This is a genomic window from Saprospiraceae bacterium, from assembly GCA_016719615.1.
Classification (GTDB): domain Bacteria; phylum Bacteroidota; class Bacteroidia; order Chitinophagales; family Saprospiraceae; genus Vicinibacter.
In genome coordinates this window covers 1,721,958-1,837,300 of record JADJYQ010000001.1, presented here as the reverse complement: position 1 = coordinate 1,837,300, position 115,343 = coordinate 1,721,958, and the positions used below count along the sequence as shown (strand labels likewise).

Genomic DNA, 115,343 nt, shown 5'->3' with positions numbered 1-115,343 from the left:
TTTAGTTGATTTCCTAAGGATTTGCGCCATGCTTTGATCCAGATCTGTTATTCCAGTTGAAGCATCCGTCATAAATAAAATGCATTGAGCTTCTTCTATCGCCAATTCGACTTGCCTGCGAATTCCTGCTTCAAAAAGATCCGAGCTATTAGGTACAAAACCACCGGTGTCGATCACCGTAAAATTCTTTCCATTCCAATCCGAGACATCGTATATACGGTCTCGTGTAACCCCACTTGTATCGTCGACAATAGATTTTTTACGACCTATAAGTCTATTGAAAAATGTTGATTTACCCACATTGGGTCTTCCTACTATTGCTACTGTGAAACTCATTGAAATATTCCTGATTTTTGTATGAAATTGGAGTTGTCCCTCCATTCTTTTTTTAGCTTAATACTTAAATTTAAATAGATTCTTTGGTCAAGAAAATTTTCGATTTCAATTCTTGATTGAATTCCTAGCTCTTTTAATTTTTGACCGTTTTTCCCAATCATAATTGATACATGGGACGATCTTCCTACATAAATGGTCGCATAAATATGTGCAAGATTTGCTTTTTCATCAACTCCCTTGCAAGAATCTACAACAACAAACACATGGTATGGTATTTCAGCATCGTACAAGAGCAAAATTTGTTCGCGGATCATCTCTGAGATGAAAAATCTGATAGATCTGTCACTTATAAAATCTTCTGTATAATAGGGTGGGTGATCCGGCAATTCATTAAAAACTTGCTCGAGTAAAGTTTCAATACCCGTTCCTTTTAATGCGGAAACTTTATGTATGGCTTTAACCTCGATTGAATAATCATTTAATTGTTTGATATAGATGAGTTCTGCTGTTGGGTGTGCATGATCTGATTTATTGACGCATAAATAAACTGGAATTTTTGAAAACTGGATTGTTTTTAAAAAATCTTCAGGAAGGACCGAAGTAGAGCTGCCATCAACAACTAGTACAAGTACATCAGCATCCTCAATAGCATTGCGGATTTGAATATTCATTGCAACATGAAGGGGATATGATGTTTTTTCAATCCATCCGGGTGTATCTGACAGAATGAGCTGTTTGTTTTCTTGTGAAAGGATGCCCAGAACTCTTTGTCTTGTGGTTTGTGGTTTGTGTGTGACAATCGCAAGTTTTGTCTTCAACAATGCATTGAAGATGGTGGATTTTCCGCTATTGGGAAGACCTACTAAATTTACAAAACCCGCTTTGAAAGTTGTTTCCAATTTAAATTTTATTTTCTATAAATTCCTTTAACGATAAAGGCTCCATTTTTCTCCAATTCAAATCTTGAAATGATTTTCCGTAATGAACGTGAAAATGAATTCCATACTGTTTTAGTTCCGATAATACATGTGATTGTAAGTTCACTAAACAAATATACCCACCTTCATCAGAAATATCTTCCCTCCATTCTTCATAATAGCAATCGTCGGAACCATGAAAATTAAATACATGATCGCACATCAAAATGAATTTGATGACTCCTTTTTTGATTAATAAATCTGCAAGTTTTCTTTTTAAAAACATAATATCGTTATGAATACAATCATTCCACTCACCTATAAGTTCTATAATGCAAAAGCCTTCTTCATAATCTGCATAAATAATTTTTACAAAAAGCGTTTCAGAGCCCATTTCATCCCATAAAGGATGTATGTAATAATTGTATATTTTATTTGTATATCTTAGAGTTTCATAAGTCTTTCCGTAAAATGGAGAATGTACATCATCTGAACTATCGTAAACTTCCTTCCAATGGTAAAAAGGTTCTATATCGTGCATAAATTCTATGTAACAATACGATCGTGCAAAAATGTCTTTTAAAATAGCCATTACAGGACCCGAATCAACTGCCAAATCTACATTGGCAGTACAATTGAGTATGTACTACAAATGTACATTGATTGTGGAATATAGCCGCGAATATCTGCATTCATTTGGGCCTGATTACTCGTCGAATGATATTCTCCAAATGTCTAAAATACATAACAATAAGTTAATGAAATTTGTTTCAAATGAAACCATGCAAATTTGGGATACCGATTTATTGACTTATTACATTTGGTATCGCTATAAATTCAAAATTTGGAATCGTGATTTACAAGACTTATGGCTGTCAAACCCTGCAGATTATTACCTGATTTGTATGCCTGATATTCCATGGTTTTATGATCCATTACGTGAAAATCCTGAGGATCGAGATGCTTTGTTTAAACAGTATTTAAATGTCATTTTTGGGAAGCAATTGAAGTTTGGGATTGTAAGTGGGGTAGGGAATCAAAGGCTTATGAACGCGATTCATTCAATCCAATCTCAGATTAGGAAAATAATGTAACTTTACATTTGATTACGGGGTGCCGCATATGCTAAAAGCCGGCTGAGATCAGACCCGATGAACCTGACAGGGTAATGCCTGACTGGAAAAATTGTGTTTGCCCCATTTTATTTTATGGCTTCAATTCTATTCAATGCGACTGTATTGGTTTATCGCTTTTTCGTGTTTATATTTTGCAGAATCCACCTCACAAGGAAAGTTAATTCTTCAAATTGATGACATGGATAATGCACCTTTTCAAAATATAGAAGTCGAAATTGTGCAGCTTCAACTTAAAGTGTTTACAGATCTTAAGGGCCAATGCATATTTCCAATTATACCTAAAGGGGTTTATGCAGTCGCCATCGATTACTTATATGGCATTGAATACAGGACGCTCTATATGCCCATGAGCGACACTTCCATACATGTTCAATTGGAACGAAGAGTAGCATTTGATGAAATCTTGATCAGGTCCTATCAAATGGGGATTACGGCATTTCCAAATGCATCTGATCTGGGAGGCGAGATATTGCAAGAATTGCATAAATCCAAAGACATTCCTTATGTACTTGCCGGGTCACCGGGAGTTCTGGTGTCATCAGACGCAGGTAATGGTGTAGGTTATACAGGGATTCGGTTCAGAGGTTTGGATCCATCTCATATTCAACTTACAATTAACGGGATTCCGTTTACAGATGCGGAATCATCATTGAGTTATTTTGTAGATATTCCTGATATTTTAAGTAATTCAGAGCGTATATCGCTGATTCGTGGAAATGTGCCGAACAGGCCCGGTACTCCTTCATTTGGGGGCGCTATGGATATTCAAACAAATCATTTGAGGTTTACACCTGGAGCAAGAGCGGAACTGCAGTATGGAAGTTTTAATACCTTTAAATTTAGTGCGGGAGCACATTCTGGTCTTTTGGAAAACAAATACTACTTTGAAGTTGGTTTGTCTCAAATGAAATCTGATGGATACATTGAGCGGTCAGCGTCAAAACTCAATTCATTTTATTTTGCTGCAGGTATCGTCAATAAGAAAAATTCGTTCAGACTAAATTATATTCATGGATCTGAAAAGACAGGCCAGGCATGGTTCGGATTGCCTGTTCAATACGAATTTGTGGATAGTTTACGCAGGTTTAATGCAGCGGGAATGGAAAGGCAAACGGGCCCTTATGACAATGAAATTGATGATTATAAACAAGATCATCTCCAATTTTTTTATCAGCAACAATGCGCTGATTTTTTGACTTGGTCAAATACCTTGAACTATACCCATGGAAATGGATTCTATGAGAATTACAAAGCGGAAGTGGACCTGCTCCCATATGAAATCAATGCTTATGGAATTCAAAAAGCAGATATCATTAGGCAAAAATGGCTTAGCAATCATTATTTGTTTCTACGGTCTGAACTTTTAATAAACCCATCTAAATCTTTTGAGTTCCGGCCGGAGATCAGTTTAAGTTCATACGATGGGAATCACTTTGGCAGGGTTAAAGATGTAATTCTTGATTCATTTGAAAAGATTAAGAATTTTTATTACCAAAATGAAGGCACTAAGTTGGATGGATCATTGGGATTTAAATTACTTTGGAAGCCAGGATCTAATTGGGATGTGAATGTTGATATTTTATACCGACAAGTAAAACATGAAATTATAGGTATTAAGGAATTTAACCTTCCACTTCAGTATGAACTTCATTTCAAATCCTTTACACCAAAATTATTTGTAAGCAAGTATTTTTCTGAAAATGGCTCACTATTTTCATCCATTGGCTATATGCAACGAGAACCGTTTAGAGAAGATATCGTCGTTGGTGATTTAAATAATACTTCGGAAGAGTTGATCGATTTTGAATTGGGGATGCATTTAAATGGAAAGAAAAACATAAAGGCGTCTTTGAATGCATATTACATGTATTATCCATCGCTAAGAGGTCTGTCTGGCGAGTTGAGTGATGTAGGCGAACCCTTATTTATAAACTTGCGCAAGGTTTCAAACTGGGGCTTGGAATGGACTTTGAATTTAGATTTTGGTAGGGGGGATAGAAGTTTCAAATTCAAGTGCACTTTCATATTCCAAAATACCAAAGTGGGAGGAATCTTTCCTTAAATATTCTAGTGATTGGAGCTCCAACCAGGTAGAACATTTGGTTCATTCAAAATCAAGGCTCGCGTATCATCCCAATTTTGTTGCTCATACGGAAATCATTAAAAAATTTGAATTCGAAAATTCAAGCATTAAAAGTTTAAAACTAAAAGCAAAACATCAATTAATAACTGACTCTTATCTTGACAATACTTCCAGACCGGGAAGCCGATTGGATGGTTATTCCATATTTCATTTAGGATTAAATCTTGAGCTTAAAATATTTAAAAAGTCAAGCCTGGATCTTTGGGTTGATGTTCAAAACTTATTCAATGCGGATTATTCTAGCCATGGTTGGATTTCCAGATTCGGATATGATGGGGATTTAGATATCGCATCAAATCCATATTTAGGCAAAGAAGAGGCTGAGATATTTCACTATAAAGCATTGTTCCCTCAGGCATTTAGACATTTTAATACTGGATTGAGTATGAGGTTTTAGGACATCACTTATCTTATTAACTATTTGATTATCAATTGATAAATCTTGTGTAGTTAAAATCTGAATTTTAAAACTTAAAAGTGATGCCTGCCCTGTAGACGATAGGAACTCTGATGGATTCCGGGTCTTCCAGAAAGTCGTAATTGATATAGATCTCATAAGCTATATCACCTCCGGAACTATATCCGAGTCCTAAAAGAAAAATATCCCGCCATTCTCGTTCGGTCACCAATTTTCCATTGTTTATTTCTCCGGTTGTAAAAGTTTCATTCAGAAAGCTGTACTCAACATGCATAAAAAAATTCTGAGAAAATTTAATTCTACCGAACAGCCCCATACCATAATCGACGCTATTGTAACTATAGGTATCAAAGCCATCAGACAACTTGGCGGTTGTGTAATCGATGCTCAATCGGGGGCCTGCAGAAAACCAGGAATTAAATTTATAACCGGCCATCGGAGATATACCGATTCCAAAAACACTGGATTGTAGTCCATTGTAAATGCTGGAGTTAAAACCTAAATTAAATCCGCCGCCATACCATACTTTTTCTTTCCAAATGTTTACTTCCGGTTTTTTAGTCCTTTTTGATTGGCCTTGTGCATCGATGCTTGTAAAAAGAGCAAGAGTAAGCACGAGAAACAAGTATGTAGAAAATTTGATTTGTGTCATAATAACTAAACGGTTTTATAAGCGTTATATAAGTTAAATTTGATTTAAATTAGAAGAGAATACTTAAATTTACAGCCAAAATAAAGGATATATCATGAGGATTCGTTCACTTTTTAGTTTTTTTATTCAATTAATTGCCATATGTCCAATACTTTGGGCACAAGGAGTCCAGCTAGAGAAAGCAGAGGCACTGCCAAATTCCCCTTTAAATCAGGTTTTTTTTGAGTATAAACTTGTCCGAATTCCGTATTCCCAGTTGAAATCCTCGATGGTGGGTAGAAGTACCCAGCATCAATTGGTTTTAGAACATCCTGATTTCAAATGGGATTTGCAACTTTTGAGCATGACATTCATACTGGAGACTATTTATTGACAGTAGCCTCTGATTTTGGAATCCAAAGATTTAAACGTAAGCCTGCCAATAAGTCCCTCATAGGAAGTTTGGTTTCTAAAAGAGGGGGAGGGGCAAGAATAGTGGTTGCCGACAATTTTCTAGCCGGTATGGTAGAAGAAGGTGGCGCTCAATATTTTATTGAACCTGCAAATGGAATTGATCCAAATCTGGCAAACGATATTTTAGTCATATACAGCAGCGACCATATTATCCAAAACACCAATATCGAATGCGGGTATGAAAAATACATTAAAAGCAAGCAAGAATTAGAAAAATCAACCGAAAATATACAAACCGAAGAAAGGGGCCATTGCCTGCAAGTTGAAATTGCAATTGCAAATGATTTTTCTGTTTTTCAGAAAAAAGGTTCCGTGTCAAATGTGGAGAATTGGAATACTGCAATCCTAACTTTACTTCAGGCAAATTATGACAATGAATTTGAACACAGCCTGGAATTTGTACAATCAGCTGGTTTTGTTGCTACTTCTAGCTCGTCGGATCCATGGAATGGTGTCAATAATATAGATCAGCATCTAAATGTGCATGTTTCCTGGGGAAATGGAGGCGGATATGGTTCTGTCTATGATGTAGCCACAGCCTGGACAACTAAATACAAAACGGGTGCTGTTGGCCTTGCCTGGTTAGGTGTCATTTGTAATAATTTACGATACAATGTCTGTAGCGATTATGGGGGATCAAACAATTGTTTAAAACAATTACAGGCCCATGAATTAGGACATAATTTCAATGCTGGTCACGATGGTAGCGGTTCAAGTACCATTATGGCACCTGCAGTAAATTGTTCAAATGCCTGGTCGAATGCTTCTGTTACCTCAATTAACAATCATGTTCGAACACGCGGCTGTTTGGGTGTTTGTTCAGGGGGCTCACCTCCGGTTGCAAATTTTTCTGGCACGCCAACAAGGGACTGTGTCCCATTTGCAGTACAATTTACGGATTTATCAACCAATGACCCAACTACGTGGTTATGGACTTTTCCTGGTGGAACTCCATCATCTTCCAGTATCCAAAATCCTATCGTAACCTATAAAGCTTACGGAGAATATGATGTGATTTTAAGAGCAACTAATCAATACGGGAATAACCAGATTACTTTCAAAAAATACATATTTGCAAATGCAATTCCAATCGTCGATTTTACAAAAATTATCATTGACAGAACTGTGATTTTTGATAACAAATCATTTTATGGTGGCAATTATCAGTGGGATTTTGGAGACGGTGATTTTTCAAATGACATAAATCCTACCCATACCTACACTGACGATGGAGTTTATACAGTTGTTCTGACAGCTGAAAATGAATGCGGTACTCACCAGATGGCGATGAATGTCACCATTGTGACGACTCCTGTGGCTTTGTTTACTGCAGATACGACATTTGGATGCGCGAGTTATACCGTGAAGTTTAAGAATCTGTCTTCATCGAATGTTACTTCCTGGGAATGGGATTTTCCCGGTGGAACTCCTTCTGTTTCGGCCTTGTTTGAACCTGTGGTTAATTATACTATTGGAGGAGAATTTGATGTAAAATTAGTAGCCAAAAACTCGAAGTTCAAAGCCACTTCTATTAAAACGAAATATATTAAAGTGGACTCTATTCCAGTAGCTAGTTTTGTTTCCTTAATTAATGAAGATACTGTTAGATTTGCGAATCAATCAAAATATTTAAAGAAATTTTCCTGGGATTTTGGAGATGGCAGTACAGACACTACTTCACTTAATCCAATGCATATTTATAAACCGGGCACCTACGATGTAAAATTAATCGTAAACAATTTATGTGGAGTAGATACTATTCTTCAAACAATTAAAATCGGAAGTGGCCTCGGAGTTGGCTTTAGAGTTGATCAACAAAATGGTTGTGTGCCTTTTATCGTAAAATTTAAAAACACTTCTTCTGCTGCGACAGTTTATAAATGGACTTTCCCCGGCGGTAATCCGGCGACTTCTACAGAAGCAGAACCTGAAGTTAGATATGATACTGCTGGAACTTTTAATGTGAGTTTGGTTGCGGGCAATGGTAATGAAGAGCTTACTGAGACGAAAGCAAATTATATTTCAGTGCAAGCGCAGCCGGAAGCTGATTACACAAAATCTATAATGGGATTTACGGCATTTTTTAATGATCAATCTAAATATGGCACTTCTTATCTGTGGAATTTTGGAGATCAAACAAGTAGTACCGAAGTTTCTCCAAATCACACATATGGTGCAGAAGGAGAGTATAAAGTGAGTCTTATCATTACAAATGAATGTGGTTCTGATACAATTGAACAAGAAGTAGCTATTTACCTGATACCACGTGCTGACTTTACAGCCGATACGACCATTGTCTGCGGTTTTGGTCAAGTTCAATTTACAAGTAAGACATCTTCAGATGTACATGGCTGGAATTGGAATTTTGATGGTGGTTTTCCTACAACATCTGATCAGAAAAATCCACTTGTACTTTATGATAAAAAAGGAACTTATGCTGTTAAATTAGCTGTGCTAAATTCCAATGGTACCAATGAAATCATAAAGACAGCATTTATTAAAGTTATATCTCCGGTTTTATGCCCTGATTTTATTTTTGTAAAAACTGATGAATTAAATCCGGGTCATGACTTGCCTTTAAAATCAAAGTATGTTTTAAATACTGAGTTTTACCCGAATCCATTTAGTAATGACTTATATGTAAAATATTTTACAGAGGGACCATCTGCACAATTGGAGATTATGGATCTAACGGGCCGTTTGATTTATAAAAGTTTGATGAAAGGCCATGGATATCAGGATTTACCTATTGATATAAGTTTGTGCAAAAATGGGACTTACTTTGTGAAGCTCATAACCAAAGAAGGTTCAATAACGCGCACTTTGATTCGAATGAATTAATATTTTATAATAAACTAAATTCAGATAAAAATAATTTGAATTTGTTAGATAGTGAATACCAACAGAAGCTGCATAATAGGAACGCTTAAGTGACTATTGATTTAATGTAAATTGTATCTTCATTTTTATGAGCATGCAATTATTAATAAAAATATGCCATGGCAAACATTCTGTTTTTTCCCTGGGATGAGCTTCTTTTCTTAGATTTGAAAAGCAAAATTGATAAGCATTGTGTATTTGCGAGTTTGAATTTTTGTTTTTACTCAATGCAGTTTAGCTTATGAGTTTTAATAAAAGCTTTGTCATCTGTTGGTTTTTAATGTGCAAACTTTCGGGTTCTGCGCAATGGTGTTGTGTGGATTCATCACAATTAATAAAAGATGAAACGACGGTTACACTTCGATTACAAATTTCTGGTGCCGTCAATAATAATTTAGCAGATCCTACCCAGGGTGTTTGTGGCGTTAGGGTAAAATTTGAGCATCGTTTTATTGGAGATGTTACCATGGAATTGATTTCTCCTGCCGGTCAGAGAATAAAATTAACGGGTCCGGTTGGCAACAGCGGTAGATCTGATTTTACAAAATGGTTTATAAGTTTTGTGCCCTGTGCAAGTCAGCCAGTTCCTGATTTGGGATTTAAACCGAAATGGGATAATATTCAATCTTGGGGTATCCTTGGCAAATTTTATAATGGTACCTACCATCCTTTCCAGGGATGTTTGGAAGATTTTAACAGCGGGGCTGTAAATGGTACCTGGACATTAGCTATTACAGATGACGAAAGGTTTTACGAGGGGAAAGTAGAAAGTTTTTGCTTGCTCTTTTGCGATCAGAATGGCATCAGTTGTATTGATTGTAGCCCGAACGGTGGTGTTTTTGCAATTGAAGCCAAAAGTTTTTGTGCAACGGATCCTGGCTTGAATTTGCCGGACAGAATCCAATTTCCTTTTTTACACCCGACTTAAATGTATATGGGTATAAGTATTTATTGACCAGGCAGGATACCATTGTTGCTGTGATGGATATACCGGATCTCAGTGGCAGTATGCCCGGGAGTTATCAATTATGCGGGATTTCTTATTTGATAACAGATAGTGCGAAATTGCCAATTCCCGGCACTTTGTATTCAATTTATCGAGAGGATCTGATTACCAATAAATTGGGGATTTGCGCTGAATTGTCTAAAAATTGTATGGGCATTGATATTTTTCCTAATTATACAGATCCAATTTATAAAGTATTATTATGTAGAGGTGATAGTGTCCTATTAAATGGAATTAAATTTGAAAGCACAGGCGTGTATCCCGTTTTATATCAATCAGTACATCATTGTGACTCACTTATTACATTGGATCTTGAAATGGTGGATCTTAAAATTATTGCGCGGCCAACTGACAACATTGATTGTGCAAGTCCAATAGTGAGTTTAAATTTGAGTTCTTCTGTGGTCACCAGTAATACCCGAATTAATTGGAGCACTCCTAATGGACAAATTATAGATTCTACTGACTTATTAAATATCAAAGTTAATCAAGAGGGCATTTATAAAGTCATATTGAGTGATGGAAATTGTATTGATTCTGCTGAATTCGTTGTCGTCAAAAATGGCAAAATCCCGGAATTGGAGGTACTAACCGATACCATTACTTGTAAAAATACAAGCGTTCAGCTTTTAGCAAGAACTGATGCAACAACACCTGTATTTAAGTGGTCAAATGGAATTTCAGATCTCGGTAATGATTCTACAATTTTAGTATCCAATGCAGGGCAGTATTATGTCACTGTCACCGATATAAATGGCTGTTCCAATTATACAGTGGTAAATGTGTATACTGATACAGTTAAGGCTATTCTTGAGCTTTCCGCAAATCATATTACTTGCAAAGACAGCTTTTCAATTTTGCACTTTAGGAGCAATTTACGTGGGACTGTGAAGTTTTGGTCGCATGACAACACTCCGATTGGTGTAAATGATTCAATTAAGGTGCAACAAGCCGGTTGGTACCTATTAAATTTCGAATCAAATAATGGCTGTGTAAGTATTGACAGTTTCGAAGTTGTTTCTGATATCGCGGTCCCTGATTATTATGTTGAGGTCGATACATTGAATTGTTGGAATAACAAAATGTTTTCCTTAAAGGATCGAAGCAATTCAATTTTAGATTCAATTATTTATAAGGGTCCCGGAAATTTTGAAAGCCGGGCATTAAATCCAGTCATTAGTTCACCGGGTAGGTATATGGTAAGTTTATTAGACACGGCAGGATGTAGGTTGGATACATTTTTCGAAGTAAATGCAGACACCATTCCACCTTTTTTTACCTTGTTTGCGGATACGCTCGATTGTATGCACGATAGCATTCAACTGGGCGTAAGTATTTTGAATGATAGTACCGGATTTTCCTACACCTGGACTGGTCCAATTGGATTTTCAAGATTTGAAAAACAACCCTATGCAAAAGAGCTAGGCGTTTATATTTTAAATATACAAGCGTTGAATGGATGCATAACTACAGACAGTATACAAATAGTCCAAGATTCCTCCAAGCCGGAGATCATTACCGGTGTTTCCGGAGCTTTGAATTGCGAGCAAAAAGTGGTTCAATTATTTGGATCCTCTACAAGCATAGTAAGCTACAAATGGTTGGGTCCTGGCAACTATGAATCAATCTTGCAAAATCCTGTGGTAGGCACAGAAGGATTGTATAAGTTGATCGTAACAGCTGCTAATGGATGTACTTCAGAACAATCCATTAGCGTCGTAAAGGATACCATACTACCGATTAACGGAATTTATTTTGATACCATCAATTGTCTTAAGGATTCTTTTTTATTAGAGTTTATAAATAATTCAGGAGTTGATTCAATATCCTGGACCGGGCCAACTGGATTTTTCAAAAATAGCCAACAGGTATATATCCAAAATGGGGGAAATTATAATTTATTTGTTAGAGGATTGAATCACTGTATTGACTCTGCTAAAATTGATGTGCCATATGATACGATGAGACCAAATTTTATCTTATCAGCTGATACTTTGACCTGTTCTAAAAGGCAAGGAAGCTTGAGGGTTTTTGCAGCAGATAGCACAAGTTTTTATCATTGCTTGTTTCCCAATGGAGATACTGTGAATGGAACAAATTTTAATGTAGTGCAGTCAGGGTTTTATTTCATTACTGCAACCGGAAGAAACGGTTGCAAGCAAACGGATTCTATATTTGTTCCTGAATTTATAAATGCACCGATAGTGCAATCCTTAACGGATTCCATTACTTGTGCTGATACACTTGCCCAAATTGGAATCCAATCAATAGAGCCTGACTTAAAGTATTCCTGGCGGGGGCCGGGTAGTTTTATTTCAACTGATTCAGCAGTAATAGTATCAATTCCGGGTTGGTATATTTATACCGTTACTAATAATAATGGTTGCCAAACACTTGATTCCATATTTGTTAACGAAATAAATAATGACTATCAAATACAATATAGCAATGCTGTTTTTAATTGTTTGAATTTCATGAATGCGCGTTTGACAGCTCGTAAAATTGATAGCCTTGTCAATTTTGCCTGGACATTGCCTAATGGAAACAGTATTCAAGATAGTGTTGTGTTTGCTATTGCAGCTGGCAATTATATTTTTATTGGAACAGATGCTTACGGTTGCAGAGTTAGAGACACTATTCAAGTTATATTGGATACATTAAAACCACTCATAAGTCGATTACATCTCGATACCCTAAATTGTTTGCGGAATATAAGTTTTCCGGTACTTAGTAGTAATGCACAAAATCCAAATGTCAGATGGATTGGCCCCAAATCAGACACCAGTTTTATGCTATCACCTGGATTTTCAGAAAGTGGTTTGTATCAATTGAGAATCATTGATTCCAATTTTTGTTTTTTAGATACGAGTGTATTTTTAGCAATTGATACGTTGCGCCCTTCCATCAAAGCTGTAGGAGATACGATTACTTGCGAATTCAGTCGCGCTCAACTGGATATATTGACAACAGATACATTGAGCAGCATTGTATGGACTGGTCCGGGTAATTCCACTTTTATTGAAAAATCTCCTCAAGTCATTGATACTGGTTGGTATTTTGTTCAGGTATTTGGCATGAATGGATGCACTGCAACAGATTCAAGTTATGTAGGATTAGATAATTTCCCGCCGGATTTAACTGTAGTGGATGGTTTTATTCCTTGTGATCAAGATTCAATTCAAATTATTGCAAATTCAAGAGATTCGACGGTATTGTTCAATTGGTTTGGTCCAAACTTATTCTATAGCAATTTAAAAGCTCCAACAGTAAAAGATACAGGTTATTATGAGATTATCGTAATAGCAAAAAACAAATGCGCAACTAAAGATACGATTCATGTTGCTTATAAAAGGGATTTACCTGAGCTTCAAGTAAACAGTGAAAACCTCACCTGCAAACAGGTAAGTGCAGGATTAAATGTCATTGGAGATACAACGGGAGTACAATTTTTATGGACCGGACCCGGATTGACGGATAGCATAAATTTAAATTTACGGGTTAACATTCCCGGCAATTATTTGCTTCGAATGAGAAATCAATATGGATGTACTAAAGATACATTGGTGACTGTTTTGATAGATACAACTAGGCCTTATGCTGGGATTACCATATTAGACAGTATCCTATGTGAAAAGACAGATGCAAAATTAGTGGCCAATAATACCTTGCCTGGTGAACAGATTCAGTGGATGAGCTCAACTGGTGTTATTTCAGGCCCAAATAATGAAGATACTTTAGTCGTGGGGAGTGCGGGTGATTATTCATTAATCCTTACGAATCCTATCAACGGTTGTACGGATTCCAGTGGAGTTGTTATTGCGAAAATAATTCCCGACTTAGGACCTTTGCATTTGAGAATCAGGCATCCAAGTTGTTTTGGTTATAGTGATGGGGAATTGCATTTTAACCCTTTATCCGGCACTTTGGATCCTTATGTTTATCAATTGAATAATTCAGCTTTTACTTCAGATACCGCTTATATGAATTTACAGGCGGGAAATTATTCACTCAGTGTCCGAAGTCGATATGCTTGCAGATTTGATACGAGTTTCCAACTTGTGGAGCCTTCACCGATTCTATTAAATGCAGGAAATGACACCACAGTGAGAATAGGTGCCAGTTTTAATCTGGTTCCTTCTACAAATGCAAACATCAATAACTTGAGTAAAATTGATTGGATACCTTCAATTTATTTAAATTGTGATACATGTCTTAGAGTTACTGTCGCTCCTCAAAATTCAATTTTATACAAATTGGAAATAGCAGACGAAAATGGCTGCATGGCTGTAGATGAAATTCAAATAAATGTGATTATTGATCCCAATCTATTTTTACCGAATGTATTTTCACCCAATGGCGACCAAATCAACGACTTTTTGGTGATGCAAGCCGGTTCTGAGCTTGAGCGGGTTAAATATCTCCGGATCTTTGACAGGTGGGGGAATATGGTATTTGAAAAGTTAGATTTTTTACCAGACCGCCAAACACTTTTGTGGGACGGGACATTTAATGGAGAAAAGTTGAATCCGGGAGTCTTCATTTATACATTGGAGGCAGTTTTAGTCAACGGTAATAGCTTTAAAAAGCATGGCGACATTTCATTGTTGAGATGATTTAGGGCATAAACTCCATTAAAAATAGCTGTAAAGTGTTAAATCCATAAAAAACTTAATACATCAGAAAGCGAAATTAACATATGGTGGGTCTTATGATCGAGGAATGAGGAGAAGAGAGCGAAAAGGAATTTAGCTTTAGAGTGGATTAGAATGATTTAACATTCGGTATGTTTTTTGGATACGGAATTATTGGTAAAATATTTTAAAGAATATCCCAATAAAAGCTTAATTTTAGTACACTTTAGAGTAGGTACATGTAATTCATTTATAATATTTAAGATAAACAGTTTCAATATGTTAAAAAGATTACTTTCTTTAATATGTATAATCGCAGCATTTGAGAGCTCAGTGCTTGCGCAGTGCACGCCTCCCATGGCTGAAAATTGCGATGAGGCAAACGTACTTTGTTCATTGGACGAAGTGAATGGTTATGCCTGTAACAATCCAAGTTCTTCACCCAGCCCTTGTTCACCATTGTGTTCACAAGGTGGCGTTGGACACAATACCAGTTGGTGGGGATTTGTTACCCAAGGTGGTAACGTAACGATTACGTTGACCATTGGCGGTTGTACAACTTCCCAGGGTTTGCAGTATGGTATTTGGGGTGATTGCAATTGTTCACAGGAGATTGCTTGTCGTTCCATCCCTTGCGTTCCTCCGGGAAGTGTTGAAATTATTAATGCAAATCTTGAACCTTGTAAGACTTACTATCTTTTCGTAGATGGTTGTTCAGGAGATATATGCGATTTTACCTTAAGTACCAACGGTGGTGGTCCACCTACTTTAAGTCCGCTTGGATTTATCAATAACAAAGCAAATATGATTATTGAGCCGATTTGCGTTGGGGCTTGCAATGTTAGATTTTTCGTAAATCCACAGCCGGGTGGTTGTGCACCAACATATGTTTGGACCTTAGATGGTGATGAAGTTGGTGGAAATGATAATGAAATCACGCTTGATTTTCCAGATGAAGGTGACTTTGTGATTTGTGTCACTGCTTATATCGGAAATCCTCAGAGCGGATCTATTTGTTCACAGGAAGGACCAAAATGTGCAACTGTTAAAGTAAGACCAATTGCCGATAAAAATGGAATTCCCAGAGTTGTTTGTTATGAACAAGCTAATCCGGGTGGATTCAAATGGCACTCTCAAAGGATTTTTACTAGTGGTGAATATCGTCAGCAATTTACAGATGCTAATTGCTGCAAATTTGATTCCGTTGTGAACTTTACAGTCCTTGACGAACCAATGCCGGCTGAAGTTTATTATATTACTTGTGACAATGAGCCTTATATTGATCTTTTAGGTAAAGCATGGCAACCTTGTACTAATCAATTTTTAGTTCCATTGCCTAAGACCACGGAGCCATATAAGTGCGATAGTACTATTTTACTTACAGCCATTAGTGTTGATTTTAGGCCGAATTTTAGAGTTACATGTTTTGGGGGTATGGTTGAAATTTCACCGAATATTATCATGGTGAAGCCTTGTAATGTTGGAGAGACTTATCAATTTGATTACAGGTGGTACAAATGTAATGATCCGGCTAAAGCTACGATTTCAACAGATGAAAGACTATTGGTAAATTCTGTATCAGAAGATTATTGCTTAGAAGTTAATGTGCGTGTCGAGTTGCAAACTGAATTTGCAGTTTGCGCTAAGACCTTCCAGGAAAATTTCAACGAAGGCGACCTCGCTCCAAAATGTTTTCCTTTAGCAGGGGATTTGATTCTCTGTACCGGATTCAATGGTAGCTATTTTATAGATACATTTATAAATCAAAATGTACTGTTTTATACTTGGTCAGTTGACGGAGGTTCAATTGTTTCTAAAATTGATTCCCAGGCGGTAGAAATAAAATGGAATTTGAATGCCGGAGATACCGGAGAAGTTTGTGTGTTTTATGATACCGACTGCGGTAGATCTTGTGAAAAATGTATCAAAGTAGCAATAGTAGGTACACCAAGACCGGAAGCCGGACCAAATGATAGCATTTGCGATCTCGCTAATCAATTTCAAGGTAGAAGAGACGTGGGTGGTGGTTCTTGGACTGTTTTATCCGGACCCGGTAACTCCAATATTTCAGATACTACCGATCCTGCATCGCCAGTTTCAGTAGATCAGTTTGGTCAATACAAATACGTTTACAGTGAAACCCGTTTGGGATGTACTGGAACGGATACCGTTGAGTTGTTTTTTAATTCGACTCCGGATTCGACTGGTGTAGTATATATCTGTAATGTTCAACAAACACAATACCGTTTGAGATTTAAAATAAATGGAGGTACTGCACCTTATACTGTTATTCAAGGCAATGGTGTCGTCGATGCAAACGGATTTTATACTTCTAACTTCCATGATAATCTTACAAGTTACACGATACTCATCAGAGATGTAATGGGTTGTATTCTGACCTTTAATTTCAATCATGAATGTAAGTGTACCAATGCTGTAGGCCTTTTAGAAAAAACTCCTGAATCACTGTGCGAAGACGAAACCTTTAATTTCTTCTATGATCCTTCTACAGAAATTCAGGATCCAAACGATACTGTGATGTTTGTGATCACCGATGATCCTGATCCAAACAATGTAGCTGGTGGAACATTTATTAAGAAACTGGCTTCAAACAATGTTGTTTTTGATCCTGGTACCATGAGTTTTAATACTACTTATTATGTATTCGTGATCCTCGGTAAAAAAGATGGACTTGGGGGTATAGATTATGGAGCTGGTTGTGTTCAACCTGATGGTCCGAAACCTTTTATTTTCTTCCAAAATCCTACGCCTACTGCGGGTGCTGATAATGCTGTATGTAATACAGTTTATGATCTACAGGGTACTCAAAGTATAACAGGAACAAATTTGAAATGGAGACTTGTTTCCGGTCCTTCGGGCGTGGTCATCTTAGATGATGCTGCAGCTACTACATCTGTAAACACTCAAGGCAATTTTGGTACCTATGTATTCGAATTGACTGAAGACAATAACACTTGTTTAGGTGCGGACAGAGTGAGCGTAACATTTAATGAATCACCATTGATTACCGTAGATGAAAAGATTTGTATCGACTATAATGATCCAAATTATCCATACGCAGCTAAAGTAAAAATCAATAGCGGGTTACCACCTTTTGTAATCTTATCCGGTGGGGGTAGCATCAATGGAAATATTTACATGACTGATACCCTGGCCAGTTTGGTACAGTTCTCAGTTCAAATACAGGATGCCAATGGTTGTATCTCAAATTTAATTATTGATAATTACAACTGTAATTGTGGAAATATCAATGCAGGTCTGTTAGATAGTATTCCTACTGAACTTTGCGTTGATCAGTGTATTGGTATTCGCGAATTGGTTCCCGCTACTTTGGATCCAGAAGATAATGCCATGTATATTTTACACCAATCATCTTATAATGATCCTATCATTCCTAGAATTGATACTTTCTTTTCAGTAAATGATCAGATTTGTTTCAATCCTGCTTCAATGATAACCGGCAAGACTTATTTCTTAACTCGTGTAGTTGGAAATGATACCATGCCTATTGACCTTATTATCGATTCAGGGGATCCTTGTTTAAGAGTATCTAATAATCAACCTATAGTTTGGTATGATTATCCAAATCCTGACGCAGGTCCGCACGACAGCATTTGCTTTTATGATTATCAATTAAATGGTATTACAAATTCAGGTGCTCCATCTTGGAGAGTACTTGGAGGTCCTGGAGTGAGTATTATCTCTAATCCTACAAATGACCAGACAACTGTTTCAGTATCTGGAAAAGGGACCTACAGATATGAATTAACGGAAGATTTCAAAGGTTGTATCACTAAAGATACTGTTGATATAACTCATTGGGATTCGCCAAATTTTGTGGATGTTCCTCCGCCATATGAGTGCGACAATACAGCTGAAAAGTATCGCGTGCGCATTGATGGTCAAAATGGAGAACGTACTTCATGGGTGATTGACGGAGTTTCATTTCCAGGTGGAAATTTACCTGGAAGCTTTATAGCTGCTGATACATGGCAAACAGATTGGATTGATAACAATTCTACATATACACTGATCATTAATGATCGAAACAATTGTATGCCAGACACAACCATAAATGTGTATGAATGTCCTTGTGTAAGTGGATTGGGTAATCTGAATCAAACGCCGATCATTTTATGTGCTGATGGTACTGCTCAGGCAAATTACAATGCTGCTGCCGGTAATCCTGATGGAAATGATGTGATTCGTTTTGCGCTCTATGATGGAAACCAAAATGACCCTCGCAACGGAAATATTTTAAATTTCAACGATAACGGCCGATTTACTTTTGACCCTGCTACTATGCAATTAGGAAAAACCTATTACATAGCAGTTTTCATGGGTAATTTGGATCCTGCAACGGGTAATGTTGTTCTTACAGACAGATGCTTGAAAGCAGATGCGGTGCCTGTAACTTGGTATGCATATCCGGTAGCTTCTATTGCCGGTCCTACCATTTTAACCTGTGCTGTTACAAGTATTACGTTGACAGGAGCAGCTTCTACGAGTGGCTCTGGTGCAAATTTGAATTACAGCTGGAGTACGACTAACGGACAGTTTGTAAATCCGGGACAAGTGAATGGAGGAACTGTTGATATTAATAAAGAGGGAACTTATACTTTATTAGTAACAGATCCAATAACCAATTGCACGCACCAAATTACTTATAATGTAAGCTTAGATGTTGTTAAACCAACGGTAAGTATAGGAACTCCTTTAGTGCTTACCTGCGATCGATTGACAGTTTCATTGGATGGTAATGCATCTTCAAAAGGTCCTAACTACATCGTAAACTGGTCTGGACCCGGAAATATTCAGAATGGCAGCAGTTACGACCCAATCGTAGATGCAACTGGAACCTACACCATGTTAGTTACCAATACTACCAACGGATGTCAGGAACTTGCTACTATAAATGTTGCAGAAGATAAACGCAAACCAACTCCTGCTATTTCTCAGATAGGACAATTGACATGTACAGTTAAGCAAATACAATTGGATGCAAGTGCTTCAATCGGACAGGCAGGACCTATATCCGCATTTACCTGGCAGACCGCAAATGGTAGTATTATCAGTGGCTTGGGAACTCCTCGGGTAACCGTTGATAAACCAGGTACCTATTCTGTTTTGGTAAAAGATCAAAATAATGGTTGTACCGAATTTACAGATATCACGGTATCAGAAATTGGAAACCCACTTGCTGGTTTTGATTTGAATTCTAATAATCCATTATGCCATGGTGAGCGCAATGGAGCCATTGATATCACAGGTATTGTTGCTACCGGACCCGCAAATGGTCTGACCTATTCATTCAACAATGGACCTTTCTCAACAAACAGATCTTACCCAAATCTTGGAGAGGGTAGTTATAAACTGGTTGTTAGAGATGTTAACGGTTGTGAGCATGATACCACATTGACTTTGATCGAACCCGGACAATTGGGAATTGGAGTTGATAGGCTTATCGTTGTAGATCAGGATGAAATCGTTTATCTGGATACGATGTTGAATTACATTTCCGGAGGAACTGCAGCCTATAAAGACACAAATTGGTTAAATTTGAATCAAAATGTTTCTTGGGATTCGAAATTGCGCTATGCTGCTGATACGACTCGTGACTTCCTTGTTACTGTTGTAGATGCTGCTGGTTGCGAGATCCAGGCAAGAATTACGGTTGTAGTGCGCATCATAAAAGACATTTGGTGGCCTAATGTATTTTCACCGAACGGTGACGGAATCAACGAATTGTGGAACTTGAAAGGAAAACGAGTTACTAAGATCAAAACCTTAAATATTTACGATCGTTGGGGTGAATTAGTTTATGGCGCACAAGATCTTCAAGATGGAAATATAGATAACAAAACCGGTTGGGATGGCAATCTTAAAGGAAAGAAAGCTTTACCAGGTGTTTATGTTTTCTATGCAGAAATCCAATTCTATGGTTCAACTGGATTTGATAAATACAAAGGTGAGTTTACACTTTTGAGATAATAGATCAACGAAAAAATGATAAGGGCTGCCTGATATTCAGGTAGCCCTTTTTTTTTAGGATCAGAATAAAAGAACATAAATATGTTGAATCACTTAGCTAGAATTATGATGTGGATGCGAAGAGCAGGTAAATAAAACGAAGAACTCCTACTAAAACTTTGTTTTGAAGATTAGTAAGAATTATATGGAGCACAAATTTCGAAAAGGGGAGTGTAATTGTATAGTTTTAGCTCGAAATAGAATTCTGATGACTATTTTGAGTTAAAGTGATAATCACAGTTTTCTTGAGCTCCAAAGAAAATTTGAAAGCATTGAAATTAAAATAACCTGAAAATATGATTGTCTGCGGTAATGTTATTCAGCCTGAATGTAAGATAATGCAAGCTGTAATTGTTCATCAGGGCTCATAAGGCTATTGTCAATTACAATAGCATCTTTGCATTGAACGAGCGGACTATCTTCTCTGGTAGAATCAATTAGATCTCTTTTTAACAGATTTGATTTTACGGTTTCGAATGAAACAAGGATGCCATTTTTTTTCAATTCATTTAATCTGCGAAGCGTACGCGTTTGGATATCGGCAGTGATAAAAAATTTGTATTCTGCATTTGGGAAAACAACACTTCCAATATCTCTTCCATCCATAACAACATTGGTATGTAATGCCATTTTTCTTTGAAGTTCTACCATTTTTCTTCTAATCACCGGAATAGCAGCATATTCACTAACCCAATCGTTGATTTCCGTGGCCCTTATGCCTAAAGTGACGTCTTGCTTATTAACGTAAATTTTAGGAGAATGGTCAGTTTCCAGATTTATATTTAAGTTGTCTAGCACCGAAAGTATCAATGGTATATCTGAAGGTAAAATTCCTTCTTTTTTAAAGTACCAAGTTGCCGCACGATACATGGCACCTGAATCAATATAAGTGTAAGCCAAAATACGGGCTATATCTTTCGCCAGTGTGCTTTTGCCACATGCTGAATGTCCGTCAATAGCAATAATCATAGTTTTATTTGATCTGCCTCAGACAAAAAAAATCCCGTTTATGAAACGGGAAACTTCTTAAAATTCATCTTCATTAAAGAGAAAGTCATCTTTTCGAGGATAATCTGGCCAGATGTCTTCCATGCTTTCATAAATTTCTTCTTCATCTTCAAGTTCTTGAAGATTTTCAAGCACCTCAATCGGCGCCCCATTTCTGATTGCAAAATCGATGAGTTCGTCACGTGTTGCGGGCCAAGGGGCTTCCTCAAGATGATGCGCCAATTCTAATGTCCAGTACATATAAATATTTTCTTTTATTGGGTTTTAATAATGATTTCCTAAAATTTATTAAATAATGAGCATGGAATCTCCGTAGCTAAAAAATCTGTATTTTTCCTTTATGGCAACTTCATAAGCCTCTGCTAAAAGTTCGTGTCCCGTAAAAGCAGATACCATGATTAATAAACTTGATTTAGGCAAATGAAAATTGGTAATAAGTTTGGTAGCAATCCTGAATTCATACGGAGGGTAAATAAATATATTGGTCCAACCTTCTGCGGGTCTTAAGTATCTTGAAGCTGTTACAGAAGATTCCAAAGCTCTCATGCTGGTAGTGCCTAAAGCAAAGACACTTTTGTTATTATCTTTTGCTGTATTGACCAGGTTCGCAGTTTCATCAGGTATCCTGAAATATTCAGCTTCCATTTTGTGTTTTGATAGATCTTCAACATCAATGGTCCTGAAGGTACCTAAACCAACGTGTAAAGTAATTTCTCCAAAATTGAGTCCTTTGATCTGAAGCATCTTGTAAAGCTCTCTGCTCATATGAAGACCGGCAGTTGGAGCTGCTACCGCTCCAATTTCTTTGGCATAAATGGTTTGGTATCGATCTTCATCGGACGGTTCGGGATTTCGGGTAATGTATTTCGGCAATGGTGTTTGTCCCAATGTTTTCAAAGCAGCTTGAAAGGCATCGCGATCTCCATCAAATAAAAATCGAATCGTCCGACCTCTGGATGTTGTGTTATCAACAACTTCAGCTACGAGTACTTCTTTACCATTCTTGTCGTAAAAGTAAAGTTTGTTACCAACTCTGATTTTTCTGGCAGGATCCACCAAAACATCCCAAAGTCTGACTTCTTTGTTGAGCTCTCTTAAAAGGAAAACTTCAATTTTAGCTCCGGTTTTCTCCTTCCGGCCAAACATTCTGGCGGGAAACACTTTTGTATTGTTGACGATCATGCAATCACCATCGTCAGCATATTCTAAAAGATCTTGAAAGCTTCTGTGTTCGATTTTTCCACTATCTCTGTGGATGACCATCATTCTGGCTTCTGAACGCTCTTCAACGGGATACTGGGCAATCAGGTTTTTGGGTAGGTTAAAAGTAAACTGGGAGAGTTTGGTCCGCATGGGCTCTTTTTAATTTTGCGCAAAAATAACTTTTCGGTGATACCAAAATCAAGTGTTTGGCCGAATATCTAATGTTTTTTATATAAGATTGTTGTGAGGTGGTATAGTTTTTTTCAGGATTGGTCTAAATGGCAATGATTTATGGGCATTTAACATCTATTTTTGATGAATAGTTCATATGCTTATCATTCGAATTCTTTTAGATGGGCTCTACCAGGCTTTACAACAACTTACAAACAGTAAGTTACGAAGCTTTTTGACTTTATTGGGGATAACCATAGGGATATTTTGCGTGATTGCAGTTTTATCGGCAGTTGATTCACTTGAAGACAACATCGTTCAAAGCTTTGATAAACTGGGGAATGATGTAATTTATGTCGACAAATGGCCATGGCAAGAGGAACCTGGTCAAAATTATTGGAAATATCTGGCAAGGCCCAATCCTGATATGGACGATCTGATAGCCATTCAGGAGCGATCTAAGCTGGCGGAATATGCTTCGTTGGTCGTGTTTTTGCCGGGCAACCAGGTCAAATATTCAAATAATTATGTTGAGGGTGCGTATCTGGCTGGAATAACGGAAGATTATAACCGGGTCATTCAATTGGAATTGCAGGAAGGTAGTTTTTTCTCCGGCAGGGCTTTTCAGACCGGAATGAATGAAGTCATTCTTGGAAATATTCTAGCCGATGCATTGTTTCCCAGGGGTGATGCTATTGGTAAAAGGCTTCAAATGCGAGGACAATACTTTTATGTGTCAGGAGTCCTTAAAAAAGAAGGCAAGTCTCTGTTGAAAATAATGCCTAACGATGAGGCCATTTTTATACCCTATAACACTGCCCGTAAACTCGTTAATATTCATGCACATTCTAACTGGGCTACTCTTATCAATGTAAAAGCTAAAAAGGAAGTTGATCTTGAAGAATTAAAACTGGAACTGGCAAGTATTATCAGGCCGGTTCGAGGCTTAAAGCCATTAGATAAAAATAATTTTGCGGTCAATGAGCTAACAATGCTAACCAGTATTGTTGAAGGGGTCTTTAAAGTTATTAATTATGCCGGCTTTTTTATCGGCATGTTTGCTATGCTTGTAGGTGCATTTGGAGTTGCAAATATTATGTTTGTAACTGTAAAAGAAAGAACGCCATTAATCGGTATCAAAATGGCATTAGGTGCCAAACGCTATTTTATTTTATTGGAATATCTTTTGAAGCAATCATACTTTGTATCATCGGGGGCTTAATCGGACTGGTTATGGTGTGGCTGGTATTGACAATAGTAGGAAAATTATTGGAATTTCCGATGTACATATCTTCCCAGAATATATTTCTAGGTTTATCGCTTTCAATATTGATTGGCTTGATTTCAGGAATCATTCCGGCATTGAACGCCTCCCGAATGGATCCTGTAGAAGCCATACGGAAATAGTAAGCAATTAAATGAGGAAGAAAAGCCTACTTGACTTTAGCTACCAAAGCTGAAAAAGCAGCAGGGTGGTTCATCGCCAAATCAGCCAACACTTTTCTATTAAGATTAATGTTGTTGGATTTTAATTTGTTGATAAAACCAGAATAATTGAGCCCTAAAGCACGAACACCGGCATTGATACGGGCGATCCATAATCTTCTGAAAGCTCTTTTCTTTTCGCGACGATGCTTATAAGCATACTTCATCGCTTTTTCTACGGCATTCTTGGCTACCGTATATACTTTTGAACGCCCACCAAAGTACCCTCTGGCTGCTTTCATGATTTTTTTCCTTCTTCTTCTGGAGGCGACTGCGTTGACTGAACGTGGCATATAATTATGATTTTCAAGGGGCTGGATATCACTCCGGCACTTAACCTTGGTTTAATATAGATTATCCTATTCCTAAAAGTCGTTTCATTCTTCTCTGCTCTGTTTGATCTACCACAACGGAGCCAGCATGACGACCTTTTGCCTTTTTGGATTTATTCCCTAATAAGTGCGAAGTGTTGGCTCTGAAGCTTTTGACTTTATTTTTGCCAGTCACTTTTAACCTTTTTTTTGCACCGGAATGCGTTTTCATCTTAGGCATATGCTAAAAAATTTAAGGGTGCAAATATACAAAAAATAGGCAATAAACCCCCAAAATATATTAATTAGATTTTTTCTTGGGAGTTAAGATGACATGCATCCTTTTTCCTTCCAATTTTGGAAGTTCTTCGGTGACTCCGTATGGTTCCAATTCCTTAATAAATCGGAGTAACACGAGTTCGCCTCTTTCTTTAAATACGATTGCCCGGCCTCGAAACTGGACATAAGCTTTAACTTTAGCGCCTTCTTCGAGAAATTTAATGGCATGTTTTAACTTGAAATCAAAATCGTGATCATCGGTATGTGGTCCGAATCGGATTTCTTTTAAAACAGTTTTTGCCGTTTTTGCTTTGATTTCCTTTTCTTTTTTTCTCTTTAGATAGAGAAATTTATTGAAATCAATGATCTTACAAACAGGCATATCTGCTTTATTGGTAATTTCTACCAAATCAATGCCCAAATCTTCGGCCCACCGGAGAGCTTGTTCAATAGGGTACACGCCGGCTTCAATGGGTCGGCCCGCAATATCACTTAATTGATCAAAATCTTCTCCAACCAATCGGACTTGAGGGCTGCGTATAGCATTATTCAAGCGGTATTGGCTTTTAAGGGCATCTTTTTTGTTGGTAACAGGACCTCTTAGACTCAAATGTAAATGGTTTTATTCGGTGCAAAAATACAAGCTGGTGGGTATTTTACTGAGATTTCTTTACACTGCCTGTTTTAGTAAGTTGTTGGATGATAATTTCAGCCTTTTCGGGATCCATATTGGCTTTTAATTTGGTGCCCTGCTCAGGATTATGCTGTAATAAATATTCTGCAAGTGGATCTTCGAGGTACTTTTGTACGGCCCGATGTAAAGGCCTGGCTCCAAATTGCGGATCAAAACCTTTTTCTGCCAAAAAATCAATGGCTTCATCAGACAGGCTGAATGAATAGCCCAACTGCTCGATGCGAAAAATGAGTTTGTGAATCACAATTTGAATGATTTTGTGCATTTCTGGTTTTTCAAGCGTATTGAAAATCAAAACATCGTCAATCCTATTCAAAAATTCGGGTGAAAAAGTTTTCTTTAAAGCATTTTTGATGACGGTTTTGGTATTTTCATCCTGATTCTCCATCCTGGTTTTAGTTGCAAAACCAACCCCTTGTCCAAAATCTTTAAGCTGACGGACTCCAATATTGGAGGTCATGATCAAAATCGTGTTTTTAAAATCTACTTTACGCCCAAGTCCATCTGTAAGCATTCCTTCATCTAAGACCTGAAGTAATATATTATATACATCGGGATGAGCTTTTTCAATTTCATCTAATAATACTACTGAATATGGTTTTCGTCTAACTTTTTCTGTCAATTGACCTCCTTCTTCGTAACCTACATAACCCGGAGGGGCACCTATAAGTCTGGATACCGTGAATTTTTCCATATATTCGCTCATATCGAGTCGAATCAGTGAATCATCGGAGTCAAATAGAAATCGAGCAAGGCCTTTTGCCAATTCTGTTTTTCCAACACCTGTAGGTCCCAGGAAAATAAAAGTACCTATCGGTTTTTTAGGATCTTTTAATCCAACCCGATTCCGTTGGATGGCTTTAGATACTTTTTCTATGGCTTCATCTTGCCCGATGATCATTTTGCTCATTTCATCGGCCATGTTGACCAATTTTTTACTTTCCGAAAGTGCAACTTTATTTACAGGAATGCCGGTCATCATGGACACGACTTCAGCTATATCGTCTTCAGTTACAGGGTAACGCTTGGTTTTGGCTTCAGCTTCCCATTCTTGTTTGGCCAGTTCGAGTTTTTTGAGCAGTTTAGATTCCAGATCTCGCAAATCTGCTGCTTTTTCATATTGCTGACTTTTGACGGCCAGGTTTTTTTGTTCTTTGATCTGGTCTATTTGTTTTTCGAGTTCTTCAATTGGTTTGGGAACATGGATGTTTTTTAAGTGTACTCTTGCACCCACTTCATCAATGACATCAATTGCTTTATCCGGCAAAAATCGATCTGTAATATATCGATCGCTCAACTTTACACAGCTGATCAGGGCTCCATCTGAATAATTTACGGAGTGAAACTCCTCATATTTAGACCTGATATTTAAAAGGATCTGAATCGTTTCTTCAACGGTTGGAGGATCGACCATTACTTTTTGAAATCTTCTGTCTAATGCACCGTCTTTTTCTATATGTTGCCTGTATTCATCTAGTGTTGAAGCTCCTATACACTGCAATTCACCTCTTGCAAGGGCGGGTTTAAATATATTAGATGCATCCAGTGAACCGGTTGCTCCACCTGCACCAATAATGGTGTGGATTTCATCTATAAAGAGGATGACATCTCTGGTTTTTTCCAGCTCACTCATGATCGCTTTAATGCGTTCTTCAAACTGTCCGCGATATTTTGTTCCGGCAACAAGTGCAGCCAGATCCAACATTACAATCCTTTTATTAAAAAGCGTCCTCGATACTTTTTTCTGCACGATTCGCAATGCCAAACCTTCAATAATTGCAGTTTTACCAACACCTGGCTCACCAATTAGGATGGGATTATTCTTTTTTCTTCGACTTAAAATTTGGGAAACTCTTTCAATTTCACGATCGCGCCCGACTATTGGATCAAGTTTTCCTTCTTCCGCTAATCTGGAAACATCTCTTCCGTAATTGTCTAAAACCGGAGTTTGAGATTTGGATCCGGATTTTCGCAAATAACTACTTTGGGAAGGCTCGTCTTCGTAAGGATCCGGATCATTAGCTGCATTTTGTGGCAGATCTTCAAACAGTGATGGATCGTGTTGTTGTTCGGCAAGGAATTCAAGTTCATTGCGAAAGGTTTCATAATCGACGTTGAAATCTTCCAAAATTTGTGAAGCGAGATTATCGTGATGCTTAAGCAGACTTAGAATGAGATGCTCAGGATAAATTTCCTCTTCTTTATTTACTTTCGCTTCCAAATAAGTAAATTTCAAAACCTTTTCAGCGTGTTTATTAAGCGGAAGATTGCCAACCTGAAAGGTTGCCTCGTTTCCCTTTTTTACCGGTATTGATTCTTCGAGCTTAAATTTCAAATCGCTCAAATCAACTTTGAGAGATTTTAAAACATTTACAGCCAGGGTATCCTGTTCCTGGAGCAAACCCAACAGAATGTGCTCTGTGCCAATATAGTCATGACCTAAGCGCAGGGATTCTTCCCGGCTATTGGCTAGTACTTTTTTTACTTTTTGGGAGAATTTTTTATTCATCAGAATCCTCTTTCTATAATTTTAATGTCAAACCTTAAAATGCAATCCTTTCATTAGTAAATAAATGACAGCTAGCAAAGTTCAAATGACCATCAAATATCATTCTATTTGATGGGTATGGTGCAAAGTTTATTACTTTTGCGTTTCAAAGGTAATAAATCTATTGAATTTTCTATTATATATTAATAAAATTCTATAGGTAAGTTAATAAAAGCTAAGACTTTACAATAATCGAGTGTCCATGAAGTACCAGGTAGATAAACAAGAAAGGTATGCTATTTTTACCTTGGAAGAACCTAACTTAAATTCTCTGATCGCACCCCAACTCAAATCAGAGTTTGTTTTTTTGAGAAATGAAGGTGTCAGGAATCTGATTTTTGACCTTGACCAGGTCGATTACGTTGACTCATCCGGTTTGAGTTCAATTCTAACTGCAAATCGAATTTGGAAAGATTTTGGCAGCTTTGTCATGACCAATATTCGCAGCGACAGCGTTCAAAAATTGATAGAAATTTCGAAGTTGGATGGAATACTTACCATAATACCAACAATGGAAGAGGCTGTAGAATATGTTTTTATGGAAGATCTTGAACGGGATTTGACGGAGGAAGAATAAAGCATGAATACAGGACCTTTTGAACTTCTTGTTTTAGGAAGTAATGGAGCTTTGCCTGCCTACGATCGGTTTCCTTCCGCCCAATTATTGAATATTCACGAGCAATATTATTTGATTGATTGCGGAGAAGGAACCCAATTTCAACTTAAAAAATACGGCGTTCGCATTTCCCGAATTAACCAGATTTTTATTTCCCATTTGCATGGTGACCATGTATATGGACTGCCTGGGCTCATTACGACTTATCAATTACTGGGACGCACTGAGCCGCTTGATATTTTTGCCCCTGGTGACATCGAAGATCTGCTCCATTCTATTTTAACACGAACCACCATGGGACTGCAGTTTGAACTGCGCGTTCATACTATTTCAGATTTTAAAGGCGCACTCATTTTTGAAAATGATCGTGTTTGTGTAAAGTCAATTCCTCTTGACCACAAGGTGCCATGCTCGGGATTTCTTTTTCAGGAAAAAATCAGCCGAAGGAAACTAAATATGGATTTGATCCGAGAGTTTAATGTTCCGTTAAAACATTATAAGGACTTAGAAGCCGGCAAGGATATTATTTTAGAGGATGGAAGAACATTTTTAAATCTGGACTTGGTGATCCCAATGTCCAAGCGGAGGACATATGCTTATTGCACGGACACCCGTTTTGCGAAAGGCATCCTTCCTTTTATTCAAAATGTCGATCTTTTATACCATGAAACCACTTATTTGGACGATATGAAGGAATTAGCTTTTGACCATGGGCATTCTACGGCCAAACAAGCTGCAGAAATTGCATCGCTCGCCAAAGCCGGAAAATTGCTCACTGGCCACTATTCTTCGAGATATGAGAATTTGGAGGCCATCGAAGCTGAATGTAAAAAATATTTTGAAAATACAGTCTTAGGAATTGAAGGGCTCAAAATAGCGATACCGCTGAACTAGTGGGACTTAAAACCTCCAGAAAAAATCGCCTTTCTATACAAATTGGGCCTAAATATTATAAAATTATCAAATGTTTTGGAAAAAAGGGCGGTAGACTTATCTTTGCAGCTCGATTTTAGAATCGTGGCCTGATCTGTTAGCTCAGCTGGTAGAGCATCGGCCTTTTAAGCCGTGGGTCTTGGGTTCGAATCCCAAACAGATCACAATTAGCCTTCGCATTAGCGAGGGCTATTTTTTTTATTTCAAGAATAATGGTTCGAATGCCGACGATGCTATGCATGTCGGCATGCTGACAAACCGGAATGAAATGCAGAAAATCGGAGATAATGGTTACACCGGTTTCGTCAGCATCCCAAACAGATCACAAGTAGCCTTCGCATTAGCGAGGGCTATTTTTTTTATTTCAAGAATAAAGGTTCGAATGCCGACGATGCTATGCATGTCGGCATGCTGACAAACCGGAAATAGATATGGAGATTTGGAACTTTGTCGCTTTAACCCTGGTTTTTTCAAGTCAATAAGCCTACAGATCAGAATTACTAAAGGTGAATTATGAAAATGGATTATTTAGAATGAAAGTTAAATTAATACAGTATGTAAGCCTGATCTCTTCTAAATAAAGCCAGATCTGAATTGTGAGATTCTTTCGTTTAGCTTTTAATTTTGAAATACGCCCAAATAAATACTGCAACCCACACTAAACCCTTAATAAGGAAAAACAAGAACGCTGCTAAACCTAGTTTAGCCAATTTCGGATACTTATTAATGTATTTGTTTTTTATATTGTTGATGAATTGTTTCATGAGACCATAAGAGAATTTGGATAAAATTTGTTAAAAAACAAAACATAATAATCAAAGATAGGTTCTAAGTGAAGAGGCATTTTAGTTCTGTTAGCGATTGTACTTGGAATAGAAATCATAAACCTAAGTAAGAGAAGCTTATCTAAATTGTGAAAGTTCTTCTAAAATTGCGCACTCAATCCTATGTTTAAAGTCCTTGATAATCCTGGCCTGAGACCTGCAGGCCTGCTGGCAACAACATATACTGCATTTGAAAAATTAGTTGCGGTTGAAAACAATTTTAAATTTCTATGAAGTTGATAGTGAAGGCTGGCATCGAATACCAGATGGGATTTAATGAATTCATACTTTTCTGCATTTCCTTGACCTGGAGTGGTGCGCATCCGGTCGTTGAATTTCCCGGTTGCAGAAACACTAAATTTATCATAAACCAATCCAATTTCCAGAAATATTTGATGCTTCGCTAAATAAGGAAATTCATCGCCCTTTTCAACTATTCCCCAGTCTTCAAAACTGCTCTTGAATGAACTTTCAAAAGTAGATTGAGCTAAAGTATAAGTCAACAAAACGGGTATTGAGAAATTGCTGTTTGGTAAATTTGAGCGGATATCATAAGCTAGCGAAAATTCAATTCCTTTTGTGATTACTTCACCTGCATTGAATAAATCCCCGGTTCCTCCGCCACCTGAAGCAGCTAAATCTGAACCTAACAGATTGCTGTAATCATTTAAGAATACCACTGATTCAAGGTTTATTAGCTTGTTTTTATATCGCAAACCTATTTCATAATTCGTGCTCTCCTCTGCTTCTGTTTCATTTTGAACTCCTGGTGGTGAAAATCCTTTATGTATGCCCATAAACACATTCAGGTTTTTGTTTACATAATAATTCGCACCAAGACCCGGGATAAAAACGGAAACTTTATTTTCTTTGAATATCAATTGCTGTCCAGTTCTATTTGGATCTGATTTGCCATAATCGTCTTGTTTTAGATGCATATTTTCATAACGAAGTCCGGGAGTAAGAGTCCATTTTTTGTAATTAATTTTATAGCTTATAAATCCTGCCAGGGCTGCGGTCTGTGCAACTCTGTTGCTTTCTGAGCCGGGAGTTCCGGACTTACTTAATTTTGTAATACCATTTTCTAAGATATATTCATCTTCCCATTGAAAACGCTCGGCTTCGTCCTGATGATATCGAATGCCAATATCCAGTTTGTGTGCTACGTGAGAACTTTGAAATTGAAAACTTGCCTGAGTTTGTATACCTTTTCCAAAATAACTTCTGTTATTTGCTTTAATAATAAGGGCATGACCTAAGTTGCCCGGGCTTCGAAGAAATGCATATTCTTGCTGGAATTTTTCCGGATCATCTAATATTTCTGCGATCCCTATTTTAGCAGCACTTGCATTTTTTACTTTATCCAGTTTGTACCAGTTTCTTTTAAAATTATTGAAATAGACCACTGTTTTGATTTCGAAATGATCAGAAGGTTTTAGTAAATGTGTAGCAGAATATTGTTGTTGTTCAGTTTGCATGAGATCTTCTTTCGATGCATAATATCTGCGGTAGGGATTTAATTCAAAGTCTTCATTACTTAATCCTAAATAAGTTTCGTTAGAGGTTTCTGTAGCTTGGCCCAATTTGAACGTCAGAGATTGATAAAGATCTGCATCGCGGTGCGTATGTAATGCAAACTTTATCAAATAATCTTTTTTATCAAAACCGGTTTTTCCACCTCCATCAAGCTGTTTGAATCCATCAGAACTGTAATGAAAAGTTTCCATTAAATACGAATAATGGTCATGTGAATTTCCGGCATGAGCATGTAAGTTTTTATTACCGTGGCTTCCGGCGGACAAACTTAGTTCGCCCGCAAATTGATCGGGTATTTGAGTGGATACCAAATTTAAGGCGCCACCTGTTGTAAAGGGACCGTACTTCACCTGACTGCTTCCTTTGATGACTTCTATGGCTTGCATGCGGCCTGTCGTTGGAAAATAATAGGCTGCAGGTTCAGAGTAGGGTGCAGGTGCCATCAAAACACCATCTTCCATAATTGTTATTTTGGAACTTCTTTCAACTCCAGTTCCGCGCAAACCGATATTAGGGCGCAGTCCGTAACCATCTTCTTCTTGTATATGAATTCCGGGAATAGAATTTAAACTTCGATTGATATCCGTATAGTGAAATTTTTGTAGCTCTTTTTTGGAAAGATACTGTACGGATCCGGGGATATCTTTAATGCCGGCATATCCTCTGGTGATCACCATAATTTCAGGGAGTGAAGTAATAGATTCCGTAAGAACAAAATTTAAATTCAAATCTTCATTTTTTTCAACTTTTACGTCTTGCGATATTGTTTGGTATCCCAATTGTTTAATTTTCATTTTGTAAGTTCCTTCTGGGATATTCTTTAAATGATAATAACCGGAAGGGTTTGAAGTGGTATTGTATTCCGTATGTTCCAGATAAATATGAACAGATGTTAGATGGCTGAGGCTATCCGCACCAAAAATAAAACCTTTGATCGAGGCCGATTGACTATAGCTAAAAAAAGAACTTAAGAAAAAAAGTATGAAGAGGAGATGGCGTAACATATATGATTAGTTTGAATTAAATTTTTGAGTGAGTATGTTAAAGTGCTCAAGACAAGGCGGTTCAGACAATTGTTTTTCAAATGCACAACAATTTTTTGAACTAGCAGTAATGATATTTTTAGCTAAAGTGCCCGGGATCATTATTTCTTTAAGATCATTTTGTTTGACTAAAAGACTTCCATCATAGATTTCTTTTTCCAAAATTTTGATGTGATTCCCAATATGTAGGCCAAGTTTTTTAATATATAATATGAAAGCTTCGCTTCGATCTTTAAAACCCGAAATTCTGCAGGATTCACCTGCTTCGATCTGATCCAAAACCTTGAAACATCTGCCTCGCATTTGTCCTTTTTCATCCGGAATAGGATCTCCAAATGGATCAAACAATGGCTTTCCCAGCGTTTCATCAAGGATATTAATCAATTTGTCAGAATGGATATGTTCCAATTGATCAGAGTGTTCAGCCAATTCATCTAGTCGGAGGCCAAGTTTTTCAAATAAATAGGTGTTCCAAATTCTTTGCTTTCGGATGAGCTTTAAGGCCATATTTTTTCCAATAATCGTCAGTCTAACCGGTTGATACTTTTCATAAGCTAAGAGACCTTTATCCGCTAACCTTTTTAAAGATTCTGTGACAGTAGCAGGTTTTAAACCTATGAAATTTGCCAGTTCATTCGTACTCGTATGCAAATGAGCATCGGAATGCGATAATTCATAAATGGCTTTGAGGTAATTTTCTTCTATCGGACTGAGATAATGTGCTTCCATATAGACACAAAGATAAACCCTTTGTGAATATAAAAACAATAAAGTTAGTAGATACTAACAAATATTTTTGTGACTAAAATTTAGAATTATTAAACAATTGGAACTCATTTAATATATTATAAATGAAGTATTTATGAATATTTCAAAAATGACACACTTAATTTTTAATAGACAGAAAACTGTAATATTTACCGTACTCCAACATTTGTTGATAAAAACTCTTTGGATATTCAACTTTGACATCGATGATGCTATCTCCTTTTTTTACTGCTATGAGTTTTGCTTGTATAAATCCTTTATAGGGTTTGAGATTCAGTTCCTTATACCGGTCTAAAATTTCCCGATGCATGCTTGTGTCAAATTTAACTCCATAATTTTCCACTAGGTCTTTGCCCGATTCAAAGTCACCTTCACTTTTAATTCTTTGAATTTCTTTGAGCAATTGGCCAAATAGTAATCTTAATTGATTGTAGTCATTGATGCGGACATAAGTTTTATTGTTATTTTTAAAAAACTCAATCGTGTTTTGGGGCTTGCCCTTCTCATATGCCCATTTACTAACCAATTGCCTGTTGCGCATATGTGCCTCTTCAATTTGGTCACCTGGTTTGATGCGCGTAAGCTGGGTCATTAGCCCATTTAAAATGTATTGATCATATTCAGCTTTGCCAACCTCCAAGTCTGGCATTACGCCAATTTCAATAAGTTTTTGATCCAATACAAAATAGAGTGCTACTAGATCTGCACGTGCTTCTTCGAGGCAGCTGGCATAATTCTTTAATGTTTTATCGGTTGTTTCGACATTTGGATTGATTTGTCCGCTGGCATGGCCGATACATTCATGCATATCCGTATGTAAATCGCTGGACAGCGCGCCATATTTTTTGATGCGTTGTTTGATTTCTTCATTTGCAACAAATTCATCCAAGCTGCCCTTTCTAGAGTTCATAGCATTATAGCTTCTCGTAATATTACTCAGGGAAACGGACTTACTTCCATGGTCCTTTCGAATCCAATCGGCATTTGGGAGATTAATGCCAATGGAACTTACGGGCGCCGCATCTCCACTTTGGGCTACAACCGTTATGGCCTTTGCTGAAATTCCTTTAACATCTTTTTTCTTATGCATGGGGTCTATCGGACTGTTATCCTCAAACCATTGTGCTTGTTCTGCAATCGCTTTAATTCGTTTTGTGCTTTCTTCGTCTCTGATGCTCAGGATACCTTCAAAACTTCCTTTCTTGCCAATGGCATCTAGATAAACTTCTATAAACCCAAGTACCAGATCAATTTTTGACTCCGTATCATTTACCCAGGCAATGTTGTAGGCATCAAAATCTTCCAGTTTACCCGACCTAAAATATTTGATGAGCAAGTCGAATGCTTGCTTTTGTTTGTCATTTTCAGCTACAGAGCTTGCTTTTTCAAGCCAATAAACCATTTGTTTAATAGCAGGACCATACATGCCTTCTGTATACCATGGCTTTTCAACAATTTTGCCTTTTTCTTTGCAAAGTTTACTATTGAGTCCCCAGCTTGGAGCTGATGGTGAATTAGGCTTTTGATGATAAAAATTTTCAACTTCTTTTTGGCTTACACCTTCATAAAAATTGTTTGATGAAGCTAAAATATTGTCAATTCCGGGACTCAAATCAACGCATTTGGGATGCAATTTCAGATTATAGATCCATGGATGAATTCGTTTTAGAAAATTTTCTAAACTTTCTTCAAATTCTTTTGGATATCCCATTGTGTCAGATGCGAATGCAATAGATTTGAAATAATTCCATGAACACGCCGGCGCGAATTTTTCATTTCCATAGTGGTGATAGTTGCCATTACTAAACCAAAATCTTCCACAATAGACTTCAAATTCTTTCCATTCATTAGTTGTTTTATCGCCTTTAAAGCTGGAATATATATTTTCTATAGTTTTACGTAAGACAATTCCATATTTGCTTTTTTGGTCGTAGATGATATCGCGCCCACTCAAGACCGCTTCGTATAGATAATAACATAGTTGTTTTTCTTTAAGGTTCAATTGCTCCCAGCCTGGAATCTGATACCTTAATACTTGCAAGTCAGCAAATTCTTCAGCTGCCACTTCAAAAGTGTCGGGCATGGAAACAGAAGTTGTCTCTGGAGATTCAATGGATGTCTTGGTTTTACATGAAGACCATAAAAAAACAAAAGAGAACAAAACTTGAAAATAAAGACCTTTCATAAATGGATTTTATTTGTAAAGATAACAATAGTCTAAAATGAATCTCGGGCATTAATCGCTCAGGTGCTATAAATTAAATTTGTTTTATCCAAAGTTTATAATTTTGACATTCGTTAGACGATTATGGATAAAACGGCATTAAAAATTTGGGAGGCTACTGATGATCAGATTAAAGCATCTGAGCTGCTGAAATATAGAAATTGGATCAATGTTAAATATGCCTTGGATTTGAAGGATTATCACCAGCTATATATTTGGTCGATAACATATCATGAAAATTTTTGGGAAAGTTTACTCGAGTATTTTTCGGTAAGTTATAGTGGAGCATACTTAAAAGTATGTTCAGATGACGCAATGCCTTTTGTGCAATGGTTTGATGGTATATATTTGAATTATGCGGAGCATATTTTCAAAAATAAAGCTGGAGAACAACCAGCCTTTATTTCCTACACGGAAATGGATGAAATTAAACTAACATCCTGGAATGAATTGGAGCAAAAAGTGGCGGCTATTCAATCATTTTATTCTGACGCCGGGATTAAAAAAGGGGATCGCGTTGTTGCTTATTGTTCGAATATAGTAGAAACTTCGGTTTGCATGTTAGCAGCGATCGCAAGTGGTTTGGTGTGGAGCAGTTGTTCACCTGACTTTGGAGTGAGAAGCGCTCTGGATAGGTTTCAACAAATTGAACCCATTATTCTGATCGCGGTAACAGCTTATTCTTATGGAGGAAAAGTTTATCATAAAACAGAACATGTATCAGAAATGCTGGAGCAAATTCCTTCAATTCAAAAAGTGATTTGGATTGAATGTTGCAATATTGAATATCCAAAAAGCAATATAGAGAAACATAAATGTTATAACGATATTGTTCAAACTAACGATTGTGAAATTTATTTTGAACGCGTTGCTTTTTCACATCCTATTTGGGTCTTATATTCTTCAGGCACTACCGGTTTGCCCAAAGCTATTGTGCATGGGCATGGTGGTATGTTGTTAGAGCATTATAAATATACTGTTTTACAAAATAATATTAAACAGGCAGATCGATTTTTTTGGTATTCAACTACCGGATGGATGATGTGGAATTTTGTCCATGCATCTTTACTTGCCGGTGCAACGGCAATATTGTATGACGGTAGTCCGGGATATCCCGATCTAAATGTATTGTGGAAAAAATGCGCAGAACTAAAAATTAATCATTTTGGAACAAGTGCGCCATATCTGGTGGCTTGTATGAAAGAACAATTACTTCCCGGAGTTTCATTTGATCTTAGTCATTTAACGAGTATAGGATCGACGGGTTCTCCATTACCTCCAGAAGCCTTCGAATGGGTGTATAATTCAGTGCATAAAAGTGTTTGGTTGTGTTCGATGAGTGGTGGTTCAGATGTTTGCACCGCATTTGTGGGAAGTTGTATTGAAAGACCTGTATATCAGGGACAAATTCAATGTAGGGCATTGGGCGTAGCTCTGGAGGCATGGGATGAAGATGGGCAAGCTTTATCTGAAGCCGTGGGTGAAATGGTAATCACAAAACCGATGCCTTGCATGCCAGTTAGTTTTTGGAAGGATCATGATTTTAAAAAATACCTGTCCAGTTATTTCGAAATGTATCCTGGTATATGGAGGCATGGTGATTGGATCGAAATTACCAGAGAGGATGGCTTGATCATTCATGGACGTTCTGATGCAACCCTAAACAGACAAGGCGTTCGTATGGGAACGGCTGAAATTTATAATGCATTAAACGAAATTGTTGAAATCAAAGACGCACTTATTATTAATTTGGAAAAAGTGGATGGAGATCATTTTATGCCTTTGTTTATTCAATTGAGAGAGGGTTGTGAATGGCAAGAACTATTATCAAAGAAAATTATATCGTGTTTACGAACAAGATGTAGCCCCAGACATGTCCCCGATCAAATATTTGTAGTCCCGGAAATTCCTTATACCATCAGCGGTAAAAAAATGGAAGGTCCTGTTAAAAAAGTCCTCATGTATACAGACTTAACGAAGGCATATAATCCGGATACCATGCGAAATCCTGGAAGTATGTTATATTTTGAACAGAATAAAGATAAATTCAGTAACAAGTAAGCAGATAAGTATGAAAGAATCCTAGCTTACTTCTTTACAAATTTCTTGCTACTGACTCTGCCTTTTTCATCAGCAATTTGAAATAGATATGCACCTTCAGGAATATTCGTCAAATCAAATATTAACTTTGAAGAACCTTGCTGGATCAAATATTGCTGGTTTAGAATTTCTTTTGAATCAATACTTGTTATATGTGCCGTTGCATTAAAAGCTTCGTTGCTTTGGAGTAAAACCTGAAGCTGGTTATTAACCGGGTTGGGTTGTAATTGAATGTCTATGGTTTTATCGAGATTTTCAAGAGCTACTGGAACAGCATCCAATACGAGAAGGGTCGTGTCAATAATCCTTAAGAAATTGCTATTTTGATTGAGCATTTGCTTCCAGTCCATATTGGTATATTTATATAAAAAATTGACATTCTTTGTTTCAAAACCATCTAATCTCGTTCCCTCATATCCAATGTTCACTTCAATTCTTTTGCCGCTATGTGCTGTAACATCAAAAGGGTCGGTTACAAAACAAACCAGATTTTGATCGCCGGTACTTTCCATGAATAAATCGTTGTTATTGGAACGCATTCTTACGTTTCCTTGCATTTTGCCTTCAAAAACGCCAAGTATTTTATTACTGTTATCTGTAACAAAAGTACATTTGCTACAACCGGAACAATAAGTTTGATTGGTATTATTGGTACAGCCATCTACCCAAGTACTATTTTTAAAACTTAAACCTCCGGTATTTCCTAAATTGTAAAAAGGGCTGGTTTTAGATTGCCCAACCCTGCCAACGCGGATATAATCTAATCTTAGAGCGCCTTTATGTCTTTGATCATTTCCGGAGCCATCTGTGGATGGGCTTACATTTGTTGTTTTTCCACAAAATTTAATTTGCATGTATTGGGATGAACCAAAATTAATAAAGGAAAGAAGTAAGGCTAATGTGAGGTAAAAAAGGCGCATATGGTAAATATTTTAAACAAAATTAAGGTTAAATTGCATATATATCTGTATTATTTTGAATCTTTTAGCTAAAATTAGAGAAAATTAATTTAAAAGCTTTGATTTTTTCTTAATTCAAGTTCAAAGTTTGTAATGCTTTTTCGATTCCAAAACAGGCGTCTTCTATTTGATCCTTCCGAATACATAACGGCGGAGCCAAACGTATGATGTTTCCATGTGTTGGTTTTGCCAATACACCTTGCTCAGCCATTAGTAAACATAAACGCCAGGCAAGATCGCTGGTTTCTTCACTATCTATTACGATGGCATTGAGCAAACCGCGGCCTCGGACCTGTTTTATCAGGGGAAATTTTTCTTTGATTTCAAGCAGGCGCTGACGCAAATACAGTCCTTGTATTCTTGCATTTTCTGCAAGTCCTTCTTCTTCAAGAACTTCCAGTGCCGAAATGGCCACTTTTGCAGCCAAAGGATTGCCTCCAAAGGTTGATCCATGTTCGCCGGGATGTATACTCAGCATCACCTCGTCGTCTGCAAGAACAGCAGATATTGGAATGGTTCCTCCGGACAGCGCTTTGCCTAGTATAAGCACATCTGGCCTTATGGACATGTGGTCACATGCTAGTCGCATTCCTGTGCGACAAAGTCCGGTTTGAACTTCATCAGCGATAAAAAGTACCCGATGTTGAGTACATAATTCTCTGATCGTCTTCAAATAGTTGTCATCTGGTATAATGACTCCGGCTTCACCTTGTATGGGCTCGATCAAAATCCCCGCAAGGTTTTCCATTTCAAAAACCTTCGTAAGCGCTTCAATGTCATTATACGGAAGTTTTACAAAACCTGTCAAAAACGGACCAAACCCATGATAACTGCTGGGATCGGTCGACAATGAAACAGCCAACATGGTCCTTCCATGAAAGTTGCCGTCAAATACTACAATTTTGGCCTCATTTTCGGGAATTTGTTTTTGGGTATAAGCCCATTTCCTGCAGAGTTTAATTGCAGTTTCAACACCTTCAACTCCGGTATTCATCGGAAGCATTTTATCGTAGCCAAAATATTTACAAATAAATTGTTCATACAGACCTAATTGGTCGTTATAAAAGGCTCTTGAAGTTAGTGTTAGTTTTTGAGCCTGATTGACAAGGCTTGCAATGATTTTTGGGTGACAATGTCCCTGATTTACGGCCGAATAGGCAGATAAAAAATCGAGGTATTGTTTGCCGTTTACATCCCAAACATTTACGCCTTCTCCTCTTTCTAATACAACTGGCAGAGGATGGTAATTGTGAGCTCCATAGCGGTTTTCCAAATCCAAATAAAAACTAGAGATCCCATTTGCCAGTGTTGTATTCATGTAAAAGTATTTTAGCAAAGTTAGATACCTTCTTTGAAACTTTTATTTACCGCTTTGGACATTAACACTTTTTCAAGATTTCGTTAGAAATGCTTTTGTGAATATTATGGATTTGTAAAATCAGACTTTGTGATCCATCATTGAGAATCGTGAAATCAGCCAACTCCAAGAGTTCTTCTTCCGTTTGTTGAAATCTGAGTTTTTTGAGAATATCTTCTTGTAATTGTCCATCTCTAATTACAACTCTTTTGATGCGCAGGCTTTCAGGACTGGAAATATGCACGATTTTGTAAAAGTTGGTGAGTTTCATAGATTCTTTCAATAAAGCGGTTTCAAGAACGCCATATAAATCTTTTGCGTGCATTAACCACTCCTGGATGTGAATGGCAACATAAGGATGAACGGCCTGATTTAACCATGTCAATTGTGTGGGTTCATTAAAAACAATTCCTGATATATATTCAGAATTAAGTCGACCATCAACATGATAGGCTTGTGAACCGAAATGTTCAATTAATAATGATTTAAGAATAGGGTGATGTTCCATTTGATAGCGCGCGCTCTTATCTGCATTGTAAACAGGAACGCCCAGTAACTCAAATATTTTGGCCACTGTTGTTTTTCCACTACCTATGCCGCCTGTTAAAGCAACGAGTTTCATAAGATTTTATAAGTTATTTTGCAATCTTTCCAATCTTCCGGATTTTCCACTTGCTTTAAATTTGTTTTTTCCATTTTTGATTTAACCGTTCGCATAAATTCCAACTTACTACTGACTGATATTTCCAGAATTAAAAAACTTTTATTTTGGAGTTCAAACGATTTTACAGCAACTCCACAATTTTTAATGATACTTAACAACAATTGAATTTTATGGACATCGGACTCAATTTTTAACTCGACCATTTTTTCATGTTTGATGATCACAGCATTCTCGAGACATAATTTAGCACTTTCTTTATAAGCCTGCAGTAAACCTCCTTTACCTAATAGAATCCCTCCAAAGTATCTGACTACAACAACCAGAACATTGTTAAGTTCCAGGCGCTCTATTTGATTGAATATCGGTTTGCCGGCGGTGCCGGAAGGCTCCCCATCGTCAGAAGATTTCGCCTCAAATTCTGGAAAGCCAATTTTATAAGCATAACACCAATGCCTTGCTTTGGGATGTAAAGATTTAATATGAGAAAGTTTTGCTTGAGCATCTGGTATGGATTCAACAGGATATGCAAATGCTAAGAACTTACTCCCTTTTTCTACAAGTGCAGATTGGCATTCCTGTTTTATCGAATAATAAAATTCCATATTAGAATAAGTTGGCCAAGGTAATCAAAGCAAGGGAAAAGATAGCAATACATAATCCTAGCCATTGGTTTTTCGAAAGTGGGTCCCTAAAACAGAAATAGGCCACAATGCTGGAGAGAATAATGATACTGCTGTTTAATAGAGTGTAAAATATGGAAGGAATGAATTCCGAATTCAGAGCTTTGAGCATAAAATATATAGAATGGAAATTAGGAATACCTAAGAGAATTCCAATGCTAATAATTTTCCATTGAAACAACTTTAAGTATTCTCTTTTGCAAATGAGCATATAGATAAAACCAACCACAAAGGCAATTGCAAAAATGTAAGTCGTAAATTGGATAGCTGCTTGTGTGTCCCAATGCGTCTTTTTTTGAGAAAATATAAAAGTACATTCTATTGCTGCAGAAACCAGTAAACATCCCAACAACAGGAATATGACCTGAGACGATCCGGCCTTGCTTTGTCCCTTTGGTTTTAGAATCAGGAAAATGGCAATACATGCAAGACCAATTCCCAGATACTGCGCAAATGTTAATTGATCTCCCCAAAAAACTGCAAAAGGTACGCTTAAGATCAAAGATAATTTTTGAAACAAAACAGCCAGAGACAATCCGGCTTTTTTAATAGTAATGGCAAAAAGACTAAATCCAATAAAAAATAACAATCCTAATATTACAGATGCCGGCACCAGAACACCTTTGAAATTTGAAATGGACTCTGAGGAAATATAATAATAGCCAATTACTGTACAAGTCAAATAATTCACAATGACGATCGGAATTGCGGGTAATTTATATAAAGCAGCCCATCTAAATATAATACCCAATAAGAGGGTACATAAGATGCATAATGTGGTGTTCATTTCGGTAATATAGCTATTAACATTTATTTGGGCGTATTTTGAAACAATTTACCAGATTTTTGCATTTCAGCCAATAAATTTGCTCAGTTAAATCAAATGCCTTGAATAAGACCATAGACCAATACAGGAGCATCCAGCAAATTTGTAAAAGCATTTTCGTTCAAAAGGCGCAAGATTATGGAACTTCTTGGAGAGTACTCAGACCTTCTTCGGTTACTGACCAACTTTTGATTAAGGCATTTCGGATTCGAAGTATAGAAGAACAAAAAGATCAGCAGATTGATGAATTACCCGATGTTGAATATGTGGGTCTTGTCAATTATTCCATAATGGCATTGATCCAAACAGACTTGGGAAGCACAGACAAGGATTTAAGTTTGGAACAAACTTCGGATTTATACGATAAGTATTTTGATCAGGCATTTGAACTGATGCTTAAAAAAAATCACGATTATGGAGAAATTTGGAGGCAAATGCGAATGAGTAGTTTTACGGACCTCATTTTATCTAAAATTTTAAGAATTCGGAGAATGGAAGAAAATGATGGTAAAACTTTGATTTCAGAAGGAGTCTCTTCAAATTATCTGGACATTATAAACTATGCTGTATTCGCTTTGATCATTTGGTCAGAATCTAAAACCTGGTCTTTTAAATTTTAATTTATGACAATCGTAAGCCTTTTTTTGTACGTCGCCTTAGCTGCCGCAGCTTTGAGTTTTATCATTTATAGATTTAAAAGGGAAGATTATTCCTTTTTGGATAATTTCATTCAAAATTTTGCTGGAATTCTATTTATTTTTTCGGGCTTCGTAAAAGCGGTCGATCCTATGGGAACAGCTTTTAAAATGGAGCAATATTTTACTGCTTTTGAAGATACTTGCAAGGGCTCCTTTTTGTCGTTTATGGCACCTTTGTTTCCAATGTTGTCAAAGCTGGCACTGGGTTTTTCAGTTTTTATGATTGTGCTTGAAATTGTTTTAGGAATAATGCTCATCATAGGTTACAGGAGAAAATTAGCAGCCTGGCTTTTCTTCATCATCATGATTTTTTTTACTGTTCTTACCGGATTTACTTATTTAACAGGATATGTGCCGTCTGATGCAAACTTTTTCGAATTTTCAAAATGGACGGAGTATAATAAAAATCAAATGCGGGTTACTGATTGTGGTTGTTTCGGCGACTTTATTAAGTTAGAACCCAAAATTTCATTTATCAAAGATCTTATATTGATGTTGCCTGCGATTTGGTTTTTATTCAGATGGCGTAAGTTGTATCAGCTTTTTACGGAAAAACTCAGAATGGCGGTTACGGTCATGAGTACTATCGGATTGCTTTTATTTTGTTTTTCTAATTACATATGGAATGAACCCGTCATCGATTTCAGACCTTTTAAAATTGGTGCTGATATCAAAACACAACTTGAGTTGGAACAAAAAGCTCAGGCAGAGGTTAAAATATTAGCGTATATCATCAGGAACAGAGAAACAAAGATTGAATTAGAAGTTCCTTATAAAGACTATTTAGATTCGTTTAAGAACAATCCAAATTTTAAAACTGTATGGGAATCCTTGGACCAAATAAAATCAGAGCCTTCAATTCCTCGTACCAAAATTTCTGACTTCGATATTTTGTCTTTTGATGGAGAAAGTAAGACTCAGGAAATTTTGAATGATGACCGTTATATTTTAGCGCTCATCAGTCCTAAAATTAAGAATAATGTGATTTCCGTGGAAATGATGATCCAGGATACGATTTACGAAATAGATACGATCATCAGCTTTGATCCTGGTACAAAGGAAGAATCAATTAAGATTGTACAAGGGCAAATAGACACCATAATCGAAAAAAGTATTAAAAAGAACCAATATTCCTGGGATCCTGAATACCTTAATATTGTTCAAACCAAGATATTGCCCTTATTAGATTCCGTAGAAAGTGAACAATTAAGCTTTATAAGCATCTTTGGTGGATTGACTGAGGAGGGTGTAGTGGAATTGCGGAAAGCTTCTGGCATTAACTTTCCTTGTTTTGAAGCCGATGATTTATTGTTAAAAACCATTATGAGGTCAAATCCGGGTCTTGTATTGCTAAAGTCTGGGAAAATCATACATAAGTGGCACCATCATCAACTGCCAGAGCCAAAAGATTTAAAATTGAAATATCTCAATGAGACAGGAAATAAGATTTACTAGTCATACGGTGCTTTGAAAAGCAGATTGTGGATGAGTTGCGCAAGTTCTCCGGCAAGCCTTGAACACATATTTGATTGAATTTTGGAAGACTAGACATTGTCAATCGATTTGACTTGCGTGTTTCTGTTCTGCAAATTGGAATGACAATATTCAATGACGGGAGCTAGTCGTCTATATAAAAGGATTAACAGGTCCTTCAAGTCTGTTCATAAATTTATTTAGTATAATCTTCAAATTTCAATAAAATTTCAATAATCCCATTAATTTTGCCCTTCAATTAAAGACAGAACACTACAATGTTGAGTAGGAGGAATGTTCGCGTCAAAGTGATGCAACAATTATATAGCCTGGCCCAAGACCGCGAATTAACAAACGATCAGGCTGTACAGGCATTTCTCAAAACCATTCATGACTCTTTTCGCCTCTATTTATTAAATTTATACTGCATTGTGCGTGTTTGTTATTTTGCAGGTGAAGATTTTAAACACAGACAATCAAAGCATATTAAGTCTGATGATGATAAGACCTTTACAGACAAAATTTATTCCAACCCATTGATACAGAGTATTGAAAAAAATAAATTCATACAAAACAAGTTTAAGGAAGAACATTGTTCAGAAGGTTTGGATGATGATTTGTTTCGAAAAATATACAAAGACTTTTGCAAAGAAAAAAGTTATCTCGAATATCTTAATAAGGAAGCTGACCATGGAGATCATGTGGAAATTCTTCTTGAACTCTACAGGTTTTGCAGGCGAAATGAATTGTTTAATGAGATTATGGACGACCGCTTTGCTTGTTGGACCGATGATAAAAGTCTGGTAATAGGTGCTCTCAAAAAGACTTTAAAAGCCCTTCCTAATAATGAGCCATTTTATAAGGAATACATTCCAGACGATGATACGGTATTGAATTTTGGAAAGTATTTGTTAGATAATACCTGTAAATTGGATGAGGATCTAAGCGCAATGATAACACCTGTTCTCGAAAATTGGGATTCAGAGCGCGTAGCCTTGGTCGACATGATTCTGATAAAAATGGGAGTCGTGGAAATGGTGCATTTTAAAACTATTCCGCCCAAAGTAACTTTAAATGAATATGTAGAATTGTCGAAAACTTACAGTACGGATAAATCAAAAGAATTTGTAAATGGGGTTTTAGACAAACTTTTGAAACAATTAGAGTCCAACGGTAAAATAGTTAAAGAGGGAAGGGGACTCAGCATTTAAAGTTAGGGTATCAAGGACTGTTTTCTGTAGTCGAATATGGATAAAATAATAATACTGGATTTTGGATCCCAATTTACACAATTAATTGCCAGGCGCATACGTGAGATTGAACTGTATTGTGAAATCATTCCTTTCAATGCAGATTTTCCTTTCGATGATGAAATAGCAGCAGTTATTCTCTCCGGATCACCTTGTTCTGTTCGCGAAACCAAACACCCTGATGTTGATCTCGCGTTATTGATGGAAAAGTATCCCGTTTTTGGAATTTGTTATGGAGCGCAGTTATTGTCTGCCAAATTCGGAGGAGCGGTGAGTGCTTCCACCAAGCGGGAATATGGTCGGGCTCAGTTGCAAATTTTGGAACATGATGAATTATTTTTTGAAGTTCCAAATAATACTCAAATCTGGATGTCACATAGCGATACCATTACAATATTACCAGAGCAATCAAAACTAATAGCGAAAACAGACAGTATACCGGTTGCAGCTTTTAAAATGGATATTGGAAAATTTCCGGTTTACGGTGTACAATTTCATCCTGAGGTAGTGCACACCAGTTTTGGTAAAAAGGTACTGGAGAATTTTTACTTAGAATATGTCGTCTAAAACCTAATTGGACGACGGGTTCTTTTATTGCGGAACAAATTGAATCTATCCGAAAGCAAATTGGCAAAGAGCAGGTATTACTGGCTTTATCTGGAGGCGTGGATTCCTCTGTAGCAGCTTTGCTCATGAAAGAAGCTATTGGAGATCAATTACATTGCTTTTTCATTGATAATGGTTTGTTGCGTTTAGGTGAATTTGAACAAGTCATGCAAACCTATGAAACGCTTGGACTAGAGGTAAAAGGGATTGATGCGCGGACTCAGTTTTATGAAGAGCTCCATGGTATTTCAGATCCAGAGACAAAAAGGAAAATTATTGGAAAAGTATTTATAGATGTTTTTCAAAATGCCGCATCCAATTATCCCGACGTAAAATGGCTGTGTCAAGGTACCATTTATCCAGATCGAATAGAAAGTGTTTCTGTTTTTGGACCTTCTTCTACCATAAAATCGCATCATAACGTAGGTGGATTGCCGGATACTTTGCATTTAAAAATCATTGAACCTTTGAAACTCCTGTTTAAAGATGAAGTGCGCCAGGTAGGTGAAGCATTGGGATTACCCAATATTATTCTTGGTAGGCACCCTTTTCCTGGACCAGGTCTAGCCATAAGGATCATAGGTGAGATTACAGAGGAAAATATAAGATTACTTCAAAAAGCAGATTATATTTATATAAAAAACCTAAGAGATGCAGGATTGTATGAAAAAATCTGGCAGGCAGGTGCAATATTATTACCCGTACATACCGTAGGGGTTATGGGCGATGAACGTACCTACGAAAAAGTCATTGCTTTGCGTGCTGTTAATTCAACCGATGGCATGACTGCAGAATGGAGTGAAATACCGCATCAGGTTTTGGCAAAAATATCAAATGAAATTATCAATCAAGTAAAAGGGATCAACAGAGTCGTCTATGATATCAGCTCAAAGCCACCGGCCACCATTGAATGGGAATAGCAATTTAAAATATTTATTTTTAATTCTATTGTTTAGTTGGGGATGTAGCTCGACTAAGAAAGCTGTTATTGTAAAAAATCCAAATAAGGAAATTAAACCTGCACCGCCAAAACCAGATGCGAATCCTCCGGTTAAAATGGACACAATTGTTAGTAAAGAATCGAAACCTATTGATCCAAAACCTCCACTTGATCCTCAAGTACCTCTACCTAAAGAACAGCCAGTTGAGAAACCAATAAATCCTGAAGCTCAGGAAGTGGCCAGACCTTTCGAAACAAAAGATATTAAGAAGTTTAAGTTGTTGCTATTCGCTCCTTTTACTTTTGAATCGACAGACAGCTCAAGCAATAACGAAGCGCTGCGTTTTATTCAATTTTATGCAGGTATGCAAATGGCTATCCAGGAATACGAGAAACAAGGCGGACTGCCATTACATGTCGAAGTCGTAGATGAACATAGTAAGACAAAAGTGGAGGAAGTATTACATCAAGTACAGTTCGACAAACCAAACTGTATCATTGGTCCGTATGAAATCGAATCGCTGAAATATACGGTTGAGTGGGCAAAGAAAAATAAATCACTTGCGATCAGTCCTTGGATCAGCAGTTCAAGCATTGCAACTGAAAATCCCTATTATTTGCAGATTAAAGCTGGCCTAAATACACATTTTCAAATTATGGGCGAGCATATCCGCAAGCATTTTGCAGATGATCAGGTATATATTATTTCAAAAACGAAGGAAGATTCCAGAACTAAACATTTTATACGGGAATCAGGGACAAATTATAAGGAAATTGTTATTTCTGAAGAGGATTTACTCTCTGAATCTCCAATGTTGCTTGAAGAATATTTCTTAAAGGACAGACCAATAGTGTTTGTACTGCCATTGACTTTATCAAAAGATGAAAACTATATTTACCATTTTTTAAGACGAGTGGCAGCAGAAAAATTGGATCGGGATGTGATTATCTATGGGACTTACAGATGGCTTGATTTTAAACCAGAAATTTTGGATTATATCAATTCATTAACGGTGCGAATTTGCCTCAGTAATATATTGGATATTGAACATCCGGCGTTGAGATCATTTAAATTAAAGTACTTCGAAAAATATAGAGAATTGCCGAGAAACGACGTTTTTGAAGGATATGACCTTATGAAGTTTATTTTATTTACCATTAATAAATATAATTCTGTAAAAGCTTCATTTCCTTTGATCGAAGAGCCAAAATATTTTCAAACACATTTCAACTTAGAACCGATCTCAAAAGATCATACTCAAAATAAAATTGATTATTTTGAAAATAAGTATGCTAGAATAGTAGAGATGCACGGTTATAAATTCAAAATTTTAGATTGATCTAATACAAGTCATCTATTGCATCCCTCATTCTGTTTACTGCTTCTGTGATTTTTATTTCTGATAAAGAATAGGAAATTCGGATGCAAAGTGGTGCTCCAAAAGCAATTCCACTTACAATGGCAACTTTGGCCTTCTGAAGTAAATATATTGCAAGATCTTCCGTATCACGAATGATGCCCAGTTCGTGTTTTTTACCAAGGAGGCTGCTAACTTCAGGTAATACATAAAATGCTCCATCAGGTTGATTGATGATAAACTCTGGTATTTTCTGAAGTTCTTGAATCAAGTGGTTGCGCCTTAGTTCGTAAGCTTTACACATGATTTTTGCGGAACTCATATCTGAATTAAGCGCTTGAATGGCGGCTTGTTGACTAAAACTTGCAGCTCCGGACGTGAATTGTCCCTGAATTTTTACACAAGCATCAATAATATATTTTGGTCCACCCATATACCCCAATCTCCAACCTGTCATTGAAAATCCCTTTGAAAATCCGTTAATAGTGACACTTCTTTCTTTCATTCCATCTAAAGAGGCGATGCTGAAGTGCTTGGTACCAAATTGAATGAATTCATAAATCTCATCCGATACAGTGAGCACATTAGGAAAATCATTTAATACTAAAGCAAATGCTCTCAATTCCTCTTCATTGAATACAGCACCTGTAGGATTACAAGGTGATGAAAATACAAATAGTTTAGTTTTTGAGTTAATCACCTTTTTGATGTCGTCAAGAAGCGGTTTGTAGTTGGATCTGACATCACTTTCTACACAAATTGGGGTTGCGCCGGTTAGTTTGATAATTTCATAATAACTCACCCAGTAGGGAGAGAGAATGACCACTTCATCTCCAGGTTCCAGAGTAGCGAAGCACAGGTTGGCAAAACATTGTTTGGCACCATTTGATACGATAATTTCTTCAGGGCTGTATTTTATTGAATTATCTCTTGAAAATTTGTTGCTAATGGCTTTTCGCAAATCCAAAGTTCCGGCAACGGGAGTGTATTTGGTATAACCGGCCTTCAAGCTTTCTATAGCAGCTTCTTTGATAAAGTCTGGAGTATCAAAATCAGGTTCTCCAAGGCTAAGATTAATTACATCGTGCCCTTCACTGGCCAGTTGACGGGCAAGTTGAGCCATCCGCAAAGTTGCGGATTCCGTCATTTCCTGGACTCTTTTAGCTAGTTTTAACATGGACGCAAAGGTCTCAAATTATTGCGAATTGACCTAAAATACCTCTTTATTGTATTCAGAGTGTATTTTATTCATTCCAGTAGACATTGAGCCTAGCTCAAAACAATAAATCCAGTCCTTAAAAGTGCTTTTAATTCAAATGGAAGAATTTATAAACTTTACTTTCTTCTTTGCTTTTGATGCGTATGAAATATAAATCCGTACTTAGTTGATCCAAAGGAAATTCCAACTCATACAGACCTAAAGATTTAACCTTGATTTCTATACTCTTTCCTTCCATATTGAAGAACTCAAATTCTAGATCTTTTGGAAATTCAGTATCAGAAAACAAGAGTATGGATTTGCTTCTGTTATTAATAAGTACATTTTTAATGTTAAACTTAGAAGTTCCAGGCTCCAAACATTCAATTGACCTGAATTCAATTACGGAGCAACAACGTGCATTGTCATTTTCGCAGATTTTTACAAAATCAAAAGTTCTACCTGATTTTTTAAAATCGAATATGGTAATGGGCAAATTTGCAAATGGATAAAAGCCTATCGGGCCTGATCCATCAAATACTTCAAAGTATTTATTGGTAACACCACTGTATTTAAAATCAAGTTGTAAAGAATATTGACCTGGTCCGGTACAATTTAAAGGACTTGCTTTTACTTCAAATATTTTACAAGGCTCAATATTGGGTTTGCAACAAGGCCTTTCTAGGTATCTTGTTAAATTGATACTAGTATCTTTTTGATCTACAATTTTAATCGTGTAAATGGTGTGACAATCTGCTTTTAAAGGACTTGTCGTAATTGGAAGTTTTGCATAAGCAAAAGTGCCACCAGGATGTCCGTTAATGTATAAGTGAAATGAATCTGAGACATGTCTGTATTGGAATTTAATATTCAATTTAAACATAGAATCGGGATCGCAATCTGTACGCGCCATTTCGTAATTGAATAATTCATGATCGATAGAATCGCAACAAACCTTTCCAAGTTCCACATCTGCTTTACATTCATTTGCATGGCAATCGAAAACTACAAATTCATATGGGGTGTTACAATCGGCAGGTAATGGACCTATTTTTAAAGGCAATTGGCTGTATCTGAAGAGGCCATAATTTTTGCCATTGCCCAATACTTTAAAGCATTCTGAGGTCCCCGTGTAATTGAAATTGAGGACTGCATAAAAGGTATTATCAGAATTGCATGGTGTTCTTTCTACTTTAAGATTGTTGATTTCACAATTCTGATCACAACAAACTTTACCAAGAAGTTTTTCAAATTTGCATTCGTCTTTGAGACAATCAATAATGACAAATTCATAGTTCGTTTGACAATCGCCTTTGAATGGTCCTAATTTTATTGGAGAATTCGCATATTTAAATTCACCGTAAAGTTGCCCGTTTCCTCTGACTTTGAAACATTCTGAGGTATTTTCTGCGCTGACTTTTAGAAATACATAAAATTGATTGTCTGCATCACATTCAGTACGTTCTAATTGTACATCGCGAATTTTACATTCTTTATTCATGTTATCGCAGCAAACGGCTCCGATACTTTTTTCAAGTGCGCAAGGAGTTTCTTTACAATCCTGAATGACAATTTTATATTCCGTACGGCAATCTGCCAAAAGCGAATCAATCCTTACAGGCAATTGATTATAGCTAAAGGTGCCATGAGGATTTCCGTTGATTTTAACCCTAAAACAATCAGATGTATTTTGATGATTAAAATTGAGAAATAAGGTAAAAAAATGTGGGTCTTTGCATTTTACAATATCGTAACGCAATTCGTACAATTTGCAGGGTTCTGTTCCTAAGTCACAACATATTTTGCCTAATTCCTTAATGAGTTTGCAATCGGGTTTTTCACAATCTGCGATGACAAATTCGTATTCAGTTTTGCAATCGCCATTGAAAGGGCCGAGTTTGATAGGTAATTGAGTGTACTTGAATTCACCATATTGATGCCCGTTACCGCTGATTTTAAAACAGGATGAAGTTGATTGATGTTGAAAATTGATATGTACAAAAAACTGTCCATTGCTGTCGCAATGAGATCTTTCAACATTTAATTCATATAGTTTACACGGCTCTGCCATGGTATCACAACAAACAGGGCCCCATAATGTATCTGTTTTACAATCTAGTTTAATATGGTCCTGGATGAGAATTCCATATTTGGTTCGGCAGTCTGCTTTTAGTGGACCGAATTTGTAACTTGGGCTTCCATATTTGAATTTACCCATGTTGGTTCCATTGACTTTAATGTAAAAACTATCTGATGTATTTTGACTATTAAATGTTAGGAATGCATAGAATTTTTGATCGGAATCGCATGGACTTCTTTCAATTTTTAGATTCGATATTTTACAAATTGTTTCGCAACAGACCTTTTCCATTTCTATTTTGGTGTTGCATAATTCTTTATCACAGTCAACTATTTGAAACAACCGAGCCGTTTGGCAATCCCCTTCGAAAGGGCCTAATTTTACAGGTAATTGAGCGTATTTATACGTTCCTGAAAGATGATTATTTACAAACACATTGAAACAGGCCGATGTGTTTTTATATTTAAAATTGAGAAAGGCATAAAATTTACGATTCGAATCACAACTTGTTCTGTCAAGCATTGGTTCTGAAATTTCACAATTGGCCTCACAGCAAACTTTGCCAAGATGGAAAGCCGCATGACAATCATTGTTGTGACAATCTTTTACTACAAATTCATAATCTGTAAGACAGTTACCGTCTAGGCCGTCAATGATAATAGGTAATTTTGAATACTCAAAACTTCCATAATTTATGCCATTTCCGGTAACGGTGAAGCAATTGCTTACATCCTGGTATCTAAAATTAATTTTAACAAAGAACTTTTTCGAAGCATTACAATCCGATTTTGTCAATTGCAATTCAAAGATTTCACAGGCTCCAAAAAGCTGGATACTTTGAAAAATGAGCAAAAAACAGAAAAACATGAAGTTTTTGGAAAATTGGATCATGGCAAGGAGGTTTAAAGTTTAACTTGATTTAAGTCTAATGTTAGATAAAGATACGTTTTTGAAGCGAATTAGGTTGCCTGAGTCAACTGAATTCCTGAAATGATATTATATATAACATGTGTAAAGAATTTAATATGTAAATTCACTGCTAGCCAAGCAATAATTTTTGATTGAAAGTTTGGAAATTAGAAGAATAAGTGTATTTTTGCTCATTGAAAAGACGTGTAATAACACGAACTCAAGATTCTTGACTGAAAGGTGGACGAAGCAAACCTCCAAAAGTATAGATTCAATTTGAGTGCAATTAATTCGTATACAATGATTTGTATATAATGTTAATTGTAATATTAAAGCTCAATTGCGGATTTGTATCTACAAATTTGGAAATGCAGTCGTTGCATTTTGCAGTTATGAAAATTCGGGTTTGTGCTTGGCACGAAATAATTTAAAGACGAATTTTTAATACCGAATAACCCATTTCATGAAACGTACACTATTTTTTCTAATTGGATTAATTGCAAGCCTAAACATGGCTTTCGCACAAGGCAATTCTTGCGCATTTGCTGCTTTTCCTCCACAGGGGGCTGGTGTTGGTGCCTGTTTGGCTGCCATACAACTGGCATGTCCTGAGTTAGTAGCGCCTGAATGCGGTTGTTGGCCTGACCCTAATGCGGCACCTGTTAAAGTAAATCAGCATGTGGATTTCAAATTTATTGAATTTCCAGTAGGTTCCGGAGAATGGCATCTGGACTCCATGCAGGTGAACTTCAACGACGCGCCGGAAGCTGGTTGTGCAGATGTAACCATCAAAATGACTGCCGTCGGAGACTTAAGTTCCCGTCCCTTTGAGGATATCGTACTCGTTGATGAATATGGAAATATCATCTGTCGAGTAGGTGGTGCCGACTGTGAAACAGTAGTAGCTACATGTACGATGTCATTTTGCGATTACAATACGCAGCTTCAGGGAGGTCTTCATTGGAGAACTTTACCTAACTCTTTAGTGACCAATAGATTTCAGCATCCTTTTTGTGGTGAAAACTGGGTCAATATTGAATTGACAATTCCCCAGTCTAATATTCGTGCTATTAATGATCAAACCAATGAATGCGGTGGACTAGTAAGTCTTCCAGAGGGCACTCATGAGATTAATTGGTTCAGTATTAATAAATATACCTGTGAAGAAATTACTGCTAAACAATCACTTACCGTAGGTGACAATGTTCCTCCAGTGATAGTAGGTTGTCCTAAAGCTGTAATTATCAATTTAGGTCCCGGTGAATGCGAAGCCACTTGGGATGCACCTCCTTTTATGGCGATGGATGATTGTCCGACAAATAATTTCGTAAATGAGGCTACTTCAGTGGGTTGTAATGCCGGATTTACTTTCTGTGGATATGATGCGGTTAATCCTTCAGGCTTTATTTTTAATGTAACGAATAATACACCTCAACAAGTTGCTATTATTGGGTTTATAAGTTCTTTCTCTGCTGGTTGTGCAGGTGTTACAAGTACAGCAGCGATATTTGAAGTGTATGCTAAAAATGCGATCGGACAACCTTGGGAATTAGGATTGACTGGATATAACAATAATCCGGCATCTCAAGGCTGTAATGGGGTGTCACCAAAAGCTTTATGGACTTTGATGAAAAGAACAACAGCAGCAGATGGTATTCGGGCTTTGCCTGTAACTGCACCTGCCAGAGATACTTTATATATGGGAGGAGCCGGAACCCCATCAAGAGACACTATATTTAATTGTGATGGAACTTTTGTAATAAATGTTGGATCATCCAGGACCTCAAATTTATTTCTACAACCAGGTGAAACAAGAGGTTTGTTTATCGGCGGAGGATTAGGTACGCGATTTGAGATGATTTCACCGAATTTCGGTTCATGTAATGCCGGTCGTCCATTTGGTAATGGCCTCATGCAAATAAATACTGGACTTATCGCGGGTGGTATTTCTTCAAATACAGCAGCTTCAATTGGCCACTTAGGCGCTTGTCGTCCAATTGGTTATGTTGGAGATATTATCTACGCTACTTCTGATAATATGATCGCTGTTCGCCAAACATGTGGTCGTCCATATGGTCCAGGTTGTTTCTTTCCAATCGGTTGTACTACACTCTGTTATGAGGCCTCAGATGCCGCTGGAAATATTGCTACTTGTACATTTGATGTATGCGTAAATGAATATTTAAATACTGTTCAACATCTCGCTTGCCAAGATGAAATTCAAATCAGCTTAGACGAAAATTGCTTTGCAACCGTGTCAGCGGATGAAGTACTCGCCGGTGGTCCTTATAAATGTTTCGATGACTACGTTGTGGAACTTAGAGATTGGATCACAAATGTGATCATCGATCGTCAGCCCAATGTACCCGGAGTTCAATTAGGAATTCAGGATATCGGGCGTGAAATAAAAATAACAGTAAGAGATCCTGTCACAGGCAATTCCTGTTGGGGACATGCTACCGTTGAAGATAAAATTGCACCCCGTCTTACATGTGCAAGAGATACTTGCATCACTTGTGGAACTTCCGAAACCTCTCCGCAATTTATGGGGACTCCATCTGTAGTAGAAAATTGTGGTGGCTTTGCCTTATCCTATAAGGATAATGTAACTCAAGGAAGTTGTGCTTCCGGCAACGAAGAGATCATAGTTAGAACATGGACTGCTGAAGATGGCTATGGCAATAGAAGTAGTTGCATACAAACTATTACAGTAGCTCTCGCAACAATTGCTTCTGTAGACGTTCCTTTGAATTTTGATGACCTTGAAGAATCTTCACTTAGTTGTGACGGAAAAATAAACACTACAAAAGATTATACGGCGCATTACTTATCATCCCCATATTGCGTTGATGGATATCTATTAGATTCAGCATATTGGTTTGCAACTGGTGGATTTTTACCGAGCCCAAATGGAGATCTTGCCGGAGAAAGATTACCTAAAACTTTAGGATGGAATTGTATTGATACCGGACTCTATATTGGTCATCCTAGTCCATTCCCTGTTTATTGGCCAGCACATCCCAGCTGGAGACCGACAAATCCTGTTTGTTGGGGACCTGACGAAGTGATTCAATGGGCTGGAACTGGATTTCCCTCTGGTGGTGATTGCTCAAATATGGGTATCACTTTCCAGGATATTCGCATTGAATTGGCAACACCAGGTTGTGATGCAGGCCCTATAGGCTGTTTCAAAATTATAAGACAGTGGACCGTTTTAGATTGGTGCACAAGTGAAATTGGAGGCGTAAACCAAATTATAAAAGTAGCTGACAAAGAAGGACCAGATGTTCTTTATCCAGATACCGTAATTGTAAATATGGATGTATGGACATGTACCGGAAAATGGGACGTTCCAGCACCATGGTTACTTGATAATTGCAGTAATGAATTGCATTATAGTGTAGAATCAGAAACAGGAACCGTCTTGGGAAATGATGTCGCAGGTTACCTTATACTTGATATGGAAGTAGGCATATGGAATGCATATATTATTGCAGAAGATTGTTGCGGAAATATTACCAAAAAACGCGTTGCAGTTAATGTTCAAGACAACGTGCCTCCGGTTGCTGTATGTGATCAACGAACAGTTGTTAGTATTAATGGAAATCAGTCTCCCACCGAAAATTTTGCAAAAGTATTTGCAGAAGATTTAGATCAGGGAAGTTTTGATAATTGTGCCCCTCATATTTTCTTTAAAGCCATTAGAATGGAACACCTCAGAGGTACCAACAATGGTAGCAATGCGAATCAGGCGGATAATGGAATAAATTGTTCTGGTATTAATGGTGATGACAATGCAATACTTGATGGTAACCAAATTTATTTTGACGACCATGTGAAATTTTGTTGCAGTGATGTAGGAAATAGAATAATGGTTGTTGTTCGCGTGTTTGATCGCGAGCCAGGAGTGGGACCTATCGCACCAAGCAGAATGAACCCAGGTGGTAATTTATTCAACCGCTTTAGCGATTGTATGGTTGAAGTAGAAGTTCAAGATAAAAGTATCCCTACAGTAGTTGCACCACCAAATATCGTTGTGAGCTGCTGGTTCTGGTTTGATGTTGAGAACCTCGACGATCCTAATGATGCAACTTTTGGTAGAGTGGTCAATGATTTGAGTGCAAGGAAAAAAGTCGTAACAAAAGATCTCGTATGTTATAACTATTGCGTCCGCAATGACATTACCGGATACCCAGGATTCGTTCCTGGTGCTCCACCTTCAAATCCACCTGCATGGAACCGTGCTTGCGATTATTATCGAGTGTTGTTTGACACAGCACATGCAGATCGCAAATATGAACTGACCTGGGGTTTTGATGGAACTGTATTAGGTGCCTGCGGAACCAACTTTAGCATATCCGTTAATGACAACCGCGAGTGCGGGCAGGGACAATTGACTAGAACTGTTGTTGCCAGAGGACCTAATGGTCTTAGCGTAACGGCTACTCAAACTATTTGGGTTGTGGACTGCGATCCATTTTATATCAATAGAACAGATAATTGCGATCCTGATGATGATATTACCTGGCCGGGTAATTGCACTGGGCAGGCAACTACTATAGTTGGATGCGGAGCGGATTTGAGCCCGGATAATCCATTATTAGGCAGACCAATCGTTGAGAACAATTCAGATGATTTGTGTGCTTTGATCAGCATCGAATACTATGATGAAATATTTACCATAGAACCTCAGGCATGTTTCAAAGTATTGCGGACCTGGGTTGTCATTGATTGGTGTCAATATGACCCAAGCTTGGATCCAATCAATGGAAGATGGGAGTATCTACAGATCATTAAAGTATCTGATACTGATAAACCTGAAATTACAGTTACCATGGGCGATTGCGAGCCAGCTGTCAAAAATACTGCTGAAAATGTTTGTTATGGACATATAAGCATTACAGTGGATGCAACAGATAATTGTAGTCCTTTGGATTGGTTATTCTATGATTACAAGATAGACATCAACAATGATGGAAAAGGACAACATTCTGGATTTGATTATGCAGTGGGTCCATTGACTAAAAAGAATATGCTGCAGGAAGAACTCCTACAAAAGTTCATAACCCGCTGGCAGATAACGCGCTGAATCCTTTCGATGCAAGTGGTACCTATCCAATCGGAATTCATAGAATATGTTGGTATGTGGAAGATGGTTGTGGAAATATTGCCGCCAATTGCCAATTGTTTGAAATCAAAGATTGCAAAGCACCTACCCCTTATTGTCATGTAGGCATTATTACTACGGTCATGCCGGTTAATGGTTGCATTACGATTTGGGCTAAGGATTTGGATGCCGGAAGTTTTGACAATTGTACTGCAGCTCAGGATCTCAGAATTTATTTTGATGATTTTAACAGTGACAGTATGACGATTTGTTGTGATGATTTTGTAAATAACAGAGTCAACGATGAGTTGATCATTCCTGTGACGATATGTGTTGAAGACGAGGAAGGCAACAGAGACTGTTGTGAAACTACAGTTGTTATACAGGATCCACATAATGTTTGTCCGGATGTAGGCTCTTTTGGTAAAATCACCGGTGAGATTAGAACCCTCAGCAGTGAAGAAACTCAGGATGCAGAAGTTCAGTTGTTTGAGTCAACTATTATGAAAAAACACATGACGACTTCTACAAACGGACGTTATCTATTTGGAGATTTGGATTATGGATTGTCAAAAGAGTATGTTGTGAAACCAAACCGGAATGATGATCATTCAAATGGCGTATCTACAGCAGACATCGTTAAGATTCAAAGACATATTTTAGGAATTGAAGAATTAAACACACCATACAAAATAATTGCAGCGGATGTAAATCTTAGCAATAGCGTAACAGCATCTGATATTTCCGAGATTAGGAAGTTGATTCTTGGAGTAAGCAATGTGTTTTCAAAATGTGAAAGCTGGACGTTTGTGCCAAGTTCTTATGTGTTTGTTGATCCTAAAGTACCTTACAACGCTCCTCGTCAGTCTGTAGTTCCACTTCAGACACCAACGGAAGTTATTGAGAACTTCCTGGCTGTCAAAATGGGGGATGTTAATAACAGTGCAAGAGGTAGAAATTTTAGTGGTAGCACTACTAGATCAAATGCATTGCAGTTAACCATTGATGACGCAAATACGGTCGCAGGTGAATTGTATCGGGTTGCATTCAGAGCTTCAAACTTTAATAATATCTCAGCTTACCAGTTTACTTTAAAATTTGATCGGAGTGTGCTTCAGTTTGAAAGCTTGGAATCTGGAGTTTTGGCTTTGGATGAAGCCAATTTCGGAACGAATAGAATTCAGGATGGAATTCTTACAACTAGCTGGAATAGTAAAAATCCAATGACTGTAACTTCTGATGAAATCTTATTTACTCTTGTATTTAGAGCCCAAGCAACTGCGAAAGCAAGCAGCCTTTTGGCCATAAATTCTGATATAACCGAAGCAGAAGCATATGACGGATCTCTCCATATCAAGGACGTTAAATTAGGAGTTAGAACTGAGAAAGGTTTGGAAGGAACCGCAGTTTTTGAATTGAGTCAAAATACACCGAATCCATTCCTTAAAGAAACACTGATCAAGTTTACTTTACCTGAAGCTGGAATGGCCAAATTGAGTATTTATGACGTTTCCGGAAAAGTGTTGAGAGTTTATGAACTCCAATCCAATAAAGGCGAAAACAAGTTTATATTGAACAAATCCGATATTAATGTAAGCGGTGTTTTATATTACCAACTGGATGCAACAAGTCATACAGCAACGAGAAGAATGCTCATAACTGAGTAAGTATAGATCTATTAAATCGCACATATATGCTTAAATAAGTGATATAATGTTGATTTATAAGATCTTATAATAAAAAATTCAATATTTTAGAAAAGGCACTAATCGCAGGATTGGTGCCTTTTTTTTTATGTTGGCTTCAAGTCAATTGGGGAATATCATTTATTATATAAATTATTTTTACCCATAGAATTATTTGATTAAGTGTAAAATCTTGTAATTCATATGATTAACAATTGATATATTTTTATAATATTTTCACATTAAAATCTCTTCTAAACCTAATCTTTTTTGATTCTTTTTTGGAATGTTACTTGCAATTAATGGGTAATGGAATATTTGAGCATTCAGTTACTCAGATCCTTTCATAATAGCACCCACCCAATATTTCACAATAGTGATATAGGTCATGCCATATGGGCATGGGATGTATGACTATAGGCAAAAACGAATTTTATAAACATAAGATTATGAACAAACCATTACTAACAACAGTATTAAGTCGAGGCATCGGAAGATTAAAGATGATAGCGATACTGTTATGCTTCCCCATCTGGAGTGAAGTTTCCGCACAACCCTGTGGAAATCCTTCTCCACTTACAGGAGTACCTGGTATTGCATGTGTAGGCGATCATGACACTTTACTGATCAATCCTTACTTTGGTGCAAGTAGTTACCAATTACTGGTAAGTCCAGCAATAGGTGTAATTATAAATAATTTGACACCTGGATTTCCAGGTTTCGAAATATTTTACACTCTGCCTGGTAATTACGAACTGATATTTAGAAGAGATATAGCTTGTGCTGACACATTTAATGTACATGTGTCCAGTCGTTTTGCTCCGCAGGTGGATTGCAATGATAAAATACATTTTTCATTGGATGAAAATTGCGCAGGATTCGTTTATCCAAGTCTAATACTGGAAGGTATTTATGACAGTCTCGATTATATCGTAGTCATAAAAGACAAAATTACCAATCTGCCTATCCAAAGCAGCCCTTATCTCAATGCTTCTCACATCGGCAAAGAATTTATTGTGGAAGTTATTCACGTTTGTTCCGGGAATACATGCTGGGGCTATATGTTAGTAGAAGATAAGTTAAAACCTCGTTTAGAATGTGAGACTTATACCATTGATTGCGATGAAGAATATGAACCTGAAGATATTGGTTTTCCAATGCCTGCTGGTGCTCCTAACCCAACGAGAATTGGAGTTCAAAGATATCGGTCTACCAACAGTTTGGTAGATAATTGTGGTCCTACGATTATTACATATTCAGATCGCATTGTACATGCTGATTGTCCGCCGCCTATTTTATATATAGATACTGTTTTCAGAGACTGGATAGCAACTGATTCATATGGAAATGAATTTACTTGCACAGACACCATTTTAATCCGGGTGGGAGATATAGGTGCTATTACTTGTCCATTGAATTATGATGGATTTCAAAATCCAATATTACTTTGTGAAAACCGTCAAAAGCAAGCTATTTTTGGTGCAATAGCCTGGAACGCTTTGCCTAATGGGCACCCATCACCATATGATTCATTAAATTCGAATGGTAGTGTAAAATACCAAGGCACAGGTTTGCCAAGTTTCGCAACTTGCAGAAATCTTGATTTTACTTTTACAGATATTCGTTTGAATGTTTGTCCGGGTACTTTTAAAATACTCCGGGAATGGATTGTTGCCGACTGGTGTACAGGAAGACAAACCACTTGTATTCAAGTTATAAAAGTTGAAGATCAAAATGGTCCGCAGATTGTTTGTGGAGATAATATTACTATTTCAACATTACCTAACACTTGTGAGGGCGAAGCAATTTTAAATATTCCAACGGTTTTTACGGAGTGTTCAACAGTAAGTTGGGTAGTCAAAGTAAAGCGCGGAGCTGATTTGAATACGCCACCTTCAGCTATAGAAGCAACAACCGCCGGTGTATTAAAATTAAATAATACGCAATATCAAATATTTAATCTTCCTGTAGGATTATCATGGGTTTTATTTATTGGAAATGATGGTTGCGGAAACGCGGATACTTGTGCTACTGAAGTATTTGTGGAAGAAAAAACAAGACCAATCGCAGTGTGTGATCTGGAAACTGTAGTAACGCTTACAGATGCAGGATCTGCAAAAGTTTATGCAATCACATTTGATGATGGCTCGCACGATAATTGTGAGATGGGATATTTTAAAGTCCGCAGGATGAATCCGGGTAATTGTCCAGATCCAATTAAAGATGATAGCCTATATGGAGATTTTGTGGAGTTCTGCTGCAACGATATTCCAAATAATCCATTAACCGTAGTATTACAAGTTGTTGATAAAGCAGGTAATACAAACGAGTGTATGGTGCGCGTAACCGTGCAGGATAAAAAACCACCAGTTGTAACTTGTTTACCTGATATTACTATTTCATGCGAATTTGATAAAGCAAATTTATTTGTGTTTGGTTCTTACAGAACAGCTGAGTTTGATCGAAGACCCATAGTTTTGTATGATCCTACTTATACTCGCTATGCCCAACCTAGACATTGGGGATATGATGGATTAGTCATTGAAGATTGCAATTTGCATGTGGATAGCAGTGTTGATAACAATTTAAATTCATGTGGTCTTGGAACGATAGAAAGAAAGTTTGCTTTTTATGATGATTTTAGCATCAATAATAAACAAAGGTGTACGCAAAAAATTACAGTTGTTGATTCCACACCTTTCGATGGCAAAAATTTAATTGTATGGCCAGACCATATTGAAACGCATGCTTGTCATGCTGACATCAGTCCTGATATTACGGGTAAGCCTAGCTGGCCATCTAATTTGACTTGTTCTAATATCATTGCAACATCTGAAGATCAAGTATTCAACATTGTGGAAAATGTTTGTTTCAAAATCTTAAGAACCTGGACTGTCGTAGATTGGTGTCTATATAATAGTAGTACTGGTAAAGGAAGATGGACTTACACCCAGGTCATTAAAATTAAAAACTCCATCAATCCTCACTTTATAACACCTTGTTCAGACTTATTTTTTGAAAGTACAAATTCTGATTGTAATGGTTTTGCTACCCTATTTGCAGAAGCATCAGATGATTGTTTGCCTGCTCAATTACTCTATAATTATGAAATCGATCTTAACAATGACGGAAGTGTTGAATTTTCAAGCATTGGAAGCAATGCCAGTGGAACGTATCCAGTAGGAACTCATCGCATCAAATGGACTGTTATAGATCAATGCGGCAACAGTGCAACATGTATACGTCGTTTTACGATCATCGATCGTAAACTTCCAACGCCAGTTTGTCAAACCGGCCTTATAACAGTGATCATGCCATCAAGTGGGCAAGTTACGATTTGGGCAAACAGTTTCGATCATGGTAGTAGGGACAATTGTACACCTAATAATAAATTGCGTTTTGCATTTTCTGCAAATCCAAATAATGTGACACGCACATTTACGTGCCCGCAAATCGAGGGAGGCGTTGTTGATACATTTGATGTTAGCATCTTTGTTTTTGATGAAGCAGGTAATGCTGACTATTGTGATACCAAAGTGATCATCCAGGATGGATTAGGTAATGCATGTCCTGACAATTTGGGAGGTGGAAACACTGGCAACCTGGCTGGAGCAATTTTCAATGAGGCCAATAGCAAATTAGAAAATGCAATGGTGACCCTAAATGCAAATATGCCAAATATGCCTAAATATGAGATAACTCAGGTAGATGGTCAATATGCATTTGTGGGATTGCCATTAAATGAAAATTATACAATCACCGCTCAAAAAGATGATGATCCTTTGAATGGTGTAACGACTCAGGATATTGTTTTTATACAAAGACATATTCTTGGACTACAGAATTTGAATTCTCCTTATAAAGTAATCGCAGCAGATATTAATAATTCTGCCTCTATTACGGCGAAGGATGTTTCAGATCTCCGCAAATTGATTTTGGGTATTACGAATCAATTTCCTGATAATAAATCCTGGAAATTTGTTTCCGCTACTCAGAAATTCAACGACAGTAACAATCCATGGCCTTTTAATGAAAAGTCTGTGATAGACAAATTATCCAATGATAAAATGGATAATAATTTCATCGCCATAAAAATGGGAGATGTTTCGGGAAATGCCCGCACCAGCAACTTGCAGAATGTAGAACAAAGAACCAAAAAATCATTTGTTCTCGACGTAGAGGATTTGGATTTTGTTGCCCGCCAACAAGTACGAATCCCTGTAACTGCAGGACAAACAGGCGTATTGTCAGGAATGCAGTTGGCTTTTAATTATGAAGCTTCGGTTTTGCAATTTAATGGTATTGAATCTGGAGTTATTCCCATCGACGATGCTAATTATATGCACGATTTTGCAACACAACGCATCAAGTTGAGCTGGGATCAAGTGATTCCGTTACAGGAAAACCAAATTTTGTTTTACCTGGTATTTGATGCTTTAAAGAGAAGTAAACTGAATGGAAATCTCGTATTAGCATCTGACTTTTTAGCAGAAGCTTATACAGAACAATTAGATGAATTGAACATCGAATTCAGATTCAAAGACGAAAATGGATCTACAAAAGGATTCTATTTATATCAAAACCAACCGAATCCATTCAATGCCGTTACAAAGATTAAATTCAATATACCGGTTGATGGTGAAGTGCGATTAACCATCATGGATGTGAATGGAAAATTAATTAGAAAAATAGTAAATCACTATAAATCAGGATTAAATTCTGTTGAAATTAAACGCGAAGATTTAAGCCGGACAGGGTTGTTGTATTATCAACTTGAAATGGGAGATTACAAATCTGTTCGGAAAATGCTTCTCATAGAATAAAGCATACCAGCAAACATTAAGCGTTTTAAGGTATACCCCCTCTTTGTTCTTATTTAATAAACTATAACTCAATGCTTGACCCTCGAAAGAACCGTTTGAGGATCTCAGAAATTGTCATGTATTAAATGAAACATATTTACAATGAATAAATTATCCAAAATGAACACGACATTTTGTTTCGGTATTAGTGTTGAGAAACTAACAAGACGAATTAGTAGATTGACGATCGCGATATTGGGAATCAGTTTTCTGATGTCGGGAATGCAGTTGAAAGCGCAAACCTGTTTGCAGGTTGAAAAAACATTGCTTGCGGTAGCAGCCCCTGCTAGTGGAATCACAGGAAACTTTGATGCCATATACAGGTTGCAGGTTGTGAATACAAACGCTTGCGGAATGTTTGCAGGAATGTATTTTGGAATTTCTGTGATTGATCAACTGAACGCACCTGGAAATTTAGGAACTGCATTCGTAAGAGTTGTAGGTTTGCCAATTGTTGTTTCTACAACGATTGGATCTAATCCCGGAGTCATTAATCCACTTTTCGATGGATCCTCTGATCCTAACCTAACTGATGGTACAGGATTTTTTGCAGGAAATGTAAATGATACAGTTATCTATCAGATCAGGGTGGAAATCGATCCAAATGCTATCAATGCGCCTGCACAGTTGCAGAATAGTTTTACGGTTTCAAATACTGCACCTATTGCGAACTTAGAAACGGTAACATCCAATTTTGTAATCATTCCCAACTGTTGGGCTAATTGCCAATTAGTCTGTAACAATCAAGTGCAGGTATCCGTAAATAGTATCTGTGAAGCTGAAATTCTTGCAGATATGATTTTGGAAGGCGAGATTGCTGAATGTTCAGATTTAGGATTCTTTGAAGTGACCATATTTGATGGCAAGAAGCAAGTCTTTATGCCATTAGATCAAAGTTATATCAACAAAAAACTTAGTGTCAATGTTCGAAACATTGTTTGCGATAATAGTTGCTGGGGATATATCGTCTTGGAAGATAAATCACCGCCAGAGCTCAACTGTAGGGTCCGCGATACCATTAGTTGTTCAGCTGATATTTCACCGGCAGCTTTGGGATTTCCAGTGCCATTGATGAATGTCAATCAGAATGTTTACCCTTATGTTGTAACAGGTATTGATGCGTGTGGTATCGTGTATCTCACTTATCAGGATAGTTTAGTTAAATATGAGTGTAGCAATCCCGAATTAAGTGCTACCATTTATCGCAAATGGTGTGCTTCAGATCCAGGCGGTTATCAAGCTTGTTGCTTTGATACCATAGATTTAAGAAGAGGTACTTTAGCAGATATAACATTGCCCCCGCATTATGACGGACAACCCGGTAACAGACCATACTTATTATGTAATGGTAGCTGGACTAAATTGCCAAACGGATTTCCTGACACAACTATTACAGGTACCGGAAAACCTAATGGTATTTACTGCGGTAATATTCAATATGATTTTCAAGATGATACCATTCAAGTTTGTAAGGGAACTTATAAATTGTTGAGAAGATGGTTGATTTTGGATTGGTGTAATCCATCCTTTAGAATAGATTATATTCAACAAATAAAAGTAGTAGACGACAGAGCACCTTTAGTGACTTGTCCAAGCAATTATACAGTTAATACAAATCCTTGGAATTGTGATGGCACTTTAATTTTGCCGGTTCCACAGGATTTAACTCCTCAAACCATTGTTGATCATAAGGTTCCTTATGTGATTGAAAATTGTTCCGGTTGGGATTATTCTGTTACACATTTGCCTGCTATTGATCCAACAAACTGCAAACCGGTTCCTGGTCAAGGCACGACACACAATGTGACGCAATTACCTGATGGAAGATTTCAGGTGAGTGATATGCCATTGGGTTGTAACTGGATCTATTATACAATAACGGATGGTTGTGGTAATTACAGCGTTTGTCAATTTGATATTGAAGTTGTGGATAATACGCCACCTGTAGCAGTTTGTCATCAGAAAACTGTCATTTCATTAGGATCTACAGGTAGGGCAACAGTGCCAGCATCTGTTTTTGACGATCACAGTCATGATAATTGCGATAGTGTAACATTCCGGGTCAGAAGAATGAACCCAGGGCCTTGTGGTACTACTTCATTTGCAGCAACTCAAGAATTCTGTTGCAATGATGTACATCCAACCAGGGGTGTGATGATGGTTTTAAGAGTTATCGATAAAGCCGGCAATTCAAGTGAGTGTATGGTCGAAGCATTTATTCAGGATAAACTTCCACCAGATGTTAAATGTCCTGGTAATGTTACTGTAAACTGTGGAACTGACTTATCCAACTTAAATGTATTTGGAAGTTCTACTTCAACAGATAATTGTAATGTTACCATTCAAACCAGAGTATATAATAATTTAAACTCTTGTAATCTTGGAACTCTTGTCAGAGAGTTTATTGCAATCGATAATGGTGGTTTAAGAGATTCTTGTCAGCAGATGATTACTGTTGTTGATCCAACTCCGTTTCGATATGAAGATATTGTGTGGCCACGTGATACAACTTTAAACGGTTGTACTGATCAGGCAGATCCTTCGATAACAGGCAAACCCGTTTATTTAAATAAAGATGCTTGCAATCAACCGATCGCATCATCTGAGGATCTTGTTTTTAATTATGTAGAGGGGGTTTGTTTTAAAATTCTTCGTAAATGGACTGTTATTGATTGGTGTACTTACAATCCTCAAAATGGAACAGGTATTTGGTATCGCACGCAGGTCATCAAAATAAATAATACTGAAGCTCCTACATTTACCAGTTCTTGCTCGGACAGAGAATTTTGTATTACAGAAGCTTGTAGAGTATCTGTAATCCTTGAAGCTAGCGCTACGGATTTATGTACATCTCAAAGTGATTTAAGGTGGACCTATCATTTAGACTTAAACAATGATGGCGTTTCTGATTTAAACAGTAATCGAAATCGATTTAGTTTTAATTTCATGGCCGGGATTCATCGCATCACCTGGACGGTAGAAGACTTGTGTGGAAATTCGAAAACCTGCACTTACCTTATCACCATAAAAGATTGTAAAAGACCAACACCATATTGCAAAGATGGACTTGTAACGGTGCTTATGCAAAACAATAGAACGGTAACTGTTTGGGCAAAAGACTTTATTCAATACGGAGAGGACAATTGTACTCCATCGAATGAATTAAAATATTCTTTTACCACTAGTATAGCTGATTCTTCGCGTGTCTTTACATGCGCGGATATTGCCAATGGAATTAGTGATACTATTGAGGTGAATGTATACATTACAGATAATGCAGGTAATCAGGACGTATGTAAAACAAAATTGATTTTACAAGACAATTCTAATGTGTGTCCTGATATGATCACATTAGGATCAGCTTCAGGATTTATTAAAGGTTATAATGATAATCCATCACCTGAAGTCGTTGTATTTGTTTCAGACAACAATGGCATTATAAAGCAAGCAATAACAGGTACATCAGGAAATTATATTTTCAATGATCTCCAAATGTACCAGGATTATAAAATAACTGCAAATTATGACATGGATCCTATGAACGGAATTACCACGAAGGATATCGTCAAAATTCAAAGGCATATCCTTGGTTTGGAACTTATGGATACACCTTATAAATTAATTGCAGCTGACGTGAACAAATCTGGTAGCATTACAGCGCGTGATATCTCTGAGTTGCGCAAGTTAATTTTAGGAGTGCAGAATCAATTTGAAGATAACACATCCTGGAATTTTGTGGATGCAAATACGCCAATTGGTATGGATGATTTTATGAACTATACCACAAAATTGAGTATTGACCAAATGTCACAAAACCAATCAAGTTTAAATTTTATTGGAATTAAAACTGGAGATGTAACCGGTGAAGCAAACACAGGTTTTGCAAGTCAAACAGTTCGATCAAGAGATGTTATGTTTTTGGAAATCAGTGAGCAAAATTATAAGGCCGGTGAATTGGTGAAAGTAAAGGTTAAGAGTTTTGAAAAATCTGCCGTCATGGGTATGCAATTCGCTTTAGAGCTTTCATCAAATGAACTTGAATTAGTAGACATATTGCCAGGTGCTATCTTATTGACCAAAGATCATTACAGATACCATGATGGTCAAATAAGATTGAGTTGGAATGAAAATGAAACTGTAAATCTGAATGCAACAGATGTCCTTTTTGAAATGGTTTTTAAAGCCAATCAAAACGGAAATATTCACGCGGGGTCATTGCGTATGAATCATAATGTTATGGTAGCTGAGTCTTACCATCCTGAAAAAGATAAAAAGATAGAATTGTTGTTTAGAAACAGCAGTGAACCCGGAGATGTACATGGTTATGCATTATTCCAGAACGTACCAAATCCTTTTATGGATGAAACCATGATTTATTTTAATGTTCCGGTTGCAAGTATAGCTAAAATACATGTTTACAATTTATCAGGACATTTGTTAAATGCGTATACCATCCCTGCAAAACCAGGTATGAATACATTGCTTATGACTTCTGATGAATTAAAAGGTGATGGAGTATTGTATTATAGATTAGATGTTAATGGCTATCAATCCATGAGGAAAATGGTCATTTTAAAATAAACGGTTCTTGGGTAATTAGGCTGATTCCGGGAACATTTATGTTCCCGGATGAAAGCCCACCTTAAAAATCAAAATTAAACTTTTATTAAGCTGATATATAAATTTAGAATTATGTCACATCTCTTACATCAAAATATGAAAATTATGAAGAGGATTACGAATCTTGTGGAAACCTTCCTTTTCACCCGCAGGTTAAATTTGGTACTTGTTAAAGCTTGTATCTTTTTTATCGCGTTCGGATTGACTTCGCAACTTAAAGCACAATACGTAAGTGGAGACACGAGCGTATGCCCTGGAGCTACTGTTGCTTACACTTTTGCAAACGGTCCGTGGACTGTAAGCATTTTAGGTGGTGGTAGTTTTAATCCAGTTCCCGTTATGCCGACCAATTCCTTTACGATTTCGTGGGGTTTGGTACCGGGTACGTTCCAGATTAGACTTACTGATGGTATTACAACTATTTTTCAACAAGTATTTGTTGAAGGAGATATTGCAATGGCCTGTGATGACCTTGTAAATGTAAGTCTTGATGGAAATTGTCGGGCTGTTATTACTCCGGGGGTTATTCTTGAAGGAGAGCAATATCCTGCTGATGCCTTTCAGGTTACCGTTTACAATACAAACAATGTTCCTATGGCAGGAAATGTCGTCACCTATGCTAATCTTGGGCAAGTACTTAAAGTGCATATCAGACATATATGCTCAGGTATTTCATGCTGGGGGCGGATATTTATAGAAGACAAGTATATTCCTCTTTTGGAGTGTAATCCAAGTCCATATTTAGTAGGCTGCGATGATGATTATTCTCCAGATTCCATTGGATTTCCATTGCCGCCAAGCGCTGATGTAACAGCGCATGCAACCAAAAGTCAATGTTATATCGTTGAAGATTTTGATTTGTGTTGTGATGTTGAATTGTGTTATTATGATGTTTATATTAAGAATGGATGTAATGCAAGGTATTATGCGCAAGTTGAAAGAAACTGGACTGCAGTAGATTGTAAGGGTAATAAAACTACTTGCAAAGATTCTATATACATTATTCAAGCCACGATTGGCTTAATTAATTGGCCTTTAAATTACGATGGTTTCCAATTGCCCGCTTTGCAGTGCGATAGTATTGAACCTGCAATTGGTCCCTATCCGGCAGGTTGGAATGCTTTAGATAATGGCAATCCATCACCTTATGATGAACTTCGTTCAAATGGCAGTGTAAAATGGAAAGGAACTGGTTACCCAACAAATGTACATTGCGACCATATAGCAGTTACTTATAGAGATATCCGGATACCTGTATGTGGTAATTCATTTAAGTTATTGCGCACATGGCGGGTTTTTGACTGGTGTACAGGCCAACTGGAAGAACGTGTTCAGTTTATTAAAGTAACTGACCATAAAGCACCTATTGTTTCCTGCAGTCAGAATTATATTAAATTTCCAATGGACTATTATTCCTGCACAGGAACTGCTACGATTCCACCACCGGATTTAATCATCGATTGTAACACAACAACGTTTACCGTTGAGTACAAACTTGCAGGTCCGGATGGAATGCCCGAAGCCGGAAATTACAGGACTGATAATATTAGTTATAGAAATGGAAATGCAATTATTACAGGGTTGCCAAAAGACACCACATGGGTACAATATGTGGTAACAGATGCCTGTGGTAATTCTACCAAATGTCGGGTAGAAGTTCTTATTGAAGATAATTTACAGCCTGTGGCTATCTGTGATGAACATACAGTTGTAAGTTTAAATGAGCAAGGTATTGCCAGTATTTTTGCAACATCATTAGATAATGGATCCATTGACAATTGCGAGTTGGATTCTATGGCTGTGAGAAGAATGCAGGATTGGTGTGGTGTTCCAGGAAATACAGACTTTGGATCTAAAGTTACATTCTGTTGTGCAGACTTAGCTCAGAATCCTCATATGGTAGTTTTTAGAGTTTGGGATGCCAGCGGAAACTATAATGATTGCATGGTATCTGTTACCGTACAGGAGAAAATTCCACCGGCGATCAGTTGCCCTCCGAATATCACTGTAAATTGTGGTACAGACTTATCAAATCTCAATATATTGGGAAGAGCGACTGCTAACAACACATGTGCAAATGCAAATGTTACATATGTTGATGATACTTTAAATTTTAAATGTGGTGTCGGAACAATACGTAGAATTTGGAAAGCAACATCATTGGGTGGATTATCCAGTACTTGCCCTCAATCTATTACGGTTAGAGATAATGATCCACTTACCTTTAATAAAATAAACTGGCCAGATGATATTACAGTCAATGGTTGTAAAGCTTCTGATGCGCATCCTGATTTTGCAGGAAAACCAATTTTTCCAGTAAGACCTTGTGGAAATGCAATTGCAGGATATACAGATGAACGTTTTTACAATATTGGCGGATTTTGCCTTAAAATTATCAGACATTGGCGCGTTATTGCCTGGTGTCTGTATGATGTAAATAATCCGAATTCACCTGGAGTTTTTAATAGAGAGCAGATTATTTATGTTAGAAATACAATGGCTCCAACAATTTCTTCTGCAACTTGTGCCGCAAGAGATACTTGTGCTAATGATTTTAGCTGCAATGCAAATCTCAATTTAGTGGGTTCTGCAACAGACGATTGTACGGATGATAATAAACTTATTTGGTCTTATCGTGTAGATCTAAATAGTTCAGGAACATTTGGCAGTTCACAAACTGGAAATAATGCAAGTGGCACCTACCCAGTTGGTGTTCACAGAATAGAGTGGACAGCTGCAGATTCTTGTGGTAATGCTGGAAAATGTATCCAGATTATCAGAATTAATGATTGCAAGGCACCTACACCATTCTGCAAACCTGGGTTGATAACTGTTGTGATGCCTAATAATGGAAGAATTGAAGTTTCTGCAAGATACTTTGACGATAAAAGTGAGGATAACTGTACTGCTAAGAAGGATTTAAAGTTTTCGTTTAGCAGTTCAATCTCCGATTCTGTCAGAACATATACTTGCGCAGATATAGATAATGGCATTGCAGATACGATTGATGTGACCATTTATATCACAGACCTCTGGAATAACCAGACTTTCTGCAAAACGAAATTAATATTGCAGGATAATGGAAATGCATGTCCTAACAGATTTACAAATGGTGGTTTGATCAGCGGCCTTGTTTCAACCAGCAATCAGGCTGTATTACAAAATGCCCATTTGGATTTATTAAAAGATGGTTTAACCGTTGGTTCTATCAATTCAGAAAAGTCTGGAAATTATATGTTTCTTGATTTACCAGAAGGTGAAAATTATACGGTAAGACCGCGGAAAGATGATGACATCAATAATGGAATTTCAACTGCAGATATTGTTTTGATTCAAAAACACATATTAGGAATTCAGAAATTCACCTCAGCTTATCAGTATATAGCAGCGGATGTTAACAATTCACAGAATGTTACAGCTGCTGATATTTCTGAGATTAGAAAATTAATTCTTGGAATCACAGATAAATTTAAAGAAGGAGTTCCTTCCTGGAATTTCTTGACACATGAGACTGTTTTTGATCAGATTGATAATCCTTGGTTAAATGCACCATGGAAAACACATTACGATTTTTCGAACTTAATAGGAGAGAATAAGGAAGCAAACTTTATGGCTATCAAATCCGGTGATGTAAATTTAAGTGCTAAAACCACTGAATTTTCAAATGGAATTGAACAAAGAAGTTCGGAAGAATTTTACTTAGAATTGGATGCAGATGTTAATTTAGAACCCGGTGTAAGAAAAATACCCGTCTACGGAAGTTGGAACGGAGTGCTTAGTGGATTTCAGTTTAGTGCCATGTATCCTGTAGATAAAATGGAATTCATCGGCGTACAAACCGCAAATTTGGACTTACAAGATAACCATGTGGCCATTTCTAAAGCAATACCTGGAGTACTAAACTTTAGTTGGAATTCGGCTCAAGGAGTTTCGAATCAAGAAGGTGTTTTATTTTATCTTAATTTCAAAATTCACGCGAAACTTAAAGTTTCAGAAGGTATTACATTGCGAAACGACTTATTATCTCCGGAAGCTTATACAAATGAATTGGAGCTTATGAGCATCAATTTGCGCGAAAGAAACACTAAAAAGGCAATCGCAACCACTCAATTACATCAGAATGAACCTAATCCATTTAGTGATTTGACAGTAATTTCATTCACCGTTCCGGAGTTGCAAAATGTATCTTTTAGTTTTTACACTTTAGGAGGATCTTTGATTAAGAAAATTGAAATCGTTGCTCAAAAAGGAAGAAATCAAATTCAGATCTCAAAACAAGACCTTTTAGGGCCCGGCATGTATTATTACCATATGGAAACGGGTCATTTTTCAGGAGTTAAAAAATTGATACTCAACAATTAGAAATTTTTATATCGGTTTATGAAGGGAAGTGTCCTTATTCGTAAGGGCACTTTTTTTTTATATTTATACGATGAAAGCCATACAACTTAAAGAATTGGGATCCGCTCCATTGTTGGTTGATTTACCGGAACCTATAGAAAAAGAGGGATTTGTAAAATTGAATGTATCTCATTCCGCTCTAAACCACCGCGATGTGTGGATTATGAAGGGCCAATACGCGGGACTCAAGTATCCTATTATACCAGGTTCGGATGCCAGTGGATATGCAAATGAATCGCGTAAAATTATAAATCCAGGATTCTATTGGGGTACTGACCAAAAGGCACAAGCAAAGACATTTCAAATTTTAGGTTTGCCAGAAGATGGCAGCTTTGCTGAAATGGTGAGCGTTCCGGAGTCCAATCTGCATATGGCACCCACGCATTTAGATGATGCGGAAGCAGCATCTATAGGACTTGCCGGAGTCACTGCTTACAGGGCTTTAAAAGTTAGATGTAATCCGCAACCTGGCGAACGATTGTTAGTGACGGGCATTGGCGGGGGAGTGGCGCTATTCATATTGCAATTGGCTACAGAACTGGGTCTTGAAACTTTTGTAACATCATCAGATCAGATAAAGATTAAAAAAGCAAAAGCTTTAGGTGCAGCAGAAGGGGTGCTTTATACAGAAGAAGACTGGGATCAGAAACTCTTGTCTATTAACCCCAACGGATTTGATCTGATAGTAGATGCTTATGCAGGAAATTCTGTAAATAAACTTATGAAACTTGTAAATCCTGGTGGAAGAATCTGCTTTTATGGAGGGACCGGAGGGAAAATTCAGGATTTGATTCCACAACAACTATTTTGGAAACAAATATCATTGCTTGGAAGTACTATGGGATCTCCTTTGGATTTTCAGGAATTTTTAAATTGGGTTCATGAAAAAAAAATGGTCCCAATTGTTGATTCCGTTTATGATTTAACGAATGCTGATTTGGCATTTCATCGGATGAGCAATCGCGAACAATTTGGAAAAATTGTTTTACGAATCAAAAAATCATGAAAATTGGCATTTTATCAGATACGCATGGTTTTCTGGATGATAAAGTATTTAAATATTTTGCTGAATGTGAAGAGATATGGCATGCCGGAGACATTGGAAATGAAGCTATATTAAATCAATTACAATCTTTTAAACCATTGCGAGCGGTTTATGGAAACATTGACGACCGACACATACGGGCAACTGTTCCTGAAACCGAAGTTTTTCAGATTTATGATAAAAAAATAGCCATGATACACATTGCTGGTAAACTGGGAAACTACACGAGTCAGGCCCGAGATTTAATTTTATTGCATCGTCCTGATATACTGGTTTGTGGCCATTCGCATATTTTAAAAATAGCCTTCGATGATAAATTTAAATTGTTATACATAAACCCTGGAGCTGTTGGTATTTCGGGTTTTCACCAGGTGCGTACCATGATTAGAATTGAAATAAAACCAAATTTTTTGGGAAATGCAGAGGTGATTGAATTAGGTAATCGCAGTATTAAATAACAGCAATTGACTGTTCAATATCTGCTAAAATATCTTCCGGATGCTCAAGGCCCACTGATAATCTGATGAGATTGTCCGTAATTCCATATTGTTTTCTAATTTCTGATGGTACTTTCAAATGCGACATTGAAGCTGGGTGAAGCACCATGGTGTCAGTCTCTCCTAAAGATGGTGCAAGGCTGCAATGATGTAAGCGATTGCAAAATAATTTAGCATCTTCTAATGTACTTCCAACACTAAAACTTAACATTGCACCGAATAAATGCATCTGTTCCTTTGCAATGTTATGCGTTGCATGAGATTCGAGTCCTGGATAATTGACCTTTGTTATTTTCGAATGGTTTTGTAGTTTTTGAGCAAGAAAATGTGCGTTATTGCTTTGTTGATTAATTCTCAAGGAAAGTGTTTTCATTCCCGTATTGATAAGCCAGGCATCATAAGGATTGGAATTACATCCTACCAATTTCATGATTTCCCATGCTTTTTTGTGTAGTTTTTCTTCAGCGCAAACAACCACACCGCCTGTGGAAAGGCCATGACCATGAATATATTTAGTAGTAGAATGAATAACTACATCTGCTCCAAAATTTAAGGGTCGTTGAAGTATAGGTGTAGCAAAAGTATTATCGACTACAATTTTAGTATCGTATTTTTTGGCAAGCTTGCATATAGATTTTAAATGAATACATTGGAGAGTAGGATTGGACGGCGTTTCAACCAATATTGTTTTACTTAATCCTTCGTTAGTCTTTAATGCGGTTTCTAAGGCAAACTCATCTGCGAGGTCCAATATTAAAACTTGAATTCCGTGCTTTGTTATAATCTTATGAAGTAACTCAGTTGTGCCTCCATATAGATTTCCTTGTGTTATTAAAAGATTGCCCGATTCTGTGATAGATGTCAAAGCAACATATAACGCGGCCATTCCGCTACTCGTTAATAATCCATATGCATTATAATTCGTCCCAAAGGATTCTAAATCTGCTATTTTTTGCGCTACGGATTCAATACCGGGATTTCCGTACCTGGTATAAACATGTTTGCCAGGCTGTGACTGAAAGATTTCCATGCCTTCCTCAATACTTTCAAATTTAAAAGTCGAACTCGCAAAAATCGGATTTTGATGTGCTTCTGTGGAATTGCTTAACTTTGGCTCTGAAGCACAGAGAGACTCTATGTGATTGAATTTTACATCCATAAATTATAGATTAATCAAGTTGAGCAAAAGTATGGAAGAATTAACGGACTTTTTGGAGTCTGGCGAAGATCTGATTGAAATCATTAAAATTCAAGTTGATCTAGGGCAGTCTAGTCAAAGAATTGATCAATTTCTGGCAAATAGAATACCCAAGGTGTCCAGGAGCCGGATTCAAGCTGCCATATTAGCAGGACTCGTCCAGGTGAATCAAAAATTGATCAAGGCCAGCTATAAAATTGGGGGTGGTGACCAAATTGAATTTAAAATGCCAGTTTTTCACGATTCAACTGATATTATTCCCGAGGATATTTCTTTGAATATTGTTTATGAGGATGATACGTTGTTAATCGTAAACAAAGCTTCCGGCATGGTAGTGCATCCTGCAGCTGGGGTAAAATCAGGCACTTTAGTCAATGCACTTGCTTACCATCTGAACAATCATAAAACCAGGGATGAATTGCTGGAGCGACATCGCTATGGTCTCGTTCATCGCATTGATAAGGAAACTTCAGGTTTATTGGTTGTCGCAAAGACAGAATTTGCACATGCACATTTGGCAAAGCAGTTTTTTGACCATACGATCGAAAGGGAGTACATTGCTTTAGTTTGGGGTGAACCGGATCCTCCATCCGGAAGAATCGAAGGGAATATCGGCCGGGATCCAAAACACCGGCAACGGCAATGCATTTTTCCCGAAGGTTTGGAAGGGAAACATGCAGTCACTCATTTTGAAACGATTGAATCTTATTATTATACGAGTTTGATAAGATGTAAGTTAGAAACCGGTAGAACTCATCAAATACGCGTTCACATGAAATATATTGGGCATCCTTTGTTTCAAGACGATAAATACGGAGGTGATCGAATTTTGAAAGGTACCATTTTCAACAAATACAAACAGTTTGTGGATAATTGTTTTGAAATTATGCCCAGACTTGCTCTGCATGCCAGATCTCTTGGGTTTATTCACCCGGTTACTCATCAAAAATTATATTTTGAAGCATCATTGCCAGAAGATCTTCATGCGCTGATTGAAAAGTGGAAAAATTATGCAACAAGCCGCAAAGAACATTTAAATGATTGATTGAAATGATCGAATTTACTCGAAAATTTATAACAATCTGTTCTGCTTGGAAGGAATTATTATTGCGCAATGCTGGTAATTTTGATGCAATCCTTGAACAAGCGAAAAGAGAAAATCCCTGGTTTGAAAAACAAGAGATTGAAAGAAGTTTAAAGGCAATATGTGATAATTATTTAGATGAAACCTTACTTCAAATTTGGTTAAATAAGTATTCATTTGAGAAGTATGATCACCAAAAATCTGTAGGTATCATTGCAGCTGGTAATATCCCATTTGTGGTTTTTCATGATCTGCTTTGTGCCTTAGCTTGTAATTATGAAGTTTATTTAAAATTATCAGATAAAGATAAAGTGTTACCTGAATATTGTCTTGATCTGTTATTGAGTAATGATCATGATCGACTTTTAAAAGTACATATAGTTTCAAAATTACCTGAGGTCGATAAATATATTATTACAGGGTCATCTCTCACTAAAAATTATTTTCAATCCTATTTAAAAGGGAAACCATCTTTAATTAGAGGGCATAGAACAAGTGTGGCAGTTTGTAGCGGACAAGAAACAGATGAACAATGGTTGCAATTAGGAAATGATGTTTTTTCTTATTTTGGATTGGGGTGTAGAAATGTGACAAAATTGTATATCCCTATTGGGTTTGATATAAGGCAGGTCCTTGCTTTATGGGATCAGGAATTTATATATTTACAGAACGTAGTTCCGTACATTCGGAATTTTGAATATCAGAAAGCTGTAAAACTCTTGAATAGAATTTCATTTCTGGAATCCTATGTTTTGCTTTTGGAGCATTCAAGCGAATTTTCTCCTCCTATATCAACTTTATATATTGAGGAGTATTCAAATATTCAAGATGTCCTAGAACAATTGCACACACACAAAGACCAAATTCAATGTATGTGTGCTTCTCGGAAATACGATGGAATACAAACGATTGCCTTTGGTACTTCACAAAGACCCGGACTTTCTGACTACCAGGATCATATCGATACTATAGAATTTTTGCTTCAAGAATGACTAGAAAAAAAAGAGCAGCAATTGTTTTAGAAACCTTAGATAGATTGTATCCGGAAGTTTCTGTGCCATTATTGCATTCAGATCCATTTACTTTGTTGGTTGCGGTAGTATTGTCGGCACAATGCACGGATGAACGGGTAAATCAAATAAGCCCGAAGTTATTTAAAATTGCTGGCACTGCTGCTGAAATGGCTTTGCTAGACAGATCGATAATCAAAGATGTCATCAGGCCTTGTGGATTGTCTGAAAGAAAATCGACAGCGATTAGTGAGTTGTCTAAAATTATAATGAGGGATTACAATGGTCTGGTGCCAAATACCATGGAAGATTTAGAAGCATTGCCGGGAGTGGGGCATAAAACTGCATCTGTTGTCATTAGTCAGGCATTTGGGGTACCGGCCTTTCCAGTTGATACTCATATTCACCGGTTAGCTGCCAGGTGGAAATTATCCGATGGTTCAAATGTAAAAAAAACTGAAAGCGATTTAAAAAAATTATTTTCCATCGAGAAATGGAATTCCATTCATCTCAAAATTATTTTTTACGGACGTGAATATTGTCCTGCGCGGGGGCATGATCTAAACAAATGCATTATTTGTAAAACTTTATGATAGTTTCAAATTAGAATGGATAATCTAAAGCCAGATGTATGGTTGAATTCTCAAATAAATTACCTAAGCTTACAGTTCTTGTACTATTATAAATCCAGTAGTTACCATTTTGATCAGGATATGCATTTTTGATTTGGAATCCACAATCTACACGGAATAAAAAATAGGTAAGATCTAATCTGATTCCAATACCTGTTCCTATTGCAATTTCTTTAAGAAAATTTGAAGTAAGGAAACCACTTTTATCATTATCTCCACTCGCTTTTGGCAAATACCAAATATTTCCAGCATCCAAAAATAAAGCACCTTTAAAGCGCCAAAACATGTCAAATCGATATTCAATACTGGTTTCCAATTTGAAGTCTCCTGCGGAAAAATAGGTTGGGTTTTCGCTTTGAACAGAATCAGCCAGATTTAACGACCCAGGGCCAATTTCTCTTAGATTCCAAGCTCTAAGACTTTGCGGGCCACCCACAAAGAATTGCTTTATATAAGGTACACTTGAACTGTTTCCGAAAGGTACAATAATACCTGTAGCGAAGCGCATTGCCAATTTGCTTTTATCGGAGAAGTTCGTATAGAATCTGTAGTCGAAATCGGTTTTTATAAATTTTGAGAACTCAAATTCACCAATGGCAAACGTACTGTTTTTATTGAAAACTTTATTATATATACTATTTAAGGCACTGACTTCAAGACCTGAAATATTAAAAGATGTTATCAATGAATGCTGTCTATTCGATTTAAGTTGACTTTGATAATAAAAAGTAAGATTATCTAAAAATAAGGAACTAAATAATCTGCTGTTTGTAAAACTTTCTTTTAGAAATTTATTATTCGACAATAGGGTATCAAATGAGGAAGTTGTTTTGGGAAGATAGAGTGAGAACCCAAAAGTTTTAAGTGTAAATCTTTTTCTCTTTTTAATTTGCCAATCATATTCAATACCGGTATTAAAAGCGGTGTATTTGTATAGCGATACCAGATTCTCATAATCAACTCCAATTTTAATATTTGTTCTGGAATCAGGTTCTCCGCTAACCTTTGATACAGGTTTTGTTAAGAACTTGAAAAGAGTCCAACTCCTGGTGAAATCGTAAAATGAAGCTAAGGATAATTCATTGCTGTAATGAATATTCAAAGAATTGAAATCACTAAGTTGTAACAAGTCCAATTCTGTACCAACTTCTAATTTAGTTGATAAACTAGCCGCCCGTCTGAATAGATTTCTATTTTTTAAATGTACAAATCCTGAAATTCCAAACAGGGTTTTCCTCGCCTGTCTAATGGATGTATAATTAAGGTCTGCACCAAAATCAAATACCCATTTTTTATTTGGACTTAACAATATATTATATTGGATCTGATTATTAAGTTGTGTGTCGATTTTGCCTTCGATATTTATGAACCTATAAGTTCCTAGTTTATATAAATTCGTATATGTTTCATCAATAAGATCTTTTCGCGCAATTTGATCAGGCCTAATTTTTATTTTTTCTGCTAATATACTAGGTAGAATATATGCCGGTGTTTGTAAGCTTACAAAATTTAAAGAATCATAAATTTCATAAGACATAGAATCTCTCCTTGCCGAAGGTTGATAATTGGTATTGACCCTGACCGAGTATATGCTATATTTGGTATGTGGTGAATTAAGTCCCGGATTTCTGATATGCAAATTTAGATTTGCTTTTAGATGGATGGTATCAGCCAGCAAAGGTTCAATGTAGATTGGGCTAAATTCAATGTAGCCCTGATTGTAAAGTAACTCACTCAACCTTGCTTTTTCCTGTTGAAACATATTATAATCTAATGGCGTACCTGCTGATAGTAATGAATTCTCTGCATCATGACGAACGATATTCTGGATTGTACTATCATCTGCTGTATACGTAAGCTCATTAATATAATACCTTGGGCCTGTGTTTAGCGTATAAGTTACCTTGGCCTTTTTATTTTTAATTTTAATAACAAAATTTGCGTCTGCTTTAAAATAGCCAAGATTGTACATGTAATTTATAAAATTCTTTCTTGTGGATTCGCAAGCCAAACTATCTAATAAACTAGGAGCTTCGGCATATTTTTCAAGTGTTTTCGTAATCCACGAATCTTTATTCTCACGGGCTTTCGCTTTAAAGTAAAACCATTCACGTGGAAAAACTAACAGAAAGTTTTTATTGGGCTTTTGTTTTTGAAGAGGAAGAATCTGTTCTTTTAATCTGAAATTTGCTTCTTCTGAGCTTATGCCTGAAATTTTGATTTTGTTTTGTTTTAATAATGCTTGTTCAGGACTCAAATATCGAGTAGTGTTGCATGAAAATATGCTGACGGATAGCAGGATTAATATGCTAAATTTGTGCAATGCCATAGGATGTACAAAGATGCTAACAAAATCAGATAAAAATTGGATAAAATCATTACAGGACAAGACGATAAGAGCGTTGTCATGCGAATTTGTTGCAGAAGGTAAAAAGTTGGTCTTGGAATTGTTGCAAGAACCCGGGTCTACTTGCCGCATATTGCTGGTCGGCAATTCTCTTGCAAATGACTTTATAACAAAACCACAAAACGTCGAAAGGTTGGTATTTGTTGATGAGCAAATTTTGCAAAGTTTAAGTTCTCTCAAAACAAACAATGGGCTGTTAGGAATTTTTAAATACCCGGAATTTCCATCCAGACCTACTAATGAATTACCTTCTTTTACATTATATCTTGATCAAATCAAAGACCCCGGAAACTTAGGTACTATCATCAGGACTGCTGATTGGTTTGGAATTAAAAAGATTTACTGCAGCAGAGATTGTGTTGATCCATTTAATAGTAAAGTGATTCAATCCAGTATGGCAAGTATTCTAAGGGTAGAGATCAATAGCATAGATTGGGAAGAATTTCATGTTCTGGCATCAGAGAATTCAATATATGCTGCAACTCCAGAGGGCGAATCTTATTTCCACATCAATAAAAGTGAAGTCAAAATATTATGCATTGGAAACGAATCCAATGGATTGAGAAACTTTGTACTTCAGGATGCTTATAAAAAGATAACTATTCCTAAGGCGAGTAATTCAAAAACGGAATCTTTGAATGCTGCAGTTGCAACTGCAATATTACTTGCCTGGAAATTCAGTAATTAAAATGAATTAATTTGAACTTATAAAGCCTTTTGAATTTCTTCTTCTAAATTATCTCTTGGATTTACTGCAGTAATTTTACCATCCTTTCCAATCAAAAAAGTTTTGGGAATTGCCTGAACTCCATATACCTTAGCAGGGTTGCTATCCCATTTTTTAAGGTCACTCACATGTGTGTCCCAAGTTAGTTTGTCTTTTTCGATGGCGGCCAACCAGGCTTCTTTGGAGCGACTTACAAATTCTTGTAATTGGGTATCATTTCCAAGTTGCGTTTTAGTACGGCTGTCGACGCCATCAAGGGAAACGCTAAAAACCGTAAATCCTTTATTTTTGTATTTATGGTACATTTCAACGACATGTGGATTGGCTCTTCTACAAGGGCCACACCAACTTGCCCAAAAATCAAGCAAGACAACTTTACCTTTCAATGAAGATAGCGAATAGGTTTTGCCAGCAGGACTTGGTAAAGAAATATCTGGAGCATCCATTCCCACTTTAATTGATTCTGAAGCTTCCTGAGCAGCTGACATTTCTTCCAATTGAACCATAAATGTTTCATATGTCTTCGTAAATTCAGTTGTAGGGAATTTTTCTTTCATCCTTTTGATAACCTCTTGATGGATTGCTAAAAATTCTGGGCGAAAACCCAAAAACTGCACTGCAATTAGACCGGCTGCCAGAGGACTGCTCATTGATTTTGTGGTTTCTTTAACGAGGTCAGCACTTGGTTGCTGCTCAGCAAGTTTTTTAATGTTTGCAAAAACTTCCTCAGATGCTGCAGAACCTTGAACTTCAACTTTTCCGGATGCTAATTCTTTAAAATCTCCACTGAATGTTACTGATTTTTCAGTTCCTTCCAAAACAAAGATTAAATTTTGTTGACCCATTTTAATTCGGTACAATCCTGGGTTCAAAGATTCTTTGAGTGTAAAATTGAATTTTCCACCTTTCATTTCAGATTTATCAATTGCAATGGCAGAATTGTCTAAACCTATACGCTCTAAATGTACAGCTATATCCGGTCCATTTTCAAAGGCTCCACTGATTTTGTTTCCTGAGTTACAAGAACTAAAACCAACGATTGTTAGTAAAAAATAAAATATATTTAATTTCATAAATCTATAATTTGATGTTAATTTAAATATTGTTCCAGGGCCGTTGAATACAAAGAAAAATATTCATTTATAGTCCCAAATAAATTACCGTCAATGCGATATTCATTTTGAATTACAGTACCCAGAAATTGAAAGTTTTGATTGTTTGTTTTTAGAAAATCCTCAAATGAATCTTTTAATTCTGGTAAGATGCTCACGATAATCCTTCCCTGGTTTTCACCAAACAAGTACATATCTGTTCTGGAGTGAAGTGGGAGTTGAATATCAAATCCCAAATTCCCTGAGCCAAATCCAGCTTCAGCCAGAGCCACAAACAATCCACCTTCCGAAATATCATGTGCATTTTGGACCCATTTATTACGGATCAATTTCTGAATGGTTTCATTTAATTTAAATTCAGCATCCAGGTCAAAATAGGGGGCGGGTGCATGTTGTATACCATGTATTAAATTTAAATAGCTGGAATAAGTGATCGATTCATTTACATCACCAACTAAGTAAATCAGATCACCTGTTGCTTTAAATCCGATACTTGTTTTAAAAGAGGAATCGTCCATAATTCCGAGCATTCCAATAACAGGTGTTGGATAAACGGGTATGTTTCCTTCTTTGGTAACTGATTGATTATAAAAGCTTACATTGCCACCAGTAACAGGGGTGCTGAATTTTTCACATGCTTTTCCCATTCCTCGCAATGCATGTACAAATTGCCAATAGACTTCAGGATTATAGGGATTGCCAAAATTCAAACAATTGGTAATGGCAACGGGTATTCCACCTGAACAACTAATGTTGCGAGCGCATTCAGCAACAGCAATCATGGCCCCAATTTCAGGATCTAAATAGACATAATTTGAATTACAATCCACGGTTAATGCCAATGCTTTGTTCGTATTTTTAATCCTGACAACCGCAGCATCTGAAGCATCCACGGATGTCATGGTTCCCGTACGAACCATTTTATCGTATTGCTCGAAAATCCATTTCTTGCTAGCAATATCCGGATGTTTGATAATTTCCTTGGATACTTTTACAAGGTCGCCGGGAATATGAATACTTTCAGAATCAAAGCTTTTTATTTTTTCAAAATAAGTAGGTTCACTGAATGCTCTTTCATAAATAGGTGCACCACCACCTAATACTAATGATTCTGCAGGGACATCTGCTACCAATTCATTATTGTAATAATAATGCAAACGACCAGTATCTGTAACTTGTCCTATTTGGATGCATTCCAAGTCCCATTTTTGAAATACTTCAAGAAGTTGTGCTTCCCCGCCGCTTTTGCAAACGACCAACATTCTTTCCTGTGACTCTGAAAGAAGGATTTCAAAAGCTTGCATGTTTTTTTGACGTGTTGGCACTTTATCTAAGTAAATCTTCATGCCGGTTCCGGATTTAGCAGACATTTCTGAGGTTGAGCAGGTAATACCGGCTGCACCCATATCCTGCATGCCAACAATTTGTCCGGTGGCAATAGCTTCTAAACTAGCCTCTAACAGTAATTTTTCTTGAAAGGGATCGCCTACTTGAACCGCAGGTAAATCGTCTGCCGAATCTTCTGTTAAATCTGCACTTGCAAATGTCGCACCATGGATTCCGTCTTTTCCGGTCGCAGAACCGACAATAAAAACAGGATTGCCGGGTCCATCGGCAACCGCTGAAACGGTCTTGCCAATTTCTACAATGCCTACGCTCATGGCATTTACGAGGATATTTTGATTGTAACAGGCATTAAAATATACTTCACCGCCTACCGTAGGTACTCCGAAAGCATTGCCATAATTCCCAATACCTTTTACTACACCCTTTATAAGTCGTTGTGTATGATTATGTTGTATTTCTCCAAACCGCAAAGAATTTAAAGCTGCAATAGGTCTGGCGCCCATGGTAAAAATGTCGCGATGGATTCCTCCGACACCAGTAGCAGCGCCCTGATAGGGTTCAATAGCAGAAGGGTGGTTATGGGATTCTATTTTAAAAGCGCAAGCCAAACCATCTCCAATATCGACAAGCCCAGCATTTTCCTCTCCGGCTTCAACCAAAAGTCTGGAGCCTTTTCTTGGCAATTTCTTGAGATAGGTTATAGAGTTTTTGTACGAACAATGTTCAGACCACATCACTGAGTATATACTCAATTCAGTAAAATTTGGTGTCCTACCCAGAATTTCGTTGATTTTTAAATACTCTTCCCCCGATAGTCCAAGTTTTTTGGCAGTCTCTAAGTTTGCTATTGACACCTTAATTTAATTTATAAGGCAAAGATATTTAATGATTTACATATTTTGAAACAGCTCTGCCTTTTAGATTTGTATTAACAATGAATCTTATATTTCTGCTGCCTTACCACTCATTCTTTGCTTATGATTTCTTTTTGATAGAGCATCCAATTGCTTTAGTAAGCTGTGGATCAGGATCTTTCCCGGTCTGAACAGATTTCATAGCATTTTCCAAATATTTAGTCTGTACAAGTGAAGCATCTTTAGGGGAATCATCAATTGCACCACTGTACTTCAGTTTTTTCATAGCATCAAGCAAATAAACCTGTGGAGTGCGACTAGCGCCGAATTTGGGAAATACGGTTTGTTTATCATCGATCAGATATGGGAATGGGTACTTTTTGTTTTTAGCAAGTTTAACCATGTTTTCATAGCTATCTTCGGGAACTATATCTGCATCATTTGGATTGATAGCGATCAGTTTGAAATCCATTTTTGCTGCACTTTTGGCGAGTTGAATGATCCGTTCCTCATACATTTTTGCATACGGACAATGATTGCAGGTGAAAACGATGACATAACCTTTAGCGTCTTTAAAATCTGATAAAGAAACCCATTTTTCATCCACATTTTTTAACTTAAAATCTTCGACCTGATCACCAAAATTATAGGCTTGTGCAGATGCGCTGATGCTGAAGCCAAAGAATAAAATACATTGAATGAAATTTTTCATATTAATTTGATTTATTACAATTTGTTACAAATTTTTCGATTTCTGCAGCGTTTTCAAAAGAAGTTTCTAAAAAACATTTTTGACCATTAAACACTATTAAACTAGCCGGGATGGTACCTGTCCATTCTTCTGCAACTTCATTGATCCAAAGGTTTGGATCGCCACCATCAAACAACAAAACCCTTGAATTAATTTTATTTTTTTCTATAAATTTTTGAAGTCGTTTATTGGGACCTTCGTTAAAATCCAAACTGATCAAATAAATTTTCGACTTAGCTTGTGTCCATTGACTATTCAATTCTTCAAAGTAAGGCAATTCTTTTACACAGGGTTTGCACCAGGTAGCCCAAAAATTAAACAAACGCAAGGTGTCGTCTTTTAAATTGAGGAGGTTTTGTAGCTCTATTCGGTTTATAATCTCAATTGCAGTCTGGTCCTTTTGGCTTGTCAAGGTGCCTGTCATGAAACAAAGACAGATAACGATGTATTTTGTTAATGAATTCATGGTCTTTAAACGATTCAGTTTAAGATTCAGTTTTAAAAGAGTGGCCTCAAAGCGAAATTTATACCTTTTTTAACGAATCGTAAGTGTTCTAAGTCATAATAATTTAAACAATGTAGGAATCGTTTTTTAGTTTTGTTCGTTGCTATATTATGAAAATGCAGTTTATGCGAATTACCCTGATCTTTTTCTTGTTTATAAATGCTATCCATTCACAGATCTTAAATTTTAAAGAAATCCCTATTTTAGGGCTTGATCTTAAAGTTTTAAATAATGCAGCCATGGGCGGAATGGATAATCCGCAGATTGGAGAAATGGACTTCGATGGAGATCAAGTGCTTGATTTACTTATATTTGATCGCGCTGGTGATGTATTATTGCCATATAGATACGATACAAGCACAAAACAATATTTGTTCAGCCAAATTCACAAGAACATTTTTCCCAAAGTCAAAGATTGGGTGCTATTAAGAGATTTTAATCAGGATGGACTGATGGATATCTTCGCAAGTTCCTTTAATACTGCAGGCATTCCTGGAATCGAATTGCATATTGCCAAAAAAGGAGCTTTAGGATTGGAATTTTCCAAATTTGACATGGGAAAGTTCTTTAAAGTCATCTATTTTTCAACGGGAACAGGAGACACACAAATTCCTACAGATTTTACAGATATTCCCGCAATTGAGGATCCTGATGGTGATGGTGATCTGGATATCATATTGTTTGAGCCTGGTAATAACAGGGCAACTATTTTTATCAATGTTGTTAAAGAACGGGCATATTCCCAAGATACTTTGGCTTTTGTTTTATCAGACAGATGTTATGGCCGCTTTATAGAAAGCGGATTTACTTCTGAAATCACTTTAAGCAGAAGTTCTGATTCTTGTGCTTCTTTCCAAAATCCAATTTTGGCAACTCGACATGCTGGATCTACATTAATGAGTATGGATCTCAATGGCGATCAACTGCAAGATCTGCTCATTGGAGATTTAACCAATAACGGACTAATAGCACTTTACAATGGAGGAACGTCAAAACAGGCCTATTTTACTAGTCAACTAAAAAACTGGCCGGGAGGATCCGATTCTGTCAACTTAGCTATTTTTATTTGTGCATTTAAGGCTGATATTGATAAAGACGGACTTTTGGATATTTTGGTAACGCCAAACCAAAGGTCTATTTCAGATAATTCTCACAATCTTTGGTATTACAGAAATACAGGAACTAAAATCAATCCTGAGTTCAAATTGCAGACTAAATCTTTTCTTCAAAATGATATGATAGACTTGGGTGCTTCGAGCGATCCTTGTTTTGTAGATTACAATCAAGATGGGAAAATGGATTTATTAGTAGGTTCTGAAGGTTATTTCATAAGAGGAACAAATTTGCGCGATGCACGCTTGATGTTGTTTGAAAATGTTGGGCAAGTCAATTCACCGGCGTATCAATTGGTCGATAGTAATTATTTGAATTTTAAAGAATTTGCTTTAAGCGCTGATGCACACCTTTCTTTTTCTCCCACATTTGGAGATTTGGATTCCGATGGCGATTTAGATATGCTCGTTGGAGAGAATCAGGGTCAGTTTTTTTATTGTGAAAATATTGCTGGAAAGGGAAAACCATTTGATTTTAAAAAACCTGTATATCCATATATGGATTTAAGTGTAAGGACCTATAGCTCTCCAAGCATTATCGATATAAATAAGGATGGTTTAATGGATATTGTGAGTGGTTCGAGGCTTAATACTAATGATTTAAATGGGATGGCTTGTGGCAGCTTTTATTACTTTCAAAATCTTGGGACTGCTACTAATGCATTTTTTGATTCTGACTATTACAAAAGTCCAAATACAAATTGTTTGGGAAGAATTATAGTCAATGCTATTTCTTCAAAATCATACACCTGCCCTGAATTTTATACGGATGAAAATGGGGCGACAAAAATGTTAAGTGGAAACATTTATGGCGAAGCAAAACTTATTGGCAATATTTCTACAGATCCGAATTTACCATACGTTTATATCAATCCGCATTATGGGCAATTGAAAGAAGGTGAAAGATTAACCCTTAGTGTTGCTGATCTTGATGGTGATGGAATACTCGAAATGGTTACCGGAAATTCGCGAGGCGGAATTTCATTTTATGAAACTACCTTAAAGATTAAAACAGAAACAGGTACTAAAAATCTATTATCAGATTTTGTTCGTATTAGCCCAAATCCCGGCAATAGTTATTTGGATCTAAGTTGGGAAGTTGAGCAAGTTACGGATCTGCAATTATTGAGAATGGATGGCCATATAATTTTTAATATTACTGAATTTAATGGAAATCACATTCAGCTAGACACAGAATTTATGACAAATGGACATTATATCATTCTTGTTAAGCAAGCTGGGAGAATTGATGTGGTAAAATGGATAAAAATATAATTATGAAAACATTTTTTACTCTAGTAATATTAATTTCATTTCAGTTAATACATTCCCAATCATACGTAAAGATATCAACTGAGAATAAAGTACTGGTACCTGGTAAAGTGGTCTCTATGTATTCTATCGGGAATTTGGGCGCAACTCCTTCAACTAAATATTTAGGTTTTAATCTTGTGGATACATTCACTTCGAAGGCAGGTGTTTTAGTGACAAGTTTTTCAAATCCTTTGGAAATTAAAAACAGCATTTACTTTTCCCAAGCTGAAGGAAATCTTGAACTGGTTAAAATTTTCGGAGATGGAGATTATGAACTTGTATTGTTTGGGATGTATCAGAAATCTGCTAATGATCGTTATATTTTTAGTGCCAATTATAATCATCGACTGCAACAACTGATTTCCTTTAAAATATTTAGTCTGCCAAACGAGCCCAATAGAATTTTAGAATTGAAAGATGTAATTGTAGAGAGAGACCAATTTTATTTACTGGCATCTACAGAAATTGAATACTTGTCCAGTCTTCATCAAAAGATGGTTCTTATTAATTATGATGGCACTTCAATTTCTTGGGCTAAATCTTACAATTTTGTTGCACCCATTCATTCAGAATCTGCTACACACCTAACGGTCGACCCCAATGGAAATTTTGCAATTGGTGGGACGATCAAAAGCACTGGAGATAATTTTGAAAGGATGATGCTTGCGGAAATCAAAAGTAACGGAGACCCTGGTGTTTTGAAAAAAGTGGAGTTAATGGCAGTCAACCAAACGTTTAGTAACAGATATGGCTGGACTTACATTAAAAACAGAGGATCTAATATTCATTTGTTTTCACAGGCAATATTAGGAGGTTCTGAACCCGGGCAATTATTGGTGACAATGTTTGATGTAAATTATGCTTTAAGAACCTGGAGAAATTATACGCTTCCCATTCGCGTTGAATTTTCGATGATTGATGGTAATTTCTTTTTCTTTGGCGGACAAGCACCTTTAGGTAATATTTATAATGGGTATACTATGGCCAGAGTAAATTCTTCAAACGCTATTGTTGAAGCAATTAGCTATTTTGAAAAAGGGATTCAGAATTTGGACTTAACGACAAGTTCAACAGCATGTTATGATAGAGCGAATGATAAAATTTGGTCTGCTATCAAATCCAATCATATGGATGGAATTTTGATTGTTGAAAATCAAAGTTCTTTAAATCATCAATGCGCTTCAAATTTGAGCTCAAGTGTGGCTAAGGATACCATTAGGATTACTGATTTTGCTTTGACTTCAAAAGATTTAGAGATTCAAGTTTCAGATTTTGCTGCCCAGGCTACAGAAATTAAACTGCTTTCCGAAGAAATATGTTCGCCAACTTATAACGATGATGTTGACAAGGTGTATCTAAATGTTATTTACCGGGAATCCACTCATGAATTGCTCATTCAGGATGTCGAAAATATCAAAAACATTTCTTTGACGGATTTAATGGGTAAATTTTATATTAGTAAGGATGTGGATAGCGTAGGGGATTTAGAACTACCCATTGTACTTAATCCCGGTATTTATAATTTAAGTTGCACTTTGAAGACCGGGCAAAGAGCTGTTATACGCTTTCCAGTCAGCCGTTAACGAAAGAGAAGTGATCCGATTCTAATCATAGTAGATCCTTCTTCCAGGGCAATTGCGTAGTCGCCTGACATACCCATCGATATTTGTGTAAAAAGTGTATGGTTCTGTATGTATGGTTTAATTTGTTCAAAGATGAGTCTGAGCTCACTAAATTCTTTTTGAATTAGATGTGTGTCTGTAGTAAAACTTGCCATTCCCATTAATCCACAAATCTGGAGATTGGAAAATTGCTCCCACGCATCGTTTTTAAGACTTGATAGCAAGGAAGTCTTATCAAACCCGTATTTAGTAAGTTCGGTGGCTATTTTCATTTCAAGAAATATTGGAATGACTCGGTTCAATTGGGATGCTTGAAGGTTTATTTCTTTAGCGAGAGAAAAGGAGTCGACAGATTGAATACAATGCACCCATTCAGTCAGGAATTTTATTTTATTTTTTTGCAGATGACCAATCATATGCCATTCAATATCTTTGGGTAAATTTTCGTGTCTCTTTATTAGATGCTGAACTTTATTTTCTGCAAAAGCACGTTGGCCCAATTCATAAAGCTTTAAAATATCTTCGTCAATTTGATTTTTAGTTACGACCAATAACTTCGCTTGATGCTTTTCTGCAATATTTTTGAGCTCGTAGTATTTTAAAGAATCAACCATGAGAATTCGAGTATTTGGTATTTATTATTGACATTGAGTATACTGGACTTTCAGACATATCATTTAAGGCATTTATACATTGGAAAGTTGAAAATGATTTTAAATCTTCTAAATGGATATTTGCAGTTAAGATGGATCGGCTTTGAAGGAGTTTGTGACGCATCGTTCCCAAAAGTAATGGAGAACTTGGTGTTATCCAATTTTGGCCATCGAAAAAAATTAGATTGGAGAAACTTGTATCTGTAACAAATGAATCCTTAATGATGATAATTTCATCAATTGCCATTAAATGACTTTTTAATTTTAAAAGAGCTGATCGATCTGAGTATTTGAATGGATAATTTATGGCTGAATGGAGAAGATGAAATTGCTTGAAGAGTTTACTTATATAAGGATTTAAAATACTAGTGTATTGATTTTTTGAATATAAAAATTTCCATTTATATTTATCGGAAGCCGGATTAATAATGATTTCATTTTCAAGTATGGTTTGTAAATAAAATGGACAAGAAGTCTGATAGTGGAATTGATATGTGCGCTCCATTCTTTCCTGATGCAATTCTATATTTCTGGGAATTCCACCAATTATAGCAATGCTTTCAAAAAACGGGTACATAAATTTTATTTAAAAATTCCTGATATTCAGACAATGGATTTGATAGAGCTGTGATACCACCTCCACTTTTATATACTAACCCGGGCCCTGATTTTTCTATAAAACGGATCATCACAGCGCTATTCACTTTTTTGCCATCATAATACCCAAATACGCCTGTATAAAAATCACGCGAGTAATCTTCAATTTTATCTATGATCTCCAATGTTTTTAATTTTGGAGCACCACAAATAGAACCTGCAGGTAATATGGAATCGAAGAGATGGCCCAAATTGTTTCGGAATTCAGGTCGGATCTTGCCGCTGATTTCTGTACTCATTTGCCACAATTCCCCTTTATGTGTTTTGATATTCTCTATATACTTTAAGCGTTTTATTTCTACATTTTGAGCGACTATGCTTAAATCATTTCTCAATAAATCCACAATGGTATTATGTTCGGCATTTTCTTTAAGATCCTTCTTTAGATTTTCAAAGGAATCCGGTTGCGTGCCATCTGCTGTACCTTTCATTGGAAAAGTAGAGATGCAGTCATTTTCTATAATAACAAAAGGTTCCGGAGAAAATACGACAAATTGATCTTTTATCCACAATTTGTAAACCGCTTTGCTTGCTGTAAAAATTTCCTTCAAACTTAAGTTCAAATGAATAGGTGTGGCTTGTGTCAGATTGCATAAATAAGTTTCACCTTGTTGAATATTTGTTTGTAGTTTATTAAATTGATCTAAATAGGATACATATGGTTTTGGAAAGGCCTGTAAATGGGCTTGATAGTCTGTTTTCTGAGAAACGGAATTTTCATATATTGAAAAATCTATTTCATTCGGATTTAGTTCATCATGGCGAATGCAGAGTCCATGAGTCTTCTTAAAGTTTATTACAAACAAACAGGGAATTTGGCATTGGTAGTAATGGTTCATTTGTTCCACTACTTTTTGATATTCATTAAAGAAAGACACAGCCTTTATTAAATTTCATAATTTTGTGGAAAGTTAGCTGCTTTTAAGCAAATGAAGTCTCCAAAAATTTTAATCATAGACAATGATGATTCTTTTACTTTCAATTTGCTCCAATTGTTTGAAAGCGCTGGTGCTAAGGTTGAAATAAGCAAAGGCAGTTCAAAAACCCCAAGTCATATCAATGACTTTCATGGAATTGTTTTTTCACCTGGTCCGGGAGTACCTTCCGAATTTCCAAAAATGTTTGAATTATTAAACGAAGGAAGCAATGTTCCTATTCTTGGAATATGTTTGGGGATGCAAGCCATAGCCAGTTATTTTGGAGCTAAACTTTATCGACAAGACTTCGTTCAACATGGGCAGGTTCATGAAGTTCAAGTATTTGCAGGCGTTTCTGAGCTTTTTCAAAATTTGCCGCAATCGTTTGAAGTGGGACTTTATCATAGTTGGGCAGTGGATCCGGCAAGTATTCCTGATGTCCTGAGAGTGAGTTGTATGTCATCTCAAAAAGTAATTATGGGTTTAAGGCATAGAACTCGAAATATTGAAGGATTTCAGTTCCATCCTGAATCATTTTTGACCCCATATGGAAAAGACATGATTACTAATTGGCTGCTAACACTAAGTGTATGATTATAAACCCAGAATTTCCGCCAATTTAAACAATTCTCTGTCAGGCGTATTTGCTTTTAAGATCGATTGATCAAATGGGGTAAGCGTAATTTTATCGTTCATTAATCCGGCCATACAACCGTGTTTCCCTTTCATAAGTGCTTCTACTGCAGCATGTCCCAGTCGACTCGCTAAAATTCGATCAAAAGCACTGGGCGCCCCACCTCTTTGTATATGTCCTATAATTGTAATTTTAATATCGTAGTCTTTAATCCGATTAGCCAACTGCTCTGCAATTGAATGCGTTGTACCTATTTTATTGCCTTCGGCTACAATTACCAGGCCGAATAATTTTTTTCTCCGAAGGGATTTTTCAAGATCTGCTACTAAAAAATCGATGGTCGGATTGGTTTCCGGAATAACCATTGCCGATGCACCTGAAGCAATTGCGGTATATAATGCTATAAATCCGGAATGCCTTCCCATGACTTCAATAAGAAACAATCTATTGTGTGCATCAGCCGTGTCTCTGATTTTATCGACAGCGGAGATAGCAGTATTGATCGCGGTATCGAATCCAATGGTGTAATCTGTTCCATAAAGATCGTTATCTATAGTGCCAGGCAGACCAATAATGGGAATGCCGAACTCCTTGAAAAAAACTTCCGCTCCCGCAAAAGTTCCATTTCCTCCAATGGCTATTAATGCATCCAAATCATTGGCCAATAAATTTTTATAAGCAGCTTCTCGGCCTTCATTAGTCAAAAAACGCTTACTTCTGGCAGTTTTGAGAATGGTACCTCCGCGATGAATGATGTTGGCCACATCGGAAGGCTCAAGTCTTAGAAACTCACCATCAATCATTCCTTCATAACCCCTTAAAATCCCGTAGACATGCAGATCATAAAAACTTGCACTTCTGGTTATGGATCTAATAGCTGCATTCATTCCGGGAGCGTCACCCCCAGAAGTAAAGACCCCAATTCTTTTAATGGATTTCATATGTTTTGTGGTAATTAACTAATCCTGTTATTGGTTTTTGAACGCAATTTCCAATATTTAATTGATGTTTTTCAAGGCTTGCTTTAAAAATATCGGATAAATAGTAAGCTATACTTCCAACTGTATGAATTTTATCATGAGCACTGATTTGGAATGGTAAAATTCGTTTTTCTATAAATTCCAGAAACGCTTCTCTGATTAAATTTTGGAATTCTTCAATATGTTTATGTTGGATTAAAAAAGCTGTAATTGTTGAAAGTTTTTGTACCTGATTCGCTTCCCGGTAAAAATTGAATATGAACGTTTCATTGAGCTGAGGTAAATATTGGGCTATGATTTCCATATTGCGATTGCTTAATTGATTCATATAAAATGCATGAATAAGTTTCTTGGCGAGGTGACTGCTACTTCCTTCATCGCCCAAAATATATCCAAGAGAAGGGTATTGTTTTAAGATTTTATGTCCATCAGAGTAAGCAGCATTTGATCCGGTACCCAAAATACAGACTAAACCATTTTGACCTTCACATACTGCTCGAGCTGATGCTAAGATATCAGATTCAATGATAATATCGGTATTCTTAAAATACTTTTTATAAACTTCAAATAATAAGGCTTTAGCGCTTAAATCTCTGCATCCGGCCCCATAATGAAATATTTGTTTCGGTTGAATCTCGAGCTGTTTGACTAAATCCCGGAGGCTTTCTTCAATTGAGGTCTGATTTTGAGTGACTGGATTTATTCCGGATGTATTCAAAAATTGCGCTGAATTTTCTGAAAAATATGCCCAATCCGTTTTCGTTGAACCAGAATCTGCTAACAGTATCACGTTTTAGTGGCAATATATGGATTTTTTAAGATTATATTCTTATTGGTAATTACCTAATGGGATTTACCTTTGCGCGCTAAAATGATAAAAAATGAAAAACATCACGGTAATAGGTGCCGGTACTATGGGAAACGGAATTGCTCATGTTTTTGCTCAATTTGGTTATGAAGTAGTGCTTGCTGATATTTCTGATCCTGCTTTGCAAAAAGCTATGGCAACTATTGCAAAGAACCTGGATAGAATGATTCAAAAAGAAATTTTGAAACCTGATCAAAAAGATGCCATATTAAGCCGTTTGCGTACTGAAACCGATATTCGCAATGCGGTCGGAAAAGCCGATTTGGTTATTGAAGCTGCAACTGAAAACGTTGATCTTAAATTGAAAATATTTTCTGAGATTGCTGAAGCAGCACCGCCGCAGGCAATTTTGGCTTCTAATACTTCTTCTATTTCGATTACTAAAATTGCTTCTGTTGTAAAAGACCCCTCAAGAGTCATCGGCATGCATTTTATGAATCCCGTTCCAATTATGAAATTGGTTGAAATTATCAAAGCTTATAATACTTCTTCAGAGACGCTGGCCACTATTGTGGAAGTTACGAAATCACTTCAAAAAATTCCGGTAGAAGTAAATGATTATCCGGGTTTTGTTTCTAATCGCATCCTTATGACGATGTTAAACGAAGCTTTTTACACTTTATATGAAGATGTTGCCGGTGTTGAAGAAATAGATGCTGTTATGAAATTGGGAATGGCTCACCCTATGGGACCATTACAGTTGGCTGATTTTATTGGCTTAGATGTTTGTCTGGCGATTCTTAGAGTTTTGCATGATGGTTTTGGAAATCCGAAGTATGCACCTTGTCCTTTGTTGGTAAATATGGTCACCGCAGGCAAATTAGGCGTAAAATCTGGCGAGGGATTCTATAATTATCAATCTGAAATTAAAGGAAGCTTAAAAGTAGCTGCTCAATTTGCTTAGTTTGCTTAATGAGCTTAGAAACTTCCCTTTAATTGTAGCTATTTAAATAACAATATTGATCATTCTTCCGGGAACCAGAATTATGTTTTTGATGCTTCCGGTTTCAAGCCATTTCTTAATTTCAGGTAATTCGACAACCATGGCTTTTATTTCATCTGTTGTAAATGTTTTGGAGATTTCCCATTCTAATCTTTTTTTTCCATTTACACTCACAGGATAATTTACGGTATCTTTTTGAAGAAATTGTTCATCATGCTTCGGAAAAATACTTTGATGGATGCTGCCTTTACATTTGGCGAGGGCCCAGATTTCCTCTGTGATGAATGGAGCAAAGGGAGCTAAAATCTGTGTGAGGGGTAACAATATTTCTCTGCTGGTACAGTTCAGTTTTCTGAGTTCATTGACACATATCATAAAGGCACTGATACATGTATTCAGACTTAATTGTTCGATATCAGAATTTACTTTTTTTATACAGTGATGCAATGCCGCCATGGATTCTTTTGATGCCGGCTCATCAGATAAAGTAAAAAGTCCTTCTGTATTAAAGAACAATGCATAAAATTTTTTAATAAATTTATAAACCCCATCGATGCCTTTGGTGTCCCAGGGTTTTGATTGTTCTATAGGCCCTAAAAACATTTCATACATGCGGAAACAGTCAGCTCCGTAATCTTTAATCACATCATCAGGATTGACAACATTGTGATAACGCTTTGACATTTTTCCCGTTTCAGAAACAGTTTTTAATTGAATGGCTTCACTTAAATCTGTTACATTTCCTTTTTCAGTTTCCGTTATAAAAATGGCATTTGCAAACTCCGGTTTCCATTTTATAAATTGAATGATTCCATTTTTACTTAAATGTGCCTGGGTTGTATTGTGTTGATTCACAAAATCAATATGTACAGGAATTTTGGCTAATTCTTCTGGAGGATATTGATCAGCAATTGCTGCAGACACAAAACAGGATTGATGATCTGCGTTTTTATTTTTAATCAGGTAAATGGATTCAATGATCCCTTGAATCATTCCCTGGTTGACGAGCTTCTTAAAAGGTTCTAATGTCGGTACTTTTCCAATGTCATATAGAAATTTATGCCAGAACCTTGAATACATTAAATGTCCAACTGCATGTTCAGTTCCTCCAATATAAAAATCAACATCTCTCCAATATTCAAGAGCTTCTTTGGAAGCGAATTCTTGCTCATTATTGGGATCCATGTACCTTAGGAAATACCAGGAAGAACCAGCATACCCAGGCATCGTATCAGTTTCCCGTTCGAGCTCACCCAGATTCACCCAATGTTCGGCTTTTGACAGGGGAGATTTGCCTCCGCTGCCGGGTTCAATAGCATCGAGTTGCGGAAGTAACAATGGAAGATCAGATGATTTCATCGGCATACTCCGGCCAGATTTATCGAAACAAATGGGAATAGGCTCACCCCAATACCTTTGTCTGCTGAAGTTGGCATCTCTCATTTTATATAAAGTCTTTCCGCTACCTAATTTTAAAGCTTCAATACGATTGATAACCTCATCAATTGCTTGATATACTTCCATGCCATTTAAAAAATCTGATTGAATAAGTTTTCCTGATTTTTCTTCAAGGTCTGCATTAGGGTTGGCAGAATTGTCTACAACTTGCAGGATGGGCAATTCAAATTTCTGTGCAAATAACATATCCCTTTTATCATGCGCCGGTACACCCATTATAGCACCTGTGCCATAATCGATGAGTACATAATCGGTAATATAAATGGGTAGCTTTTGCCGAGTAAACGGATGTTCAACAAAACTGCCAGTGAATATACCAGTTACTGATTTACTTTCAGAAGATCGCTCGCGTTCAGATTTAGAGGCTGAGGACTTTAAATAAAGTAACATATCATCGCGATATGTATCAAGCGTCAATACTTCCGCCAAAGGATGTTCCGGTGCTAGTCCTATAAAACTCGAACCAAAAATGGTATCCGGACGCGTTGAAAAAACTTCAATACTTAAATCATGCTGCACAATTTTAAAGTGGATCGAACAACCTTTTGATTTTCCAATCCAATTTTTTTGCATATTTTTTAATGCTTCAGACCATTCCAGTTTTTCCAAATCTTGGAGCAATCGTTCAGCATAAGCACTGATTCTTAAAGCCCATTGCAACATTGGCTTTTTCTCCACCGGGTGCCCGCCTCTTTCAGAAACGCCGTCCTTAATTTCGTCATTAGCAAGTACCGTACCCAAAGCTTCGCACCAATTCACATATGCGGTCTTCCGATATGCAAGTCTGAAGTTCATTAAAACCTGATCTTGGGAAGCCAAATCCATATTTTGCCATTCCTCTGCTGTAAAATCTTGAATTTCTGAATGGACTGTTTTAAGATGAGCTGAGCCAAAATTTTGGAAATGTTGGACCAGATCTGCAATTGGTTTTGCTTTTTGTAATTCCGAATCATAATAGTGGTCAAACAGTTGCAAAAATATCCATTGGGTCCATTTATAGTATTTTGGATCACAAGTGATGACTTCACGCGCCCAGTCAAAAGAAAGCCCGATGTTGACCAACTGTTCGCGGTATCGTTCAATGTTGTTTGCAGTAGAAACGGCAGGATGCACGCCGGTTTGGATTGCATATTGCTCTGCAGGCAATCCGAATGCGTCAAATCCCATAGGATGGAGTACCTGATAACCATCCATCCTCTTTTTCCTCGCAACGATGTCTGAGGCTATGTATCCAAGTGGATGCCCCACATGCAAGCCAGCGCCTGAAGGATAAGGAAACATATCAAGAATATAATATTTAGGCTTGGCTGGATCTATCGAACTGTTGTAAAGTCCGGAAGCTTGCCACGCTTCTTTCCACCTGTTTTCCAATTCCGAATGTCGGTATTCCATTTGCATTATTTGCGCAAAAATAGAAATTAATCATGGAGGGACCTTAAGTATGCTTTTTTCTTCAGCTACCAGATTTAATTAAAGCCTGAATTCTCTCTGTTAAAGTCATTTGTTGGATAGGTTCACACATATTTTCTAGCAACTCCATGATACCTGAAGGATGAGCAATTGTTCTTTTGCTGGGAAGCTCAAGATGCAAAAAATCAGTCCATAACAAGCATTTTAATTGGTCTTTAGACTCATTCCAAATTTGATATTCCACTTTTAACTTTTTGTCATCGAAAGACAATAAACTTGAATCCAAGCTAATGATTTCATTCCTCCTTGCTTCCCTCAAGTAAGCAATTTCATGTTTCGTAATGACCCAAACTTGTTGGGTATTTTGTGAATATTCCATAAGATCAAACTGATAATGCTTGAGTAGTAAATCTTCTCTGGCTTCGAGCATATACTCGATAAATCGGGTATTGTATAAATGCCCAAAAGGGTCGCAATCCTTAAATCTGACTCTAGTGTGTTGAATAGGTTTATTGACCATGATTTAACAGTTATCGCTGAACTATTTGAAATTCCCGGGCGTTAAGGTACATGTTCCTTTTCATTATTTTGATCTAGTATCCACCGCACAATAAATAATACAAAGTGGGATTTGTAGTCGTAATTTTAGTATTTCTTGGATTGGATTTGTATGCTTTTATGGGCTTGAGGCCTTTATTGTTAGGTTTGACACCTTCTATACGAATAGGTATCATACTCATTTATTGGGTCATTAGTCTCAGTTTGCCTTTGTTATATCTATTGAACCCTGTTGATTTCAGGCGACCTAGTTCAGGTTCAACGTGGTTTGTTGTTTTGGCGAATATTTGGATGATCATTGGAATATCCAAGCTCGTTTTTATTTTGAGTTTGTTTGGTGAGGATATTTTCAGGTTTTTAAGTGGAGTGAGTAACAAATTCTTTTCAAATTCAGAAGAATCTGACACATTTCTACCCTCCAGGAGAAAATTTGTGGGCCAAACGGCTCTTGTTTTATCCAGTTTGCCCTTTTTATCGCTGACCTATGGACTGTTTAAAGGTCGATATCAATTTAAAATTCACAGAAAAGAAATTTTCTATAAAGACCTTCCGCAGGCTTTTGATGGTTTGACGATTACGCAATTATCAGATATTCATGCAGGCGGGCTTGATGATGCTGATGAAGTTCAGAAAGCCCTGGATATGGTCCATGAGCTGAATAGCGATATCCTTGTATTTACAGGTGATCTGGTCAATACATTTGCATCTGAATTCGATCCTTGGCTTGCCCAATTTTCTACCTTAAAAGCTAAATTTGGAAAGTTCTCTGTGTTGGGCAATCATGATTATGGGCATTATCACAATTGGACTGATGTGAATGCAAAGCGAGAAAATTTTGACCAGTTAGTGGCGCACCATGCGAATATGGGCTTTCAACTGCTCAGAGATGAATCAATAAAGATCGAAAGGGATGGTCAGCATATTCATGTTTTGGGAGTTGAAAACTGGGGTGTCGGATTCGGAAAACTAGGGGATTTGGATAAAGCCATGCAAACAGTGTCCGCAGAAGATTTTAAAGTCTTATTATCGCATGATCCAACGCATTGGGAGTTTGTTGTTAAAAATCATCCAAAATTCGTTCACCTCACCTTGAGCGGACATACACATGGAATGCAAATGGGAATTGAGCTTCCGGGTTTTAAATGGAGCCCAATACAGTATCGATATTCGAAATGGTCAGATTTGCATAAAGAACAAGACCGGTATTTATACATCAACAGAGGATTTGGTGTTCTTGGCTATCGCGGAAGGGTTGGCATTTGGCCCGAAATCACACATATTACACTGCGTAGAGCTCCATCAGAATCAGAAGTTTAATCTGTTTATCTTTTTCTGCTTTCTTAAGCTTTTCAGAAACTTATTATGTATGTTTGGCATTAAATAAGCCGCATTGCACGAATTTTGGTACAACGTAAGGAATGTCATCAAGCTTTCATTGCCAATGATGATTGGGAGTGCGGCTCAAAATATCATTGCACTTACAGATAGTTTGTTTTTATACTATTACGATGTCAGTGATTTTGCTGCAGCCGGCTTTATTTCTGTATTTTATCTCATAGTAGCTGCTATAGCTTTTGGTTTTAGTAAAGGTGGCCAAATTCTTATCGCCAGAAAATTCGGAGAACGCAACTATGAATTTGTTACAAAATACTTTTATGCGATTCTGTTCTATGAATTTATTCTAGGTATCATCGTATTTCTGATTCTCAAATTTGCTTCCAGACCTATACTGTCTGTCTTTGTTCAATCGGAGATCATCTTGGAAAAATCGCTGTTGTTCCTAGACCACAGGATTATCGGACTTGTATTTGCATACGTAGGTTTGGCATTGATCTCACTTTATATAGGGATCAGACGGCCAAAATTTATTCTCATTGACACCATAATTATGTGTGTTGTAAACATCGTTTTAGGCTATGGGCTGGTTTTTGGAAAATTAGGAATGCCTGAAATGGGTATAGCAGGCGCAGGCCTGGCAAGTGGAATTTCAGAGATCATAGCATTTGTAATTTTTATTGTTTACATGTTATTCGATAAAGAGCTTAAAGTATTTAAACTTTTTAAAATTCCTCACATTGAGTTTTCATGGATTAAAACGATCAATGGGATTTCTTTCACCATATTATTGCAATCGCTATTGGGTATTCTTGCCTGGTTTTTATTTTTCTCCTTTATTGAGAAAATGGGCGAACGTTCATTGGCAGTTTCCAACCTATTGAGAATTACCTATCTGGTCCTTGCCATACCCTGCTGGGGGTATTCAACTGCCATTAATACACTGGTCAGCAGCACGATCGGCAAAGGACGAAATAAGAGGGTGCTGAAACTGGTAGAGCATTCTTCACTCGTTGCTTTTGTGAGTACAGCAGTAATTTCTATTCCTTTTCTACTTTTTCCAACGGTATTTTTAGCACCATTATTAGGCTATCATCAACCCGGACTGATAGAAGAAAGTATTCCTTACTTCAGGATTATGCTTTGTATCCTGCTCGTTTATTCTGTTACAACGATGTATTTCAATGGTGTAAGTGGTGCCGGGGAAACATTTAAAGGATTACAAATTCAATTTATTGGCTGTGTAATTTATTTAGGGCTTGCATTTTTTGCGGTAAAAGACCCGGTAAATGGGTTGGCACTGGCTTGGTCTTCTGAAATTGTATATTGGTTAGTGCAAGGAATCCTGTCTTATAAAGTTTTAGTGTCCGGCAATTGGAACTTTCTGAAACTTTAATAAAATATTCACTCATTTTTTCTTCTTCATAATAGGCTGATAATGGGCTTACAAAATAGTATGAATATCTATATATAATTGATTGTCAATATCATATACAATCCAAAACCGAATATATAGAGATATTTTATATTAAAGAAAACCCTAATTTTGCCTTATGAGATTGAAGAACCTGACCATTAAAGGCTTTAAAAGTTTTGCAGATGAAACCGTGATTCATTTTAATGAATCCATTACTGGCATCGTAGGCCCTAATGGTTCCGGAAAATCCAATATTGTGGATGCCATTCGTTGGGTATTAGGCGAACAAAAAGGTCGTGAACTCCGATTGGAGCAGATGTCGGATGTCATTTTTAATGGTACGAAACGCCGAAAGGAAGCGCCAATGGCTCAAGTGGTGCTGAATTTTGAGAATACTAAAAATCTGCTTCCAACAGAGTACCAAAATATTGAAATTGCACGCTTATTGTATCGCAGTGGCGATAGTGAGTATAGGTTGAATGGAGTAGCCTGTAGACTTAAGGACATTACCGGGCTATTTCTGGATACAGGGGTTGGTTCCGACTCTTATGCGATTATTGCTTTAAACATGGTGGAGGATCTGCTCTCTAATAAAGAGAGTGCACGACGCAAAATGTTTGAGCAAGCGGCCGGAATCAGTAAATATAAAGCAAGGAAAAGGGAGTCTTTAAACAAGCTCAAAGCTACCAAAGAAGATTTAGCGCGGATTGAGGATTTGCTGTTTGAGATTAACAACAACCTTCAGGAACTCGAAAAGCAAGCAAAACGTACCAAGCGATTCAATGAACTTAAGGAAAAATACAAATCCTTTGGGGTCTTTGTACAATACTTGACCGCCAAAACGCTCCAGGAAAAGTTGGAAGAAATAGAATCTTCAATTCAGGGCGAATTGATACGCATCACCGAAGAAGATGCTTCAATAAATCTTACGGAAGCTCAAATTGAAGCTTCCAAGAAGTCTCATCTCGATCAGGAAAAGCATTTGTCTGAATTTCAGAAAAAAGTAAATGAGGTTTTGGATGTCATCCGTTCGCTGGAAAGTACCATCCAAATCACTGAACAAAAGCAAACGATGCAGCAACATCAACTCGAAATGTTGGAACAAAGCATCGGACAAACAAAGCTAAAGTTGAGTGAGTTGACAGCCGATTCCGAAAAACTAATGCGGGAACTCGAAACCAGTAAATTGGATTTCTTATCTGCAGAACTTTCTTTAAAGCAGGTTGAAGAAACTTATTTATCCAAACAGGAAGAATTTAATAAGATCAAATCGGGAGTAGATCAATTTCAACAAGAGAAACACAGAATGGAAACCGGGATTTTTGATTTGGAAAAATCGCAGGCGATTTTTGAAAACCAAATTGAAAATCTAAAATCAGATAATTTTCGCTGTGCTGACGAAATTCAGTCAAGGGTTGATGAATTGAAATTGGTAAATGTGCAAGGAGAAGAACTTGCCGGAAGATTGTCAAGTCTCGATGTTGAAATTAATACGCTTCAGTCTGAAGAAACAAATAGAGTAAGTGCTTATAAAGATGTTCAGCATCAAATCGAAAGTATTTCAGATAAATATTCTTCTGTAAATCGTTTGAAAGATGCTCGCACAAATGAGTATGAGCTGCTCAAAAGTATGATTGATAAAATGGAGGGGTTTCCAGAGTCCATCAAATTCTTAAACCAAAATTGGAGAAAAGACATACCCATCCTTTCGGATCTTATCTACACTGATGAAAAATATCGTGCAGCTATAGAGTTATATCTTGAAAATTACCTCAATTTTTACGTAGTACATACGGAAGATGATGCCATAAAGGCAATTCGTTTATTATTTAATCATTCAAAGGGGAAAGCTAATTTTTTTATTCTCGATAAATTCAGAAATTCCCAGTCTACTCCAAAACCGATTGTTGGCTGCACACCAGCCTTGTCGTTTATTGAAGTTTCCGATAAATATGCTCCATTGTTCAATGAGTTATTGCAAAATGTTTATGTACTTGAACAGGAGCAGCATCTGGAAGATATCAATAGATTCCCCGATGAAATATCAGTGATCAGCCTTACCGGATCCATTCTCAAAGCGCATAAAATGCTCAGTGGCGGTTCTGTAGGTTTGTTTGAAGGGAAAAAGTTGGGACGAAAAAAGAATCTTGAAAAGCTTGAAATTGAAATCAACAAACTCGATGAAGAATCCATAGAATTGAGCCGGAAATTATCAGAACTCAAGGATAAACTTAGGGCATTTGAATTACAGGATCAATCGGCCCAGTTAGAGATATTAAGAACCAGGCAAACAGAACTCCTTCAGCAGTTAACGCATACTCAAACCCGCAAACAGCATTTATTAGATCTTGAAAATGAACTAAAGACAAGGATCCAGGCTAATGAAGTGAAGTTGATAGAATTTGCGAGCAGACTTCAAACTGGCCAACAAGACATAGCAGTTGCCAGGGACCAATTGAGTTTATTATCCGGCAGCCTATCGAGTTCAGATGACGAGTTCAACAGAATTTCACAAGAGCTGTCTGAAGTTTCAAATTTATTTAATCAGACCAAGATTGAATTGTTAAAGTGGGAAAATCGCTACAACAATATTCTCAAAGATTCAAAAGCCAAATCAGATCAGCATTTAGAAGCAGAAAATTTTATTCGCAACGAACAGCAGAAAGTTGATGAATTAAAAAATTCTATAACGCAACTTATTGTTGAGAATGAATCTGCGAAACAAATTTTAGTTGAGAAACTTGCTTTTCGCAAAACGATGGATAGTGACTTATCAGATCTGGAGAGAAGCTACTATGAAACGCGAAATCTCATTACTGAAATGGAATCGCAAGTGCGATTGCATCAGAAAAACCTTCATGAATTACAATCCAAAGTAAATGCCATTCGAGACCAAAAAGCCGAATGGAGGTTTAAATTGCAATCAGCAATTGAGAAAGCAAGAATTGAATTTCATACGGAATTAGATCAATACAAACCTGAAGAAAGTGGCGAGGAAGCTGACTTAGAACAGCTACAGGAAAAAGCCAATTATTACAAAACTCGTATTGAAAATTATGGAGAAGTCAATCCTTTGGCGCTTGAAGCTTATGAGGAGATGAAATCCAGAATGGATAAAATTCAGGAACAAAAGCAAGATATTTTAAAGGCACAAGACAGTTTATTGGAGACCATTCAGGAGATCGAAACAACAGCTACGGCAGGATTTATGCAAGCCTTTAATCAGGTAAGGGTCCATTTTCAGGCCGTGTTCAGAAGTTTATTTACAGATGATGATGACTGCGACCTTGTGCTCGAAGACGAATTAGATCCATTGGAATGTGATATAGATATTGTCGCCAAACCTAAAGGAAAGAGACCTAAATCTATATCTCAGTTATCAGGAGGTGAAAAAACGCTTACTGCGATAGCGCTCCTGTTTTCGCTATACTTATTGAAACCTGCACCTTTCTGCATTTTTGATGAAGTTGATGCGCCTTTGGATGATATTAATATTGAAAAATTCAATACCATCATTCGTAAGTTTTCAAGGGATTCTCAGTTTATATTGATCACTCATAACAAACTTACCATGGCAGATGTGGACGTTTTATACGGTGTGTATATGGAAGAACCAGGTATTTCATCTGTAACTGCAGTGGACTTTAGAAAGTATAGCCATGAGATTGAATTGGAAGAAATGGCCAACTAATTTTAATATATATGAGCTTCGCTTGATTTACAACTTACTTTCTACAATACACTAACACATATCTAAAAAAAAAATATTAATTTCTTTTTTATTAATACAAAGATTATCTGGGTATTTCAGATATTGTGGTCGAAATCAAGCTTTACGAAAACCAAACCAATCCATGATTATCCTTTGTGTGGTCACGGTTGTACTAAGTTTTAGTGCAGCCATAATGTTCTGGCAGAATAAAGGTTCTTCTTTTAGAAGAATCTGAAGATGCCTTTTAACCAAAACTCAACTCAACATTAGCCCAAGAATCGTTGTTTTGAGTTCAGGTTAATAATTTATCATGTTGATGGACTCAACGGTATCTGCTTTTTTACCAACAAATTCAGGTGATTTTCAAATCTTTAGCTTTCCGGGTGAAGAGATACCTGTATTGCCTGATATTGCATTGGTGCATGGAGTGATTGTCCCGGACTCTGTGGTTTTGTTGCGCATTCACTCAGAATGTTTGACAGGTGATGTTTTTGGATCGCAACGATGTGATTGCGGACAACAACTCAAGGTGGCATTAGAATATATTGGTAAATCCGGAGGTTTGCTCATTTATCTGAGACAAGAGGGTAGAGGTATCGGATTGCATTCAAAAATTGAAGCTTATAAAATACAAGAATCTGGCATGGACACCGTTCAGGCGAATACAGAACTCGGATTTAAACCCGACGAGCGCAATTATGAAGCAGCCTTGAAGATCCTTAAATTCTTTGGTATTTCGAAAGTCAGATTACTTACCAATAATCCGGACAAAATAGCTGCACTTGAATTGGGTGGGATTTCAATTCTGGAAAGAATTCCTCTTAGTTTTCCGAGCAATCCATTCAATGATAAATACTTAAAAACCAAACGCGATAAAATGGGCCATATCCTTCCTAAAATTAAAGAATAAATGCAAAAGGAAGCCATCGCATTTCTACGCTTGTTAAGCATCATGGATGATTTGAGGGAAAAATGCCCCTGGGATCGCAAACAAACCCTACAAAGTCTTCGTCCATTAACCCTGGAAGAAACCTACGAACTCACTGAAGAAATATTGAAGAACAATCCAGCCGGGATCCGTGAAGAATTAGGCGATTTACTTTTACACATTGTCTTTTATGCGCGCATCATGAGGGAAACTCAGAATTTCGGCATCTCTGAGATTATCGAAAATCTTTGCGATAAATTAATTTCCAGGCATCCTCATATTTATGGCGATCTTGAATTGAAGGATGAAGAAGCAGTCAAACGCAATTGGGAAAAAATGAAAGTTAAAGAAGGGAAAAAAGGACTTCTGGATGGAGTTCCAAATTCTTTGCCTTCCTTGGTCAAGGCATATAGGATTCAGGACAAAGCCCGGCAAGTAGGTTTTGAATGGACAGACAAAACTCAGGTTTGGGACAAAGTGCAGGAAGAAATTGAAGAGTTTAAGGAAGCTACAAATGGAGGCGATAGGACTGAAATTGAATCGGAGTTTGGTGATGTTTTATTTTCATTGGTAAATTATGCCCGTTTTATTGGGATAGATCCGGATTTCGCATTGGAAAAAGTAAACCAAAAATTTAAACAACGATTTGAATATATGGAAGCGCATTCAACTGAACATTTAAGTCAGCTCAGTCTTGAAGAAATGGACCGTTTGTGGAATGAGGCTAAAAATGCGAATATTAAATAATAAATCTTAAGTACCTACTAAACAACACTATATATATTAATATATTACAAATATATTAAGGCTTGAAATTCCTTTGTTTTTGCTTAAAAATCAATCGTTTATAATTATAATATCTTTTTATCTTTGCGGCGCTAATAAAAAATCTTCGAGATTTCATTTGGTAACAATTATATTTTAAATTATGAGCGTTTTATTAACAAAAGACAAAAAAGAAGAAATTTTTAAACAATTTGGTGGTTCGGAATCCAATTCAGGAAAAACCGAGTCTCAGATTGCCTTATTCACCACGCGTATCAAAGTATTGTCAGATCATTTGCAATCCAATAAAAAGGATCATTCTTGCCGCAGATCATTGCTCCATTTGGTTGGAAAACGCAAGCAGCTTTTGAACTATCTACATAGCAAAGATCTTTCTCGTTATAAAGCAGTTTTGGAACAGTTAGGATTGAGAAAATAATTTTCCGCCCAATTTCTTTTCTCGAATTGCTGACGCAGATATGTCTGCTAAGCTTCTGTGTTTATATTAATAAAAATATTAAGATTAATAATTATGGGTTTACAAACTCCATTTTCTACTTCCTTTAACTTGCCGGATGGCCGTGAAGTTATTCTTGAAACAGGTAAATTAGGAACCCAGGCACATGGTTCTGCTGTCGTAAAGCTTGGAAACACCATGTTGTTTGCCAGTGTGGTTTCCAACAAAGAAGCCCGTGAAGGACAAGAATTTTTTCCCCTTTCTGTGGACTATCAGGAACGCTTTGCAGCTACAGGTCGCATTCCCGGTAATTTTTTCAGAAGAGAAGCGAGATTGTCAGATTACGAAGTTTTGGTTTGTAGATTGGTCGATAGAGCGATTCGTCCACTATTTGATGACAATTATTTCTGTGAAACACAGATTATCATCAATTTTATTTCCGGTGATTTGGAAACGATGCCGGATGCTTTAGCCGGCCTGGCTGCTTCAACTGCTTTATGTTGCTCAAATATTAATTGGCAAGGACCTATTTCTGAAGTTAGAGTTGCCAAAATTAACGGAGCGTTTGTCGTAAACCCAAACCGAACCGCTTTAAAAGAAGCAGAATTAGATATTATTGTTGCAGCGACTGAGCAGAATCTCATGATGGTTGAGGGAGAAGGCAATGAATGCGACGAAGCGGACTTGATTCAGGCGATCAAAGTTGGCCACGAAGCCATCAAAGTGCAATGTAAAGCTCAGCTTGAGTTGGCCGCTAAATTAGGTAAGGCAATAACAATAAAAAGGGAATTGCCGGTCGTTGAAATAGATACTGAATTGCAATCAATGGTGGAAGCTCAAACAACTTCCAGAATTAATGAAATAGCCTCTTCAGCACTTCCAAAAATGGAAAGAAAAGATGGTTTTGATCAGGTTCTCGATAGTTTAATGGATTTTGTAAAACTTGAGAAAGGAGAAGATTATTACAAAGAGAATAAACAAAAGATTAAAACTTATTTTGACAAACATAAGAAAAAACTCATCCGCCAATATATGCTCAATACTTCCAACAGATTGGATGGAAGAGGACATAAAGAAGTGAGGCCTATTTGGACGGAAGTAGAATATTTGCCTTCCGCACATGGATCCGCAATTTTCAATAGAGGGGAAACTCAATCTTTGACATCTGTAACTTTAGGAACAAAAGATGATGAGTTATTAATAGATACCGCCATTGAGTTTTACAATGAAAAATTTATACTTCATTATAATTTTCCCGGATTTTCAGTAGGAGAAGCTAAACCTCAAAGAGGTCCCGGCAGGAGAGAAGTTGGGCATGCAAACTTGGCTGGTCGATCAATTCGCAAAGTAATGCCATCTGGGTTTCCATATACCGTTAGAATTGTTTCGGATATTTTGGAATCCAATGGTTCTTCCTCAATGGCAACCGTTTGTGCTGCTTCATTGGCTTTAATGGATGCTGGTGTTCCAGTAAAAACAGCTGTAGCCGGTATTGCAATGGGTTTAATTTCTGATTCTGGTAAAACATTGATCCTCTCAGATATTTTAGGAGATGAAGATGCTTTAGGTGGCATGGACTTTGAAGTAACAGGCACGCGTAAGGGAATTTGCGGGACTCAAATGGATATGAAAATTGACGGACTTTCTTTTGAATTGCTCGAACAGGCCTTGCTTCAAGCAAAAGAAGGAAGATTACATATTCTGGATAAAATGGCAGAAACTATTGAAGTCGCAAATCCAGACTTAAAACCGCATGCACCACGCATTGTAGAAATCATCATAGAAAAGAGCTTTATTGGAGGTGTGATTGGTCCCGGTGGTAAAATAATTCAGGAAATGCAAGCCAAGACTGGAACGAAAATCAATATTGAAGAAGTAGGCGATAAAGGAATCATCAACATCTTTGGTCCTAATAAAGATGGTTTAGATGAAGCAGTCAAAATGATTGAAGCCATTACATTTGTGCCTCAGGTAGGTGATGTATATGATGGTAAGGTTGTTTCAATATTCCCATTTGGAGTATTTGTGGATTTTAAGAATAAATCTGGTTTACTTCACGTAAGTGAAATGTCGCATTCGCGTATCGATAATGTTGATGATGTTTTCAAAGTAGGAGATGCTGTTAAAATTAAATTGATTGGGGTGGATCCTAAAACCGGAAAACTGAGACTTTCAAGAAAAGCCATCATGCCTAAAAAGGATGACCCGGCTGAAAGAGCATAAATTCTATATTTTCTGCTTTTTTGCAGTTTTATTTGCTAAACTGAAACTTTTTTGGCAGTATTGTCATTAAATAGGGCAGTAGCAATAAGAATGCGTCAACTTAAGATTACTCAAAAAATTACAAACAGGGAAAGCCAAGCCCTGGAAAAATATCTTGGAGAAATTGCCAAGATTGAAACAATTAGCCCGGAAAAAGAAGTTGAACTTGCTAAAAGAATCAAAACTGGGGATCATCACGCGCTTGATGAGTTGGTACGGGCCAATTTGCGTTTTGTAGTTTCTGTAGCCAAGCAATATGTCAATAATGGCTTACCATTAAATGACCTGATCAACGAAGGAAACGTTGGATTGTTAAAAGCTGCACGAAGATTTGACGAAACCCGGGGTTTCAAATTCATCACCTTTGCTGTTTGGTGGATTCGGCAAACCATTTTATCTGCTATTATAGAAAATTCCCGAATGATTCGTCTTCCATATAATAAATTTCATTCACAAAAACATATCGTCGATCTCTACCAAAGTTTTTTGCAAGAATATGAAAGAGAACCTACGCCCGAGGAAATTTCTGAAACTTTTGGTCTAAAGCCGGAAGACGTTTACTTATTAATCCAGTCCAACAACAAACATGTTTCATTGGATGCACCTGTTGGAGGTGACGACGGTGAATACAGCATGCTAAGTTTACTGGGAGACGAAAACAGCGTAGCTCCTGATTTGGCATTGTTAAAAGATTCGATCAAAGATGACCTAAATGCAGGTCTCAAACACCTTGCGCCAAGAGAACGGGAAGTCATCACCAGATTATATGGTTTGGATGGTGGCTCTACTTCGACTTTTGATGAACTTGCGTCAGAAATGGAAATTTCAGTCGAACGTTTACGACAAATAAAAGAACTTGCGTTGCGGAGACTACGTAGATATTTTCTGAAATTTGGGATCCAACCTGGTGTCTTTTAAACTAAACTTGCGGGCACTGTGTTTACTTTCATGGTTTTATAAATTGCGATAAAATCCTTACCTTAGCTTTATGACTGTTAGAAATCAGATACGACTTATTGTTTACAGGATTCACGAGAAAGGCCTTGAGGTGTTGCTGACAAAACCTTCTGACATTGAAGGATATTGGGCGTTATACAATGCACAGACAACGGAGATCATTGGCGGAGATTCTACGGAATCCAATCATTTCATTAAGCTCGAGTCTAATGCTGAATTGGGAACGCAAGCGATTGCGATTGAGGCAGATTGGCATGATTTACCGAAAGTGCGAAATTTATTAAAAAACGACATCAATTTTGTAACAGAAGCCATCGCGTCCAAAATTCCGGATGTTGAAAATTCTGCTTACGTAGTAGTAAAAGAGGCATTTAAAAAATTAATGCCACAAGAATACGAGTGGATCAAGGAATTAAAAGAAGTCATTTTAGATCGGAATACACTTCGGAATATCTAAATTTCAGTATTAATATTGACCCGATTTAAAAACATGCATCTTACACCAGAAAATTATTGTCTCCAATACACTCATTTCAATTTTAAAAATCAGACCCATAAATACACGGGCAAAGTCCGAGATGTTTATGACATTGGCGATCAACTTATCGTCATTACAACTGATCGAATTTCAGCATTTGATCATATTTTACCAAGGCCAATTCCTTTTAAGGGTCAGGTTTTAAATCAAATTGCAGCTTATTTTTTAAACGAATTAAAAAGTATCATAGATACCTGGCTTATTGAAACCCCTGATCCTAATGTTTCTGTTGGCTGGAAGTGCGATCCGATAAAAATTGAAATGGTCGTCAGAGGATATCTGACCGGGCACGCATGGCGAGTTTATCAAAGTGGCCAGAGGATATTATGTGGAGAAAAATTGGAAGAAGGAATGGTCCAAAATCAGGCTTTTCAAAAACCGCTGATCACACCAACAACGAAAGCAGCTGCAGGTCACGATCTTGACATTTCATTAAGTGAGATTCGAAAATCAAGAATTGTTTCTGACCTCATCTTGGATCAAATGACAGATGTAGCTTTGAAGCTATTTGATGCAGGAACACAATTGGCAGCTCAGCGGGGATTAATACTGGTTGACACCAAATACGAGTTTGGGCTTAGAAATGGTAAGCTATGTCTAATGGATGAAATTCATACACCCGATAGTTCCAGATATTTTGAAAACGAAGCTTATTTACAGCTTTTAAACGAAGGAAAGCCTCAGAAGCAGCTTTCGAAGGAATTTGTCAGAGAATGGCTGATCTCAAATGGTTTCCAGGGTTTAGAAGATCAGTTAATGCCTGAAATGTCTGACGGATTTGTATGGCATACCTCAGAACGGTATATCGAATTGTTTGAGAAAATTACTGGCCAGGAATTTAAGCAAATACAAACGGGAATGTCTATTGAGGAACGGCTCTTTCAAAATTTAAAAAACTATTTTTAAAATTCGGGAACGATTTCCCACAAGGCGTTGTTTACTGTCAAACCTGAATGCAGGAAATAATAGTTTGTTGCTTTCTAACAGGTCGTAAAGACCAATATTGTTGAATACCTATAAATCACATTGGGGTTGTATGGAATCGACAGGAAATGTAAGGAGCCGGCAAGCATGCCGTAGCATGATGATTCACTACGTTAAAAATGGTTATCGGTTTTTAAATGGCAATACTTCTTTTGCTGTTGCAGCTTAATTCAGAGAATTAATTTGCATCTGTGCCCGTAATTTTTAGCCTGACAGAATTACAATGGCGCATCAAACTTTCAGGCTGGTTATTTTGGAGGTCCCGGCCAAAAGACGAGAAGTTGGGAATAAGGTTTGATTAGCTCGTTTCTTAAGCTCACTCAAACCTGACAAATAAATAAGAAACTAAGCATGTAGAAAACTTGTTTTTTCTTTCTCTGGACGCGGGTTCGACTCCCGCCAGCTCCACAAATGCTCCTTTATGAGGGGCATTTTTTTTAAGATTAAGAACCTAAAGCTTTGTTATAAGCCATATTCATTTCATCGAAAAGTTTAAATACATTTTGAAGTAACTGTTCTGTTACCAAGACAGCTATTGTTTCATATGAATAAATGCTTGAAGATTCGATAAATTTATAAGTCTGTTCAAAAGGTCCAATTTCAAATTTCAAAAGAAACTTGTTATTTGATTTAAATACGCTAATCAGCAGTTGTGGGTGTGGAATTTGGCCGAGGATTCTCATGTTTAAAGGTTTGCATGATGAGTAGAGAATATTTTTTATAAAGAGTGCGGTATTCAGGAAATTCGCTTACTAACAAACGAATGTGTTTTTCTAATGTAGTTGTATCCATGCGTTTAGCCGGACCTGTTTGTGTGTGGATGGGATCGAGTTTGAATGCTTTGAGTATTGTCTCGGTCATTAAAGGATTCAGAACTTCAAGTGGAACATTACAACTTTCAAGAATTTGTTTGGCAATGATCAAATTAAAATTGGTAAAATTATTTGCAAAAACGGATGCCAAATGCAAATGAGTGCGGATCGCGTCATTCATATGATAAACTTTATGGCTTATCGTAGCCGCAAGCTCATGAAATGCGGCTAAGGATGCTTCAGATCCTTCGGTAAAAATGGGTATTTCAGTCCAATCTGGTTGGCTGTTTAAACTAAAACTTTGTAGTGGGTAAAAGAGGCCCCGATGAATAAAATAAGGATCAATCAGATCCCGACTATTGACACCACTGGTGTGTGCTATGTGCGAATGCGGAGGCAAATAATTTGAACATTCAGCGCTAATGCTTTGAATGGCATCATCTTTTATGCATATCAGATAAAAATCAGCCTCAGTATTTAATTCCTTAAGTTGATCAATGGCATCCGCTTGCATTTGTTTCGCCAGATGGACTGCGTTTGTGAGATTTCTCGAATAAACCTGCAGAATTTGATGTCCGTTATGATAAAGTATTTGCCCTAAATGGCTGGCCACATTGCCCGATCCCATTAAGACAATTTTAGAGGACATCGCTTAAAACTTTACGCCGATGATAAGAAGCTAACAATAAGCCTGCAACCATAAATATACTTCCTAACCAAACTAAATTAATCCACGGAAAACGAATCAGCTGAATTACAATAAAATCAGTACGTGGCGCATTTTCGGCAATTTCAAATGGCAAGGCTAAATGGTGCAGATCCGGATGGAGTCCATACTCAAA

75 protein-coding genes, 1 tRNA gene, 1 other RNA gene, 2 pseudogenes and 1 riboswitch (2 of these 80 cut by a window edge) are annotated in these 115,343 nt (G+C 36.9%); of the genes and pseudogenes, 43 read left to right on the top strand and 36 right to left on the bottom strand.

The window, feature by feature from the left end:
- From der to IPM92_07535, 3 genes and pseudogenes are all read right to left on the bottom strand, one after another.
- A pseudogene (der, locus tag IPM92_07545) lies at positions 1-336 on the bottom strand (ribosome biogenesis GTPase Der) (it extends 967 nt beyond the left edge of the window).
- On the bottom strand, positions 333-1,235 hold the full coding sequence (gene era, locus IPM92_07540) for a GTPase Era (protein ID MBK9108229.1): 903 nt from the start codon (positions 1,233-1,235) through the stop codon (positions 333-335). The pseudogene der and the gene era overlap by 4 nt, the downstream one beginning before the upstream one ends.
- A gap of 1 nt (position 1,236) precedes the next feature.
- Entirely contained in the window at positions 1,237-1,794 is a 558-nt protein-coding gene (locus IPM92_07535; GenBank protein ID MBK9108228.1) for a hypothetical protein, read from the bottom strand.
- Between the two features lie 31 nt (positions 1,795-1,825).
- Here IPM92_07535 and IPM92_07530 point away from each other — a divergent pair, with 31 nt between their 5' ends.
- From IPM92_07530 to IPM92_07520, 3 genes are all read left to right on the top strand, one after another.
- Complete coding sequence (locus IPM92_07530) at positions 1,826-2,347, top strand: ATP-binding protein (protein ID MBK9108227.1); 522 nt, start codon at positions 1,826-1,828, stop codon at positions 2,345-2,347.
- Between the two features lie 5 nt (positions 2,348-2,352).
- Positions 2,353-2,452, top strand: a riboswitch (TPP riboswitch).
- Between the two features lie 28 nt (positions 2,453-2,480).
- The gene (locus IPM92_07525; protein ID MBK9108226.1) at positions 2,481-4,451 is read left to right on the top strand and encodes a TonB-dependent receptor plug domain-containing protein; all 1,971 of its coding nucleotides are present in this window, start codon (positions 2,481-2,483) and stop codon (positions 4,449-4,451) included.
- A gap of 37 nt (positions 4,452-4,488) precedes the next feature.
- Positions 4,489-4,929: a hypothetical protein gene (locus tag IPM92_07520; protein ID MBK9108225.1), complete on the top strand. Its 441-nt coding sequence runs from the start codon at positions 4,489-4,491 to the stop codon at positions 4,927-4,929.
- A 67-nt stretch (positions 4,930-4,996) separates the two neighbouring features.
- Here IPM92_07520 and IPM92_07515 read toward each other — a convergent pair whose 3' ends face one another.
- On the bottom strand, positions 4,997-5,602 hold the full coding sequence (locus tag IPM92_07515; protein ID MBK9108224.1) for a hypothetical protein: 606 nt from the start codon (positions 5,600-5,602) through the stop codon (positions 4,997-4,999).
- A gap of 321 nt (positions 5,603-5,923) precedes the next feature.
- Here IPM92_07515 and IPM92_07510 point away from each other — a divergent pair, with 321 nt between their 5' ends.
- The 4 genes from IPM92_07510 to IPM92_07495 all read left to right on the top strand — a co-directional run bounded on the left by IPM92_07510 (position 5,924) and on the right by IPM92_07495 (position 20,584).
- Entirely contained in the window at positions 5,924-8,896 is a 2,973-nt protein-coding gene (locus tag IPM92_07510; protein MBK9108223.1) for a PKD domain-containing protein, read from the top strand.
- A gap of 280 nt (positions 8,897-9,176) precedes the next feature.
- On the top strand, positions 9,177-9,863 hold the full coding sequence (locus IPM92_07505; GenBank protein MBK9108222.1) for a proprotein convertase P-domain-containing protein: 687 nt from the start codon (positions 9,177-9,179) through the stop codon (positions 9,861-9,863).
- Positions 9,797-14,554 (top strand): gliding motility-associated C-terminal domain-containing protein, encoded by a 4,758-nt coding sequence (locus IPM92_07500; protein ID MBK9108221.1) that lies wholly within the window; start codon positions 9,797-9,799, stop codon positions 14,552-14,554. The genes IPM92_07505 and IPM92_07500 overlap by 67 nt, the downstream gene beginning before the upstream one ends.
- Positions 14,555-14,851: 297 nt before the next feature.
- Positions 14,852-20,584, top strand: coding sequence for a gliding motility-associated C-terminal domain-containing protein (locus IPM92_07495; GenBank protein ID MBK9108220.1), 5,733 nt, complete (start codon positions 14,852-14,854; stop codon positions 20,582-20,584).
- 354 nt (positions 20,585-20,938) lie between these two features.
- Here the strand turns inward: IPM92_07495 and IPM92_07490 are convergent, their stop codons facing one another.
- From IPM92_07490 to queA, 3 genes are read right to left on the bottom strand one after another with little or no spacing between them, the layout of a single operon-like run.
- Positions 20,939-21,592 (bottom strand): (d)CMP kinase, encoded by a 654-nt coding sequence (locus IPM92_07490; protein ID MBK9108219.1) that lies wholly within the window; start codon positions 21,590-21,592, stop codon positions 20,939-20,941.
- Between the two features lie 57 nt (positions 21,593-21,649).
- Entirely contained in the window at positions 21,650-21,871 is a 222-nt protein-coding gene (locus IPM92_07485) for a DUF2795 domain-containing protein (protein ID MBK9108218.1), read from the bottom strand.
- 48 nt (positions 21,872-21,919) lie between these two features.
- A complete protein-coding gene (gene queA / locus IPM92_07480) occupies positions 21,920-22,984 on the bottom strand; it encodes a tRNA preQ1(34) S-adenosylmethionine ribosyltransferase-isomerase QueA (GenBank protein ID MBK9108217.1) in 1,065 nt (354 codons plus the stop codon).
- 178 nt (positions 22,985-23,162) lie between these two features.
- Between queA and IPM92_07475 the strand changes: the two genes are divergently transcribed.
- Positions 23,163-24,227, top strand: coding sequence for an ABC transporter permease (locus tag IPM92_07475; GenBank protein MBK9108216.1), 1,065 nt, complete (start codon positions 23,163-23,165; stop codon positions 24,225-24,227).
- Positions 24,228-24,438: 211 nt separating this feature from the next.
- Here the strand turns inward: IPM92_07475 and rplT are convergent, their stop codons facing one another.
- The 4 genes from rplT to IPM92_07455 all read right to left on the bottom strand — a co-directional run bounded on the left by rplT (position 24,439) and on the right by IPM92_07455 (position 28,283).
- On the bottom strand, positions 24,439-24,783 hold the full coding sequence (rplT, locus tag IPM92_07470; protein MBK9108215.1) for a 50S ribosomal protein L20: 345 nt from the start codon (positions 24,781-24,783) through the stop codon (positions 24,439-24,441).
- Positions 24,784-24,844: 61 nt separating this feature from the next.
- Positions 24,845-25,042: a 50S ribosomal protein L35 gene (gene rpmI / locus IPM92_07465; GenBank protein MBK9108214.1), complete on the bottom strand. Its 198-nt coding sequence runs from the start codon at positions 25,040-25,042 to the stop codon at positions 24,845-24,847.
- Positions 25,043-25,102: 60 nt separating this feature from the next.
- Complete coding sequence (locus IPM92_07460; GenBank protein ID MBK9108213.1) at positions 25,103-25,690, bottom strand: translation initiation factor IF-3; 588 nt, start codon at positions 25,688-25,690, stop codon at positions 25,103-25,105.
- A 46-nt stretch (positions 25,691-25,736) separates the two neighbouring features.
- Positions 25,737-28,283 (bottom strand): ATP-dependent Clp protease ATP-binding subunit, encoded by a 2,547-nt coding sequence (locus tag IPM92_07455; GenBank protein ID MBK9108212.1) that lies wholly within the window; start codon positions 28,281-28,283, stop codon positions 25,737-25,739.
- Between the two features lie 241 nt (positions 28,284-28,524).
- Here IPM92_07455 and IPM92_07450 point away from each other — a divergent pair, with 241 nt between their 5' ends.
- From IPM92_07450 to IPM92_07440, 3 genes are all read left to right on the top strand, one after another.
- The gene (locus tag IPM92_07450) at positions 28,525-28,899 is read left to right on the top strand and encodes an STAS domain-containing protein (protein ID MBK9108211.1); all 375 of its coding nucleotides are present in this window, start codon (positions 28,525-28,527) and stop codon (positions 28,897-28,899) included.
- A 3-nt stretch (positions 28,900-28,902) separates the two neighbouring features.
- A complete protein-coding gene (locus IPM92_07445; protein ID MBK9108210.1) occupies positions 28,903-29,832 on the top strand; it encodes a ribonuclease Z in 930 nt (309 codons plus the stop codon).
- Between the two features lie 130 nt (positions 29,833-29,962).
- A tRNA-Lys gene (locus tag IPM92_07440) sits at positions 29,963-30,035 on the top strand.
- 761 nt (positions 30,036-30,796) lie between these two features.
- Here the strand turns inward: IPM92_07440 and IPM92_07435 are convergent.
- The 3 genes from IPM92_07435 to IPM92_07425 all read right to left on the bottom strand — a co-directional run bounded on the left by IPM92_07435 (position 30,797) and on the right by IPM92_07425 (position 36,227).
- Positions 30,797-33,235 carry a TonB-dependent receptor gene (locus IPM92_07435; protein ID MBK9108209.1) on the bottom strand — a complete coding sequence of 813 codons (2,439 nt, stop codon included), beginning with the start codon at positions 33,233-33,235 and terminating at the stop codon, positions 30,797-30,799.
- A 6-nt stretch (positions 33,236-33,241) separates the two neighbouring features.
- Positions 33,242-34,003: a metal-dependent transcriptional regulator gene (locus IPM92_07430; GenBank protein ID MBK9108208.1), complete on the bottom strand. Its 762-nt coding sequence runs from the start codon at positions 34,001-34,003 to the stop codon at positions 33,242-33,244.
- Between the two features lie 157 nt (positions 34,004-34,160).
- The gene (locus IPM92_07425) at positions 34,161-36,227 is read right to left on the bottom strand and encodes a dihydrofolate reductase (GenBank protein MBK9108207.1); all 2,067 of its coding nucleotides are present in this window, start codon (positions 36,225-36,227) and stop codon (positions 34,161-34,163) included.
- A 123-nt stretch (positions 36,228-36,350) separates the two neighbouring features.
- Between IPM92_07425 and IPM92_07420 the strand changes: the two genes are divergently transcribed.
- The gene (locus tag IPM92_07420) at positions 36,351-38,327 is read left to right on the top strand and encodes an acetoacetate--CoA ligase (protein MBK9108206.1); all 1,977 of its coding nucleotides are present in this window, start codon (positions 36,351-36,353) and stop codon (positions 38,325-38,327) included.
- Positions 38,328-38,353: 26 nt separating this feature from the next.
- Here the strand turns inward: IPM92_07420 and IPM92_07415 are convergent, their stop codons facing one another.
- The 5 genes from IPM92_07415 to IPM92_07395 form a co-directional block, all read right to left on the bottom strand.
- Positions 38,354-39,286, bottom strand: a complete 933-nt coding sequence (locus IPM92_07415) for a T9SS type A sorting domain-containing protein (GenBank protein MBK9108205.1) — start codon at positions 39,284-39,286, stop codon at positions 38,354-38,356.
- Between the two features lie 109 nt (positions 39,287-39,395).
- Complete coding sequence (rocD, locus tag IPM92_07410) at positions 39,396-40,643, bottom strand: ornithine--oxo-acid transaminase (GenBank protein MBK9108204.1); 1,248 nt, start codon at positions 40,641-40,643, stop codon at positions 39,396-39,398.
- Positions 40,644-40,704: 61 nt separating this feature from the next.
- Positions 40,705-41,304 (bottom strand): dephospho-CoA kinase, encoded by a 600-nt coding sequence (gene coaE / locus IPM92_07405; protein ID MBK9108203.1) that lies wholly within the window; start codon positions 41,302-41,304, stop codon positions 40,705-40,707.
- Positions 41,301-41,948, bottom strand: coding sequence for a YigZ family protein (locus IPM92_07400; protein ID MBK9108202.1), 648 nt, complete (start codon positions 41,946-41,948; stop codon positions 41,301-41,303). Before IPM92_07400 ends, coaE begins: the two co-directional genes overlap by 4 nt.
- Before the next feature lies 1 nt (position 41,949).
- Positions 41,950-42,813, bottom strand: a complete 864-nt coding sequence (locus tag IPM92_07395) for a hypothetical protein (GenBank protein ID MBK9108201.1) — start codon at positions 42,811-42,813, stop codon at positions 41,950-41,952.
- A 101-nt stretch (positions 42,814-42,914) separates the two neighbouring features.
- On the opposite strand from IPM92_07395, the gene IPM92_07390 reads away from it, so the two are divergent.
- The 5 genes and pseudogenes from IPM92_07390 (at position 42,915) to IPM92_07370 (ending at position 49,159) form a co-directional block, all read left to right on the top strand.
- Complete coding sequence (locus IPM92_07390; GenBank protein MBK9108200.1) at positions 42,915-43,472, top strand: DUF1599 domain-containing protein; 558 nt, start codon at positions 42,915-42,917, stop codon at positions 43,470-43,472.
- Positions 43,473-43,475: 3 nt separating this feature from the next.
- Entirely contained in the window at positions 43,476-45,005 is a 1,530-nt protein-coding gene (locus IPM92_07385) for a DoxX family protein (GenBank protein MBK9108199.1), read from the top strand.
- A gap of 296 nt (positions 45,006-45,301) precedes the next feature.
- Positions 45,302-46,234 (top strand): transcription antitermination factor NusB, encoded by a 933-nt coding sequence (gene nusB / locus IPM92_07380; protein MBK9108198.1) that lies wholly within the window; start codon positions 45,302-45,304, stop codon positions 46,232-46,234.
- 36 nt (positions 46,235-46,270) lie between these two features.
- Positions 46,271-47,799: pseudogene (gene guaA, locus IPM92_07375) on the top strand (glutamine-hydrolyzing GMP synthase).
- Entirely contained in the window at positions 47,756-49,159 is a 1,404-nt protein-coding gene (locus IPM92_07370) for a hypothetical protein (GenBank protein ID MBK9108197.1), read from the top strand. The pseudogene guaA and the gene IPM92_07370 overlap by 44 nt, the downstream one beginning before the upstream one ends.
- A gap of 1 nt (position 49,160) precedes the next feature.
- On the opposite strand, the gene IPM92_07365 is transcribed toward IPM92_07370, so the two are convergent.
- Positions 49,161-50,354 (bottom strand): pyridoxal phosphate-dependent aminotransferase, encoded by a 1,194-nt coding sequence (locus IPM92_07365; GenBank protein MBK9108196.1) that lies wholly within the window; start codon positions 50,352-50,354, stop codon positions 49,161-49,163.
- 130 nt (positions 50,355-50,484) lie between these two features.
- Positions 50,485-53,346: a T9SS type A sorting domain-containing protein gene (locus IPM92_07360; GenBank protein MBK9108195.1), complete on the bottom strand. Its 2,862-nt coding sequence runs from the start codon at positions 53,344-53,346 to the stop codon at positions 50,485-50,487.
- Positions 53,347-53,827: 481 nt separating this feature from the next.
- Between IPM92_07360 and IPM92_07355 the strand changes: the two genes are divergently transcribed.
- From IPM92_07355 to IPM92_07325, 7 genes are all read left to right on the top strand, one after another.
- The gene (locus IPM92_07355) at positions 53,828-58,453 is read left to right on the top strand and encodes an HYR domain-containing protein (protein ID MBK9108194.1); all 4,626 of its coding nucleotides are present in this window, start codon (positions 53,828-53,830) and stop codon (positions 58,451-58,453) included.
- 56 nt (positions 58,454-58,509) lie between these two features.
- A complete protein-coding gene (locus IPM92_07350; GenBank protein MBK9108193.1) occupies positions 58,510-60,138 on the top strand; it encodes a T9SS type A sorting domain-containing protein in 1,629 nt (542 codons plus the stop codon).
- A 467-nt stretch (positions 60,139-60,605) separates the two neighbouring features.
- Positions 60,606-64,979 carry a hypothetical protein gene (locus IPM92_07345; GenBank protein ID MBK9108192.1) on the top strand — a complete coding sequence of 1,458 codons (4,374 nt, stop codon included), beginning with the start codon at positions 60,606-60,608 and terminating at the stop codon, positions 64,977-64,979.
- A 159-nt stretch (positions 64,980-65,138) separates the two neighbouring features.
- A complete protein-coding gene (locus IPM92_07340) occupies positions 65,139-69,599 on the top strand; it encodes a hypothetical protein (protein MBK9108191.1) in 4,461 nt (1,486 codons plus the stop codon).
- Between the two features lie 111 nt (positions 69,600-69,710).
- Positions 69,711-74,000 carry a T9SS type A sorting domain-containing protein gene (locus IPM92_07335; protein ID MBK9108190.1) on the top strand — a complete coding sequence of 1,430 codons (4,290 nt, stop codon included), beginning with the start codon at positions 69,711-69,713 and terminating at the stop codon, positions 73,998-74,000.
- A 70-nt stretch (positions 74,001-74,070) separates the two neighbouring features.
- Entirely contained in the window at positions 74,071-75,045 is a 975-nt protein-coding gene (locus IPM92_07330; GenBank protein ID MBK9108189.1) for a zinc-binding dehydrogenase, read from the top strand.
- Positions 75,039-75,542, top strand: coding sequence for a metallophosphoesterase family protein (locus IPM92_07325; GenBank protein MBK9108188.1), 504 nt, complete (start codon positions 75,039-75,041; stop codon positions 75,540-75,542). Before IPM92_07330 ends, IPM92_07325 begins: the two co-directional genes overlap by 7 nt.
- Here the strand turns inward: IPM92_07325 and IPM92_07320 are convergent.
- Positions 75,535-76,740, bottom strand: a complete 1,206-nt coding sequence (locus IPM92_07320; protein MBK9108187.1) for an aminotransferase class I/II-fold pyridoxal phosphate-dependent enzyme — start codon at positions 76,738-76,740, stop codon at positions 75,535-75,537. The genes IPM92_07325 and IPM92_07320 overlap by 8 nt on opposite strands.
- A gap of 31 nt (positions 76,741-76,771) precedes the next feature.
- Here IPM92_07320 and IPM92_07315 point away from each other — a divergent pair, with 31 nt between their 5' ends.
- Genes IPM92_07315 through nth form a run of 3 tightly spaced genes read left to right on the top strand, consistent with a single transcriptional unit; the run spans position 76,772 to position 79,466 of the window.
- On the top strand, positions 76,772-77,824 hold the full coding sequence (locus IPM92_07315; protein MBK9108186.1) for an RluA family pseudouridine synthase: 1,053 nt from the start codon (positions 76,772-76,774) through the stop codon (positions 77,822-77,824).
- 5 nt (positions 77,825-77,829) lie between these two features.
- On the top strand, positions 77,830-78,855 hold the full coding sequence (locus IPM92_07310; protein MBK9108185.1) for a hypothetical protein: 1,026 nt from the start codon (positions 77,830-77,832) through the stop codon (positions 78,853-78,855).
- Positions 78,852-79,466 carry an endonuclease III gene (nth, locus tag IPM92_07305; GenBank protein MBK9108184.1) on the top strand — a complete coding sequence of 205 codons (615 nt, stop codon included), beginning with the start codon at positions 78,852-78,854 and terminating at the stop codon, positions 79,464-79,466. The genes IPM92_07310 and nth overlap by 4 nt, the downstream gene beginning before the upstream one ends.
- A gap of 10 nt (positions 79,467-79,476) precedes the next feature.
- Here nth and IPM92_07300 read toward each other — a convergent pair whose 3' ends face one another.
- Complete coding sequence (locus IPM92_07300) at positions 79,477-81,984, bottom strand: BamA/TamA family outer membrane protein (GenBank protein ID MBK9108183.1); 2,508 nt, start codon at positions 81,982-81,984, stop codon at positions 79,477-79,479.
- Between IPM92_07300 and IPM92_07295 the strand changes: the two genes are divergently transcribed.
- On the top strand, positions 81,947-82,600 hold the full coding sequence (locus tag IPM92_07295; GenBank protein ID MBK9108182.1) for an RNA methyltransferase: 654 nt from the start codon (positions 81,947-81,949) through the stop codon (positions 82,598-82,600). The two genes, IPM92_07300 and IPM92_07295, sit on opposite strands and share 38 nt — an antisense overlap.
- A 17-nt stretch (positions 82,601-82,617) precedes the next feature.
- Here the strand turns inward: IPM92_07295 and IPM92_07290 are convergent, their stop codons facing one another.
- The 4 genes from IPM92_07290 to IPM92_07275 form a co-directional block, all read right to left on the bottom strand.
- Positions 82,618-83,712: an AhpC/TSA family protein gene (locus tag IPM92_07290; protein ID MBK9108181.1), complete on the bottom strand. Its 1,095-nt coding sequence runs from the start codon at positions 83,710-83,712 to the stop codon at positions 82,618-82,620.
- A gap of 17 nt (positions 83,713-83,729) precedes the next feature.
- The gene (purL, locus tag IPM92_07285; GenBank protein MBK9108180.1) at positions 83,730-85,958 is read right to left on the bottom strand and encodes a phosphoribosylformylglycinamidine synthase subunit PurL; all 2,229 of its coding nucleotides are present in this window, start codon (positions 85,956-85,958) and stop codon (positions 83,730-83,732) included.
- Between the two features lie 115 nt (positions 85,959-86,073).
- Positions 86,074-86,664 carry a thioredoxin family protein gene (locus tag IPM92_07280; GenBank protein MBK9108179.1) on the bottom strand — a complete coding sequence of 197 codons (591 nt, stop codon included), beginning with the start codon at positions 86,662-86,664 and terminating at the stop codon, positions 86,074-86,076.
- Position 86,665: 1 nt separating this feature from the next.
- Positions 86,666-87,169: a redoxin domain-containing protein gene (locus IPM92_07275; GenBank protein ID MBK9108178.1), complete on the bottom strand. Its 504-nt coding sequence runs from the start codon at positions 87,167-87,169 to the stop codon at positions 86,666-86,668.
- A 164-nt stretch (positions 87,170-87,333) separates the two neighbouring features.
- Between IPM92_07275 and IPM92_07270 the strand changes: the two genes are divergently transcribed.
- A complete protein-coding gene (locus IPM92_07270) occupies positions 87,334-89,595 on the top strand; it encodes a T9SS type A sorting domain-containing protein (protein MBK9108177.1) in 2,262 nt (753 codons plus the stop codon).
- Between the two features lie 2 nt (positions 89,596-89,597).
- Complete coding sequence (locus IPM92_07265) at positions 89,598-91,217, top strand: hypothetical protein (protein MBK9108176.1); 1,620 nt, start codon at positions 89,598-89,600, stop codon at positions 91,215-91,217.
- Here IPM92_07265 and IPM92_07260 read toward each other — a convergent pair.
- The 3 genes from IPM92_07260 to IPM92_07250 are packed head-to-tail and all read right to left on the bottom strand — an operon-like array spanning position 91,214 to position 93,444.
- A complete protein-coding gene (locus IPM92_07260; protein ID MBK9108175.1) occupies positions 91,214-91,870 on the bottom strand; it encodes a YggS family pyridoxal phosphate-dependent enzyme in 657 nt (218 codons plus the stop codon). The genes IPM92_07265 and IPM92_07260 overlap by 4 nt on opposite strands.
- A complete protein-coding gene (locus IPM92_07255) occupies positions 91,863-92,486 on the bottom strand; it encodes an aminotransferase class IV (GenBank protein ID MBK9108174.1) in 624 nt (207 codons plus the stop codon). Before IPM92_07255 ends, IPM92_07260 begins: the two co-directional genes overlap by 8 nt.
- Positions 92,470-93,444: an aminodeoxychorismate synthase component I gene (locus IPM92_07250; protein ID MBK9108173.1), complete on the bottom strand. Its 975-nt coding sequence runs from the start codon at positions 93,442-93,444 to the stop codon at positions 92,470-92,472. The genes IPM92_07255 and IPM92_07250 overlap by 17 nt, the downstream gene beginning before the upstream one ends.
- Positions 93,445-93,495: 51 nt before the next feature.
- Between IPM92_07250 and IPM92_07245 the strand changes: the two genes are divergently transcribed.
- On the top strand, positions 93,496-94,077 hold the full coding sequence (locus IPM92_07245) for an aminodeoxychorismate/anthranilate synthase component II (protein ID MBK9108172.1): 582 nt from the start codon (positions 93,496-93,498) through the stop codon (positions 94,075-94,077).
- Here the strand turns inward: IPM92_07245 and pfkA are convergent, their stop codons facing one another.
- Positions 94,078-95,058: a 6-phosphofructokinase gene (gene pfkA / locus IPM92_07240; protein MBK9108171.1), complete on the bottom strand. Its 981-nt coding sequence runs from the start codon at positions 95,056-95,058 to the stop codon at positions 94,078-94,080. It abuts the gene before it with no gap.
- The gene (locus IPM92_07235; GenBank protein MBK9108170.1) at positions 95,045-95,887 is read right to left on the bottom strand and encodes a hypothetical protein; all 843 of its coding nucleotides are present in this window, start codon (positions 95,885-95,887) and stop codon (positions 95,045-95,047) included. The genes pfkA and IPM92_07235 overlap by 14 nt, the downstream gene beginning before the upstream one ends.
- Positions 95,888-95,978: 91 nt before the next feature.
- On the opposite strand from IPM92_07235, the gene IPM92_07230 reads away from it, so the two are divergent.
- Positions 95,979-96,869 carry a 3-hydroxybutyryl-CoA dehydrogenase gene (locus IPM92_07230; GenBank protein ID MBK9108169.1) on the top strand — a complete coding sequence of 297 codons (891 nt, stop codon included), beginning with the start codon at positions 95,979-95,981 and terminating at the stop codon, positions 96,867-96,869.
- Between the two features lie 42 nt (positions 96,870-96,911).
- On the opposite strand, the gene IPM92_07225 is transcribed toward IPM92_07230, so the two are convergent.
- Together IPM92_07225 and IPM92_07220 are read right to left on the bottom strand one after the other, a co-directional pair.
- Complete coding sequence (locus IPM92_07225; protein ID MBK9108168.1) at positions 96,912-99,758, bottom strand: leucine--tRNA ligase; 2,847 nt, start codon at positions 99,756-99,758, stop codon at positions 96,912-96,914.
- Between the two features lie 61 nt (positions 99,759-99,819).
- Positions 99,820-100,296, bottom strand: coding sequence for an acyl-CoA thioesterase (locus IPM92_07220; GenBank protein MBK9108167.1), 477 nt, complete (start codon positions 100,294-100,296; stop codon positions 99,820-99,822).
- Positions 100,297-100,400: 104 nt separating this feature from the next.
- Between IPM92_07220 and IPM92_07215 the strand changes: the two genes are divergently transcribed.
- From IPM92_07215 to ssrA, 11 genes are all read left to right on the top strand, one after another.
- Complete coding sequence (locus IPM92_07215) at positions 100,401-101,651, top strand: metallophosphoesterase (GenBank protein ID MBK9108166.1); 1,251 nt, start codon at positions 100,401-100,403, stop codon at positions 101,649-101,651.
- Between the two features lie 73 nt (positions 101,652-101,724).
- Positions 101,725-103,065: an MATE family efflux transporter gene (locus tag IPM92_07210; GenBank protein MBK9108165.1), complete on the top strand. Its 1,341-nt coding sequence runs from the start codon at positions 101,725-101,727 to the stop codon at positions 103,063-103,065.
- 157 nt (positions 103,066-103,222) lie between these two features.
- On the top strand, positions 103,223-106,777 hold the full coding sequence (gene smc, locus IPM92_07205) for a chromosome segregation protein SMC (protein MBK9108164.1): 3,555 nt from the start codon (positions 103,223-103,225) through the stop codon (positions 106,775-106,777).
- A gap of 331 nt (positions 106,778-107,108) precedes the next feature.
- On the top strand, positions 107,109-107,708 hold the full coding sequence (gene ribA, locus IPM92_07200; GenBank protein ID MBK9108163.1) for a GTP cyclohydrolase II: 600 nt from the start codon (positions 107,109-107,111) through the stop codon (positions 107,706-107,708).
- Complete coding sequence (mazG, locus tag IPM92_07195) at positions 107,709-108,473, top strand: nucleoside triphosphate pyrophosphohydrolase (protein ID MBK9108162.1); 765 nt, start codon at positions 107,709-107,711, stop codon at positions 108,471-108,473. It begins immediately after the preceding gene.
- Positions 108,474-108,654: 181 nt separating this feature from the next.
- Entirely contained in the window at positions 108,655-108,930 is a 276-nt protein-coding gene (gene rpsO, locus IPM92_07190; GenBank protein MBK9108161.1) for a 30S ribosomal protein S15, read from the top strand.
- 93 nt (positions 108,931-109,023) lie between these two features.
- Positions 109,024-111,171, top strand: a complete 2,148-nt coding sequence (gene pnp / locus IPM92_07185; protein ID MBK9108160.1) for a polyribonucleotide nucleotidyltransferase — start codon at positions 109,024-109,026, stop codon at positions 111,169-111,171.
- Positions 111,172-111,261: 90 nt separating this feature from the next.
- Positions 111,262-112,128 (top strand): RNA polymerase sigma factor RpoD/SigA, encoded by an 867-nt coding sequence (locus tag IPM92_07180; GenBank protein MBK9108159.1) that lies wholly within the window; start codon positions 111,262-111,264, stop codon positions 112,126-112,128.
- A 70-nt stretch (positions 112,129-112,198) separates the two neighbouring features.
- Positions 112,199-112,624 (top strand): hypothetical protein, encoded by a 426-nt coding sequence (locus IPM92_07175; GenBank protein MBK9108158.1) that lies wholly within the window; start codon positions 112,199-112,201, stop codon positions 112,622-112,624.
- 33 nt (positions 112,625-112,657) lie between these two features.
- A complete protein-coding gene (locus tag IPM92_07170; GenBank protein MBK9108157.1) occupies positions 112,658-113,611 on the top strand; it encodes a phosphoribosylaminoimidazolesuccinocarboxamide synthase in 954 nt (317 codons plus the stop codon).
- Between the two features lie 122 nt (positions 113,612-113,733).
- Positions 113,734-114,100: a transfer-messenger RNA gene (ssrA, locus tag IPM92_07165) on the top strand.
- Positions 114,101-114,328: 228 nt separating this feature from the next.
- Here the strand turns inward: ssrA and IPM92_07160 are convergent.
- On the bottom strand, positions 114,329-115,150 hold the full coding sequence (locus tag IPM92_07160; GenBank protein ID MBK9108156.1) for a DUF2520 domain-containing protein: 822 nt from the start codon (positions 115,148-115,150) through the stop codon (positions 114,329-114,331).
- Positions 115,140-115,343 carry the end of a cytochrome c biogenesis protein CcsA gene (gene ccsA / locus IPM92_07155; protein MBK9108155.1) on the bottom strand. Its footprint extends 2,619 nt past the window's final position, so the window shows 204 of its 2,823 coding nt (coding positions 2,620-2,823); its start codon lies beyond the right edge, outside the window — the gene reads right to left on this strand; its stop codon occupies positions 115,140-115,142. The genes IPM92_07160 and ccsA overlap by 11 nt, the downstream gene beginning before the upstream one ends.

What these genes read in the sequence shown, in the direction of transcription:
- IPM92_07535 (MBK9108228.1), bottom strand. Translation starts at nt 1,794, where the DNA reads ATGCACGATATAGAACCTTTTTACCATTGGAAGGAAGTTTACGATAGT.
- IPM92_07530 (MBK9108227.1), top strand. Translation starts at nt 1,826, where the DNA reads ATGTCTTTTAAAATAGCCATTACAGGACCCGAATCAACTGCCAAATCT.
- IPM92_07525 (MBK9108226.1), top strand. Translation starts at nt 2,481, where the DNA reads ATGCGACTGTATTGGTTTATCGCTTTTTCGTGTTTATATTTTGCAGAA.
- IPM92_07515 (MBK9108224.1), bottom strand. Translation starts at nt 5,602, where the DNA reads ATGACACAAATCAAATTTTCTACATACTTGTTTCTCGTGCTTACTCTT.
- IPM92_07510 (MBK9108223.1), top strand. Translation starts at nt 5,924, where the DNA reads ATGGGATTTGCAACTTTTGAGCATGACATTCATACTGGAGACTATTTA.
- IPM92_07505 (MBK9108222.1), top strand. Translation starts at nt 9,177, where the DNA reads ATGAGTTTTAATAAAAGCTTTGTCATCTGTTGGTTTTTAATGTGCAAA.
- IPM92_07495 (MBK9108220.1), top strand. Translation starts at nt 14,852, where the DNA reads ATGTTAAAAAGATTACTTTCTTTAATATGTATAATCGCAGCATTTGAG.
- IPM92_07490 (MBK9108219.1), bottom strand. Translation starts at nt 21,592, where the DNA reads ATGATTATTGCTATTGACGGACATTCAGCATGTGGCAAAAGCACACTG.
- IPM92_07485 (MBK9108218.1), bottom strand. Translation starts at nt 21,871, where the DNA reads ATGTACTGGACATTAGAATTGGCGCATCATCTTGAGGAAGCCCCTTGG.
- queA (MBK9108217.1), bottom strand. Translation starts at nt 22,984, where the DNA reads ATGCGGACCAAACTCTCCCAGTTTACTTTTAACCTACCCAAAAACCTG.
- IPM92_07475 (MBK9108216.1), top strand. Translation starts at nt 23,163, where the DNA reads ATGCTTATCATTCGAATTCTTTTAGATGGGCTCTACCAGGCTTTACAA.
- rplT (MBK9108215.1), bottom strand. Translation starts at nt 24,783, where the DNA reads ATGCCACGTTCAGTCAACGCAGTCGCCTCCAGAAGAAGAAGGAAAAAA.
- rpmI (MBK9108214.1), bottom strand. Translation starts at nt 25,042, where the DNA reads ATGCCTAAGATGAAAACGCATTCCGGTGCAAAAAAAAGGTTAAAAGTG.
- IPM92_07455 (MBK9108212.1), bottom strand. Translation starts at nt 28,283, where the DNA reads ATGAATAAAAAATTCTCCCAAAAAGTAAAAAAAGTACTAGCCAATAGC.
- IPM92_07450 (MBK9108211.1), top strand. Translation starts at nt 28,525, where the DNA reads ATGAAGTACCAGGTAGATAAACAAGAAAGGTATGCTATTTTTACCTTG.
- IPM92_07445 (MBK9108210.1), top strand. Translation starts at nt 28,903, where the DNA reads ATGAATACAGGACCTTTTGAACTTCTTGTTTTAGGAAGTAATGGAGCT.
- IPM92_07435 (MBK9108209.1), bottom strand. Translation starts at nt 33,235, where the DNA reads ATGTTACGCCATCTCCTCTTCATACTTTTTTTCTTAAGTTCTTTTTTT.
- IPM92_07430 (MBK9108208.1), bottom strand. Translation starts at nt 34,003, where the DNA reads ATGGAAGCACATTATCTCAGTCCGATAGAAGAAAATTACCTCAAAGCC.
- IPM92_07425 (MBK9108207.1), bottom strand. Translation starts at nt 36,227, where the DNA reads ATGAAAGGTCTTTATTTTCAAGTTTTGTTCTCTTTTGTTTTTTTATGG.
- IPM92_07420 (MBK9108206.1), top strand. Translation starts at nt 36,351, where the DNA reads ATGGATAAAACGGCATTAAAAATTTGGGAGGCTACTGATGATCAGATT.
- IPM92_07415 (MBK9108205.1), bottom strand. Translation starts at nt 39,286, where the DNA reads ATGCGCCTTTTTTACCTCACATTAGCCTTACTTCTTTCCTTTATTAAT.
- rocD (MBK9108204.1), bottom strand. Translation starts at nt 40,643, where the DNA reads ATGAATACAACACTGGCAAATGGGATCTCTAGTTTTTATTTGGATTTG.
- coaE (MBK9108203.1), bottom strand. Translation starts at nt 41,304, where the DNA reads ATGAAACTCGTTGCTTTAACAGGCGGCATAGGTAGTGGAAAAACAACA.
- IPM92_07400 (MBK9108202.1), bottom strand. Translation starts at nt 41,948, where the DNA reads ATGGAATTTTATTATTCGATAAAACAGGAATGCCAATCTGCACTTGTA.
- IPM92_07395 (MBK9108201.1), bottom strand. Translation starts at nt 42,813, where the DNA reads ATGAACACCACATTATGCATCTTATGTACCCTCTTATTGGGTATTATA.
- IPM92_07385 (MBK9108199.1), top strand. Translation starts at nt 43,476, where the DNA reads ATGACAATCGTAAGCCTTTTTTTGTACGTCGCCTTAGCTGCCGCAGCT.
- nusB (MBK9108198.1), top strand. Translation starts at nt 45,302, where the DNA reads ATGTTGAGTAGGAGGAATGTTCGCGTCAAAGTGATGCAACAATTATAT.
- IPM92_07370 (MBK9108197.1), top strand. Translation starts at nt 47,756, where the DNA reads ATGATATCAGCTCAAAGCCACCGGCCACCATTGAATGGGAATAGCAAT.
- IPM92_07365 (MBK9108196.1), bottom strand. Translation starts at nt 50,354, where the DNA reads ATGTTAAAACTAGCTAAAAGAGTCCAGGAAATGACGGAATCCGCAACT.
- IPM92_07360 (MBK9108195.1), bottom strand. Translation starts at nt 53,346, where the DNA reads ATGATCCAATTTTCCAAAAACTTCATGTTTTTCTGTTTTTTGCTCATT.
- IPM92_07355 (MBK9108194.1), top strand. Translation starts at nt 53,828, where the DNA reads ATGAAACGTACACTATTTTTTCTAATTGGATTAATTGCAAGCCTAAAC.
- IPM92_07345 (MBK9108192.1), top strand. Translation starts at nt 60,606, where the DNA reads ATGAACAAACCATTACTAACAACAGTATTAAGTCGAGGCATCGGAAGA.
- IPM92_07340 (MBK9108191.1), top strand. Translation starts at nt 65,139, where the DNA reads ATGAACACGACATTTTGTTTCGGTATTAGTGTTGAGAAACTAACAAGA.
- IPM92_07335 (MBK9108190.1), top strand. Translation starts at nt 69,711, where the DNA reads ATGTCACATCTCTTACATCAAAATATGAAAATTATGAAGAGGATTACG.
- IPM92_07330 (MBK9108189.1), top strand. Translation starts at nt 74,071, where the DNA reads ATGAAAGCCATACAACTTAAAGAATTGGGATCCGCTCCATTGTTGGTT.
- IPM92_07320 (MBK9108187.1), bottom strand. Translation starts at nt 76,740, where the DNA reads ATGGATGTAAAATTCAATCACATAGAGTCTCTCTGTGCTTCAGAGCCA.
- IPM92_07315 (MBK9108186.1), top strand. Translation starts at nt 76,772, where the DNA reads ATGGAAGAATTAACGGACTTTTTGGAGTCTGGCGAAGATCTGATTGAA.
- IPM92_07310 (MBK9108185.1), top strand. Translation starts at nt 77,830, where the DNA reads ATGATCGAATTTACTCGAAAATTTATAACAATCTGTTCTGCTTGGAAG.
- nth (MBK9108184.1), top strand. Translation starts at nt 78,852, where the DNA reads ATGACTAGAAAAAAAAGAGCAGCAATTGTTTTAGAAACCTTAGATAGA.
- IPM92_07300 (MBK9108183.1), bottom strand. Translation starts at nt 81,984, where the DNA reads ATGCGGCAAGTAGACCCGGGTTCTTGCAACAATTCCAAGACCAACTTT.
- IPM92_07290 (MBK9108181.1), bottom strand. Translation starts at nt 83,712, where the DNA reads ATGAAATTAAATATATTTTATTTTTTACTAACAATCGTTGGTTTTAGT.
- IPM92_07280 (MBK9108179.1), bottom strand. Translation starts at nt 86,664, where the DNA reads ATGAAAAATTTCATTCAATGTATTTTATTCTTTGGCTTCAGCATCAGC.
- IPM92_07275 (MBK9108178.1), bottom strand. Translation starts at nt 87,169, where the DNA reads ATGAATTCATTAACAAAATACATCGTTATCTGTCTTTGTTTCATGACA.
- IPM92_07270 (MBK9108177.1), top strand. Translation starts at nt 87,334, where the DNA reads ATGCGAATTACCCTGATCTTTTTCTTGTTTATAAATGCTATCCATTCA.
- IPM92_07265 (MBK9108176.1), top strand. Translation starts at nt 89,598, where the DNA reads ATGAAAACATTTTTTACTCTAGTAATATTAATTTCATTTCAGTTAATA.
- IPM92_07260 (MBK9108175.1), bottom strand. Translation starts at nt 91,870, where the DNA reads ATGGTTGATTCTTTAAAATACTACGAGCTCAAAAATATTGCAGAAAAG.
- IPM92_07255 (MBK9108174.1), bottom strand. Translation starts at nt 92,486, where the DNA reads ATGTACCCGTTTTTTGAAAGCATTGCTATAATTGGTGGAATTCCCAGA.
- IPM92_07245 (MBK9108172.1), top strand. Translation starts at nt 93,496, where the DNA reads ATGAAGTCTCCAAAAATTTTAATCATAGACAATGATGATTCTTTTACT.
- pfkA (MBK9108171.1), bottom strand. Translation starts at nt 95,058, where the DNA reads ATGAAATCCATTAAAAGAATTGGGGTCTTTACTTCTGGGGGTGACGCT.
- IPM92_07230 (MBK9108169.1), top strand. Translation starts at nt 95,979, where the DNA reads ATGAAAAACATCACGGTAATAGGTGCCGGTACTATGGGAAACGGAATT.
- IPM92_07225 (MBK9108168.1), bottom strand. Translation starts at nt 99,758, where the DNA reads ATGGAATACCGACATTCGGAATTGGAAAACAGGTGGAAAGAAGCGTGG.
- IPM92_07220 (MBK9108167.1), bottom strand. Translation starts at nt 100,296, where the DNA reads ATGGTCAATAAACCTATTCAACACACTAGAGTCAGATTTAAGGATTGC.
- smc (MBK9108164.1), top strand. Translation starts at nt 103,223, where the DNA reads ATGAGATTGAAGAACCTGACCATTAAAGGCTTTAAAAGTTTTGCAGAT.
- ribA (MBK9108163.1), top strand. Translation starts at nt 107,109, where the DNA reads ATGTTGATGGACTCAACGGTATCTGCTTTTTTACCAACAAATTCAGGT.
- mazG (MBK9108162.1), top strand. Translation starts at nt 107,709, where the DNA reads ATGCAAAAGGAAGCCATCGCATTTCTACGCTTGTTAAGCATCATGGAT.
- rpsO (MBK9108161.1), top strand. Translation starts at nt 108,655, where the DNA reads ATGAGCGTTTTATTAACAAAAGACAAAAAAGAAGAAATTTTTAAACAA.
- pnp (MBK9108160.1), top strand. Translation starts at nt 109,024, where the DNA reads ATGGGTTTACAAACTCCATTTTCTACTTCCTTTAACTTGCCGGATGGC.
- IPM92_07180 (MBK9108159.1), top strand. Translation starts at nt 111,262, where the DNA reads ATGCGTCAACTTAAGATTACTCAAAAAATTACAAACAGGGAAAGCCAA.
- IPM92_07175 (MBK9108158.1), top strand. Translation starts at nt 112,199, where the DNA reads ATGACTGTTAGAAATCAGATACGACTTATTGTTTACAGGATTCACGAG.
- IPM92_07170 (MBK9108157.1), top strand. Translation starts at nt 112,658, where the DNA reads ATGCATCTTACACCAGAAAATTATTGTCTCCAATACACTCATTTCAAT.
- IPM92_07160 (MBK9108156.1), bottom strand. Translation starts at nt 115,150, where the DNA reads ATGTCCTCTAAAATTGTCTTAATGGGATCGGGCAATGTGGCCAGCCAT.